This is a genomic window from Pseudomonas sp. PGPPP4 (genome assembly GCF_002256045.1).
Taxonomy (GTDB): Bacteria; Pseudomonadota; Gammaproteobacteria; order Pseudomonadales; family Pseudomonadaceae; genus Chryseomonas; species Chryseomonas oryzihabitans.
Genome location: NZ_NKID01000001.1, coordinates 344,473 through 454,624, shown reverse-complemented (window position 1 = coordinate 454,624; position 110,152 = coordinate 344,473). Strand labels below are relative to the sequence as shown.

Annotated in this window: 116 protein-coding genes, 2 tRNA genes, 1 pseudogene and 1 riboswitch (2 of these 120 running past the window's edge); of the genes and pseudogenes, 39 read left to right on the top strand and 80 right to left on the bottom strand. The window is 66.5% G+C overall.

Annotated features, from left to right (window positions below; genetic code table 11):
- Together aroQ and CFE50_RS02085 are read left to right on the top strand one after the other, a co-directional pair.
- Window positions 1–274: the 3' portion of a type II 3-dehydroquinate dehydratase gene (gene aroQ, locus CFE50_RS02090; RefSeq protein WP_042137376.1), read on the top strand. Its footprint begins 170 nt before the window's first position; only the last 274 of its 444 coding nucleotides appear in the window; its start codon lies off the left edge, out of view; it ends in the stop codon at window positions 272–274.
- 4 nt (window positions 275–278) lie between these two features.
- Window positions 279–1,133 (top strand): shikimate dehydrogenase, encoded by an 855-nt coding sequence (locus CFE50_RS02085; RefSeq protein WP_278438544.1) that lies wholly within the window; start codon window positions 279–281, stop codon window positions 1,131–1,133.
- A 93-nt stretch (window positions 1,134–1,226) separates the two neighbouring features.
- Here the strand turns inward: CFE50_RS02085 and CFE50_RS02080 are convergent, their stop codons facing one another.
- Both CFE50_RS02080 and CFE50_RS02075 read right to left on the bottom strand, forming a co-directional pair.
- Window positions 1,227–1,682, bottom strand: coding sequence for an REP-associated tyrosine transposase (locus CFE50_RS02080; protein WP_074584930.1), 456 nt, complete (start codon window positions 1,680–1,682; stop codon window positions 1,227–1,229).
- Window positions 1,683–1,805: 123 nt separating this feature from the next.
- Window positions 1,806–4,073, bottom strand: coding sequence for a YgiQ family radical SAM protein (locus CFE50_RS02075; protein WP_145151727.1), 2,268 nt, complete (start codon window positions 4,071–4,073; stop codon window positions 1,806–1,808).
- A 434-nt stretch (window positions 4,074–4,507) separates the two neighbouring features.
- On the opposite strand from CFE50_RS02075, the gene CFE50_RS02070 reads away from it, so the two are divergent.
- Window positions 4,508–5,884 (top strand): amino acid permease, encoded by a 1,377-nt coding sequence (locus CFE50_RS02070; protein ID WP_278438540.1) that lies wholly within the window; start codon window positions 4,508–4,510, stop codon window positions 5,882–5,884.
- A 105-nt stretch (window positions 5,885–5,989) separates the two neighbouring features.
- Here the strand turns inward: CFE50_RS02070 and CFE50_RS02065 are convergent, their stop codons facing one another.
- From CFE50_RS02065 to rnr, 10 genes are all read right to left on the bottom strand, one after another.
- Window positions 5,990–7,471, bottom strand: a complete 1,482-nt coding sequence (locus CFE50_RS02065; RefSeq protein ID WP_286730607.1) for a glucosyltransferase domain-containing protein — start codon at window positions 7,469–7,471, stop codon at window positions 5,990–5,992.
- An 80-nt stretch (window positions 7,472–7,551) separates the two neighbouring features.
- Entirely contained in the window at window positions 7,552–8,568 is a 1,017-nt protein-coding gene (locus CFE50_RS02060) for a D-alanine--D-alanine ligase (RefSeq protein ID WP_286730606.1), read from the bottom strand.
- Window positions 8,568–9,962 carry a replicative DNA helicase gene (gene dnaB / locus CFE50_RS02055; RefSeq protein WP_286730604.1) on the bottom strand — a complete coding sequence of 465 codons (1,395 nt, stop codon included), beginning with the start codon at window positions 9,960–9,962 and terminating at the stop codon, window positions 8,568–8,570. Before dnaB ends, CFE50_RS02060 begins: the two co-directional genes overlap by 1 nt.
- 291 nt (window positions 9,963–10,253) lie before the next feature.
- Window positions 10,254–10,700, bottom strand: coding sequence for a 50S ribosomal protein L9 (gene rplI, locus CFE50_RS02050; protein ID WP_007161143.1), 447 nt, complete (start codon window positions 10,698–10,700; stop codon window positions 10,254–10,256).
- 20 nt (window positions 10,701–10,720) lie between these two features.
- Window positions 10,721–11,611 (bottom strand): hypothetical protein, encoded by an 891-nt coding sequence (locus CFE50_RS02045; protein ID WP_027598829.1) that lies wholly within the window; start codon window positions 11,609–11,611, stop codon window positions 10,721–10,723.
- A gap of 35 nt (window positions 11,612–11,646) precedes the next feature.
- Window positions 11,647–11,877 carry a 30S ribosomal protein S18 gene (gene rpsR, locus CFE50_RS02040; RefSeq protein ID WP_007161145.1) on the bottom strand — a complete coding sequence of 77 codons (231 nt, stop codon included), beginning with the start codon at window positions 11,875–11,877 and terminating at the stop codon, window positions 11,647–11,649.
- A gap of 26 nt (window positions 11,878–11,903) precedes the next feature.
- The gene (gene rpsF / locus CFE50_RS02035; RefSeq protein WP_007161146.1) at window positions 11,904–12,320 is read right to left on the bottom strand and encodes a 30S ribosomal protein S6; all 417 of its coding nucleotides are present in this window, start codon (window positions 12,318–12,320) and stop codon (window positions 11,904–11,906) included.
- A 182-nt stretch (window positions 12,321–12,502) separates the two neighbouring features.
- Complete coding sequence (locus CFE50_RS02030) at window positions 12,503–12,877, bottom strand: response regulator (RefSeq protein WP_007161147.1); 375 nt, start codon at window positions 12,875–12,877, stop codon at window positions 12,503–12,505.
- A 129-nt stretch (window positions 12,878–13,006) separates the two neighbouring features.
- The gene (gene rlmB, locus CFE50_RS02025; RefSeq protein ID WP_027598830.1) at window positions 13,007–13,759 is read right to left on the bottom strand and encodes a 23S rRNA (guanosine(2251)-2'-O)-methyltransferase RlmB; all 753 of its coding nucleotides are present in this window, start codon (window positions 13,757–13,759) and stop codon (window positions 13,007–13,009) included.
- A complete protein-coding gene (gene rnr, locus CFE50_RS02020) occupies window positions 13,756–16,560 on the bottom strand; it encodes a ribonuclease R (RefSeq protein WP_286730594.1) in 2,805 nt (934 codons plus the stop codon). Before rnr ends, rlmB begins: the two co-directional genes overlap by 4 nt.
- 209 nt (window positions 16,561–16,769) lie before the next feature.
- On the opposite strand from rnr, the gene CFE50_RS02015 reads away from it, so the two are divergent.
- A tRNA-Leu gene (locus tag CFE50_RS02015) sits at window positions 16,770–16,856 on the top strand.
- A gap of 112 nt (window positions 16,857–16,968) precedes the next feature.
- A tRNA-Leu gene (locus CFE50_RS02010) sits at window positions 16,969–17,055 on the top strand.
- A 91-nt stretch (window positions 17,056–17,146) separates the two neighbouring features.
- Here CFE50_RS02010 and CFE50_RS22695 read toward each other — a convergent pair.
- The 13 genes and pseudogenes from CFE50_RS22695 to CFE50_RS01950 all read right to left on the bottom strand — a co-directional run bounded on the left by CFE50_RS22695 (window position 17,147) and on the right by CFE50_RS01950 (window position 32,229).
- Window positions 17,147–17,881: a methyl-accepting chemotaxis protein gene (locus CFE50_RS22695; protein WP_502694670.1), complete on the bottom strand. Its 735-nt coding sequence runs from the start codon at window positions 17,879–17,881 to the stop codon at window positions 17,147–17,149.
- A 123-nt stretch (window positions 17,882–18,004) separates the two neighbouring features.
- Window positions 18,005–18,175: pseudogene (locus CFE50_RS22690) on the bottom strand (HAMP domain-containing protein); the annotation flags it as partial.
- A gap of 1,104 nt (window positions 18,176–19,279) precedes the next feature.
- Window positions 19,280–20,575, bottom strand: a complete 1,296-nt coding sequence (locus CFE50_RS02000; protein ID WP_027601077.1) for an adenylosuccinate synthase — start codon at window positions 20,573–20,575, stop codon at window positions 19,280–19,282.
- Window positions 20,576–20,653: 78 nt separating this feature from the next.
- Window positions 20,654–21,841, bottom strand: coding sequence for an ATP phosphoribosyltransferase regulatory subunit (locus CFE50_RS01995; RefSeq protein WP_197851174.1), 1,188 nt, complete (start codon window positions 21,839–21,841; stop codon window positions 20,654–20,656).
- A 255-nt stretch (window positions 21,842–22,096) separates the two neighbouring features.
- Entirely contained in the window at window positions 22,097–22,966 is an 870-nt protein-coding gene (gene hflC / locus CFE50_RS01990) for a protease modulator HflC (RefSeq protein ID WP_007161153.1), read from the bottom strand.
- The gene (gene hflK / locus CFE50_RS01985) at window positions 22,966–24,153 is read right to left on the bottom strand and encodes an FtsH protease activity modulator HflK (RefSeq protein WP_007161154.1); all 1,188 of its coding nucleotides are present in this window, start codon (window positions 24,151–24,153) and stop codon (window positions 22,966–22,968) included. The genes hflC and hflK overlap by 1 nt, the downstream gene beginning before the upstream one ends.
- A gap of 98 nt (window positions 24,154–24,251) precedes the next feature.
- A complete protein-coding gene (gene hflX / locus CFE50_RS01980) occupies window positions 24,252–25,556 on the bottom strand; it encodes a ribosome rescue GTPase HflX (protein ID WP_007161155.1) in 1,305 nt (434 codons plus the stop codon).
- 20 nt (window positions 25,557–25,576) lie between these two features.
- Window positions 25,577–25,822 (bottom strand): RNA chaperone Hfq, encoded by a 246-nt coding sequence (hfq, locus tag CFE50_RS01975; protein WP_007161156.1) that lies wholly within the window; start codon window positions 25,820–25,822, stop codon window positions 25,577–25,579.
- Window positions 25,823–25,909: 87 nt separating this feature from the next.
- On the bottom strand, window positions 25,910–26,890 hold the full coding sequence (gene miaA, locus CFE50_RS01970) for a tRNA (adenosine(37)-N6)-dimethylallyltransferase MiaA (protein ID WP_284670285.1): 981 nt from the start codon (window positions 26,888–26,890) through the stop codon (window positions 25,910–25,912).
- Window positions 26,891–26,932: 42 nt separating this feature from the next.
- Entirely contained in the window at window positions 26,933–28,831 is a 1,899-nt protein-coding gene (mutL, locus tag CFE50_RS01965; RefSeq protein WP_286730581.1) for a DNA mismatch repair endonuclease MutL, read from the bottom strand.
- Window positions 28,824–30,254 carry an N-acetylmuramoyl-L-alanine amidase gene (locus CFE50_RS01960; RefSeq protein WP_027598837.1) on the bottom strand — a complete coding sequence of 477 codons (1,431 nt, stop codon included), beginning with the start codon at window positions 30,252–30,254 and terminating at the stop codon, window positions 28,824–28,826. The genes mutL and CFE50_RS01960 overlap by 8 nt, the downstream gene beginning before the upstream one ends.
- A 38-nt stretch (window positions 30,255–30,292) precedes the next feature.
- Window positions 30,293–30,754 carry a tRNA (adenosine(37)-N6)-threonylcarbamoyltransferase complex ATPase subunit type 1 TsaE gene (tsaE, locus tag CFE50_RS01955; RefSeq protein WP_007161160.1) on the bottom strand — a complete coding sequence of 154 codons (462 nt, stop codon included), beginning with the start codon at window positions 30,752–30,754 and terminating at the stop codon, window positions 30,293–30,295.
- The gene (locus tag CFE50_RS01950; RefSeq protein ID WP_027598838.1) at window positions 30,742–32,229 is read right to left on the bottom strand and encodes a bifunctional ADP-dependent NAD(P)H-hydrate dehydratase/NAD(P)H-hydrate epimerase; all 1,488 of its coding nucleotides are present in this window, start codon (window positions 32,227–32,229) and stop codon (window positions 30,742–30,744) included. Before CFE50_RS01950 ends, tsaE begins: the two co-directional genes overlap by 13 nt.
- Window positions 32,230–32,290: 61 nt before the next feature.
- Between CFE50_RS01950 and queG the strand changes: the two genes are divergently transcribed.
- On the top strand, window positions 32,291–33,355 hold the full coding sequence (queG, locus tag CFE50_RS01945; protein ID WP_286730579.1) for a tRNA epoxyqueuosine(34) reductase QueG: 1,065 nt from the start codon (window positions 32,291–32,293) through the stop codon (window positions 33,353–33,355).
- A 4-nt stretch (window positions 33,356–33,359) separates the two neighbouring features.
- Here queG and CFE50_RS01940 read toward each other — a convergent pair whose 3' ends face one another.
- The 5 genes from CFE50_RS01940 to CFE50_RS01920 all read right to left on the bottom strand — a co-directional run bounded on the left by CFE50_RS01940 (window position 33,360) and on the right by CFE50_RS01920 (window position 38,012).
- Window positions 33,360–34,046, bottom strand: a complete 687-nt coding sequence (locus tag CFE50_RS01940; RefSeq protein ID WP_286730578.1) for a DUF2931 family protein — start codon at window positions 34,044–34,046, stop codon at window positions 33,360–33,362.
- A complete protein-coding gene (locus CFE50_RS01935; protein ID WP_286730577.1) occupies window positions 34,043–35,914 on the bottom strand; it encodes a type VI secretion system family protein in 1,872 nt (623 codons plus the stop codon). The genes CFE50_RS01940 and CFE50_RS01935 overlap by 4 nt, the downstream gene beginning before the upstream one ends.
- Before the next feature lie 97 nt (window positions 35,915–36,011).
- Window positions 36,012–36,626 carry a trimeric intracellular cation channel family protein gene (locus tag CFE50_RS01930; protein WP_042137396.1) on the bottom strand — a complete coding sequence of 205 codons (615 nt, stop codon included), beginning with the start codon at window positions 36,624–36,626 and terminating at the stop codon, window positions 36,012–36,014.
- 16 nt (window positions 36,627–36,642) lie between these two features.
- Entirely contained in the window at window positions 36,643–37,191 is a 549-nt protein-coding gene (gene orn / locus CFE50_RS01925; protein WP_042137346.1) for an oligoribonuclease, read from the bottom strand.
- A gap of 50 nt (window positions 37,192–37,241) precedes the next feature.
- Window positions 37,242–38,012 carry a class I SAM-dependent methyltransferase gene (locus tag CFE50_RS01920; RefSeq protein ID WP_027598845.1) on the bottom strand — a complete coding sequence of 257 codons (771 nt, stop codon included), beginning with the start codon at window positions 38,010–38,012 and terminating at the stop codon, window positions 37,242–37,244.
- A gap of 94 nt (window positions 38,013–38,106) precedes the next feature.
- Here CFE50_RS01920 and rsgA point away from each other — a divergent pair, with 94 nt between their 5' ends.
- A complete protein-coding gene (gene rsgA / locus CFE50_RS01915; protein ID WP_007161170.1) occupies window positions 38,107–39,129 on the top strand; it encodes a small ribosomal subunit biogenesis GTPase RsgA in 1,023 nt (340 codons plus the stop codon).
- Between the two features lie 48 nt (window positions 39,130–39,177).
- Here rsgA and CFE50_RS01910 read toward each other — a convergent pair whose 3' ends face one another.
- The 3 genes from CFE50_RS01910 to motA all read right to left on the bottom strand — a co-directional run bounded on the left by CFE50_RS01910 (window position 39,178) and on the right by motA (window position 41,952).
- The gene (locus tag CFE50_RS01910) at window positions 39,178–39,777 is read right to left on the bottom strand and encodes a nitroreductase family protein (RefSeq protein ID WP_007161171.1); all 600 of its coding nucleotides are present in this window, start codon (window positions 39,775–39,777) and stop codon (window positions 39,178–39,180) included.
- A 163-nt stretch (window positions 39,778–39,940) separates the two neighbouring features.
- Window positions 39,941–41,101 carry a flagellar motor protein MotB gene (locus CFE50_RS01905; protein ID WP_286730571.1) on the bottom strand — a complete coding sequence of 387 codons (1,161 nt, stop codon included), beginning with the start codon at window positions 41,099–41,101 and terminating at the stop codon, window positions 39,941–39,943.
- Window positions 41,101–41,952 carry a flagellar motor stator protein MotA gene (gene motA / locus CFE50_RS01900; RefSeq protein WP_017642892.1) on the bottom strand — a complete coding sequence of 284 codons (852 nt, stop codon included), beginning with the start codon at window positions 41,950–41,952 and terminating at the stop codon, window positions 41,101–41,103. Before motA ends, CFE50_RS01905 begins: the two co-directional genes overlap by 1 nt.
- Window positions 41,953–42,069: 117 nt before the next feature.
- Between motA and CFE50_RS01895 the strand changes: the two genes are divergently transcribed.
- From CFE50_RS01895 to CFE50_RS01875, 5 genes are read left to right on the top strand one after another with little or no spacing between them, the layout of a single operon-like run.
- Complete coding sequence (locus CFE50_RS01895; protein WP_241808500.1) at window positions 42,070–43,587, top strand: HDOD domain-containing protein; 1,518 nt, start codon at window positions 42,070–42,072, stop codon at window positions 43,585–43,587.
- A gap of 59 nt (window positions 43,588–43,646) precedes the next feature.
- On the top strand, window positions 43,647–44,456 hold the full coding sequence (locus tag CFE50_RS01890) for a rhodanese-like domain-containing protein (protein WP_074584941.1): 810 nt from the start codon (window positions 43,647–43,649) through the stop codon (window positions 44,454–44,456).
- 16 nt (window positions 44,457–44,472) lie between these two features.
- Window positions 44,473–45,381: an archaetidylserine decarboxylase gene (gene asd / locus CFE50_RS01885; protein WP_286730567.1), complete on the top strand. Its 909-nt coding sequence runs from the start codon at window positions 44,473–44,475 to the stop codon at window positions 45,379–45,381.
- 43 nt (window positions 45,382–45,424) lie between these two features.
- Window positions 45,425–47,209 (top strand): cyclic-di-GMP receptor FimW-related protein, encoded by a 1,785-nt coding sequence (locus tag CFE50_RS01880; protein WP_502694663.1) that lies wholly within the window; start codon window positions 45,425–45,427, stop codon window positions 47,207–47,209.
- Window positions 47,210–47,249: 40 nt separating this feature from the next.
- Window positions 47,250–49,328, top strand: a complete 2,079-nt coding sequence (locus CFE50_RS01875; protein WP_286730563.1) for an EAL domain-containing response regulator — start codon at window positions 47,250–47,252, stop codon at window positions 49,326–49,328.
- Between the two features lie 27 nt (window positions 49,329–49,355).
- Here the strand turns inward: CFE50_RS01875 and serB are convergent, their stop codons facing one another.
- Entirely contained in the window at window positions 49,356–50,510 is a 1,155-nt protein-coding gene (gene serB, locus CFE50_RS01870; protein WP_286730561.1) for a phosphoserine phosphatase SerB, read from the bottom strand.
- Between the two features lie 189 nt (window positions 50,511–50,699).
- Between serB and CFE50_RS01865 the strand changes: the two genes are divergently transcribed.
- The 3 genes from CFE50_RS01865 (at window position 50,700) to CFE50_RS01855 (ending at window position 54,483) form a co-directional block, all read left to right on the top strand.
- Window positions 50,700–52,193 carry an AhpA/YtjB family protein gene (locus CFE50_RS01865; protein WP_027598855.1) on the top strand — a complete coding sequence of 498 codons (1,494 nt, stop codon included), beginning with the start codon at window positions 50,700–50,702 and terminating at the stop codon, window positions 52,191–52,193.
- Window positions 52,194–52,214: 21 nt separating this feature from the next.
- Window positions 52,215–53,753 carry a C13 family peptidase gene (locus CFE50_RS01860; protein WP_027598856.1) on the top strand — a complete coding sequence of 513 codons (1,539 nt, stop codon included), beginning with the start codon at window positions 52,215–52,217 and terminating at the stop codon, window positions 53,751–53,753.
- Between the two features lie 88 nt (window positions 53,754–53,841).
- Window positions 53,842–54,483: an oxidoreductase gene (locus CFE50_RS01855; protein ID WP_017642883.1), complete on the top strand. Its 642-nt coding sequence runs from the start codon at window positions 53,842–53,844 to the stop codon at window positions 54,481–54,483.
- A 574-nt stretch (window positions 54,484–55,057) separates the two neighbouring features.
- Here the strand turns inward: CFE50_RS01855 and CFE50_RS01850 are convergent.
- Entirely contained in the window at window positions 55,058–55,993 is a 936-nt protein-coding gene (locus CFE50_RS01850) for a LysR substrate-binding domain-containing protein (protein WP_017642882.1), read from the bottom strand.
- A gap of 126 nt (window positions 55,994–56,119) precedes the next feature.
- Between CFE50_RS01850 and CFE50_RS01845 the strand changes: the two genes are divergently transcribed.
- The 4 genes from CFE50_RS01845 (at window position 56,120) to CFE50_RS01830 (ending at window position 58,716) form a co-directional block, all read left to right on the top strand.
- Window positions 56,120–57,496 (top strand): L-serine ammonia-lyase, encoded by a 1,377-nt coding sequence (locus CFE50_RS01845; protein WP_286730557.1) that lies wholly within the window; start codon window positions 56,120–56,122, stop codon window positions 57,494–57,496.
- Window positions 57,497–57,561: 65 nt separating this feature from the next.
- A complete protein-coding gene (locus CFE50_RS01840) occupies window positions 57,562–57,786 on the top strand; it encodes an antitoxin (protein WP_133862345.1) in 225 nt (74 codons plus the stop codon).
- Window positions 57,786–58,199, top strand: a complete 414-nt coding sequence (vapC, locus tag CFE50_RS01835; protein WP_027598859.1) for a type II toxin-antitoxin system tRNA(fMet)-specific endonuclease VapC — start codon at window positions 57,786–57,788, stop codon at window positions 58,197–58,199. Before CFE50_RS01840 ends, vapC begins: the two co-directional genes overlap by 1 nt.
- Before the next feature lie 40 nt (window positions 58,200–58,239).
- Window positions 58,240–58,716, top strand: a complete 477-nt coding sequence (locus CFE50_RS01830) for a YbaK/EbsC family protein (RefSeq protein ID WP_286730554.1) — start codon at window positions 58,240–58,242, stop codon at window positions 58,714–58,716.
- Here CFE50_RS01830 and CFE50_RS01825 read toward each other — a convergent pair.
- The gene (locus tag CFE50_RS01825; protein WP_007161186.1) at window positions 58,704–58,832 is read right to left on the bottom strand and encodes a hypothetical protein; all 129 of its coding nucleotides are present in this window, start codon (window positions 58,830–58,832) and stop codon (window positions 58,704–58,706) included. The two genes, CFE50_RS01830 and CFE50_RS01825, sit on opposite strands and share 13 nt — an antisense overlap.
- A 145-nt stretch (window positions 58,833–58,977) precedes the next feature.
- Here CFE50_RS01825 and CFE50_RS01820 point away from each other — a divergent pair, with 145 nt between their 5' ends.
- On the top strand, window positions 58,978–60,381 hold the full coding sequence (locus tag CFE50_RS01820; protein WP_286730553.1) for an aminotransferase-like domain-containing protein: 1,404 nt from the start codon (window positions 58,978–58,980) through the stop codon (window positions 60,379–60,381).
- On the opposite strand, the gene CFE50_RS01815 is transcribed toward CFE50_RS01820, so the two are convergent.
- The 3 genes from CFE50_RS01815 to mpl are packed head-to-tail and all read right to left on the bottom strand — an operon-like array spanning window position 60,378 to window position 62,654.
- On the bottom strand, window positions 60,378–60,674 hold the full coding sequence (locus CFE50_RS01815; protein ID WP_286730552.1) for a YceK/YidQ family lipoprotein: 297 nt from the start codon (window positions 60,672–60,674) through the stop codon (window positions 60,378–60,380). The two genes, CFE50_RS01820 and CFE50_RS01815, sit on opposite strands and share 4 nt — an antisense overlap.
- Complete coding sequence (ubiX, locus tag CFE50_RS01810) at window positions 60,667–61,299, bottom strand: flavin prenyltransferase UbiX (protein WP_007161189.1); 633 nt, start codon at window positions 61,297–61,299, stop codon at window positions 60,667–60,669. Before ubiX ends, CFE50_RS01815 begins: the two co-directional genes overlap by 8 nt.
- A complete protein-coding gene (gene mpl / locus CFE50_RS01805; RefSeq protein ID WP_286730550.1) occupies window positions 61,299–62,654 on the bottom strand; it encodes a UDP-N-acetylmuramate:L-alanyl-gamma-D-glutamyl-meso-diaminopimelate ligase in 1,356 nt (451 codons plus the stop codon). The genes ubiX and mpl overlap by 1 nt, the downstream gene beginning before the upstream one ends.
- A gap of 207 nt (window positions 62,655–62,861) precedes the next feature.
- On the opposite strand from mpl, the gene CFE50_RS01800 reads away from it, so the two are divergent.
- Both CFE50_RS01800 and CFE50_RS01795 read left to right on the top strand, forming a co-directional pair.
- Window positions 62,862–63,236 (top strand): COG4315 family predicted lipoprotein, encoded by a 375-nt coding sequence (locus CFE50_RS01800; protein WP_286730548.1) that lies wholly within the window; start codon window positions 62,862–62,864, stop codon window positions 63,234–63,236.
- Between the two features lie 129 nt (window positions 63,237–63,365).
- Window positions 63,366–64,526, top strand: coding sequence for an SLAC1 family transporter (locus CFE50_RS01795; RefSeq protein ID WP_286730546.1), 1,161 nt, complete (start codon window positions 63,366–63,368; stop codon window positions 64,524–64,526).
- Here CFE50_RS01795 and CFE50_RS01790 read toward each other — a convergent pair.
- Window positions 64,523–66,415 carry a sigma-54-dependent Fis family transcriptional regulator gene (locus tag CFE50_RS01790; protein ID WP_286730544.1) on the bottom strand — a complete coding sequence of 631 codons (1,893 nt, stop codon included), beginning with the start codon at window positions 66,413–66,415 and terminating at the stop codon, window positions 64,523–64,525. The genes CFE50_RS01795 and CFE50_RS01790 overlap by 4 nt on opposite strands.
- Before the next feature lie 249 nt (window positions 66,416–66,664).
- On the opposite strand from CFE50_RS01790, the gene exaC reads away from it, so the two are divergent.
- The 6 genes from exaC to CFE50_RS01760 all read left to right on the top strand — a co-directional run bounded on the left by exaC (window position 66,665) and on the right by CFE50_RS01760 (window position 73,223).
- A complete protein-coding gene (gene exaC, locus CFE50_RS01785; RefSeq protein ID WP_241808487.1) occupies window positions 66,665–68,185 on the top strand; it encodes an acetaldehyde dehydrogenase ExaC in 1,521 nt (506 codons plus the stop codon).
- Between the two features lie 253 nt (window positions 68,186–68,438).
- Entirely contained in the window at window positions 68,439–69,470 is a 1,032-nt protein-coding gene (gene adhP / locus CFE50_RS01780; RefSeq protein ID WP_241808486.1) for an alcohol dehydrogenase AdhP, read from the top strand.
- Window positions 69,471–69,645: 175 nt separating this feature from the next.
- Window positions 69,646–70,293: a DedA family protein gene (locus CFE50_RS01775; RefSeq protein WP_007161196.1), complete on the top strand. Its 648-nt coding sequence runs from the start codon at window positions 69,646–69,648 to the stop codon at window positions 70,291–70,293.
- Between the two features lie 4 nt (window positions 70,294–70,297).
- Window positions 70,298–71,134 (top strand): M90 family metallopeptidase, encoded by an 837-nt coding sequence (locus tag CFE50_RS01770; protein ID WP_241808485.1) that lies wholly within the window; start codon window positions 70,298–70,300, stop codon window positions 71,132–71,134.
- Window positions 71,135–71,185: 51 nt separating this feature from the next.
- Window positions 71,186–71,713 carry an inorganic diphosphatase gene (ppa, locus tag CFE50_RS01765; protein WP_007161198.1) on the top strand — a complete coding sequence of 176 codons (528 nt, stop codon included), beginning with the start codon at window positions 71,186–71,188 and terminating at the stop codon, window positions 71,711–71,713.
- 448 nt (window positions 71,714–72,161) lie between these two features.
- Window positions 72,162–73,223, top strand: a complete 1,062-nt coding sequence (locus CFE50_RS01760; RefSeq protein ID WP_286730538.1) for an AsmA family protein — start codon at window positions 72,162–72,164, stop codon at window positions 73,221–73,223.
- A 245-nt stretch (window positions 73,224–73,468) separates the two neighbouring features.
- Here the strand turns inward: CFE50_RS01760 and ilvA are convergent, their stop codons facing one another.
- The gene (ilvA, locus tag CFE50_RS01755) at window positions 73,469–75,010 is read right to left on the bottom strand and encodes a threonine ammonia-lyase, biosynthetic (protein ID WP_286730536.1); all 1,542 of its coding nucleotides are present in this window, start codon (window positions 75,008–75,010) and stop codon (window positions 73,469–73,471) included.
- A gap of 263 nt (window positions 75,011–75,273) precedes the next feature.
- Between ilvA and CFE50_RS01750 the strand changes: the two genes are divergently transcribed.
- The 3 genes from CFE50_RS01750 (at window position 75,274) to dxs (ending at window position 78,473) form a co-directional block, all read left to right on the top strand.
- Window positions 75,274–75,516, top strand: coding sequence for an exodeoxyribonuclease VII small subunit (locus tag CFE50_RS01750; protein ID WP_007161201.1), 243 nt, complete (start codon window positions 75,274–75,276; stop codon window positions 75,514–75,516).
- Window positions 75,513–76,391: a polyprenyl synthetase family protein gene (locus CFE50_RS01745; RefSeq protein WP_286730533.1), complete on the top strand. Its 879-nt coding sequence runs from the start codon at window positions 75,513–75,515 to the stop codon at window positions 76,389–76,391. The genes CFE50_RS01750 and CFE50_RS01745 overlap by 4 nt, the downstream gene beginning before the upstream one ends.
- A gap of 150 nt (window positions 76,392–76,541) precedes the next feature.
- Entirely contained in the window at window positions 76,542–78,473 is a 1,932-nt protein-coding gene (gene dxs / locus CFE50_RS01740; protein WP_286730531.1) for a 1-deoxy-D-xylulose-5-phosphate synthase, read from the top strand.
- Window positions 78,474–78,506: 33 nt separating this feature from the next.
- Here dxs and ribA read toward each other — a convergent pair whose 3' ends face one another.
- From ribA to nrdR, 10 genes are all read right to left on the bottom strand, one after another.
- A complete protein-coding gene (gene ribA, locus CFE50_RS01735; protein WP_007161204.1) occupies window positions 78,507–79,130 on the bottom strand; it encodes a GTP cyclohydrolase II in 624 nt (207 codons plus the stop codon).
- A 270-nt stretch (window positions 79,131–79,400) separates the two neighbouring features.
- The gene (locus CFE50_RS01730; RefSeq protein ID WP_241808480.1) at window positions 79,401–80,033 is read right to left on the bottom strand and encodes a retropepsin-like aspartic protease family protein; all 633 of its coding nucleotides are present in this window, start codon (window positions 80,031–80,033) and stop codon (window positions 79,401–79,403) included.
- Window positions 80,034–80,060: 27 nt separating this feature from the next.
- Window positions 80,061–80,570 (bottom strand): phosphatidylglycerophosphatase A family protein, encoded by a 510-nt coding sequence (locus CFE50_RS01725; RefSeq protein ID WP_007161206.1) that lies wholly within the window; start codon window positions 80,568–80,570, stop codon window positions 80,061–80,063.
- 22 nt (window positions 80,571–80,592) lie between these two features.
- Window positions 80,593–81,549, bottom strand: coding sequence for a thiamine-phosphate kinase (gene thiL / locus CFE50_RS01720; protein WP_286730527.1), 957 nt, complete (start codon window positions 81,547–81,549; stop codon window positions 80,593–80,595).
- Between the two features lie 14 nt (window positions 81,550–81,563).
- Window positions 81,564–82,043 carry a transcription antitermination factor NusB gene (gene nusB, locus CFE50_RS01715; RefSeq protein WP_027599169.1) on the bottom strand — a complete coding sequence of 160 codons (480 nt, stop codon included), beginning with the start codon at window positions 82,041–82,043 and terminating at the stop codon, window positions 81,564–81,566.
- Window positions 82,044–82,051: 8 nt separating this feature from the next.
- Window positions 82,052–82,528 (bottom strand): 6,7-dimethyl-8-ribityllumazine synthase, encoded by a 477-nt coding sequence (gene ribH, locus CFE50_RS01710; RefSeq protein ID WP_007161209.1) that lies wholly within the window; start codon window positions 82,526–82,528, stop codon window positions 82,052–82,054.
- A gap of 109 nt (window positions 82,529–82,637) precedes the next feature.
- A complete protein-coding gene (gene ribBA, locus CFE50_RS01705) occupies window positions 82,638–83,726 on the bottom strand; it encodes a bifunctional 3,4-dihydroxy-2-butanone-4-phosphate synthase/GTP cyclohydrolase II (protein WP_007161210.1) in 1,089 nt (362 codons plus the stop codon).
- 10 nt (window positions 83,727–83,736) lie between these two features.
- Entirely contained in the window at window positions 83,737–84,399 is a 663-nt protein-coding gene (locus tag CFE50_RS01700) for a riboflavin synthase (protein WP_007161211.1), read from the bottom strand.
- Between the two features lie 142 nt (window positions 84,400–84,541).
- Window positions 84,542–84,700: riboswitch (FMN riboswitch) on the bottom strand.
- A 56-nt stretch (window positions 84,701–84,756) separates the two neighbouring features.
- A complete protein-coding gene (gene ribD, locus CFE50_RS01695; protein ID WP_286730522.1) occupies window positions 84,757–85,881 on the bottom strand; it encodes a bifunctional diaminohydroxyphosphoribosylaminopyrimidine deaminase/5-amino-6-(5-phosphoribosylamino)uracil reductase RibD in 1,125 nt (374 codons plus the stop codon).
- Window positions 85,878–86,348 (bottom strand): transcriptional regulator NrdR, encoded by a 471-nt coding sequence (nrdR, locus tag CFE50_RS01690; protein WP_007161213.1) that lies wholly within the window; start codon window positions 86,346–86,348, stop codon window positions 85,878–85,880. The genes ribD and nrdR overlap by 4 nt, the downstream gene beginning before the upstream one ends.
- A 181-nt stretch (window positions 86,349–86,529) precedes the next feature.
- Between nrdR and CFE50_RS01685 the strand changes: the two genes are divergently transcribed.
- From CFE50_RS01685 to trxA, 3 genes are all read left to right on the top strand, one after another.
- Window positions 86,530–86,994 carry a YbaY family lipoprotein gene (locus CFE50_RS01685; protein ID WP_286730519.1) on the top strand — a complete coding sequence of 155 codons (465 nt, stop codon included), beginning with the start codon at window positions 86,530–86,532 and terminating at the stop codon, window positions 86,992–86,994.
- Window positions 86,991–87,638 (top strand): class I SAM-dependent methyltransferase, encoded by a 648-nt coding sequence (locus CFE50_RS01680; protein WP_278438457.1) that lies wholly within the window; start codon window positions 86,991–86,993, stop codon window positions 87,636–87,638. The genes CFE50_RS01685 and CFE50_RS01680 overlap by 4 nt, the downstream gene beginning before the upstream one ends.
- A gap of 68 nt (window positions 87,639–87,706) precedes the next feature.
- The gene (trxA, locus tag CFE50_RS01675; protein ID WP_183634067.1) at window positions 87,707–88,576 is read left to right on the top strand and encodes a thioredoxin; all 870 of its coding nucleotides are present in this window, start codon (window positions 87,707–87,709) and stop codon (window positions 88,574–88,576) included.
- 124 nt (window positions 88,577–88,700) lie between these two features.
- On the opposite strand, the gene CFE50_RS01670 is transcribed toward trxA, so the two are convergent.
- Window positions 88,701–89,057: a hypothetical protein gene (locus tag CFE50_RS01670; protein WP_278438452.1), complete on the bottom strand. Its 357-nt coding sequence runs from the start codon at window positions 89,055–89,057 to the stop codon at window positions 88,701–88,703.
- Between the two features lie 122 nt (window positions 89,058–89,179).
- Between CFE50_RS01670 and CFE50_RS01665 the strand changes: the two genes are divergently transcribed.
- The 5 genes from CFE50_RS01665 (at window position 89,180) to CFE50_RS01645 (ending at window position 92,996) form a co-directional block, all read left to right on the top strand.
- Complete coding sequence (locus CFE50_RS01665) at window positions 89,180–89,731, top strand: ZrgA family zinc uptake protein (RefSeq protein WP_286730514.1); 552 nt, start codon at window positions 89,180–89,182, stop codon at window positions 89,729–89,731.
- 7 nt (window positions 89,732–89,738) lie between these two features.
- The gene (locus tag CFE50_RS01660; RefSeq protein WP_286730513.1) at window positions 89,739–90,446 is read left to right on the top strand and encodes an ABC transporter ATP-binding protein; all 708 of its coding nucleotides are present in this window, start codon (window positions 89,739–89,741) and stop codon (window positions 90,444–90,446) included.
- Between the two features lies 1 nt (window position 90,447).
- Window positions 90,448–91,701, top strand: a complete 1,254-nt coding sequence (locus CFE50_RS01655; protein WP_241808473.1) for an ABC transporter permease — start codon at window positions 90,448–90,450, stop codon at window positions 91,699–91,701.
- A gap of 13 nt (window positions 91,702–91,714) precedes the next feature.
- Complete coding sequence (locus tag CFE50_RS01650) at window positions 91,715–92,209, top strand: DUF3299 domain-containing protein (RefSeq protein WP_007161221.1); 495 nt, start codon at window positions 91,715–91,717, stop codon at window positions 92,207–92,209.
- Window positions 92,210–92,306: 97 nt separating this feature from the next.
- Window positions 92,307–92,996, top strand: coding sequence for an OmpW/AlkL family protein (locus CFE50_RS01645; RefSeq protein WP_286730510.1), 690 nt, complete (start codon window positions 92,307–92,309; stop codon window positions 92,994–92,996).
- A 90-nt stretch (window positions 92,997–93,086) separates the two neighbouring features.
- Here the strand turns inward: CFE50_RS01645 and CFE50_RS01640 are convergent, their stop codons facing one another.
- The 28 genes from CFE50_RS01640 to rplB all read right to left on the bottom strand — a co-directional run.
- Window positions 93,087–94,016 carry an NAD-dependent epimerase/dehydratase family protein gene (locus CFE50_RS01640; RefSeq protein WP_286730508.1) on the bottom strand — a complete coding sequence of 310 codons (930 nt, stop codon included), beginning with the start codon at window positions 94,014–94,016 and terminating at the stop codon, window positions 93,087–93,089.
- Entirely contained in the window at window positions 94,009–94,908 is a 900-nt protein-coding gene (locus tag CFE50_RS01635) for a sugar nucleotide-binding protein (RefSeq protein ID WP_286730506.1), read from the bottom strand. Before CFE50_RS01635 ends, CFE50_RS01640 begins: the two co-directional genes overlap by 8 nt.
- Window positions 94,909–94,995: 87 nt before the next feature.
- A complete protein-coding gene (gene yccS, locus CFE50_RS01630; RefSeq protein ID WP_241808469.1) occupies window positions 94,996–97,200 on the bottom strand; it encodes a YccS family putative transporter in 2,205 nt (734 codons plus the stop codon).
- A gap of 146 nt (window positions 97,201–97,346) precedes the next feature.
- Complete coding sequence (locus CFE50_RS01625) at window positions 97,347–98,804, bottom strand: catalase (protein WP_286730503.1); 1,458 nt, start codon at window positions 98,802–98,804, stop codon at window positions 97,347–97,349.
- A 198-nt stretch (window positions 98,805–99,002) separates the two neighbouring features.
- On the bottom strand, window positions 99,003–99,392 hold the full coding sequence (rplQ, locus tag CFE50_RS01620; protein WP_007161227.1) for a 50S ribosomal protein L17: 390 nt from the start codon (window positions 99,390–99,392) through the stop codon (window positions 99,003–99,005).
- Window positions 99,393–99,436: 44 nt separating this feature from the next.
- The gene (locus CFE50_RS01615; protein WP_286730500.1) at window positions 99,437–100,438 is read right to left on the bottom strand and encodes a DNA-directed RNA polymerase subunit alpha; all 1,002 of its coding nucleotides are present in this window, start codon (window positions 100,436–100,438) and stop codon (window positions 99,437–99,439) included.
- Window positions 100,439–100,460: 22 nt separating this feature from the next.
- Window positions 100,461–101,081, bottom strand: a complete 621-nt coding sequence (gene rpsD / locus CFE50_RS01610) for a 30S ribosomal protein S4 (RefSeq protein ID WP_007161229.1) — start codon at window positions 101,079–101,081, stop codon at window positions 100,461–100,463.
- Window positions 101,082–101,097: 16 nt separating this feature from the next.
- Window positions 101,098–101,487, bottom strand: a complete 390-nt coding sequence (rpsK, locus tag CFE50_RS01605; protein ID WP_003281811.1) for a 30S ribosomal protein S11 — start codon at window positions 101,485–101,487, stop codon at window positions 101,098–101,100.
- A gap of 30 nt (window positions 101,488–101,517) precedes the next feature.
- The gene (rpsM, locus tag CFE50_RS01600; protein ID WP_007161230.1) at window positions 101,518–101,874 is read right to left on the bottom strand and encodes a 30S ribosomal protein S13; all 357 of its coding nucleotides are present in this window, start codon (window positions 101,872–101,874) and stop codon (window positions 101,518–101,520) included.
- 130 nt (window positions 101,875–102,004) lie between these two features.
- Window positions 102,005–102,121, bottom strand: a complete 117-nt coding sequence (gene rpmJ, locus CFE50_RS01595; protein WP_002555468.1) for a 50S ribosomal protein L36 — start codon at window positions 102,119–102,121, stop codon at window positions 102,005–102,007.
- 30 nt (window positions 102,122–102,151) lie between these two features.
- Window positions 102,152–103,483, bottom strand: coding sequence for a preprotein translocase subunit SecY (gene secY / locus CFE50_RS01590; protein WP_027599183.1), 1,332 nt, complete (start codon window positions 103,481–103,483; stop codon window positions 102,152–102,154).
- Window positions 103,484–103,918 (bottom strand): 50S ribosomal protein L15, encoded by a 435-nt coding sequence (gene rplO / locus CFE50_RS01585; RefSeq protein WP_007161232.1) that lies wholly within the window; start codon window positions 103,916–103,918, stop codon window positions 103,484–103,486.
- 3 nt (window positions 103,919–103,921) lie between these two features.
- Window positions 103,922–104,104 (bottom strand): 50S ribosomal protein L30, encoded by a 183-nt coding sequence (gene rpmD / locus CFE50_RS01580; RefSeq protein ID WP_007161233.1) that lies wholly within the window; start codon window positions 104,102–104,104, stop codon window positions 103,922–103,924.
- A 2-nt stretch (window positions 104,105–104,106) separates the two neighbouring features.
- Window positions 104,107–104,607, bottom strand: a complete 501-nt coding sequence (gene rpsE / locus CFE50_RS01575; protein ID WP_007161234.1) for a 30S ribosomal protein S5 — start codon at window positions 104,605–104,607, stop codon at window positions 104,107–104,109.
- Between the two features lie 3 nt (window positions 104,608–104,610).
- Window positions 104,611–104,961 carry a 50S ribosomal protein L18 gene (gene rplR / locus CFE50_RS01570; RefSeq protein WP_007161235.1) on the bottom strand — a complete coding sequence of 117 codons (351 nt, stop codon included), beginning with the start codon at window positions 104,959–104,961 and terminating at the stop codon, window positions 104,611–104,613.
- Between the two features lie 10 nt (window positions 104,962–104,971).
- Window positions 104,972–105,505 carry a 50S ribosomal protein L6 gene (rplF, locus tag CFE50_RS01565; protein ID WP_017640286.1) on the bottom strand — a complete coding sequence of 178 codons (534 nt, stop codon included), beginning with the start codon at window positions 105,503–105,505 and terminating at the stop codon, window positions 104,972–104,974.
- An 11-nt stretch (window positions 105,506–105,516) separates the two neighbouring features.
- Complete coding sequence (gene rpsH, locus CFE50_RS01560; RefSeq protein ID WP_017640285.1) at window positions 105,517–105,909, bottom strand: 30S ribosomal protein S8; 393 nt, start codon at window positions 105,907–105,909, stop codon at window positions 105,517–105,519.
- A gap of 162 nt (window positions 105,910–106,071) precedes the next feature.
- A complete protein-coding gene (gene rpsN, locus CFE50_RS01555; RefSeq protein WP_007161238.1) occupies window positions 106,072–106,377 on the bottom strand; it encodes a 30S ribosomal protein S14 in 306 nt (101 codons plus the stop codon).
- Between the two features lie 13 nt (window positions 106,378–106,390).
- On the bottom strand, window positions 106,391–106,930 hold the full coding sequence (gene rplE / locus CFE50_RS01550; protein WP_007161239.1) for a 50S ribosomal protein L5: 540 nt from the start codon (window positions 106,928–106,930) through the stop codon (window positions 106,391–106,393).
- Window positions 106,931–106,949: 19 nt separating this feature from the next.
- On the bottom strand, window positions 106,950–107,264 hold the full coding sequence (gene rplX / locus CFE50_RS01545) for a 50S ribosomal protein L24 (protein ID WP_007161240.1): 315 nt from the start codon (window positions 107,262–107,264) through the stop codon (window positions 106,950–106,952).
- A gap of 12 nt (window positions 107,265–107,276) precedes the next feature.
- Window positions 107,277–107,645: a 50S ribosomal protein L14 gene (gene rplN, locus CFE50_RS01540; RefSeq protein WP_007161241.1), complete on the bottom strand. Its 369-nt coding sequence runs from the start codon at window positions 107,643–107,645 to the stop codon at window positions 107,277–107,279.
- 12 nt (window positions 107,646–107,657) lie between these two features.
- On the bottom strand, window positions 107,658–107,924 hold the full coding sequence (gene rpsQ / locus CFE50_RS01535) for a 30S ribosomal protein S17 (RefSeq protein WP_007161242.1): 267 nt from the start codon (window positions 107,922–107,924) through the stop codon (window positions 107,658–107,660).
- Window positions 107,925–107,926: 2 nt separating this feature from the next.
- Window positions 107,927–108,118: a 50S ribosomal protein L29 gene (rpmC, locus tag CFE50_RS01530; protein ID WP_007161243.1), complete on the bottom strand. Its 192-nt coding sequence runs from the start codon at window positions 108,116–108,118 to the stop codon at window positions 107,927–107,929.
- Window positions 108,118–108,531 (bottom strand): 50S ribosomal protein L16, encoded by a 414-nt coding sequence (gene rplP, locus CFE50_RS01525; protein ID WP_007161244.1) that lies wholly within the window; start codon window positions 108,529–108,531, stop codon window positions 108,118–108,120. The genes rpmC and rplP overlap by 1 nt, the downstream gene beginning before the upstream one ends.
- A gap of 12 nt (window positions 108,532–108,543) precedes the next feature.
- The gene (gene rpsC, locus CFE50_RS01520) at window positions 108,544–109,233 is read right to left on the bottom strand and encodes a 30S ribosomal protein S3 (RefSeq protein ID WP_007161245.1); all 690 of its coding nucleotides are present in this window, start codon (window positions 109,231–109,233) and stop codon (window positions 108,544–108,546) included.
- 13 nt (window positions 109,234–109,246) lie between these two features.
- Entirely contained in the window at window positions 109,247–109,579 is a 333-nt protein-coding gene (gene rplV / locus CFE50_RS01515; protein ID WP_007161246.1) for a 50S ribosomal protein L22, read from the bottom strand.
- A 12-nt stretch (window positions 109,580–109,591) separates the two neighbouring features.
- Window positions 109,592–109,867, bottom strand: coding sequence for a 30S ribosomal protein S19 (gene rpsS, locus CFE50_RS01510; protein WP_007161247.1), 276 nt, complete (start codon window positions 109,865–109,867; stop codon window positions 109,592–109,594).
- Between the two features lie 18 nt (window positions 109,868–109,885).
- Window positions 109,886–110,152: the 3' end of a 50S ribosomal protein L2 gene (gene rplB / locus CFE50_RS01505; protein WP_007161248.1), read on the bottom strand. The gene runs 555 nt beyond the window's last position; the window shows 267 of its 822 coding nt (coding positions 556–822); its start codon lies off the right edge, out of view; it ends in the stop codon at window positions 109,886–109,888.

Below are 110,152 nucleotides of genomic sequence, written 5' to 3'. Positions count from 1 at the left end.
CGAATTGCTCGACTGGATCCACGCGGCCCGCGGCGCCTATGCCGGGGTGGTGATCAATCCCGCCGCCTGGACCCACACCTCGGTGGCCCTGCGCGACGCCCTGGTGGCCAGCGAGCTGCCGGTCTACGAGGTGCACCTGTCCAACGTGCATCGCCGCGAAGCCTTCCGTCACCATTCCTATGTCTCGGGCATTGCCGTCGGCGTCATCTGCGGCCTCGGCAGCCAGGGGTATCGCGCCGCCATCAGCGCCCTCATCGCCCACCAGGGAAACTAATGCCATGACCGCACCCAACTCCGTTCTCGCCGGCCTCATCGGCGCCGGCATCCAGGCTTCGCTGACGCCCGCCATGCACGAACGCGAAGGCGACGCCCAGGGCCTCAGATACCTCTACCGCCTGATCGACCTGGACGTGCTCGGCCTCACCGCCGACGCCCTGCCCGAGCTGCTGCAGGCGGCTCAGCGCACCGGCTTCACCGGTCTCAACATCACCTTTCCCTGCAAGCAGGCGATCATCCCGTTGCTCGACGACCTTTCCCCCGAGGCGCGCGGCATCGGCGCGGTGAACACCGTGGTGCTGGCCGACGGCCGCACCGTGGGCCACAACACCGACTGCCTGGGCTTCGCCGAAGGCTTTCGCCGTGGCCTGCCGGACGTGGCCAAGCGGCTGGTAGTGCAGTTGGGCGCCGGCGGCGCCGGCAGCGCCGTGGCCCACGCCCTGCTCGCCGAGGGCGTCGACCAGTTGTTCATCTTCGACGTCGAGGCCGAACGGGCCCAGGCGCTGGTGGACAACCTGACCCGCCACTTCGGTCCCGGGCGCGCCGCGGTCGGCACCGACCGGGCCGCTGCGGTCGCCGCCGCCGATGGCCTGGTCAACACCTCGCCGGTGGGCATGGCCAAGCTGCCCGGCATGCCACTGCCGGCCGAGTTGCTGCATCCCGGCTTGTGGGTCGCCGAGATCATCTACTTCCCGCTGGAAACCGAACTGCTGCGCCAGGCCCGCGCCCTCGGTTGCCGCACCCTGGATGGCGGCACCATGGCCGTGTTCCAGGCGGTCAAGGCCTTCGAACTCTTCAGCGGCCGCAGCGCCGACGCCGAACGCATGCAGGCCCACTTCGCCGAATTGCGCGGCTGATAGCGCGTTTGATCGCGGCCATGGGCCGCTCCTACAGGCTCCGATATGCCCCGTAGGAGCGGCCCATGGCCGCGATAATTTCCGCGCAACCATCTACAGCCACACCGCATCCCAAAACGAATAATCACCCGCCCGCTTCACCAGCCCCGCCCTTAGCGGATTGGCGACGATGTACCGGGCCACCGCCTGCACATCCTCTTCGGCTCGTAGCGCATGGTCATGATAGGCCGGCGCCCACACAGCCCCTTTGGTATTGCGGATCGCATTGACCCGACGCGCGCTTGCCGACTTCAGGCGCAGGACCAACTCTTCCAGGCTGAAACACTCACCCAGCGAAACCAGCCAGTGAACGTGATCCGGCATCAACACCCAGGCAAGCAGCCTGGCGTCATCGAGCAAACGAGGGTCGTTGAAGGCACGAGCCGCCGTGCACGCCAAATGGAAATCGGCGAACAGTGCCTGACGTTCCACGGTCGTGGTGGTAAGGAGATACAGCTGGCCAGGCAGAGAAACCCGGCCCCTGCGTAGCGCCGCATGACGTGATGACATCGCTCGTCCTTGAGTGATGAAGACAATTCAAGATCTTAATCGCGGCCATGGCGGTCCGCCGATGCGGCCGCTCCTACAAAAGCATCGCTCTCTGTAGGAGCGGCCCATGGCCGCGATAGAGCCCTACCGCGGCATGTTCGGCTGGCGCCGCGACTTCTTGCGCGGACCGCCCTTGGCGTAGCCGGCGGCCTGGCCTTCCTGGCCCTTGTCCCAGGCCTTGCTGCCGTCGCTGGCGCGGGGCGGCAGGCCAGTGTGCTGGGTCAGGATGCGCCCAGCGCCGGTGCCGGCCTTCTTGCTGCCCACCGGGGTGGAATTCTTGCGTCGCGCGCTCTGGTAGCCGGCGTCGCCCACCGGCTGGGTGGCCGGGATCAGCTGGTGCTTGCCCGGCCCGATCAGGTCGGCACGGCCCATCTCCTTGAGCGCCTCGCGCAGCATCGGCCAGCCCTTGGGATCGTGGTAGCGCAGGAAGGCCTTGTGCAGGCGGCGCTGCTGGTCGCTCTTGACGATGGTCACGCCATCGCTCTTGTAGGTGACCTTGCGCAGCGGATTCTTGCCCGAGTGGTACATGGCCGTGGCGGTGGCCATCGGCGAGGGATAGAAGGCCTGCACCTGGTCCGCACGGAAGCCGTTGCGCTTGAGCCAGAGGGCGAGGTTCATCATGTCCTCGTCGGTGGTGCCCGGGTGCGCGGCGATGAAGTACGGGATCAGGTACTGCTCCTTGCCCGCCTCCTTGGTGTACTTCTCGAACATCTGCTTGAAGCGATCGTAGCTGCCGATGCCGGGCTTCATCATCTTGTCCAGCGGCCCGCGCTCGGTGTGCTCGGGCGCGATCTTCAGGTAGCCGCCGACATGGTGGGTGACCAGTTCCTTGACGTACTCGGGCGACTCCACGGCCAGGTCGTATCTCAGCCCCGAGGCGATCAGGATCTTCTTCACCCCCGGCAGCGCCCGCGCCTTGCGGTACAGCTCGATCAAGGAGGAGTGATCGGTGTTGAGGTTCTCGCAGATACCCGGGAAGACGCACGACGGCTTGCGGCAGTGGCGCTCGATCTCCGGATCCTTGCAGGCGATGCGGTACATGTTGGCGGTCGGCCCGCCCAGGTCCGAGACCACGCCGGTGAAGCCCGGCACCTTGTCGCGCATCTCCTCGATCTCGCGGATGATCGAGTCGTGGGAGCGATTCTGGATGATCCGGCCTTCGTGCTCGGTGATGGAGCAGAAGGTGCAGCCACCAAAGCAGCCGCGCATGATGTTCACCGAGAAACGGATCATCTCGTAGGCCGGGATCTTTTCCTTGCCATAGGCCGGGTGCGGCACGCGCGCATAGGGCATGCCGAACACGTAGTCCATTTCCTCGGTGGTCATGGGAATGGGCGGCGGCGTGAACCAGACGTCCACGTCGCCATGCCGCTGCACCAAAGCGCGAGCGTTGCCCGGGTTGGTTTCCAGGTGCAGCACGCGGTTGGCGTGGGCATAGAGCACCGGGTCGTTGCGCACCTTCTCGAAGGACGGCAGGCGGATCACCGTCTTGTCGCGGGTCATGCGCGGGCTTTCCAGCAGCTGCACCACCTTGGCTTCGTTGGGATCCTCGACCTCACCCTTGGCTTGCTCGATGGCGCAGGCCTCGGTGTCCTGGGTGTTCACATAGGGATTGATGATCTTGTCGACGCGACCGGGACGGTCGATGCGGGTCGAGTCGACCTCGAACCAGCCCTCGGGCGTATCGCGACGGATGAAGGCGGTGCCGCGCACATCGGTGATGGACTCGACGCGCTCGCCACGCGACAGGCGCTGGGCGATCTCCACCACCGCCCGCTCGGCGTTGCCATAGAGCAGGATGTCGGCGGTGGCGTCCATCAGGATCGAGCGGCGGACCTTGTCCTGCCAGTAGTCGTAGTGGGCGATCCGGCGCAGCGAGGCCTCGATGCCGCCGAGCACGATCGGCACGTGGCTGTAGGCCTCCTTGCAGCGCTGGCTGTAGACCAGGCTGGCGCGATCCGGTCGCTTGCCGGCGACGTTGCCCGGGGTATAGGCATCGTCGGAGCGGACCTTCTTGTCCGCGGTGTAGCGGTTGATCATGGAATCCATGTTGCCCGCGGCCACCCCGAAGAACAGATTCGGCTCGCCGAGCTTCATGAAGTCGTCCTTCGACTGCCAGTCCGGCTGGGCGATGATGCCCACGCGGAAGCCCTGGGCCTCCAGCAGCCGGCCGATGATGGCCATGCCAAAGGACGGGTGATCGACGTAGGCGTCCCCGGTAACGATGATGATGTCGCAGCTGTCCCAGCCGAGTTGCTCCATCTCCGCCCGACTCATGGGCAGGAAGGGTGCAGGACCAAAGCACTCGGCCCAGTATTTCGGATAGTCGAACAGCGGCGTGGCGGCTTGCATGGCAGCTTCCGGGAAAGGGGTGTTTTCAGGAGGGCGCGAAGAATAGCACAAAAAATGACCAGTTCAGCCCCCGGACATCGATTGCCTTTGGCTATCGACCGTGACTCTGGACCCGCCCTCACCCCAACCCTCGCCCCGAGGGAGAGGGAGCAAAAGCACCCCGCGCACCTACTCGTCCTCTTCTCTCTTGGGGAGAGGGAAGCCCATCGGCAATGCCCCTCAGCCGTAGGGTGGACAACGGCGCAGCCTTGTCCACGCGTGGCTGCCCCCTCCTCCCCAGAGAGGACCGAGGAAAGATACCCAACGGCAGCATGCTCTTCCCCCTCTCCCTCGGGGAGAGGGCCGGGGTGAGGGACAGCCCACTCAGCGGCCCCACTCGACAGGAGTGCTACCATAGCCGCCCGCTCCCCTTCACCACCGAGACGCCCCCGTCCATGTCCCAGCCCCAACCCGCCGCCGGCCAGTTGCAGCGCGGCCTGAAGAATCGTCATATCCAGCTGATCGCCCTCGGCGGAGCCATCGGTACCGGTCTGTTCCTCGGCTCGGCCGGGGTGCTGAAATCCGCCGGTCCGGCGATGATCCTCGGCTATGCCATCGCCGGCTTCATCGCCTTCCTGATCATGCGCCAGCTCGGCGAGATGATCGTCGAGGAGCCCGTCGCCGGCTCCTTCAGCCACTTCGCCAGTCGCTACTGGGGCCGCTTCCCGGGCTTTCTCTCCGGCTGGAACTACTGGGTGCTCTATGTGCTGGTGGGCATGTCGGAACTCACCGCGGTGGGCAAGTACGTGCAGTACTGGTGGCCCGAGGTGCCGACCTGGGCCAGCGCCCTGGTGTTCTTCGTGCTGGTCAACGCCATCAACCTGTTCAACGTGAAGGCCTTTGGCGAGACCGAATTCTGGTTCGCGCTGATCAAGGTGGTGGCCATCCTCGGCATGATGGCCTTCGGCCTCTGGCTGCTGGTCAGTGGCAGCGGCGGTCCCGAGGCCTCGGTGAGCAATCTCTGGAGTCATGGTGGCTTCCTGCCCAACGGCTGGAGCGGTCTGTTCGCCGTGCTGGCGATCATCATGTTCTCCTTTGGCGGCCTGGAACTGGTCGGCATCACCGCCGCCGAAGCCGACCAGCCGCGCACGGTCATTCCCAAGGCCATCAACCAGGTGGTCTGGCGCATCCTGATCTTCTATGTCGGCGCCCTGACCATCCTCTTGTCGCTGCATCCCTGGGACGAACTGGTGCGCAGCATCGGCGCCGGCGGTGACGACTACGCCGGCAGTCCCTTCGTGCAGACCTTCGCCCTGCTCGGCAGCGACACCGCCGCCCACCTGCTCAACTTTGTGGTGTTGACCGCGGCGCTGTCGGTCTACAACAGCGGCGTCTACTGCACCAGCCGCATGCTCTACGGCCTGGCCGAACAGGGCGATGCCCCGCGCGCCCTGCTGCGCACCAATCGCCGTGGCGTGCCGCTGCTGGGCATCGCGGTGTCCTCGGCGGTGACCCTGCTCTGCGTGGTGGTCAACTACCTGCTGCCGCAGAATGCCCTGGAGCTGCTGATGTCGCTGGTGGTGGCCTCGCTGGTGATCGCCTGGGCGCTGATCAGCCTGACCCACCTGAAATTCCGCGCCGCCCAGCGCCAGGCCGGGCGCACCTCGCACTTCCCGGCCTTCTGGTCGCCCTTCGCCAACTGGCTGTGCCTGGCCTTCGTCGGCATGATCCTGGTGCTGATGCTGCGCATCCCAGGCATCGCGGTCTCGGTCTATGCCATCCCGGTCTGGCTGGCCTTCCTGTTCCTCTGCTACCGGCTGCGCCGCGGCTGATCGCCACAGGTAGGTTGGGCTGAGACGGCTCCATCGTCGAAGCCCAACGCTGCCCAACTCGACCACCGCTGTTGGGCTTCGCAGTGCGAAGCCCAACCTACCCCGCTACTCGAACGGCACCCAGGGCCTTTGCGGCTTCATGATGATGCAGCCGTCCTCGCCCACCGCCCAGATGTCGTAGAAGCGATTGTCCACGAGGCGCGTGGCGGCACCGGGCACGGCCACCCGCTGGGTGCAGCTGTCGCTGTCGGCATCGTCGATCACTCCCAGATCCAGCAGGCGTTCGGCGATCATGAAGTTGCCCGGCGACAGGCCGAGGATGAAGGGCAGCACCGGCACCTGCTCGAAGGTCTTCTGTGCCAGTGGTAGCCAGGCCACTTCCAGCGGCCCCCCGGTCCAGAGCAGGCGCTTGAGCGACCGCAGCTCCGGAAGGCTGCTGAGGTCATGGTGCAGTTCCTGGACGAAACCGCGCTCGAAGGTCTTTTGCGCCGAGAGCACCTGGCCATAGGCATAGGCCAGCGACAGCATCCACAGCACCGGCAGCACCAGCAGCCAGGTCAGCCGTGGCTGGAGGCGCTCCAGCAGATCGTGGGCCAGCAGCAGGGCCAGGGTCAGGATGACCGCCAGCCCCATCAGGGTGCGCGCCTCGAGGATAAAATCGCTGAACAGCAGGGTGATGCCGGCCACGCAGGCGGCCAGCACCGGCAGGGTCGCGCCGTACAGCAGCAGGGGCAGCAGCGCCCGCCGACCATAGGCGCGGGCATAGGTCAGGCCGCCCAGGCCATAGCCGATCGCAGCCAGCCCACCAAACAGCCACCACAGCCAGAGATTGCCGGGGGTGACCAGCAGGCCGACGCTCTGCAGCACCTCGCCCAGCCGATGCCAGAGCTCGGGCAGCAACTGGCCACCCATACCGGCGTGCCGTGTGGTCGCCATCAGCTGGTAGGCCGTGAGGTAATAGAGCACGCCACCCAGCAGCAGCTGCAGGCCCTGGCGGACGACCAGGCGCAGAGCCTGCGTTGGGGCCTCGCGGCGCTGTACGGCGCGGATCAACTCCAGGCAGCAGAGGCCGACGAAGACATTGAGCGCCACCTGGTAGAAGGCGATGGCCGCCGCCAGCAGCGCCGCCGGCACCAGCAGCGCCAGCACGGTGTGGCGACTGCGAAAGATCGCCGCATAGATCACCGCCACCAGACTCAGGGCCATGGTCGGGCCGTCGTACTGGTAGGTCAGGTTGCCCAGCCAGAACGGCGAGAACCACAGCGGCAGCAGGGCCAGGCACTGGGTCGGTCGCGGCGCGCCGAAGCAGTGGCGGGCCAGGTCGGTCAGGGCCCAGGCGGCGGCCGCGCAGGCGATCAGCAGCGGCAGGGGAAAGAGGTTGAGGGTGCTGCCGCTGAAGGTCAGCAGCCGATAGAAGACCTCGGTGAGCACCCGCCCCTGCTGGCGCCACTCCGGGCCGTTCTCCAGCTGGATGCGCCAGTTGTCGTCGACATAGGGAAAGTCGACCAGGATGAAGGGCAGGACGAACAACAGCAGTGCGGAAAAGAACAGCGCCCGGGTCTGCACCGGGGTGAGCGTCTGGGGCATGGCGGCGGATCCGGATCCGGCTTCGACGGGAGACGCAGCCGCCACCACCCGAAGCGATAGCGGCGCCGGCTGCGTGGAGGTCAGTCCTGCAGGGCCAGCTGGCAGATCCGCTCGCAGAGTTCGTCGAAGTCGATGCCCATGGCCGCGGCCGATTGCGGCAGCAGGCTGGTGGCGGTCATGCCCGGCAGGGTGTTGACCTCCAGGCACCAGAGCCGCCCTTCTGCGTCCAGGCGGAAGTCGGCGCGGCTGTAGCCGTCGAGCTTGAGCGCCCGATGCGCGGCCAGGGCAAGCCGGCGCGCTTCGTCGGCGATCTCCGCGGAGACCTCGGCCGGAAAGACTTCCACAGCGCCCTTGGGCTGGTATTTGCTGGTGTAGTCGAACACGCCACTCTGGCCGAGGACGATCTCGCCCACCGCCAGTGGCTGGTCGCCCAGTACGCCCACGGTCAGCTCGCGCCCGGCGACGAAGCGCTCGATCATCACCTCGCGGTCATAGCGCAGCGCCAGCTCGATGGCCGGTTGCAGGTCCTCGGCGCGGCTGACCTTGCTCAGGCCCACGGTGGAACCCTGCTGGCTGGGTTTGACGATCACCGGAAAGCCCAGGGTGTCGGCCACGGTCGCGGCATCCACCGGCGCCATCAGCCAGTCGGCGGTGGGTACGCCAGCGGCCCGGAACAGCCGCTTGCTGAGGTCCTTGTCCATGGCCACGGCGCTGCCCACCCGGCCGCTGCCGGTGTAGCGCAACTCGGCCAGGTCGAGCAGGGTCTGCAGGGTGCCGTTCTCGCCGGTCCCGCCGTGCAGGGCGAGGAACAGCAGATCCTGGTCGCCCAGCTGGGCACGGCTGAGCACCGCGCCGGCATCCTGGCCGCGCATCCGCACCAGGGCGGTCCGCTCCGGCGGTTCGAGGCCGACGCGGGCTTCCAGCAGGGCGCGCTCGGCGTCTTCATCGAGCAGCCCCAGGGCGGTATCCACGGTCACCACCTGATGCCCACGCCGGCGCAGCGCCGCCACCACCTGGGCACCGCTGGCGATGGACACGTCGCGTTCTTCGCTGGTGCCGCCGAGCAGGACCGCGATCTTCAGCTTGTCCTTGACCATCATTCGTCCTCGAAAACGTAGCTGCCGGGCGCGAGATTCTCGAACCGGGTGTATTTGCCGATGAAGGCCAGCCGCGTGGTACCGATCGGACCGTTACGCTGCTTGCCGATGATGATTTCCGCCACGCCCTTGTACTCGGTCTCCGGGTGGTACACCTCGTCCCGGTAGACGAACATGATGACGTCGGCGTCCTGCTCGATGGCGCCCGATTCGCGCAGGTCGGAGTTCACCGGACGCTTGTTCGGCCGCTGTTCCAGCGAGCGGTTGAGCTGGGAGAGCGCCACCACCGGGCAGTTGAACTCCTTGGCCAGGCCCTTGAGCGAGCGCGAGATCTCGGAAATCTCGTTGGTGCGGTTCTCGCCGCTGCTGCCGCCGATCTGCATCAGCTGCAGGTAGTCGACCATGATCAGCGCCAAATCCCCGTGCTCGCGCACCAGGCGCCGGGTGCGGGCGCGCATTTCCGAAGGACTGATGCCCGCGGTATCGTCGATGAACAGCTTGCGGTCATTGAGCAGGTTGACCGCCGAGGTCAGCCGCGGCCAGTCATCGTCGTCCAGCTTGCCGGAACGCACCTTGGTCTGGTCGATGCGGCCGAGGGACGACAGCATCCGCAGCACGATGGAGTCGGCGGGCATCTCCAGGGAGAACACCAGCACCGCCTTGTCGGTGCGCAGCACTGCGTTCTCCACCAGGTTCATGGCGAAGGTGGTCTTGCCCATGGAGGGGCGGCCGGCCACGATGATCAGGTCCGCCGGCTGCAGGCCGCTGGTCTTCTCGTCCAGGTCGGCGAAGCCGGTGGACACCCCGGTGATGTCATCGCTGGAGTTGAACAGGGTATCGATGCGGTCGATGGCCTTGGTCAGGATGTCGTTGACCCCGACCGGCCCGCCGGACTTCGGCCGCGCTTCGGCAATCTCGAAGATCTTGCGCTCGGCTTCGTCGAGCAGCTCGTTGGCCCCGCGCCCTTCCGGGTTGTAGGCGCTGTCGGCGATGTCGGCGCTGATGCCGATCAGCTGGCGCAGGGTGGCCCGCTCGCGGACGATCTGCGCATAGGCCTTGATGTTGGCCACCGAGGGGGTGTTCTTGGCCAGCTCGGCCAGATAGGCCAGGCCGCCCACCTGGGGCAGCTGACCTTCGTTGTCCAGCTGTTCGGACAGGGTCACCACGTCGAACGGCTGGTTGCGCTCGGCCAGACGGGCCACGGCGCGAAAGATGAGTCTGTGGTCGTGGCGATAGAAGTCGCCATCGGACACCTGATCGAGCACGCGCTCCCAGGCGTTGTTGTCCAGCATCAGACCACCCAGCACGGCCTGTTCGGCCTCGATGGAATGCGGCGGGACCTTGAGGGCAGCGGTCTGCAGATCGTACTGCTCGGGCAGGGAAATCTCGTTCATGCGCAGGTCTTGGGCCCCCATTGCGGGCGGCGAAATGATTTTCGATAGGGCAGAAAAGACAAAGGGCACGTCACTGCCTTGGCAATGACGTGCCCGATTGTCGACAGACCGGCGCCGGGGCGCAAGTCCGCCAGTCAGGCGACGGCGCGCAAGTATCGAAAGCACGCTGGCGAGCTAGAGTCAGGCAAGGCGAAGGCGCCTGAGGAAGCGCAGTTTACAAGCTGTAAATGAGCATTCCGAAGGCGCCTTCAACGCAGCCTGGCCGACGCGCAGCCAGTGGGCGTTCGAGGCTTACTCGGCGACGACGACGACCTTCACGGTAGCTTCGACGTCGGTGTGCAGGTGCACTTCGACATCGTATTCGCCAACGCTGCGCAGGGCGCCGTTGGGCAGGCGAACTTCGCTCTTGTCCAGCTCAACGCCGGCGGCGCTGACGGCTTCGGCGATGTCGCGGGTGCCGATGGAGCCGAACAGCTTGCCTTCGTCGCCGGAGTTGGCGGCGATGGTAACGGTCAGGTCGGCCAGCTTGGCGGCACGGGCATCAGCCTCGGCCTTCTTCTCGGCAGCCTGCTTCTCGAGCTCGGCGCGACGAGCTTCGAAAGCCTCGACGTTGGCAGCGGTGGCTGCGGTGGCCTTGCCCTGCGGCAGCAGGAAGTTACGGGCGTAACCGCCCTTGACGTTCACTTTGTCGCCCAGGTTGCCCAGGTTGGCGATCTTTTCCAGCAGGATGACATCCATTGAGTCTTTCCTCTTAACTTTTAACCTTCACCGTCCGCGGGCCCCTGCGGCTCTTGCGCGGACCGCCCACGGAAATCGAACACGCTATCGATCACAGCCAGAATCACCAACAACGGATAGATCAGCTGCCCGAACAGCAACAGCGTCACGTACAGCCCCACCAGCCAGAATCCTGCCAGGCGCTTGGCCGCCACCAGCCCGTGCAGCAGGGCGATGCCGGCAAAGGCCAGCGGCACGCTGCACAGCGGGGTCAGCAGGCCAAGCCCGCTGCCCAGGTTCGGCGCCAGCACCAGCAGGGCCAGGAGGCCGAGCGCGATGGCCGGACGCAGACGCAGGGCGCGAAATTCGCGACCGAACCCCTGGGGGTTGTACAGCGCCGCCTGCCAGTAGCGCCCGAGCATCAGGCACAGCAGGCAGGTGATCTGGAAGAACGCCGCCATCAGGCCGGTCAGCACGGGCAGCAGCAACTGCTGCAACTGCGCCTGCTTTTCCGGCGGCAACTGCGCCGCGCTCGGGCCCAACACCTGGGGCAGCAGCCGCCGGATTTCCTCCGCCAGTTGCGCGATGCCCTCGGCATAGACCTGGCCCAGCACCAGGGCGAAGACCAGCCCCAGGGGGACACTGGCCAACAGCACCCGGGTCCAGGACAGACTCTGGCGCAAGATGGCCGCCAGCAGCGTCGAACCCAGCAACACCAGCACGATGCTGGCATCACCCAGATACAGCCAGAACAGCGCTGGCAACAGGGCCCAGACCAGCACCCCGGCCGCCGCGGCAGGTCCCCGGCGCAACAGCACCAGGCTGCCACCGGCAGCGGTCATCCAGTACAGCAGCGGCACGACTGCACCCAGCACCACCACGAGGGTGGCTTGAGTACGGCCGCGCATGATGAACTCAGCCAGAGGCCGCATGCCGTGTTTATCCGTTATTCGTGATCAGGCGTCGATCAACGACCGTGGCTGTCGGTGTAGGGCAGCAGGGCCAGGTAACGGGCACGCTTGATGGCGGTACCCAGCTGACGCTGGTACTTGGCCTTAGTGCCAGTGATACGGCTCGGGACGATCTTGCCGGTTTCGGAGACGTAGGCCTTCAGAGTGTTGAGATCCTTGTAGTCGATCTCTTTCACGCCTTCGGCGGTGAAACGGCAGAACTTACGACGACGGAAGAAACGTGCCATGACAATGATTCCTCGCTAGATCCAGATTACTCGGCGCTGTCGGCGTCGTCGGAGTTGCCTTCGGCGGACTCGGACTCGGACTCGGCAGGACGCTCGCGACGCTCGCGACGCTCGTTGCGGTTTTCTTCGGCCTTGAGCATCTCGGACTGACCGGTGACGGCCTCGTCACGGCGCAGGATCATGTTGCGGATCACGGCGTCGTTGTAGCGGAAGTTGTCTTCCAGCTCGGCCAGGGCCTTGGCGCTGCACTCGATGTTCATGAGTACATAGTGAGCCTTGTGAACGTTGTCGATGGCGTAAGCCAGCTGACGACGGCCCCAGTCTTCCAGGCGATGGACTTTGCCACCGTCTTCTTCGATAGCCTTGGTGTAGCGCTCGACCATGCCGCCCACCTGTTCGCTCTGGTCCGGATGAACCAGGAACACGACTTCGTAATGACGCATTTAATGCTCCTTACGGGTTGCAGCCTGCCGCGGAAACGCGGTCAGACAAGGAGTGAATAGTTCGGATGACTTGCCCTGCGGAATGCGGACGCACTCCGGGCAAGGGGCAACATTCTAGAGAAGGGCGCCGGGGGGCGCAACCGCAGGCATGACCGACGCGACCGCCGGGCAGCCCCAGGCACTCAGCGTTGCACGTCGGCCAGGGCCTGGCGGATCTTGTTCAGGTCATAGGGCTTGATCAGCACCCCGACCCGCGCCTCCATCCCCGGCTCGCGCTCGAAGGCATAACCCGAGGCGACCACGATGCGCAGCGTCGGATCCATCGCCAGGGCGCGGCGGGTCAACTCGATGCCGGACATGCCGCCCAGCCCGATATCGGTGAACAGCACATCGTGTTCGCGTTGCGGCAGCAACTCGAGGGCGGCCTCCGCCGAGGCGACGGCCGTGACCTGATGGTCCAGCTCCTCGATGACTTCGGTGGTCAGCATGCGCAGCGTGGCATCGTCTTCGACGAGCAACACTCGCAAGCCTACCGGCTCCTGGATCTCCTGACTCACGCGGGCGTCCTCTTGTTGACAGGCCTCGCCCCGGCATTCCCGGAGCGAGGCCGATATTCTGCGCACTGCAGCGCGATTCGTATAGTGCGATACGCGCTGCGTCGGTACCCAGACGTTTCTTAGCGCGGACTAGCTGGGCGCAGAGGCGCGTCTTTGACGCACGGCCTCGAACAGGCAGACCCCGGTCGCCACCGAAACGTTGAGACTGCTGACACTGCCGGCCATGGGCAGCCGGGCCAGATGATCACAATGCTCGCGGGTCAGCCGGCGCATGCCCCTGCCCTCCGCTCCCATGACCACCACGGTCGGCCCACTCATGTCGACGTCATAGATCTCCTGGGTCGCCTCACCGGCAGTCCCGACGATCCACAGGCCACGCTTCTGCAGCTTTTCCAGAGTCCGCGCCAGGTTGGTGACGGCCACCAGCGGCAGCACCTCGGCGGCCCCACAGGCGACCTTGCGCACCACGGCGGTCAGGGTGGCCGACTTGTCCTTGGGCACGATCACCGCCAGGGCTCCGGCGGCATCGGCGCTGCGCAGGCAGGCGCCGAGGTTGTGCGGATCGGTCACGCCATCGAGCACCAGCAGCAGCGGCGGACCTTCGGCCCGATCGAGCAACTCCTCGAGCATGGCCTCGCCCCAGACCTGGCTGGGGCTGACCTGGGCCACCACGCCCTGGTGCACGCCCTCGGCCAGCTCGTCGAGCAGCGCCCGCGGCTTGGTTTCCACCGCCAGGCGCTGACCGGCAGCCAGCTCCAGCAGGGCCTCCACCCGCGGCTCACGCCGCCCTTCGGCGATCCAAAGCTGCTTCACCCGCCGCGGGTGGAAGCGCAGCAGCGCTTCCACGGCGTGGATACCGTAGACGGTTTCCAGCTGGCTCATGCGTCATCCTTGGGGCGCGCCTGGCCCTTGCGATGCGGCTTCTTGGCCTTGGCCTTGGTCCTGCTCTTGGCCGCGGCCTGGGCCTGGCCTTCGACCTTGGGCTTGGCAGCCGACTTCTTCTTGGCAGCAGCGGCCTTGGCCTTCTTGACCTTGGCTTCCACCGCAGCGGCGCCTTCGGCAGCAGCACCCTGCGCCTGACGCTTCGCCGGAGCGGTACGCGCCTTGGCCGTGGCACTGGCCTTGCCCTTGGCAGTCTTGCCCTGGGCCGTGGTCTGCCCCTGGGCGCCGGCCTTGTCCTGACCGCCGGACTTGCCCTTGGCCTTGAGCTTGCCGCCCTCGACCTTGGCTTCCGCCAGCAGCGCCTGCTTCACCGCGCGACTGCGCTTGACGTCGGTATTGCCCAGCAGCTTGTCGGCCTGCTCCAGCAACTCCGGCGACACCGAGGTGGCCGGGGCTTCCGGCGTCGGGGCGACGGCCTGATCTTCCGCTGCCGGCGCCTCGCGGCGGCGACCGCGACTGTCACGCTTGCGGCGCGGCTCGCGCTCTTCACGGACCCGCGGCGCGCCGGCCGAGGCCGGCAGCACGAAGTCGATCTTGCGCTCGTCCAGGTCGACCCGAGCCACCACCACCTCGATGGGATCGCCCAGGCGATAGCTGCGCCCGCTGCGCTCGCCGGAGAGGCGATGATGGACGCTGTCGAAATGGTAGTAGTCGTCCGGCAGCGCGGTGACGTGCACCAGGCCCTCGACAAAGACCTCGGACAGTTCGACGAACAGGCCGAAGCCGGTCACCGCGGTAATGACGCCGGCATAGGTCTCGCCGACGCGATCCTTCATGAACTCGCACTTGAGCCAGTTCGACACGTCACGCGTGGCTTCGTCGGCACGGCGCTCGGTCATGGAGCACTGCTCACCGAGCTGATCCAGGCGCAACTCGTCGTAGGGATAGATGCGCGCCTTGGCCATGCTCGTCGCGCCTGCGCGCTTGACGTGCTTGGTCTCCAGCTTGGAGCGGATGACGCTGCGGATCGCCCGGTGCACTAGCAGATCCGGATAACGCCGGATCGGCGAGGTGAAATGGGTGTAGGCCTCGTAGTTGAGACCGAAGTGACCGTTGTTGTCCGGGCTGTAGACCGCCTGACTCAGGGATCTGAGCATCACCGTCTGGATCAGCCGGAAATCCGGCCGCTCACGGATCTGCTGCAGCAGCGCCTGGTAGTCCGACGGCACCGGATTGGCCTTGCCCTTGGTCAGCGACAGACCCATCTCACCGAGGAACTGGCGCAGATTGGTCTGCTTTTCCAGGGGCGGCGCCTCGTGCACCCGATAGAGGGCCGGCACCTTGTGCTTTTCGAGGAACTTGGCGGTGGCCACGTTGGCGCACAGCATGCACTCCTCGATCAGCTTGTGGGCATCGTTGCGCTGGGTCGGACGGATCTCCGAGATCTTGCGGTCGGCGCCAAAGACGATGCGCGTTTCCTGGGTCTCGAAATCGATGGCACCGCGCACATGACGAGCGGCCAGCAGCACCTTGTACAGGCTGTAGAGCTGCTCCAGGTGCGGCACCACGTCACCGAGCTGCTTGCGCAACTGCTTGCTTTCGGCCGACTTGGGCTGTTCCAGCACCGCCGAGACCTTGTTGTAGGTCAGACGGGCATGGGAGTGGATGACCGCTTCGTAGAACTGGTAGCCGGTCATGCGCCCGGAAGCGGCGATGGTCATCTCGCAGACCATGGCCAGGCGATCCACCTGGGGATTGAGCGAACAGAGGCCGTTGGAGAGCGCCTCCGGCAGCATGGGAATTACCCGCTCGGGAAAATACACCGAGTTGCCGCGCTTTTCCGCCTCGGCATCCAGCGCCGAGCCGACCTTGACGTAGTGGGAGACGTCGGCGATGGCCACGTACAGCCGCCAGCCGCCGGACTTCTTGGCCTCGGCATAGACGGCATCGTCGAAGTCGCGAGCATCTTCGCCATCGATGGTCACGAAGGGCAGCTGGCGCAGATCGATGCGCTTCTGCTTGTCCTTCTCCTCCACCTCGGGCTTGAGCTTGGCAGCCTCCTTCTCGACGGCCTTGGGCCATTCGTTGGGGATGTCGTAGCTGCGCAGGGCGACCTCGATCTCCATGCCCGGTGCCATGTAGTCGCCCAGGATCTCGACCACTTCGCCCTGGGCCTGGCGGAAGGTGGTGGGCCACTCGTCGATGCGCACCTGCACGAACTGGCCGTGAGCGGCGCCGCCGTGCTTGCCCTCGGGCACCAGCACCTGCTGACCGATCTTGGGATTGTCCGGCACCACGTAGGCCAGGCCGCTCTCCTGGAAGAAGCGCCCGACCAGCGACTCGTGCGCCCGGGTGACCACCTCGACCAGGCCGCCTTCGCGACGACCGCGCCGATCATGGCCGGCGACCCGCGCCAGGGCGATGTCGCCATCGAACACCAGGCGCATCTGCGCCGGGCTGAGGAAGAGGTCGTCGCTGCCGTCGTCGGGGATCAGGAAGCCGAAGCCATCGCGATGGCCGGCGATGCGGCCACGCACCAGGTCCAGCTTGTCGATGGGCGCATAGGCACCGCGGCGGGTGTAGATCACCTGACCGTCGCGCTCCATGGCGCGCATGCGGCGCCGCAAGGCTTCGAGCTGGTCTTCGGTGACGAGACCGAATTCTTCGGCGAGCTGTGGCCGTGTGGCCGGGGCGCCGCGATCGGCGAGATGAGCCAGAATGAGTTCGCGACTCGGAATGGGGTTATCGTACTTTTCCGCTTCCCGGGCGGCCTCGGGATCGAGGGATTGCCAATCGGCCATCAGTCTGGGGTTACCTTCTGTGTCTTGGTTCGGTAGGAACTGCCATGGCGCCTATTGAAACGTGAAAACCACGCAATAGTTAGCCTGGCATGCTCAATAAAATATTTTTCACAGCAGGGGTTTACAAGCAAACGCCCCCTGAGTAAAGTGCCGCCCCACGACGCCGTGAGCAATCACGACGCCGGAGATGAGCAATCATCGCCTTGAGTGCCCAGGTGGCGGAATTGGTAGACGCACTAGGTTCAGGTCCTAGCGGTGGCAACACCGTGGAAGTTCGAGTCTTCTCCTGGGCACCACTCATTATAGTCGATCGATTTGCAGATCGGTCGACGAAAAGCCGGCACTAGCCGGTTTTTTAATCCTGAAACCCGCAAGGGTGACGGGAAGCGACCAGAAGTCGCACTGCAGGCCCAGGTGGCGGAATTGGTAGACGCACTAGGTTCAGGTCCTAGCGGTGGCAACACCGTGGAAGTTCGAGTCTTCTCCTGGGCACCAATACCAAGCGGACGATCCCGGATCGGACGCAACAGAAAAAACCGGCTTCGGCCGGTTTTTTCTTGCCTGCGAAAAGGCGTGGGGCCCTCCCCTACGCCTTGAACTGCCCCAGACTGCCGCGCAACTGGGCGGCCAGCTCCGCCAGAGTCCGACTGCTGTGCGCAGTGGCCGCCACCGATTCGGCTGCGCGCAGCGTCTCGCCATGGATGACCTCGACCCGCTGGCGTACCGCCGCGGCGCCCTCCGCCTGACGCTGGGCCGCCTGGGCAGCCGTGGTCATGCTGGCATGCACCTGATCCACGGCGCGGTGGACATTCTGCTGGATGCGCTTGCTGTCGCGCAGCACCGCCAGCCCGCTGCCGGCCTGCTGGCGCGCCGCGCCTATGGCGGCGACAGCTTCGCGCGCGCCTTCCTGCAGACCGGCGATGTGGGTCCGGATGCTGCCGGTGGATTCCTGGGTCTTGCTGGCCAGCGCCCGCACCTCGTCGGCGACCACCGCAAAGCCACGTCCGCTCTCGCCGGCCCGGGCCGCCTCGATGGCTGCATTGAGCGCCAGCAGGTTGGTCTGCTCGGCGATGCCGCGGATCACGTCCAGCACCACCTCGATCTGCTCACTTTGCGCGGCCAGCCGCTCGATCACCTGGGCGCCGGACTCGACCTGGGTCACCAGCCCCTCGATACCTTCGGCCACCTCGGTGGCGATGCGGGCGTTGCTCTGGGTGGAACTGCGAATGGCCTCCACCTGCTGCAGGGCGCCCTGCATGGCCTGACTTTCGCCCTGGGCTTCCGCGGCGATACCGGACAAGGCCTCCAGACTGCGCGCCACCTCTTCGCGTTGGCGCAACGCCGCCGCTTCGGCGGTGGCACTGCTGCCGGCCAAACCGCGGATTTCCTCGCCGGTACGCGCCGCGACGCCATGGGCCCCGCCCACCAGCGGCTGCAGCTTGGCCAGGAAGCGATCGACCGCGCCACCCAGCGCCTGGATCTCATCGCCCTGCCCCAGCTGCAGGCGGCGCGTGAGATCCCCCTCCCCGGCTGCCAGATCGTCCAGCGCCCGCTGCAGCACGCCGATCCGCCGCAGCACCCGGCGCCCCAGCACCAGCGCCACGGCCACGACCATCACCACGCCGACCCCGATCAGCCCCAGGGCGATCTGCCAGCGCAGCGCGCCCGCCAGGGTGGCGACCGTTTCACCGGCATTGCGACTCATGGCCAGGGCAGCCTGGCGCGTGCCTTCCAGGCGCGTCGCCAGGGTCGCCGCACTGCCCTTGGCCGCGGCCGTCACGCTGCTGGAGACCAGACCGCCGGCGTCGTCGATCAGGGTCTTGAAACTCTTGTCCAGAGCCGCGCCGGTGCGCTCGATGGTCTGGGTGGAAAAGCCCACCACCACCTTGCCGATCTCCACGCCATTGGGACTGATGGAAGCCTCCACGCGATAGACCGAAGGATCCCGGGTCGCGGCATCCAGCACCTTGGCCAGGGCGCCCTCGCCCTGGCCCACGGCGAGCAGGCGGGCCACGCGCTCGTCCTGGCGATTGAGATAGCGGGTCAGATTCTGGCCCTGGGCGTCCTGGAAGACCACGAAGAGCACCTCGGGATTGCCTTGCGCACGCCGCGCCAGGTCGGACAGGGCCGGCACATCGGCGTCCCACATCGCCTTGGGCGCGACGCCCGCAAGCAGCTCGGCCAGATTCTGCGCATTGCTCTTGAGGGTAGCGGTCAGGGTCTCACCCACCTGCTGCCGCTCGCGCGCCAGCCGCTGCGCAAGCCCCTCGGCCAGCCGCGCACGGGTCTGCCCCGCCAGTTCGGCAAGACTGCCATCCACCTCGCCCCCGGCCTGGCGCAGGGTGTCGGCGAGCTGCTCGGACTCGCCGGAGAGGCGGGTGGCCAGGCCTGACTGCAGCCCCTTCACCGCATCCTGGGTCAGCCACAGCGCCAGGGCTACCTGGAGCATGACCGCGAGCAAAAGACTGATGAATACCGGCAGCAACAGGCGACTGCGCAGCAGCGACAAGAGAAACGACATGGAGGTCTCCAGCGACAAGGGACATTTACAGGCTGTCGGCCAGCTCGAGGGGAGCTGGAGGCTCAGCGGTAAATAGTCATAGCAATATGCTGGCCATTTCGGACCAGCGGCCGTCCCCGGCCTACCAGCGTCTCTCGCCCGCCAGAAATGGAAAAGCCCCGCGGGGCGGGGCTTTTCCGGCTGCATCCTTTTAGCGCATCAGGCGAAAGGATGGCGCAGCACGATGGTTTCCTTGCGATCCGGACCGGTCGAGACGATGTCGATCGGCGCCTCGACCAGCTCGGCGATGCGGCGGATGTAAGCCTGGGCGTTGGCCGGGAGCGCCTCGAGACTCTGGGCACCCACGGTGGATTCGCTCCAGCCCGGCATCTCTTCGTAGACCGGCTGCAGACCGATGTAGCTGTCGGCGTCGGTGGGCGCCTCGGTCAGCAGGTTGCCGGCGGCATCCTTGTAACCGGTGCAGATGCGCACGGTTTCCAGACCGTCGAGCACGTCCAGCTTGGTCAGGCACAGACCGGAGATGCTGTTGATCTCGATGGAGCGACGCAGGATGACGGCATCGAACCAGCCGCAACGGCGCGGACGGCCGGTCACGGAGCCGAATTCGTGGCCCTGCTTGGCCAGGTAGGCACCGGTTTCGTCGAACAGCTCGGTCGGGAAGGGACCGGAGCCGACGCGGGTGGTGTAGGCCTTGGTGATGCCGAGGATGTAGTCCAGGTACAGCGGACCCACGCCGGAACCGGTCGCCACGCCACCGGCGGTGGTGTTGGAGCTGGTGACGAAGGGATAGGTGCCGTGGTCGATGTCCAGCAGGGTGCCCTGGGCGCCTTCGAACATCAGGTTCTCACCGGCCTTGCGCAGCTCGTGCAGACGGCTGACGACGTCCATGACCAGCGGCTGCATGACCTTGGCGTGTTCCATGGCCTCGTCGTAGGTCTTCTGGAAGTCCACCGGCGGCTCGTTGAAGTAGTTCTGCAGGACGAAGTTGTGGTAGTCCAGCACTTCCTTGAGCTTGACGGCGAAACGCTCGGGGTGGAACAGATCGCCGACGCGCAGACCGCGACGGGCGATCTTGTCTTCGTAGGCCGGGCCGATGCCGCGACCGGTGGTGCCGATCTTGGCTTCGCCACGGGCCTTCTCGCGGGCCTGATCCAGGGCCACGTGATAGGGCAGGATCAGCGAGCAGGCCGAGCTGATGCGCAGGCGCTCGCGCACCGGCACGCCGCGCGCTTCCAGCTCGCCGACTTCCTTGAACAGGGCTTCCGGCGAGAGCACCACGCCATTGCCGATCAGGCACTGGGTGTCGGCGCGCAGGATGCCCGAGGGAATCAGCCGCAGGATGGTCTTCTGACCATCGATGACCAGCGTGTGGCCGGCGTTGTGGCCGCCCTGATAACGCACCACGGCAGCGGCCTGGTCGGTCAGCAGGTCCACGATCTTGCCCTTGCCCTCATCACCCCACTGGGTGCCCAGGACGACGACGTTCTTACCCATAACCTTATCCCCTGTCAGGAAGATTTCTGTCGGCCAGGCCGACGATGCTCACGTTCACCCGGATGCCAGATCCGGTGTTTAGGAATTCAAGGGCACCACGACCCAGGCGCCCTGCTGCTCGATCAGCCGGCGATCGCAGCCCGAGCTGTGCAGCTGGTCCGCGTCGTCATGACCGGTGGCCTGGACCACCCGCTCGCCCGCGGCACGCAATTCGCGCACGGCCTGCCAGAGCACCGGCGCATCGCCCGCCGGCGCCCAGATGCCGCGGCGCGGCTCGTCGAGCACGGCGGTGCCCAGCTCGACGAGGGTCTTGAGATCGGTGGAAAAGCCGGTGGCCGGACGTGAACGCCCGAAGTCGGCGCCGATGTTGTCATAGCGACCGCCCTGAGCGATGGATTGCCCGGTGCCCGGCACGAAGGCGGCGAAGACCACCCCGGTGTGGTAGTGGTAACCGCGCAACTCGCCCAGATCGAAATACAGCGGCACGCCCGGGAAACGCCCCTTGAGCGAATCGGCCAGGGCGATCAGCTCGTCCAGTGCCTGCAGGACGCCCGCGGGCGCACCCGCCAGGCGCTGCCGCGCCTGCTCGAGCACCATGGCATCGCCACTGAGCTCCACCAGCGCCCGCAGCCAGCCGCGCTCGGCGGCGGGCAGGCCGGCGGTCAATTCGGCGATCTCGTCGACCGCCTTGCGCTGCAAGGCATCGAACAGCTGCTGCTCGCTGGCGCCAGAGACGCCGGCCGCCTGGCACAGCCCGCGATAGATGCCCACATGCCCCAGATCCATGTGGACGTCGGGCACCTGGGCCTGCTCGAGCACGTCGAGCATCAGGCTGATGACTTCCAGATCCCCTTCGCTGCCGGGCACGCCATAGAGCTCGGCGCCGACCTGGATCGGGCTGCGCGAGGTGGACAGCGCACGGGGACGGGTATGCAGCACGCTGCCGGCATAGCACAGTCGGCTCGGACCGCTCTGCTTGAGGCTATGGGCTTCCATGCGCGCCACCTGGGGCGTGATGTCGGAGCGGAAGCCCATGAGGCGGCCGGAATTGGGATCGGTCACCTTGAAGGTGCGCAGTTCCAGTTCTTTGGCCGCGCCGGTGAGCAGCGATTCCAGGAATTCCAGGTGCGGGGTGATGACGAACTCGTAGCCCCAGCAATGGAACAGTTCCAGCACCCGACGCCGAGCGCCTTCGATGCGCGCCGCGTCGGGCGGCAGGATTTCCTCGATACCGTCAGGCAGCAGCCAGCGGTCTACCGTAGCCATTAGGCCTCTTCTCCATGTCATGGATCGGCACGCGGCTGCCGAGGTCGGCGCAGTGGATTCCTGGAGAATCCTGCCGCCGGATCGAGCCGCTCTGCCGTGGATTGCTACCCGGATCAGCCAGGGCGTCGCCCTTCCACGGGTTTCGTACGGACGCAAAAAAGCCGGGGATGGCCCCGGCTGATTCATGATAACACGAAAAAATCGGCGATCGGGGATGAACGACGAGCGAAGCCTAGGCGCCGCTCATCCCGGACCTCACTGCCCCGGACTCTGGAAATACTTGAAGAAATCGCTCTTCGGATCCAGCACCAGGACGTCGCTCTTGCTGGAGAAGCTGGAGCGATAGGCCTGCAGGCTGCGATAGAAGGAGAAGAACGCCGGATTCTTCGAGTAGGCCTGGGAATACACCTGGGCCGCCTGGGCATCACCTTCACCGCGGGCCTGTTCGGCCTGGCGATAGGCTTCGGCCAGCAGCACGCGGCGCTGACGATCGGCGTCGGCACGGATGCCTTCCGCCAGTTCGCGACCCTTGGCGCGATGCTCGCGGGCTTCCCGCTCGCGCTCGGTGCTCATCCGCTCATAGACGCTGCGGCTGACTTCCTTGGGCAGGTCGATGGCCTTGACGCGCACGTCCAGCACCTCGATCCCCAGCTCCTGGTTGGCCATCTTATTCAGCGCCGCGGTCAGCGAACCGACCATGGCATCCCGCTCACCAGACACCACCTCGTGCAGGGTGCGACGACCGAACTGGTCACGCAGCCCCGCCTCCAGGCGGCGCAGCAGTCGCTCGTCTGCGATCTGCTTGAGACCCGAGGTCGCGGTGTAGTAGCGATCGGCATTGAAGATGCGCCACTTAGCGTAGGCATCCACCATCACCGCCTTCTTTTCCAGGGTCAAGAAACGCTGCGTCGGGGTATCCAGGGTCTGCAGGCGGGCATCGAACTTGCGCACCCGGTTGACGTAGGGAATCTTGAAGTGCAGGCCGGGCTCCAGATTGGGCTCGACCACACGACCGAAGCGCAGCATCACCGCCCGCTCGGTCTCCTTCACCACGAACAGACTGCTCCAGGCGGCAAGACCCAGAACGACCACGACGATCAGCGCGGCCAGCGATTTATTGCTCATCAGCGGCTCTCCCTCGTACGCGCTTCGGTGGACTGCGGCAGATTGCGAATGACCGAGGCCGCCGTATCGCTCGACGCCGCCGGGGCAGCGCCACTGCTGATCGCCGAGGTCGGTGCCGGGGCACGGTTCTGCATCAGCTTGTCGAGCGGCAGATAGAGCAGGTTCTGGCCGGCCTGACCGGTGACCATGACCTTGCTCGCCTGACCGAGCACTTCCTGCATCGTCTCGATGTACAGACGCTCGCGGGTCAGCTGCGGATTGGCCGCGTACTGGACTGCCAGCTGGCTAAAGCGCGAGGCATCACCCTGGGCCCGGGCGACGACTTCGTCGCGATAGCCGTTGGCTTCCTCGATGATGCGCTGGGCAGCACCGCGGGCTTCGGGGATCACACCGTTGGCATAGGCTTCGGCCTGGTTCTTCTCGCGCTGCTCGTCTTCACGGGCACGGATCACGTCGTCGAAGGCTTCCTGAACTTCACGCGGCGCCGAGGCGCTCTGGATGTTCACCTGGGTCACGGTGATGCCGGTCCCGTAGGTGTCGAGGAAGCGCTGCAGACGTTCGCGGACGTTGGTGGCGACCTGCTCGCGGCCGTCGGTCAGCAACTGGTCCATGGTCGAGGAGCCGGCCACGTGGCGCACGGCGCTGTCGGTCGCCTGCTGCAGGCTGACCTCGGGCTGGTCGACGTTGAGGACGAAGTCCTTGAGATTGGTGATGCGGTACTGGACGGTCAGTGGCACCTCGACGATGTTCTCGTCCTGGGTCAGCATGGCGCCCTGCTTGCTGTAGGCCCGCTCACGGGTGACGTTTTCCTGGTACTTGGTCTCGAAGGGCGGGAAATAGATGTTCAGGCCGGGCCCTACCGTCTCGTGGTATTTGCCCAGGCGCAGCACCACCGCCTGCTCCTGCTCGTCCACGACGTAGACGGCGTTGTACAGCCAGAGAGCGCCGACCAGCAGCACGCCCAGCAGCAGCAAACCCTTGCCACCACCCGAGCCAAAGCTGTCGCCGCCACTGCCGCCGGAGCGCTTCTTGCCGCCGACCAGGCGGTTGATGCGGTCCTGAAACTTACGCAAGGCTTCGTCGAGATCCGGCGGCCCCTTGCGTCCACCATTGCCGCCACCGTTGTTGTTGCGGCCGCCCCAGGGGTCTTGATTGTTCGAGTTGCCACCGGGCTCGTTCCAAGCCATAGCGCTCTCCCTACTGATAACGCGAAAACGCGCCGAAATGGCGCGCCGACCAATGCTACCGGATGGTCCCTGCCCGAACAAAAGCGCCGAGCGGGGGTTTATTGCAAAACATGTTGCTGGATAAAGACTTCCGGTTCTTCACCGGCCCGGCTGAGCAGTCGATTGAGTTCGGCGCGGGGTACTCGTACAGACAACAGGATGTTGCCTTCGTCATCATGATCGTCCTGGCGAACCACGCCCAGCTCGAACAGCTGGGCCCGCAGCCGGGCATGCCGCTGGGGCAGGCGCAGCACCCCGACGAAAAGATCTTCGCCGAGCAGTTCGGCCACGGCCTGACCGACCAGCTCCAGACCACGGCCTTCGCGCGCCGAGACCCAGACCCGGATCGGCCGTCCGGTTTCATCGTCACGCTGGATATGCGGCTCGACACCGTCGAGCAGATCGAGCTTGTTGTAGACCTCCAGCATCGGCAGCTCGTCGGCACCGATTTCGTGCAGCACCGCCTCGACCTGCTCGATCTGCAGCTGGCGATCGTCCTCGTGGGCATCGATCACGTGCAGCAGCAGGTCGGAGTTGCTGGATTCCTCCAGGGTCGCCCGGAAGGCCTCCACCAACTTGTGCGGCAGATGGCGGATGAAACCCACGGTATCGGCCAGCACGATCGGCCCCAGGTCCGGCAATTCCAGACGGCGCAGGGTGGGATCGAGGGTGGCGAACAGCAGGTTGGCCGCGTAGACGCCGGATTCGGTGAGGCTGTTGAACAGGGTGGACTTGCCGGCGTTGGTGTAGCCGACCAGGGACACCGAGGGAATCTCGGCGCGCCGCCGACCACGCCGGGCCTGCTCGCGCTGGCTGCGCACCTTGTCCAGGCGCTGGCGGATCTGGCGGATGCGGATCCGCAGGAGACGACGGTCGGTTTCGAGCTGGGTTTCACCCGGGCCGCGCAGACCGATACCGCCCTTCTGGCGCTCGAGGTGAGTCCAGCCGCGCACCAGCCGGGTGCTCATGTGCTCGAGCTGGGCGAGTTCCACCTGCAGCTTGCCCTCGTGGGTACGGGCGCGCTGGGCGAAGATGTCGAGAATGAGGCCCGTGCGATCGAGGACGCGGCACTCGAAGGCTTTTTCGAGGTTACGTTCCTGGCTGGGCGTGAGGTCATGGTTGAAGATGACCAGATCGGCGGCATGGGCATGCACCTGGTCGTGCAGCTCTTCGACCTTGCCGGTACCGATGAGATAACGCGCCGTCGGCTGGCTGCGGTTCACCGTGACGAACGCCACGGTCTCCGCACCCGCCGATCGCGCGAGTTCGAGGAACTCCTGAGGATCTTCGCGCGCCTCGGGATGCAGGCCTTCCAAATGGACCAGAATGGCCCGCTCACCACCTTCGTGACGCTCGAAGAACAACAGGGCGCTCCTCTCGTTATTTATTCGCTATCCGACTCGCTCGTCTCGGAGCTGGGCAGACGGACCGGGCGGCTCGGCACCACGGTGGAGATTGCATGCTTGTAGACCATCTGGCTGACGGTGTTCTTGAGCAGAATCACGAACTGGTCGAAGGACTCGATCTGACCCTGCAGCTTGATACCGTTGACGAGATAGATGGAAACCGGAACGCGCTCTTTACGCAGGGTGTTCAGGTAAGGGTCTTGTAGCGAATGCCCTTTTGACATCGTGTCGCTCTCCTAAGGAAATGAAAATACCGATCTGGCGACATGCCAGTTTCCGCTGCCCACCATGGACACGCGGACAAAAACGATTCAGCTGCGGGGCGATATGGTGTCACCGGCCAGGCATTTCAAGATCCGCGGCAGATTGTCACAAGCCAGGCTGTCGAAGGTGTGTGCGGCGGGCCAGCCACGCAACCAGGTCAACTGCCGCTTCGCCAACTGCCGCGTCGCCGCAACGCCACGCGCCACCATCTCTTCCCGCGTGCAACCCCCTTCCAGGAACTCCCACACCTGACGATAGCCTACGGATCGCATGGACGGCAGACCAGGATGCAAATCGGGACGTTCCCGCAAGGCTGAGACTTCGTCGATGAAGCCCTGTTCCAGCATCAGGCTGAAGCGCTCGGCGATACGCGCATGGAGCACCTCACGCCGGCCGGGCGCCAGGATCAATTGGGCCACAGTATAGGGTAATTGCGTCTGGGGCGCCCCGTTCGAATCGGCATTGGCGCGCAATTGCAGCGCGCGGTGCTCGGTCATCGACTGGCCGCTGACGCGATACACCTCGAGCGCACGCAGGAGGCGCTGGGGATCGTTGGGATGGATGCGCGCGGCCGATACCGGATCGACCTCGGCCAATTGCCGGTGGATCTCGCCCCAGCCGGCCGTGGCCGCCAGCGCCTCGATCTCGGCCCGCACCTCGGCGTCGGCACCGGGCATGTCAGCCAGGCCTTCGAGCAGGGCCCTGAAGTAGAGCATGGTGCCACCCACCAGCAGCGGGATGCGTCCGGCCGCGGTGATCTCGGCCATGGCCGCCAGGGCATCGGTGCGAAATTCGGCGGCGGAATAGCTCTCCGCAGGGTCGCGGATGTCCACCAGCCGGTGCGGATGGGCGGCCAGCAGCTCGGCGCTGGGCTTGGCGGTGCCTATGTCCATGCCGCGATAGATGAGCGCCGAATCCACGCTGATCAGCTCGATGGGCAGCAGCCGCGCCAGCTCGATGGCGAGATCGGTCTTGCCGGAGGCGGTCGGCCCCATGAGAAAGATGGCGGGCGGCAGAGGGGCGGTCATTGCGGATTCTCGAAGGGGCGCCGCACGCGGCGCGGCGGGCGGTCAGCGGCCGCGCAGGAAGAGTTTATCCAGGTCGTCCAGGCTGAGCTGGGCCCAGGTGGGACGACCGTGGTTGCACTGGCCGCTGCGCTCGGTGGTTTCCATGTCGCGCAGCAGGGCATTCATTTCCGGCAGGGTCAGCCGCCGGTTGGCCCGTACCGAGCCGTGGCAGGCCATGGTGCCGAGCAATTCGTTGAGGTGCGCCTGGATGCGATCGCTGGTGCCATAGTCCAGCAGGTCGGCGAGCACGTCCTGCACCAGCCGCGCCGCCTGGGCCTGCTTGAGCAGGGCGGGGATCTGGCGGATGGCGAGGGTCTCGGGACCCAGGCGCTGCAGTTCGAAGCCGAGGCGCTCGAACCACTGGCCATGCTCTTCGGCGCAGTCGGCCTCGCGCTCGCTGACGGCCAGGGACTCCGGCACCAAGAGCGGCTGGCCGCGCAGGCCTTCGCTGGCCATGGCCACCTTGAGGCGTTCGTAGGTGATGCGCTCGTGGGCGGCGTGCATGTCCACCAGGATCAGGCCCTGGGCGTTCTCGGCCAGGATGTAGATGCCCTTGAGCTGCGCCAGGGCATAGCCCAGCGGCGGCACGTCGCCCTGCTCCGCGGGCAGGGCCGCGGCCTCGGCACCCTCCGGCAGCGGCGCGAAGAAGGCCTTGTAGGCGCTCTGCACCTCGGCCACCGGCGCGCCGGCATAGGGCTGCGGGGCAGGACTGTAATGCGCGGCACCACCCGAACCGCCGCCACCGGCGAAGGGCTGGGCCGGCGGCGCAGGGCTGTCGTGCAACACGGCGGCGGCCAGGCGCATCTCGCCCTGGGGGCCGAATTCACCGGCGGCCGGACCGCTCAGCGGCGTCGGTGCGGTGGGCGCCACCGCGGCGAGCTGGTCATCCGGGCGGATGTCGCCCAGTGCCCGGTGCAGGGTGCCGTAGAGAAAGTCGTGCACCTGGCGGCTGTCGCGGAAGCGCACCTCGTGCTTGGTGGGGTGGACGTTGACGTCCACCGCCGCCGGATCCACTTCCAGGAACAGCACGAAGGCCGGGTGGCGACCGTTGTAAAGGACGTCGCGATAGGCCTGGCGTACGGCATGGGCGACCAGCTTGTCGCGCACCATGCGGCCGTTGACGTAGAAGTACTGCAGATCCGCCTGGCTGCGGGAAAAGGTCGGCAGGCCGACCCAGCCCCAGAGGCGCAGGCCGTTGCGCTCGTGCTCCAGCGGCAGAGCCTGTTCGAGAAAGGCCGGACTGCAGACCGCGCCGACCCGCCGACCCTGGCTCTGGGGATCGCCCGCCGGATGCAGAGCCAGCACACTCTTGCCGTTGTGTCTCAGATGAAAGCCAACGTCGAAGCGCGCCAGCGCCAGGCGCCGCACCACTTCCTGCAGGTGATCGAATTCGGTCTTTTCGGCGCGCAGGAACTTGCGTCGCGCCGGGGTATTGAAGAACAGGTCGCGCACCTCCACCGAGGTGCCCTGGGGATGGGCGGCGGGCTGCACCCGCGGTTGCATCTCGCGGCCTTCGGTCTCCACCTGCCAGGCCTGGTCCTCGCCGCGAAAGCGCGAGGTCAGGGTGAGGCGCGACACCGAACTGACCGACGCCAGGGCCTCACCGCGAAAGCCCAGGCTGGTGACGCTTTCCAGTTCGTCCAGGTGATAGATCTTGCTGGTGGCATGGCGCGCCAGGGCCAGATGCAGGTCATCCGGCGGGATGCCATGGCCGTCGTCGCGGATGCGCAGCAGCTTGACCCCGCCCTGCTCCACCTCGATATCGATGCGCCGGGCCCCGGCGTCCAGGCTGTTCTCCAGCAGTTCCTTGGCCACCGAGGCGGGTCGTTCGACCACCTCGCCGGCGGCGATCTGGTTGGACAGCCGCGGGCTGAGCAGCTGGATGCGCCGGGGTTCAGTCATTGCTGGCCGCCAGTTCGTGGGTGGGGATGGTCAATACCTGGCCGGAGCGGATGCGATTGCCGCGCAGCCCATTGGCCGCCCGCAGGGTGGAGAGATCGACGTCGTAGCGACGGGCGATGAGGCTCAGGCTTTCGCCGGGCTGCACCCGGTGCTGATCGAAGCCGCGCACGCTGCCGACCTTGTCGCCCCGCTGTTCACGCTGCCAGGCCAGGTAGGTGCCGGGCGGCGGACGGTGCTGGAAGTACTGCACGATACCGGCCTGGATCTGCCGGGCGAGCAGCCCCTGGTGCGCCGGACTGGCCAGCTTGGCCGATTCGTTGGCATTGGTGATGAAGCCGGTTTCCACCAGGATCGAGGGGATGTCCGGCGACTTCAGCACCATGAAGCCGGCCTGCTCCACCCGCGTGTGCAAGAGCTTGGTGGCGCGCCCGACCTGGCTGAGGATGGTCTGGCCGACCTCCAGGCTGGAGGCCACGGTGGCGGTCATGGACAGGTCCATGAGCACCCCGGCGAGCATGGGATCCTTGTTGTCCAGCGCATCGGACACCCCGCCGACCTGGTCGGAGCGGTTTTCCGCATCGGCCAGCCAGCGCGCCGCCTCGGAGGTGGCGCCGCGCTGGGACAGGGCGAAGACGGTGACGCCCTCGGCGCTGGCACTGGGCGCCGAATCGGCGTGAATCGAAATGAACAGGTCGGCGCCCTTCTTGCGGGCGATGATCTGCCGCTGGCGCAACGGGATGAAGTAGTCGCTGGTGCGGGTCAGCTCGGCGCGAAAGCCCTTCTGCCGATTGAGATTGGCCTGCAATTGCTTGGCGATGGCCAGCACCACGTTCTTCTCGTACAACCGACCGCGACCGATGGCACCCGGGTCTTCGCCGCCGTGGCCGGGGTCGATCACCACCACCACGTCGCGCTTGCCGCTGGGGCTGGACGGCAGACGGGTCGCCGGCTGCGCCGGGGTCACCGGCGTGGCCGGCAGATTGGGCGTGACGGTGGCGGGAATGTCGCTGGTGGCGGGATCGGTGCCCTGGTCGTAGAGGTCGACCACCAGGCGATTGCCGTATTCCTTGTTGGGCGCCAGGGTAAAGCTCTTGGGCGTCAGGGCACCCTTGGTGTCCAGCACCAGGCGCACCTCGCCCGGCGAACGCTGGGCCGCGCGCAGACCGGTGATGGGGGTGTTGCGCAGCGGCTTTTCGTTCAGCCCACCGTCGAGCTGCGCGCCAGACAGGTCGATGACGATGCGATCCGGGGCACTGAGGGTGAAGACGCTGGCCTTGACCGGGCCGGTCAGATCGAACACCAGACGGGTGTTGTCGGGCGCACGCCAGACGCGCATGCCCTTGATCTGGGTGGCGGCCAGCAGCTGACTGCTGAGAATCAACAACAACAGGCCGAGTCCCGACCTGAAAAAACGCTTGCGCATGCCTGCGACCGTATAGCTGGAGAACGAGGGATCGGCGCCTAGGGCGCGAGGGCGGCGCACCAGGCCTCGCCGTGAGCGCCATGACTAGTCAGGCGCAGATCACGGCCGTCGGCGCGTGGCGTAATGGTAATGTCCAGGTCCGGCTTTGGCAAAAAGCCCTGACCGCGCTCGGGCCATTCCACCAGGCACAAGGCCTCGGGTGTGAAGTAGTCGCGAATCCCCATGAATTCCAGTTCTTCCGGATCGGCCAGGCGATAGAGATCGAAGTGATAGACCGCGCCACTGGCCAGTTCGTAGGGCTCGACCAGGGTGAAGGTGGGACTCTTCACCGCCCCGGTGTGGCCGAGGCCACGCAGGATGCCCCGCGACAGGGTGGTCTTGCCGGCGCCCAGATCGCCGTGCAGATAGAGTACGCCACGACCGCCGCTGGCCTGGGCCAGGCGGGCACCCAGGGCGTACATGGCGTCTTCGTCGGCGGCGTGCAGGGTCAGTTCAGGCATGGCTGGAGTTCCTCGAGCAACTGGCGGGCGACCGGGGGCAGATCGCTGGCGGCGAGACCGCGGCCCTGGCGACCCAGCTCGGCGCCGGCGCGGCCGTGCAGCCAGGCGCCCAGGCAGGCGGCCTCGAAGGGGGCCAGCCCCTGCCCCAGCAGGGCGGCGATGATACCGGTGAGGATGTCCCCCAGGCCACCGGTAGCCATCGCCGGATGACCTTCGCCGCACAGTGCCATGCGACCGTCCGGATGGGCGATCAGGGTACCGAAGCCCTTGAGCAGCGCCACGCCGCCATAGCGCCGCGCCAGTTCGCGGGCGCTGCCGGGACGATCGGCCTCGATGTCCTTGATCGAGACCTCCAGCAGCCGCGCCGCCTCGCCCGGATGGGGCGTCATCACCCAGGGCCCGCGCGGCGCCTGGACCACCCCGGCGGCCAGCAGATTGAGGGCATCGGCGTCCCAGACCTGGGCCGCGTCCAGCGTCGCGGCGGCACTGGCCAGGGCCTTGCCCCAGGCGCCCTGCCCCAGGCCCGGCCCGACGGCGAGCACATCGGCCTTCTTGGCCAGTTCCAGCACGGCGAAACTGGAATGCACCCCGGCGACCATGACCTCCGGTCGCCGCGCCAGCACCGCGGTGACATTGGAGGGTCGGGTCGCCAGGCTGAGCATGCCGGCGCCGCAGCGCAGCGCTGCCTCGCTAGTCATGATGGCTGCGCCACCGGTGCCTTCGTCGCCGCCGATCACCAGCAGATGGCCGTACTGCCCCTTGTGCGCATTGAGCGGGCGCCTGGCCAGCCGCGGCAGGTTGCCGGGCGCCAGCCGCTGGGCGGTGGCGTGGGCGGGATTCTGCGGTTCCTCCATCAGCGGCTCGAACACCAGACTGCCGACATGGTCAGGCCCCTTGCCGGTGAACAGGCCGAGCTTGAGGCCGATGAAGGTGATGGTCAGATCGGCGCGCACCAGAGGGCCCGCCGCGGCGCCGGTGTCGGCATCCAGTCCGGAAGGGAGGTCGATGGCCACCACCGGCAATTCGCTGGCGTTGATCCGTTCGATGGCCGCGGCATAGGGCTCGCGCGCCGCGCCCTTGAGGCCGGTGCCCAGCAGGGCATCGACCACCAGACCCTCCAGCGGGGCATCCGCGCGCCAGGGCTGGATGTCCACGCCGGCGGCCAGGGCCTCGGCATGGGCCAGGGCGGCATCGCCCTGGAGTCCGGTCGGATCGGCCAGGTGCCAGACCCGTGCCTGCCAGCCGGCCTTGCGCGCCAGCGCCGCGACCAGATAACCGTCGCCGGCGTTGTTGCCACCGCCGGCCAGCACGCAGAGAGCGCCGGCATGGGGCCAGCCGTGGCGCAACGAGCGCCAGGCCGCGGCCGCCGCGCGTCTCATCAACTCGAGGCCGGGCAGACCGCCGGCGATCAGTTGGGCGTCGAGATCCCGCACCTGCTGGGCGCTGTAGAGCTGGAACGGCAGTTCGTCGTGCATGCTGGGAAAGCCTCCGGAGTCTGGCAAAATAGGCGGCCCTCCTGCCTGTGCGTTCCCGTCGATGTCCGCTGTCGCTCTCGATCTCGCCGCCCTGGCCGACCTCATCAAGACCTGGGGTCGGGAATTGGGCTTTCAGCAGACCGGCATCGCCGGGCTGGATCTGGCACGTCACGAGGAACATCTGGAGCGCTGGCTGGCCGCCGGTTTCCACGGCGAGATGGACTATATGGCCGCGCACGGCAGCAAACGTTCGCGACCGGCCGAACTGGTCCCGGGAACCCTGAGGGTGATTTCCCTGCGCATGGATTACCTGCCCGGCGACACCCGCATGAGCGAGCGTCTGGCCGACGGCGCGGCGGCCTATGTTTCGCGCTACGCCTTGGGCCGCGACTATCACAAGCTGATCCGCAAGCGCCTGCAGCATCTGGCCGAACGCATCCAGGGCGAGATCGGCCCCTTCGGCTATCGCGCCTTCGTCGACAGCGCGCCGGTGCTGGAGAAGGCCATCGCCGAACAGGCCGGCCTGGGCTGGATCGGCAAGAACACCCTGGTACTCAATCGCAAGGCCGGCAGCTGGTTCTTTCTCGGCGAACTCTTCGTCGACGTGCCGCTGCGGGTGGACGAACCCACCCCGCGCGACCACTGCGGCACCTGCCGCGCCTGCCTGGACATCTGCCCGACCCAGGCCTTCGTCGGCCCCTATCAGCTCGACGCCCGGCGCTGCATTTCCTACCTGACCATCGAGTTCAAGGGCAGCATTCCGCCGGAGCTGCGCCCCTTGATCGGCAACCGGGTCTTCGGCTGCGACGACTGCCAGCTGGTCTGCCCCTGGAATCGCTTCGCCAAGCCCACCGCCGAAGGCGATTTCCAGCCACGCCACAGCCTGGACAGCGCCAGCCTGGCCGAACTCTTTCGCTGGACCGAAGCCGAATTCCTCAGCCGTACCGAAGGCTCGCCGCTACGCCGCGCCGGCTACGAGCGCTGGCTGCGCAACCTAGCCGTGGGCCTGGGCAACGCCCCCACCAGCATCCCGGTGCTGGAAGCCCTGAAGCTGCAGCGCGAACACCCCTCCCCCCTGGTGCGCGAGCACGTGGAATGGGCGCTGCAGCGACACGCGGCCAGCTAGGCGCTCAGGGCCCTACCGTGGTGTAGGGGATGGGTGCCCACCAGCTGCCGTAGGGGACGCCGTACTTGTCGACATAGCTCTTGATCACCGGCGATAACGGTCGGTACTGGCCGTTGGATTTGCCCCCATAGGGGCCTTGGGGTGCAACCTCGGCCTGGACGGTAAGAACTTCGATGGGGTCTTGGCAGGGGCCCATGATCCACACTTTAACGACGCCGCCAGGTGCCAGACCAATGGTGAGGTCCTTGCGATAATCCGAAGTGCGACCACTGACTGGACACTCGGCTGGCAGGCGTTCGAGCATTTTTGCCCGCGCCCAGGCAGGGATGGCGAATACCACCTGATAGGTCTGCGGCTCGACCATCGATTGCCAGCGTAGCGCTACCATGTGGGGCAGATCTAGCCCGGTCATGTAGAGGCCTTTGCCCGATCCGATTCTTTTAGGCCAGCCCGTGGCAGTTGCCGATAGACTCGCGGGCTGTCCCATGGCAACTACGCCACCCATGGCATTAGGAAAAAAGCGGCCATCGATGTCACTGACATTGGCCAACTCCAACCAGACCTCCATGTAATTGGGTGCTAGAAAACCCAGGTACCAAGCGTCGTAAGGAAGCTTAGGCTTTGGCACGGCGCTGGATTGGCAGCCAGCGAGGCCGAGCGCGAGAACAAGGCACAGCAGCCAGCGATTCATTCGGGATAACCTGCCTGGGGACGGTTGGGATAGACGTTGCGTTTACCAGCGGCCGTAGGGGCGTTGACGAAGAAGATGCCCAGGTTGCTAAGGTCTTTACCCAATAGCGCGTTCCAGTGAGCGGAAAGATGTACATAGCGACCGAACAGCAGGCGAGCCTCAGCTTGGTCGATATGCAGCGGAACACCCTGGACGTTGGCTTGCAGCTTGGTAGCAATCTCCTTCAACTCATCGGGCAGGCGTAATTCAGGATCAGCTTCATCGATGGCCGCCAGGAGCACTCCGTTGGCAACGGCGAGGCGATGCATCACACGCAAGTAGACCAAGGACAGCTCACCGCGCACCTGACGTTCCAGGCGGATCGCGGCGATAACCTCGGTTTCCGGCAACTCGCCGTGGGTACGTGGCAAGTTGTTGCGCCAGGTATCTATTGCCAGGGTGGTGGAGCCTGGGTCGTACCAGGGCTCTCGTTGCAACTGCGCCAGCTCCCGCTGGGCTTGGCGATAGCTCCAGGCCGCCTGGCTGTCGGTGCCATAGCGTTCTCGCGAGGCGCGCGGTCGCGTCAGCAGCAGGCGCTCGGTCATCTCGGGCGCATAGCCTCCACCTAAGTCGGCATGAGCACCCGGCAGGGCAATTTCTTGATGCTGGGGCGCAACACTGGTGAGGGCGAAGTTACGCCGATGCTCGTCACGAGCAACTAGATGCACCACCTTGTCGGCACATCCTGCCGGCAGATAGAGGTTGACGCCAGGGTTGGCGATATTGGTCGGGGTAAAGTCCCCTCGCCTGGGATCCGCTATGGCCGTGACGGTATCGAACAAGCCGATGAACTTGAGCTTGACCTTGGCGCTTTGCCAGGCAAAGCACTGAGCCAACCCCATGGCGGCAATACCGCCGCTAGTCTTGAGCACCTCGTTGACGAAGTGCCGTGCAGCTGCAGCCCCTCGGCTGAAGCCAAAGAGATCGAACTCGACGGCTTCAACGATAATCTCGGGGTTGTTGCGTTGGAACAGCACGTACTGCTTGGCGAAGGCTGCGGGAAACGTCTGAACACATCCCAGCACACCACTGGCACCCAAGCCCGTCCCCATCGACAAGGCGCTATCAGGTTGTCCGGCCCGAGTGCCGATACCTTCGATATAGACCGGAATAGCCGCTGACTTTTCGTCCTGCTCGACGGCACGCTGAGTATCGTCTTGATAAAGCCGATACAACCGCACGATGTTCGTATCAGCATTGGCATAACTGCTGTCCGGATTGCCCATGAACGCCTGGCAGCGCCGAGCGATGCTCTCGGCTTGATCGGCATTAAACCCCTGCTCTCCCGCCCGGCAGGCGGCGCCGGTGGCGGCGTTGAAGAGGTTATTGCCGGTGCCGTCGAAGAAGACGCCGATGCGCAGGGTGATGCGCTGTTCCAGCGGGCGCGCCGCCTGCTCGGCGACTTCGTCCCTGGCACCGGGTGCGCCCTCCGGGTGTTTGGCAGGCCCCTCGCTGCCCTGTCGCTCCCGGTTGCGCAGTGCCGCAGGCTTGCCCTGCCCCGGTGCCAAGCCGGCAGCACCTGCCTGGCTTGCGCAGGCGCCCTTGGCCGCGCCACCGGCGCTCAGACCGATGATGACGCTGCCCGAACCACCGACCACCACGCCGCCATGGCTGGTAAGGCTGCCGAGCACCGCCGCAGGCCGGCCGTTGATCAGGACGCTGGGGATGACCGCGGCGCTCAGGGTCGCGCCACAGCCGCAGGCATGGCCCAGGGTCGCGGCGGGCAGGCCATCGAAGGTGACATCGGCGGAGCCCTGGACCAGGGCGGTGGAACCACATGTGGGGCAGGCGACGGCGTCGCCCAGGCGAGCAGCGGGCTTTCCAGACATGACCGATCTCCCTATCGGTAACTGGGGCCTGAAAAATGCCGTACAAAAGGCTCTAGGACAAGCTTTTCAGCGCGATACCGCGCAAATCGTCACGGCCTTAGCCGTGGGGATCGTCCGGATAGGTGAAGGTCGGCATCTGCCAGTTGAATCTCAGCGCCAGCAGGCGCAGCAGCAGCCCCGCAGCCAGGGTGATGAGCAGTGCCTGCTCTTCGCCGAGCCACGGGCGACAGAGCAGGTAGCAGCCGGCGGAGAGTACCGCCACGCTGGCATAGAGTTCGCGCCTGAGGATCAGGGGGACGTCGTTGCAGAGGATGTCGCGCAGGATGCCGCCGCAGGTGCCGGTCAGGGTGCCGCTGACGATGACGATGGCCGGACTCAGACCCATCTCCAGGGCCACCTGGCAGCCGATCACGGTAAAGGCCACCAGGCCCAGGGCGTCGAGCACCAGGAACAGCCGGCGCAGATAGCGCATGACCCGCGCGATGGCCACGGTGGCGAGGCCCGCGCCGACGGTGAGCGCGAGGTACTCTGGGTGCTTTACCCAGCCCAGTGGATAGTGCCCCAGCAGCACATCGCGCACCGAGCCGCCGCCCAGGGCGGTGACGCTGGCGATCAGCGCCACGCCGAACAGGTCCATGCCGCGGCGCCCCGCGGACAGGGCGCCGGTCATGGCTTCGGCGGTGATGGCGACCAGGTAGAGGATGGACAGCAGCACGGACGGGTGGCCATCAGACCTTGATGAAGTGCTCGCGATAGTGACGCAGCTCGGCGATGGAATCGCGGATGTCGTCCAGTGCCAGGTGGCTGCCGCTCTTCTTCACGCCGTCACGCACATGGGGCGCCCAGCGCGCGGCCAGCTCCTTGAGGGTGGAGACGTCCAGGTTGCGGTAGTGGAAGTAGGCTTCCAGCTCCGGCATGCGGCGATAGAGGAAGCGGCGATCCTGGCAGATGCTGTTGCCGCAGATCGGCGACTTGCCCTTGGGCACCCATTGACGCAGGAACTCCAGGGTCAGGGCCTCGGCCTGAGCCGTGTCGACGGTGCTCTCGCGCACCCGCTGGGTCAGGCCCGAGCCGCCGTGCTGACGGGTATTCCACTCGTCCATGCCGGCCAGTATCTCGTCCGACTGGTGGATGGCCAGCACCGGGCCCTCGGCCAGCACATTGAGATCGCTGTCGGTGACGATGGTGGCCATCTCGATGATCACGTCCCGATCCGGATCCAGGCCGGTCATTTCCAGGTCGATCCAGATCAGGTGCTGCGGATTGGGGGCGGTCATGGTGAACTCCTTGTTGATGGCACCAGTGTAGCAGCGCGCCTGCCGCGCACCTACCGGTGCCAGAGCAGCAGCCGGCTGCCGCGCAGGTCCCCTACCTCCAGCACCCGATCCGCCGGCTGGCCGGGAATCTCGAAGGTGTTGCTGATCAGCCAGCTGCCGGCGCGCTGTTCCGTGCGGGCCTTGTCGCCCAGGCGTGGCATGGGCGCCGGCGAGAGAAAGCAGTAGACGACATCGAACTCGCCCAGCTCCACCCGCCAGAGATCGCGATAGCGCACCTGGCAATTGCGTCGCGGCAGGCAGCGCAGCCAGGCCAGGGCGAAGCTCAGCGGCGCCGTCTCCACGCCGACGAAGGTGGCCTGCGGAAAGCGCCTGGAAAGATCGACCAGGGTATCGCCCAGGCCGCAGCCCAGGTCGACGAAGCGAAAGGTCGGTTCGCGCTCGGCAAGCAGTTCGGCCAGTCGCTCGCGGGTCTGGCGGCCGGTGAGATAGAGCGGCACCCGCTCGCGCAGGCTGTTCCAGTTCAGCAGCAGGAGCAGCAGGAAGCCGAGCGCGGCGATGCCCGCCGAGAGCCCGCGACCGCTGACCAGGTACAACGCCGGAGCGAACAGCAGATTGATGAAGACCCACCAGCGGGCCAGCCCCAGCAACTCGCCCAGCAGGGCCGCCAGTACCGCCTGCAGGCAGACCAGCGCCAGCAGCGAGGGGCGCTGGCCGGCGAAGCTGGCCCACAGGCGGATGCCGACGACGGCGACCACCAGGGCGGCCAGTTGCACCAGCACGGCCAGCAACAGCGGATAGCGCGAGGCGAGATGGGCCAGCATGGGGGCTCCGGAGCGACGAGGTACGCCAAGTTTAGGTAATCCGCGAGAGGCGGCCAATGCTAGACTCAGCGGTCCTGAAACCCGCGGATATCCCATGGCCAAACGCCACCTGACCCGTCGCCAGAGCTGGCGGATCGAGAAAATCCAGACCGAACGCGCCGCCCGCGCGGAAAAGCGCGAATCCAAGCTGATCGACGAACTCGAAGGCGGCGACCTGGGCCCGGAGCAACAGGGCCTGGTGATCGCCCACTTCGGCGTCCAGGTGGAGGTCGAGGATGACGACGGCCAGCTGCAGCGCTGTCATCTGCGTGCCAACCTGCCGACCCTGGTCACCGGCGACCGGGTGGTGTTTCGCGCCAGCCTCCAGGGCAATGGCGTCATCGTCGCCCAGCTGCCGCGCCGCTCGGAAATCTGCCGGCCGGACATGCGCGGCCTGCTCAAGCCGGTGGCGGCCAACGTCGACCGCCTGGTGATCGTCTTCGCCCCGCTGCCCACGCCTCACGCCAACCTCATCGACCGCTACCTGGTGGCCGCCGAGCACGCCGGCATCCAGCCGCTGCTGCTGCTCAACAAGGCCGACCTGATCGACGAGCACAACGGCCCGGCGCTGGACGACCTGCTGGGCATCTACCGCGAGTTGGACTATCCGCTGCTGGAGGTCTCGGCCCACAACGGCCTGAGCATGGACCAGCTCAAGAGTGCCCTGGACGAGCACGTCAGTGTCTTCGTCGGTCAGTCCGGGGTGGGCAAGTCGTCGCTGGTGAACGCCCTGCTGCCGGGCGTCGATACCCGCGTCGGCCCGCTGTCCGAGCTGACCAACAAGGGCACCCACACCACCACCACCGCCCGGCTCTTCCACTTTCCCGACGGCGGCGACCTGATCGACTCGCCCGGCATCCGCGAATTCGGCCTCAGCCACGTCAGCCGTGACGACGTCGAAGCCGGCTTCAAGGAATTCGGCGACTACCTGGGCCACTGCCGCTTCCGCGACTGCAAGCACGAGCGCGAGCCCGGTTGCGCCCTGCTCGCCGCCCTGGAGCGCGGCGACATCCATCCGCAGCGGATGGCCAGTTACCGGCACATCCTGGCCAGCCTCGAAGGCGAGTCGCGCTACTAAGCAAAACGCCGGGCAAGCCCGGCGTTTTGCTCTATCAGTCGACGACCCTCAGCCAAAGACGCGGAAGCGCTCGGCGTCGTCCATGAAGCCCTTCTCGGGGAAGTCACCTTCGTTGGAACCGAAGGGCATCTGGGCGCGCAGGTGCCAGGTCTCCGGCAGCTTCCACTCGGCGGCGGCCAGGGCGTCGGGCAGCGGATTGTAGTGCTGCAGGCTGGCGCCGATACCGGCATTGGCCAGGGCCGTCCACACCGAGAACTGGGCGATGCCGCTGGCCTGCTCCGACCAGATCGGGAAGTTGTCGGCGTAGGCCGGATACTTGTCCTGCAGGCCGGCGACCACATGCCGATCCTCGTAGAACAGCACGGTGCCGGCACCGGCGGCGAAGCTGTTGATCTTGCCTTCGGTGGCGGCGAAGGCGTCGGCCGGCACGATCTGCCGCAGCGCCTGCATGACGAAGCCCCAGAACTTGTCACTCTCGGCGCCGAACAGGATCACCGCGCGCGAACTCTGCGAATTGAAGGCGGAGGGCGACAGCTTGACCGCCTCCTGGATCAGCGCGGTGACCTGGTCCTGGGCCAGCGGCAGATTCTTGCCCAGCGCGTACTGGCTGCGGCGGCGCTTGATGGTGTCGATAAAGGCGTTGCTCATCGGAAGGCTCCTGCAAGGGAATCGGAGATCGGGAGACCGCGCGCCAGGGCGCAAGGTGCCCGATCCGTCATGAAACCCCTGCAGCTTAACCAGCCGTCTTCACGCCAACGGACGAAAAAACCGAACGCTAGCAGCGAATTTTCCTATCGATTGCGGCGGTCGCTCAGGGCTTGCCCTGGATGACACCGGCATCGAAGGCATTGACCTGCTGCTTGAAGGCCGCGTTGTTGATGGGTTGCGCCAGGTTGCCAGTGGCGCTGACGCCACCGCTGGAGACCCCGCTCCGGCTGGCCGCCGGGGCTGCGCCGGCCGCGGGCTTGGGTGCCTGGCTGCCGCCGGCGCGCCCCTCGATGGCCTGCTGGGCCTTCTTGGTCAGCACGATGATGTCGATGCGGCGGTTGACCGGATTGAGCGGATGCTCACGATCGAAGGGGGCCGAAGAGGCATAGCCGACGATCCGCGCCACCTGCTCTTCCGGATAGCCACCGGCGATCAGCGCCCGGCGTGCGGCGTTGGCACGACCGGCGGACAACTCCCAGTTGCTGAAGTCGCCCTTGCCGTTGTAACGCGCCGCGTCGGTATGGCCGCTGATGCTGATCTTGTTCGGCACCTGGCGAATGGTGTCCGCCATAGCCAGCAGGATGTCCTCGAAATAGGATTTCAGCCGCGGACTGCCGGAGTCGAACATCGGCCGGTTGTCGGCGTCGACGATCTGGATGCGCAGGCCGTCCTGGGTGATTTCCAGCAGGATCTGGTCCTTGAATTTCTGTAGCTCCGGATTCTCGTTGATCTTGTTCTGTAACTCCTGCAACAGCAGCTCCAGGCGCTGCTTCTCGACCTGCTCGGCGATCTTCTCCGCCTGGCCGGCATCCATCTTCTGGGCTTGCTGGTTCTGATCCTTCTGCGCCGCCGCATTCGGCTGGCGATCCGGCGAACTGTCCGGCGACTGGGTCGGATCGGGCTGCACCCGGTTGGAGTCGTTGGGGTCGGCGCGCTCCTCCATGTCCGGATTGACCTTGTTCTGGGTCGAATCAGGTTGTGCCTGGATCTCGGGATTCAGGGTGCGGTCGGGCGCCGGCGTCGGCGTGCCGCCCAGGTCGATGACATAGGGGCTGGCGCTTTCGGTGAAGCCGATCGGATCCTGGAAGTAGCCGGCGATGGCCTTCTTCTGCTCCGGGGTGGCCGAGGACATCAGCCAGAGCACCAGGAAGAACGCCATCATGGCGGTGGCGAAGTCGGCGAAGGCGATCTTCCAGGCGCCGCCGTGGTGGCCGGCGGCGCTCTTCTTGACGCGCTTGACGATGATCGGCTGGTTGTTGTCCATCAGCTGCCCCGCATCGCCTGCTCGAGTTCACTGAAGGACGGCCGGTGCGCCGGGAACAGCACCTTGCGACCGAATTCCACGGCGACGGTGGGCGGCATGCCGCTGGCAGCGGCGACCAGGCAGGCCTTGATGGCCTCCAGCACATTGAGTTCTTCCTTGGCGTCGTGCTCCAGGCAGGTCGCCAGCGGACCGAAGAAGCCGTAGGCCGCGAGAATACCGAGGAAGGTCCCCACCAGGGCCGCGCCCACGTGGCCACCGATGGCCGCTTGGTCGCCCTCGCCGAGCATGCCCATGGTGATCACGATGCCCAGTACCGCGGCGACGATGCCGAAGCCGGGCAGGCCGTCGGCGACCCGCGACACGGCGTGGGAGGGGTGCTCCAGCTCTTCCTTGATGCCGGCCAGCTCCATGTCGAACAGGCCTTCCAGCTCGTGGGGGGCCATGTTGCCGGAGGACATCAGTCGCAGGTAGTCGGCGACGTAGGCGGTCATCCGCTCATCCTTGAGGATGTTCGGGTACTTGCTGAAGATCGGACTGGCCTTGGGATCCTCGACGTCCGCCTCGATGGACATCATGCCCTCGCGCCGGCTCTTGTTGAGGATCTCGTAGAGCAGCTTGAGCACGTCCAGGTAGAAGGCGTGGGTGAAGCGATTGCCAAACATCTTCAGCGACTTCTTGAACACCTGCATGAAGGTGCTGCCCGGGTTGGCCTGCAGAAAGGCCCCCAGGGCGGCACCGCCGATGATCAGGACCTCGAGCGGCTGGATGATCGCAGCGATCTTGCCATGCGCGAGGATGTAGCCGCCGAGGACAGCCGCGAATATCACGATGATGCCGATGATTTTTGCCATGGTTGGGAATACTGTGTGCTAAGGAAAATTGAGCCGGGGAATCACCCTCACGCCCCCTTTATCGGACCCGGCGCCCCGGACTGAAGGCCTTTCATCAAATTTCAAGGCGACCGTCGTATGTCCAGCCGCCCGAACACCGTCGAAGACTGGGTCAAACACCTGGAAGGCGTGCGCCTGCCGGTGGCCACCGCCACCGCGGAGCGTCTGCGCCGCGCCCTGGCCGATGGCCGTCTGGCGTTGCATGAGATCGCCGAACGGCTCTGCGAGTCACCACCCCTGGCGCTGGCCCTGCTGCGCGAGGCCAATCGCGGCCATGCCAGCCTCGGCGATCCGGCCGCCAGTCTGGAAGCCGTGCTCGGCCGCGTCGGGCTCGGCCCGGCGGAATACCTGATCGCCCGCCAGGCGACCCTGCCCGAGGAACGCCTGCCGCGTCCGCTACGCCAGCTGTGCCTGGTCAGCCAGCACGCCATGACCCTTGGGCTGGGCCTGTTCGGCGTGCCCCTGGCGCGGCTGTGGCCGGACATCCGCCTGGCCGCCCTGCTCTTTCTGGCGCCGCTCTGGCCGCTGGTGACCCGCTATCCGGAACTCTTCGAGGAATGGGAACGGCGGGTGCTGGGCGAAGGCGAACCGGCGATAAAGGTCGAGCGCGAGCTGCTCGGCGTGCCGGCGATCCGCCTGTGCCAGGCGCTGGCCCGCCACTGGCAACTGCCCGAGTGGATCATCGAAGGCTATCGGCTGCTGGACCAGGATCGCCGGCAACTGGTCAGGGCGCTGCACATCGCCCATGGCGACGATCCCCTCGAACAGCAGCAGCGCCTCGACGACGATCCCGCGCTGCGGCGCTGGCTGACCCATCCCGGCAACACCATCCTCCTGGCCAACGGTCTGGCCCTGGCCAGCCACCATGCCTGGGACGGTCCCCACACCCTGCGCTGGCAGCGTTTCAGCGCCCTCTACCTGCAACTGCCGCTGGCACGGGTGCAGAGTCGCAGCCATGAACTGGCGGTGCAGGACGCCCAGCGCCATGCCCGGCCCGGCCTCTGGCACCCGGCCGAAGGTCTGGTCTGGCCACCGGGCGAACGGCGCCTCAAGCCGGTGCCTCGGGTCCAGGTCGCCAGCGAGAGTCAGGCGCAGCGCTGGCGTGGACTCTGCGAGCAGCTGCTGCACACGCCCAGCGCCTTCGCCACCCTGCCCCAGCTGTTCGATTGCGCCCGCCAGGCGCTGGTGGCCTGCGGCCTGCCGCGCCTGCTGCTGCTGACCCCGGATCGCAACGGCCAGAAGGGCAATGTCCAGCTGCACCATGGCCTGGACGACGCCCCCGGTCTGCAACTGGACATCGCCAGTCACCCGCTGCTGGCCAAGCTGTTCGGCAGCCCTGGGCAGTTGCGCATCGATGACGGCAACCGCGCGCGTTTCGCGCCGCACCTGCCCGCCGATCTGCGCCGGCTGTTCAGCAACGAACGGCTGTGGCTGCGCAGTCTGGGCTTTGGCGAGCGGGTGGTGCTGCTGGCGATCCTGGACAGCGAACTGCAACCGGCGGATCCCCGTCGGACCGCGGCGCTGGACAAGACCTTCACCTGCATCGAGCGCGCCATCGGCACCTTCGCCAATCGTCCGCGGGTACGACCGACCTGACGCTGGCCGGTCAACCTCGGTACACTTCACCTTTGCTACGGACCGACGGGAAATCCGCGATGCCCTTTTCCGCCCTGCCCCTGGTGATCGAACCGGCCGATCTCGCGGCGCGCCTGGATGCGCCCGAACTCATCCTGGTGGATCTCTGCAGCGCCGCCCACTATGCCGAGGGCCATCTGCCCGGCGCGCGCCATGTCGCGCCCGCCCGCACCCAGCTGGGCAGCAAGCCGGCGCCCGGCCTGCTGCCGGCCCAGGCGGACCTGGAGCAGCTGTTCGGCGAACTGGGCCAGCGTGACGAAGCCGTATACGTGGTCTATGACGACGAAGGCGGCGGCTGGGCCGGACGCTTCATCTGGCTGCTCGATGTCATCGGGCACGGCCACTATCACTACCTCAACGGCGGCCGCCAGGGCTGGATCGCCGCCGGCCTGCCGCTGAGCACCGCGGTGCCCGCGCCGGCCGGGGCACCGGTCGCCCTGACCCTGCACGAAGAGCCCACCGCCAGCCGCGCCTATCTGCAGAGCCGGCTGGGCGCCGAGGACCTGGCCATCTGGGATGCCCGCGGCGCCGATGAATACCGCGGCGAAAAGGTGCTGACCGCCCGTGGTGGCCACATTCCCGGGGCGATCAACTTCGAGTGGACCGCCGGCATGGATCGCGAGCGCCAGCTGCGCATCCGCGAGGACTTGGGCGCCGAACTCGAACGCCTGGGCATCACCCGCGACAAGGAAATCATCACCCACTGCCAGACCCATCACCGATCCGGCTTCACCTACCTCGCGGCCAAGGCCCTGGGCTATCCGCGGGTCAAAGCCTATGCCGGCTCCTGGGGCGAATGGGGCAACCACCCCGACACCCCCATCGAATGACTGCCAAGGACCTCCCATGAAACTGCAAGACCGACTGTTCATCCTCGCCCAGCACCTGCTGCCGCACCATCTACTGTCGCGGGTGATTGGCGGCTTCGCCGAGTGCCGGGCGCCCTGGTTCAAGAATCTGCTGACCCGCTGGTTCGTCCGTCACTATGACGTCGACATGCGCCAGGCCCAGGTGGAAGACCCCACCGCCTACGAGAACTTCAACGCCTTCTTCACCCGCGCCCTCAAGCCCGGCGCCCGCCCGCTGCCGGCCGAAGCCGGCGTGGTGGTGAGCCCGAGCGACGGTGCCATCAGCCAGCTCGGCCGCATCGAGCACGGCCGCATCTTCCAGGCCAAGGGCCACAGCTACAGCCTGCTGGAGCTGCTCGGCGGCGACGGCCTGCGCGCCGCGCCCTTCATGGGCGGCCATTTCGCCACCATCTACCTGTCGCCCAAGGACTACCACCGGGTGCACATGCCGCTCACCGGCACCTTGAAGGAGATGGTCTATGTGCCCGGCCGCATCTTCTCGGTCAACCAGCTCACCGCCGAGAACGTGCCCGAGCTGTTCGCCCGCAACGAGCGGGTGGTCTGCATCTTCGATACCGCCGTGGGCCCCATGGCGGTCATCCTGGTCGGCGCCATGATCGTCGCCAGCATCGAGACGGTCTGGGCCGGCCTGGTCACGCCGCCCAAGCGCGAACTCAAGCGCTTCGCCTACGACGAGGCCGCCCGCGCGCCCATCACCCTGCGCACCGGCGACGAGCTGGGGCGCTTCAAGCTGGGCTCCACCGCCATCGTGCTGTTCGGCCCGGACGCGGTGAACTGGTCCGCTGAACTCGGCGCGCTGTCCACCGTCAACATGGGGCAACTGCTGGGGGTTCCGACCACGCCGGCCCCCTTGACCACCGTTTCCGAGCCAGGGCCTCTCGCCTAGATGCGCGGTTCATTGCCCATCGAACCAGGAGTGTGCGCGGCGAATGGATAGCAAAAGGCCACAGCTCATGTTGCGGGTACCGACGCCCGATCAGCGCAGCCTGACGTTTTGTGACGCCACCCCGGCCGGCCTCAAGCGCTGGCTGGAGCAATTGCCACGGGCCAAGCTGGGCGAATTCGCCCGGCTGCTCTACCAGGGCCTGCTGGAACTCAACCGGCTGATCCTGACGCCGGAAGCGCGCCTGCGCCTGCTCGAAGCCCTGCGCCCGGACGTGCAGCGGGTCTGCCAGCAGCTCGAACGTCATGTGCTCAACCAGGCCATCGTGCTCGACGAGCGCTCGCGCAAGGTGGCCAATCTCTGCCAGGCCCTGCAGAACCTGCTGGCCGCCGGCTACAAGCTGATCGTGGTCGAGGAAAGCGAGCGCGGCGAACGCAGCACCCTGCTCGCCACCGCCATCCAGCGCGCCCTGCGCGCCCTGCTCGGGCCGCTGATTCGCGCCGCCCAGCTCTATACCCCGGTGCACGACAACCTCTGGCTGGAGCTGCACCAGCTCTATCGACTGGCGGTGACCACCGGCCTGCACAACCAGAAGATCCGCGACGAACTGCTGCCCGGCGACGGCAGCCAGACCATCACCCAGGCCTATGGCGCCGCCCTGCTGTTTGGCGCCGCGCGCTGCAACCAGCTGCGCCAGAGCCATATCGCCCAGCTGACCCTGCATCTGGACGACTGGGCCAGCCTGATCCGCCTGCAAGGGCCCGAGCAGAACGGCACCCTGATGGTGGTGGCGCCGCAGATCGACGCCCCGCCACGCTATCGCTCGCTGCTGCGCGAAGCCAATCTCAACGGTCTGCTCGGGCTTGCGCCGCAACAACTGGTGCAGGCCATCGAGGACTATCTGGCGCTGGCGCCGGAGCAGCGGCCGCGGGCGCGCCTGCCGGTGCACGGCGACCTGTCCCTGGATCTGCTGCAGCACCTGGTCGGCGCCTGGGGTCAGGAGGCGGATCGCGCCTTTCAGCGCATGCCCGGCCAGGGCCAGGTGCAGGTCTGCATCGGCATGAGCGCCCTGCACTACCAGCTCGCGGGTGGCCAGGTGTTCGCCGACACCCTGCGCCTGTCGGCGCAGGCCGTGCCGGACACCTTTGCGCCCAAGCCCAAGGAAGACGTCTGGTCGCTGGCCTTCGATGCCGATACCCGCGCACCCGACGCCCTGGACTGGAGCGCCGAGTCCCTGGAAGAAATCCATTACGACGTCCTGCCCGGCGACGGCGAGGCGGCCAGTCCGGCCTTTCCGATCCATGCGGTGCAGGTGGTCAACCACAGTCCGGGCGGCTATTGCCTGAGCTGGAGCGGCGAGGTTCCTGAGCAGCTGCAGGCCGGCGAATTGCTCGGCGTGCGCCTGCCCGAGGATCACAACTGGGGGCCGGCGGTGGTGCGCTGGGTACGCCAGGTGCCCGGCAGCGGAACCCAGATGGGTGTCGAACTGCTGGCCCCCACCGCACGCCCCTGCGGGCTGCAGCTGCTGCGCAAGGCCGAGCAGAACAGTCAGTACCTGCGTGCCCTGCTGCTGCCGGAGATCAAAGCCATCGACCAGGCGCCGACGCTGATCGCGCCGCGCCTGCCCTTCCAGGAAGGCAGCAAGGTGCAGATCAATCGGCAGGGCAACGAGCAGCGCGGCATGCTCGACCGGCGCCGCAGCATGACGGTCAGCTTCAGCGTCTTCGAATATCACCTGCTGGAACAGAGCGGCGCCAAGCCCAGCGGCGGCCCCGCCGGCGGTGGCGCCCGGCAGGAAGAAGACTTTGACTCGCTGTGGAAGTCTCTGTAGCTTCGATAAATCATCGTTATCGCCAGGGCGCGAATAGACCATGGCCGCCGAACACAGTGCGATCCGCCTGTTACTGCTCGAAGCATCGCAGAACGAGGCGGAACGCCTGGTCAGCCTGTTCCGTAATGCCGGACGGGCGACGCGGGCCCAGCGCCTGGCCGACCCCGCGGGTCTCGACGAACTGCTGTCCCAGGCCTGGGACCTCGCCATCCTCGCCCCGCCCTCTCCCGAACTCGACAGCCTGAGCGCACTGCGCCAGTTGCGCCGTCGCGCGCCCCAGCTCGCCGTCATCCAGCGGGTGCCAGCGGACGATCCCGCGGCGGTGCTCGACGCCCTGCGCCTGGGCGCCCGCGACGGCATCGCCAGCGACAACGACGAGCACCTGCTGCTGGCCAGCCTGCGCGAACTCGGCAACCTGGCCGAGCGCCACGAACGCCGGCGCCTGGAGCAGGCCCTGGCCGAGGCCGAACAGCGCTGCCAGCTGCTGCTGGCCAACGCCGTGGAAGCGGTCGCCTATGTCCACGATGGCCTGCATATCCACGTCAACTCGGCCTATGTGGAGCTGCTGGGCTATCCGTCCGCGGAGGACCTGGAGATCACGCCGCTGATGGACCTCATCGCCGCCGCCGACCAGCCGGCGCTACGCGAGGCCTTTCGCCAGTTGCGCGACGACCCCAGCCCCCTCGAACTGGACTGCCGGTGCGTCCGCCAGGACGGCAGCACCCTCGGCGTGCGCCTGCGCCTGACGCCGGCCATCTACCTCGATGAACCCTGCGTGCAGCTGCACCTGCGCGAGGAACGCGCGGCCCCGGCCGCCGAGGCCCTCGAAGAACAGCTGCGCGAGGTGCGCTTCCAGGACACCCTGACCGGTCTGCTCAATCGCAGCCGCATGCTCGAACTGCTCGAAGACGCCCTGGAGCGCGCCCGACTCGGCGCTCCGGCCAGCTTCGCCTACCTGAGCATCGATCGCTATCCGACCCTGCTGGCCGAGCTGGGCATAGGCGCCATGGACGAGTTGCTGGTGGCCCTGGCCGAGCGCCTGCGCGAGCACTTCGGCACCCTGGTGACTCTCTCGCGCTTCGCCGATGACGCCTTTACCGCCCTCCTGCCACAGGCGGCCGACGCCAGCCTGGACAGTGCCTTCGAGCGCCTACTCGGTCGTCAGGAGCGGCAGCCGCTGATCCTGGTCGGGCGCACCCTGGCGATCAGCTATTCCATCGGCGTGGTCAGCCTGGACAACCACACCAAGAGCGCCGGTGATCTGGTCGACCGGGCGCACCGCTCGGCGCGCCAGGTCGCCCAGCGCGGCGGCAACGCCTGCAAACGCTACGATCCCCAGGAAGAACTGGCCGCCGCCGCCAACCGCGGCAATCTGGTGGCCATGGTCAAGCAGGCCCTGCAGCAGAACGGCTTCCGCCTGCTGTTCCAGCCGGTGATCGGCCTGCGCGGCAGCAGTCACGAGTATTACGAGGCGCTACTGCGGCTGATCAATCCCCAGGGCGAAGAGGTCTCCCCGGCCGAATTCGCCCGCACCGCCCGCGACAGCGGCCTGAGCGGCCAGATCGATCGCTGGGTGATCCACCAGGCGGTGCGTCAGCTGGGCGAACACCGCGCCCGCGGTCACGGCACCCGCATCTTCGTGCACCTCTCGGGCGCGACCCTGAGCGATCTGGAGTTGCTGCCCTGGCTGCGGGAAACCCTGCAGGCAGGGCAGCTGGACGCCGAAGCGGTGATCTTCCAGCTCGGCGAAGAAGACCTGCTGGCCCAGCCGGAGCAGGCCCTGGCCATGGCGCAGCGCCTGCGCCGCCAGGGTCATCCGGTCACCCTGAGCGGCTTTGCCGCCGGCGATCCGCCCCTGGCGGCGCTGCGGCTGCTGGTACCAGACTACGTCAAGCTCTCGGGCAAGCTGATCAAGGACCTGGCGCAGCCCGACCACCAGGAGCGTCTCAAGGCCCTGGTCGCCGAACTCAGCGCCCAGAACGTCCAGACCATCGCCCCCTTCGTCGAGAGCGCCAGCGTGCTGGCCCAGCTCTGGCAGGTCGGGGTGCACTTCATCCAGGGCTATTACCTGCAGGAGCCCAGTCAGGCGATGGACTACGAATTCCACCCCGAGCACTAGGGCTCGGGATGGCCATCGAACGCGACCTCAGCCGCGGGTAAGCCGGTCTTCCACACCGAGCAGATAGAGCACCCCATCCAGGCCCAGCACGCTCACCGACTGGCGGGCGGACTGGCGCACCAGCGGCTTGGCGCGAAAGGCCACGCCCAGCCCGGCCAGGGCCAGCATCGGCAGGTCGTTGGCGCCGTCGCCCACGGCGATGGTCTGCTCCAGCGTCAGGCCTTCACGGCTGGCCAGTTCCTGCAGCAGGTCGGCCTTGCGCTGGGCATCGACGATGGGCTCGACAGCGCGGCCGGTCAGCTTGCCGTCGACGATCTCCAGTTCGTTGGCATAGACGTAGTCGATGCCCAGCCGCGCCTGCACCTGGCGGGCGAAATAGGTGAAGCCGCCGGAAAGGATGGCGGTCTTGTAGCCCAGCCGCTTCAACTCGGCGAACAGCCGCTCGGCGCCCTCGGTCAGGCGCAGCCCGGCACCGATGTCTTCCAGCACCTCTTCGGACAGGCCCTGCAGCAGTGCCATGCGCTCGGTGAAGCTGGCGCGGAAGTCGATCTCGCCGCGCATGGCGCGCTCGGTGATGGCCGCCACCCGCTCGCCGATGCCGGCGGCCTTGGCCAGTTCGTCGATGACCTCGGCCTGGATCAGGGTGCTGTCCATGTCGAACACCGCCAGGCGCCGGTGCTGCCGCTGCAGATCGTCGGCTTGCCAGCCGATGTCGGCCTGGCCTTCCTGGGCCAGCGCCAGCAGCCCCGCGCGCAGCGCCTGGGGCTCGAGCGGCTCGCCGGTGATGCGCAGCTCCAGGGCGGCGCGCGCGGTCGCGCCCGGCTCGCTCAGGGCGCGGATGGCATGGATGTTCAGGCCCTGCTCGCGGCACAGCGCGGCCAGGCGGGTCAGCGGCAGATCGGCCAGGCTGCGGCCCATCAGCGTCAGGACATGGGCTTCGCCGGTCTCCGGCGCCGGCTGCGCCAGGGGCGCCACCTGCAGACCCAGGGCCTGCAGCGCCTGCCCCAGCGCGGCGCCGGCACTGGCCGGGCTGACCAGCAGGGTCACCGCGGCACTGTTGTCCAGCCCCTGCTGCTGCAGCGATTCCAGCCGGGCACCGGCCGCGGCCAGGGCGCCGGTGAGAGCAGCCAACCAGTCGGCGGGCAGGATGCCCACGGCCTGGAGTCCGATAACGTCTTGCATGGCGATCCCCTCGCGGAAAAGCGCGCAGTCTACCCTTTCGCCCCGGCGGTGCCGAGCCGTGGGCACCGGCTGGCGGCGGGAGTCCACCGCCGGCCTCTTTTGCGGGCGAAGCCCTGCATTCGCCGTTTTCGCACCCCTGGCGCGCTGGTTATACTGGCCGCACATTTTTTGTCCAAAGAAACGATTTCTGTGACCCGCCCCGCGACCGTCAAGCCCGATAATTTCTTCCTGCTGATCTACCGAGCCCTGCGCCAGCGTCGTGTGCCGGTGGCCTTGCGCATCGTTTCCCACAGCCTGCTGCTGGTGGCGGCCGCCCTGGTGATCTATGCCGGCATCATGAGCATGCAGTTCCGCCATGCCATGCAGCAGCAGGCCGACGCCGTCGGCCAGAGCCTGGTGACCCAGACGGCCAACTCCGCCGCCGAATTGCTGGTGGCCAACGACAACCTCAGCCTCAACGTGCTGCTGAGCAACCTGGCGCGCAATCCGCTGGTGGCCCATGCCGCGGTCTACAGCCCGGACAACCGGGTGCTGGCCGAATCCGGCACGCGCCCGAGTCAGGGCCTGCTGACCGCCACCGACGGCATCTACAGCACGCCGATCCGCTTTCAGGACGTCACCGCCGGCCAGGTGCGCCTGGCGCTGGACATGGACCAGTTCCAGCAGCCGATGATGATCAGCCTGCAGAACATGGGACTGCTGGGCCTCATTCTGCTGGCCCTGACGCTGATCCTCAGCCTGCGCCTCGGGCGCCAGCTGTCGACGCCGCTGCTGGAGCTGCGCGTCTGGCTGCGTGATCCCGATGACCCCGCACCGGGCGCCGGTCGCCTCGACGAACTGGGCGACCTGGCCCGCCAGCTGCAGAGCCGCCTGGTACCGCCCAAGCCGCCCAAGGCGGAAGTGGCCGACGAAGACGACGATCCCTTCGCCGACGAGCAGGGTGGCCTGAGCGTCAAGCCGCCTGCGCGCAAGGCCGCCGCCAAACCGGCCGCGCGCAAGGCGCCCGTGGCGGACGCCGACAGCGAGCTGGACGCCGACGCCTTCGCCGAGCTGGTACCGGACTCCTTCACCGAGCCGCCGCCCACACCCGCTCCGGTGGTGCCCACCGAACCCGATATCGTCACCTCCGCGGTGCTGGCCATCCAGCTCGGCGCCCAGGACCAGCTCAGCCGGCTGCCGCGCAGCCGCCTCGAACAGCTGCTGGAGCGCTATCGCGACTGCCTGCAGCAGGCCACCGAGCTCTATGACGGCGAACTCCACACCCTCAAGGACGGGGGCAGCCTGATCCTCTTCCACGAGCGCAGCGACGACGACGACTACCTGACCCGCGCGCTGTGCTGCGGCGAGATCATGCGTGCCCTGGGTCATGCGCTGCAGGTGGAAGTGGTCGGCAGCGGTGCAACCCTGCAGCTGCAACTGGGTCTGACGCAGGGCGAACGCCTCGCCGGCCTGGAGCTTGCCCAATTGCTGGAAAACACCACCGTGCGCAATGCCCAGGCGCTGAGTCGCCACAGTCGCAACCTGTTGCTGGTCGAGCAGAGCATCGCCGAGGACGAGCTGCTGCGTAAACGCGCCCGTATCCGCACCATCGCCAGCCCCGCCGGGGCCAGTTGCGTGGAACGTCTCCTGGAACCCTACTCCGCGACGCTGGAGCGTCATCTGGTCCGGCTCGAGGCGCGTTAAAGCGCCCACCCGACCCCACCTATGAGCGCCCTCCTGCCCCGTCTCGCCCTCGTTGCGCTGTTGCTGGCGGCCTGCGCTGCCCAGGCGGCGCCCAACGCGAGCAGCGTGCGACTGCCCGATGGCGGGGTCTATACCGGCGAGATCGTCAGCGGTCTGCTCAACGGCAGCGGGCGCATCGAGTGGCCCAACGGCAACTGGCTCAAGGGCCGCTTCAAGGACGGCCTGGCCGAGGGCCCCGGCGAACAGCAATTCGCCGACGGCACCTACTACCAGGGCACCTTTCGCCGCGGTCTCTACCATGGCCAGGGCAATCTGATCAGCAGCAGCGGCTGGGAGTACCACGGCAGCTTCGTCAACGGCCGCATGCAGGGCCAGGGCTCCAAGCTCGACAGCGACGGCACCCAGACCATCGGCACCTTCAACGACGGCCACCTCAACGGCGTCGGCCAGTGGCAGGAGCCGGGCGGCGATCGCTATGACGGCGAATTCGTCGACGACCAGTTCGAAGGCGCCGGCGTCTATCGCAGCGCCGGTGGCGATCTCTGGCGCGGGCGCTTCAGTGGCGGCGAGCTGACCGGCAACGGCGAATTCGTCGGCAGCGACAGCAGCCAGTACCGCGGCGCCTTCCGCAACTGGAAATTCGATGGCCAGGGCGTGCTCACCAACAGCGACGGCAGCGTCTATCGCGGCAACTTCGCCGATGGCGTCTATGCCGGCATGGGCGTCCTGACCCGCGCCGACGGCCAGGTGGAACGGGGTCTCTGGGAGGGCGGCAAGCGCATCCGCGACGACCAGGGCCAGTACATCGCCGATCCCCTGGAGCGCGCCCTGCTCGATCAGGGCAAGGTGCTCGACCAGGAATTGCAGCAGATCCCCGCCTCCACCCCCGCCACCGAACTCTATGGCCTGGTCCTGGCCGGTGACGGTGGCCAGGGCGTGTTCCAGCGCGAGGCCAACTATGTGGCCAACTTCCTGACCACCACCTGGGGCGCCCGCGACGTCGTCCACCTGATCAACGCCAAGGACATCCGCAGCGACCATCCGCTGGCCACCCGCGAGAATCTCTACCAGAGCCTGCAGGCCCTGGCCCAGCGCACCGGTCCGGAAGACCTGATCCTCATCTACCTGACCAGCCACGGCTCGGCCGACCATCAGCTGGTGCTCTCCCAGCCGGGCCTGGATCTTTCCAGCCTGCCGGCGGCGGAGCTCGGCCGCCTGCTCGCGCCCCTGCGCGGCCGCGACAAGCTGATCATCGTCTCCAGCTGCTACAGCGGCGGCTTCATCCCGCAACTGCAGGACGACCATACCCTGGTGATGACCGCCTCCAAGGCCGATCGCACCTCCTTCGGCTGCACCGACGAAGCCGATTTCACCTATTTCGGCCGCGCCCTGTTCGCCGAGGCCTTCCAGCACACCGACGATCCCGAACAGGCCTTCCAGCGCGCCCGCGACACCGTGTCGGTGCGCGAGAAGACCGAAGGCTTCGACCCGTCCGAGCCGCAGCTCTGGGCACCGCCGGCCGTGCTGCAGAAGTGGCGCGCCTGGCGCGCGGGTCGCTGAGAGCCGCCTTTGCCCGGGGCTTTGACGAACAACCGGAACGCCTGAGGTCCAACCTGACATCAGCGGTCGCCGCTACAAGGAGAGCCCCGTGTACCTGACGCCTCAGCATGCCCTCATCGCCGGCGCCACTGGCCTGACCGGCGAACACCTGCTCGACCGCCTCCTCAACGAGCCGACGGTCCCCCGGGTGCTGGCGCCGACCCGTCGCCCGCTGGCGGAACACGCCCGGCTGGACAATCCGGTGGGTGACCTAAACAGCCTGCTGCCGACCCTGGAAGGCCCGCTGGATGTGGCCTTCTGCTGCCTGGGCACCACCATGAAGCAGGCCGGCTCCGAAGCCGCCTTTCGCGCCGTGGACTATGGCCTGCCCCTGGCGGTCGGCCAGCGCGCCCTGGAACTGGGCGCCCGTCACTACATCGTGGTCAGCGCCATCGGCGCCGACCCTCAGTCATCGATCTTCTACAACAAGGTCAAGGGCGAACTGGAAGAAGCCCTGCGCGCCCAGGGCTGGACGCAACTGACCCTGGCGCGACCGTCGCTGCTGATCGGCCAGCGCCAGGAAGAACGCCTGGGCGAGCGCCTGGCCGCCCCCTTGTCGCAATGGCTGCCCGGCAAGTGGCACGGCATCGAAGCCGCCGTGCTGGCCCGCGCGCTATGGCGCCTGGCCCTGGAAGAAGGCAAGGGCGTGCGCGTGGTGGAATCGGACGAATTGCGCAAGCTGGGGCGGTGAAGGCGTAGCGCCAGGGGCGGAGCCTGCAAACGCCTGGATAAGCCCCCTCTCCCTCCGGGAGAGGGCTGGGGTGAGGGCACGCCTCACGACGAAGCCACCCGCGGAAAAGGCTGCGCCGTTTTCCGCGCTACGGAGCCTGCACAAGCTCCTTCTCGCTCGGATAGCCCCCTCTCCCTCTGGGAGAGGGTTGGGGTGAGGGCCCGCCTCACGACAAAGCCACCAGTGGAAAAGGCCGCGCCGTTTTCCACGCTACGAGCCTGCACAAGCCCCTTCTCGCTCGGATAGCCCCCTCTCCCTCTGGGAGAGGGTTGGGGTGAGGGCACGCCTCACGACGAACTCACCAGTGGAAAAGGCTGCGCCGTTTTCCGCGCTACGGTGCAGAAGGCTTGGTCGCTTGCAGGAGCAGCCTTCTGGGCGCCATCAATCGTAGGTTGGGCTGAGACGGCTCCACTGTCGAAGCCCAACATCACCGAGGCAGGAGCTGTCGGGCTTCGCTGCGCTCAACCCAACCTACGCCGGCCGCCAGGATCGGCCACGTCGGCTAACCAGCCGGGTCGCAATCAGACAGTGGCTCCTACGCTGGCTGAGCCAGCACCATCTGGTCGACCTCCTGCACCAGCCAGTCGTGCAGGGCGCGCAGGCGGGGATCGGCCAGGGCGCCCTGGGCATAGAGCAGCATGTACCTCTTGTGCGCCGGCACCGAACGGCCGAACGGCGGCACCACCAGCACCCCTCGGGCCAGTTCGTCGGTGATCAGGGCGCGGCGGGCGATGGCGACGCCCATGCCGGCAATGGCCGCCTCGATGGTCAGGTGGTTGCGGTTGAAGGTGTGGCCCCGCCGCACATCCAGCGCCGGCGCGCCGATGCTGGCCAGATAGAATTCCCATTCGGCGTATTCGTAGCTGCCGCGCCAGGCGGTGATGTCGTGCAGCAGCGGATAGAACTCCAGGTCCTCCGGCCGCTCCAGCGGCGGTCGCCCGGCCAGCAGGCTGGGCGCGCAGACCGGAAAGATCTCTTCCTCCATCAGCGGCGTCGAGGCCAGGCCCGGATAGCTGCCGTCGTTGAGGTCGATGGCCAGGTCGAATTCGCCCTCGCGCAGCGACCAGCTGCTGTCTTCGGCCACCAGCCGCAGTTGCAGGTCGGGAAAGCGCGCCTGCAGCCGCGGCAGTCGCGGCGTCAGCCACTTGCCCAGGAACGAAGGGATCGACCTGAGGCGCACCACGCCGCCGAACTGACCGGCGTTGAGACGGCGCAATTCGGCGTCGATCAGCCCATAGGCCTGATTCAGGGTGGTTGCCAGGCGCTGGCCTTCGGCGGTCAGCTCCAGGCCACGGGCCACCCGGTGAAACAGCTTGAAGCCCAGGCGCTCTTCCAGCTGGCGCATCTGCTGGCTGATGGCGCCCGGCGTCACGTGCAGCTCTTCGGCACAGCGCGTGAAGGACAGGTGCCGGGCGGCGCAGGCGAAGACCTGCAGCCAGGCCTGGGTTTGGGCGTTGAGGATCCGGCTCATCGATGAGTTCCGCTAAAGGATCGCTTAGAAGCTTTCGTTTGTGCGAGCTGAGGGCTTATCACCACTATGAGCCATCCGCCGGCACCTTGTCTGGCGACCATTCAAGCTCAATCAGGGATTATCGTCATGGCCATCAGCGTCTTCGACCTGTTCAAAATCGGCGTGGGTCCGTCCAGTTCCCATACCGTGGGCCCGATGCGGGCCGGCGCCCTGTTCGCCCAGCGCCTGGTCGACGAAGGTCTGCTGGAACAGGTCAAGCGGATCGAGGTACGCCTTTACGGATCGCTCTCGGCCACCGGCGTCGGCCACGGCACCGACCGCGCCACCCTGATCGGCCTCATGGGCGAATGGCCGGATCGCGTCGATCCCGCCGCCGTGGAGCCGCGCATCGAAGCCCTGCGCAACGAGCGCCAGCTGCTGCTGGCCGGGCGCCAGGCGATCCACTTCGACTGGCAGGAAGACCTGCTGCTGCTGGACGAGAGCCTGCCCTATCACCCCAATTCCATGACCCTGACCGCCTTTGGCGCCACTGGCGAGGTGGCCGAGGCGACCTACTATTCCATCGGTGGTGGCTTCGTGGTGGACGCCGCCCAGGCCGCCAGCGGCGTGCTGGACAACGACACCACCGAACTGCCCTACGACTTCTCCAGCGGCGCCGAGCTGCTGCAGCTGTGTCGCCGTCATGGCCTGGGCGTGGCCGAGCTGATGCTGGCCAACGAAAAGAGCTGGCGCTCCGAGGAAGAGATCCGCAGCGGCCTGCTGCGCATCTGGAGCGTGATGCGCGAATGCGTGCAGAACGGTCTCGCCAACGAGGGCATCCTGCCCGGCGGCCTCAAGGTGCGTCGCCGCGCCGCCCGCCTGCACCAGAGTCTGCAGGCCATCGGCAAGCCCAACGTCATCGGCTCCACCCTCTCCGCCATGGAATGGGTCAACCTCTTCGCCCTGGCGGTGAACGAGGAGAACGCCGCCGGCGGGCGCATGGTCACCGCGCCCACCAACGGCGCGGCCGGGATCATCCCGGCGGTGCTGATGTACTACATGAAATTCAATCCCGACGCCTGCGACGACGACGTGGTGCGCTTCATGCTCGCCGCCGCCGCGGTCGGCATCCTGTGCAAGAAGAACGCCTCCATCTCCGGAGCCGAGGTGGGCTGCCAGGGTGAGGTCGGCTCGGCCTGCGCCATGGCCGCGGCCGGTCTGGCCGAGGTGCTGGGCGCCAGTCCGGCGCAGCTGGAAAACGCCGCCGAGATCGGCCTGGAGCACAACCTGGGACTGACCTGCGATCCGGTCGGCGGCCTGGTGCAGGTGCCCTGCATCGAGCGCAATGCCATCGCCGCGGTCAAGGCGATCAATGCCGCCCAGATGGCCCTGCGCGGCGACGGCGAGCACTTCATCTCCCTCGACCAGGTGATCCGCACCATGAAGGAAACCGGCGCGGACATGCACAGCAAGTACAAGGAAACCTCGCGCGGCGGTCTGGCCGTGACCTTCGTGGAGTGCTGAGAGACGCTTGATCGCTCCAGCGCGGCGTATATACTCCTATGTATATACGCCTTGAGGAGACGTCCATGGCCGAAGCCCGCGTGTTCAAGTCCGGTAACAGCCAGGCCTTGCGCCTGCCCAAGGAATTTCGCTTCGAATCGGATCGGGTGGAAATCTTCCGCCGCGGCGACGAGATTGTCTTGCGGGAGTTGCGGCCAGATGCCGCCGATATCTTCGACACCCTGGCCGCGCTGTCATTGGCGACCCTGGAGCGGGAAGACAGCCCACCCCAGGCGCGGGAAGAGTTCTAGTGCCTGCTCGCTACCTGCTCGACACCAATATCTGTATCTACATCGCCAAGCACAATCCGCCGCAGGTCCGCGAACGCTTCGCCCGGCATGGGCGCGATGAGCTGGCGATGTCGGCGATCACCTGGGGCGAACTCTGTCATGGCGCGGCCAAGAGTCAGCAACCCGAGCGCACCCGGGCGATCCTGGAACAACTCCGACAACAGATCGCCGTGCTGGAACTGGATGCGGAATGCGCCGAGCACTATGGTGCCATCCGCGCCGAGCTGGAGCGCCAGGGCAAGATCATCGGCAACAACGACCTGTGGATCGCCGCCCATGCCCGCGCCAGGGCGCTGATCCTGGTCAGCAACAACCTGCGGGAATTCAGCCGGGTCGCCGATCTGGCCTGCGAGAACTGGACAGCAGCCGATTGAAACGGCACGGTCGGCTCTGACCTAGACACAAGGAACGCCCATGAGCCTCGACTCCGTTCGCCAGCACCTCGCCCGCATCGCCCCCGATCTCGAGATCCTCGAGGCCACCACCAGTACCGCGACCGTCACCCTGGCGGCGGCCGCCCATGGCGTGGAGCCGGGGCGGATCGCCAAGACCCTGGGGCTGAAAGTCGGGGAGCAGCAGTTGCTGCTGGTGGCGCGCGGCGATGCGCGCCTGGACAACCGCAAGCTCAAGGCCGCCTTCGGTGGCAAGGCCAAGCTGCTCGATGCCGCCACCGTGGAAGGTCTCACCGGGCATCCGGTGGGCGGCGTCTGCCCGTTCGGGCTGGCCACCCCGTTGCCGGTCTATTGCGATGAATCGCTGAAAGCCTTCGACGAGGTATTACCGGCCGCCGGTGCCATCCACAGCTGCGTGCGCCTCACCCCGGAGCGGCTGGTCGCCCTCAGCGAGGCGCGCTGGGTGGATGTCTGCGAGGTGGGCGATCAGCGCAGCTGATCGTTCTTTTCCACGTCGCGCCGATCCTTGTTCAGCACCACGCAGGCGTAGTAGCCGCCGCCGAGCAGGATGAGCGCGAGCAGGCTGAAGAGAATCATGAAGATACCATCGTCCATGGCTGCCTCCGAGGGATGCCAGAAAGGGATGGATAAAGCTTAGGCCTCCCGCCGCCCGCGTTACAGCAGCAGGTAGACACATGAAAAACCGGATCAGATGGGGCCCTGCTCGCTATAGTGACGGTCTCCCCTGCCCTGGCCCTGCATGAAGCGCTACGAAAGATTCGCCGACCAGCTCGCCACCCTGATGGCCCGCGGCGTCCTCGCCCCCGGCGAGCGGCTGCCCTCGGTACGCAGCGCCAGCCAGACCCATGGCATCAGCCCCTCCACGGTGTTCCAGGCCTATTACCTGCTGGAGAGTCGCGGGCTGATCGAGGCCCGCGAGCGGTCCGGCTATTTCGTCCGCGAACCGGCGCGGGCGCGGGACGCGGCGCCGCTGCTGGCGCCCCTGGAAGGCACCGAGGTCGCGGTGAGCGACCTGGTCTATTCGGTGCTGCAGTCGCTGCAGGATCCGGACATCGTGCCCTTCGGCTCGGCCTTTCCCAGTCCCGATCTCTTTCCCCTGGCGCGCCTGGCCCGCAGCATGGCCCACGGCCTGCGCGACCTGCCCGCCCAGGACCTCACCGCCTACGTCACCCCCGGTCATCCCGAGTTGCGCCGGCAGATCGCCCGGCGCTATGGCCTGGCCGGCATGCCGGAGGTCGGCGAAGAACTGGTGATCACCCATGGCGCCCTGGAGGCGCTCAACCTGGGGCTGCAGAGCCTGACCCGCCCCGGTGATCTGGTGGCGGTGGAAAGTCCGGCCTTCTACGCCAGCCTGCAGGTGCTGGAACGGCTGCAGCTCAAGGCGGTGGAGATTCCCGTCGATGCCGAGCGTGGCCTCAACCTGGATGCCCTGGAAGAAGCCCTGAGTCGCCTGCCGATCAAGGCCTGCTGGTTCATGAGCGGCCTGCAGAATCCCACCGGGGTCAGTCTCGACGATAGCGCCCAGCAGCGCCTCTATGGCCTGCTGCAACGCCATCAGGTCCCGCTGCTGGAAGACGACGTCTATGCCGAACTCTACAGCGGCAGCGAACCGCATCGCCCGGTCAAGCGCTTCGACCGCGACGGCCTGGTGCTGCACTGCGGCTCCTTTTCCAAGTGCCTGGCGCCCGGCTATCGCATCGGCTGGATCGCCGCCGGTCGCCAGGCCGGCGCCGTCGCGCGGTTGCGGCTGATGACCACCATCACCCCCTCGATGCCGGCCCAGGCCGCCTTGGCCGACTACCTCCAGCACGGCGGCTACGATCGCCACCTGCGCCGCCTGCGGCTGAGTCTCGACCGCCAGCGCCAGGCCATGCTGGCGGCGGCGCGGCGCTACTTTCCCGCCGACACCCACGTCAGCCGGCCCCAGGGCGGCTACTTTCTCTGGTTCGAATTGCCCTCGCGGGTGGACAGCCTGGCGCTCTACCGCCAGGCTCTGGCCGAGGGCATCAGCCTGGCGCCGGGACCGATCTTTTCCGCGCAGCAAGGCTTTCGCCACTGCATCAGACTCAATTGCGGGCATCCCTGGGACGCCCGCAGCGAGGCGGCCATGGCCAGGCTCGGCGAGTTGCTGAAGGCGTTCTAGAGGCCGCCGCGCACACTGCCCCGCCCACCGATGGCGGCCGGCAGGGACAGCGGCAGCAGCAGGGTGTCGAGCAGGGCGCTGGCGGGCAGGTCCAGCACCGGCCAGGCCGGCGCCTCGGCGCCGAAGCGCTCCCAAGCGCAGCAGCCGCCCTGCAGCGCATAGAGATCCAGCCGGGTACCGGCATAGACCACCGGCGCGCCGGGCTTGGCGGCGTCCAGGGTGCGCGCCGTGGCGCAGCCGCCGAGGACCAGCACAGTCGTCAGCAGCAGGCCGAGGCGCACCGCCCTAGTCATCGTTGCCGGACAGGTGATGTTCGCCCCAGCGCGGCAGCATGTCCTGGGGGATGCCCAGAGTATTGAGGATGCGCGCCACCACGAAGTCCACCAGGTCGTCGAGGGTCTGCGGCTGGTGGTAGAAGCCCGGCGAGGCCGGCAGGATGGTCACGCCCAGGTTGGACAGCTTGAGCATGTTCTCCAGGTGGATGCTGGAGAACGGCGACTCGCGCGGCACCAGGATCAGCTGCCGTCGCTCCTTGAGGGCCACGTCGGCGGCGCGCTCGATGAGGTTGTTGCTGGCGCCGGTGGCGATGGCCGAGAGGGTGCCGGTGGAACAGGGGCAGACCACCATGGCCGCCGGGGCGCTGGAACCGGACGCCGGCGGCGCCATCCAGTCGCTCTGGCCGAATACCCGTACCTGGCCAGGGGCCGCGCCGGTGTATTCGGTGAGAAAGGCCTGCATGGCCTGGGGCTTGGGTGGCAGCACCACGTCGGTCTCGGTGGCCATCACCAGTTGCGCGGCCTTGGAGATGAGGAAGTGCACCTCGCGCTCCTCCTGCACCAGGCAGTCCAGCAGGCGCAGGCCGTACTGGGAGCCGGAGGCGCCGGTCAGCGCCAGGGTGATGCGTTCCGGGCCGGCCATCATGCCTGCTCCAGGGCGGCGGCCAGCTTGCCGTGCAGGCCGCCGAAGCCGCCGTTGCTCATGATCACCACATGGGTGGGGCCGTCCAGCTCGGCCTGGACCCGGGTGATGATCGCCGCCAGGGAGTCGCAGACCACCGCCGGTACGGCGCAGGCCTCGGCCGTGCCGGCCAGGTCCCAGCCGAGATTCGGCGGGGCGTACCAGATGACGCTGTCGGCGCCGGTGACGCTGGCCGGCAGGCCGTCACGGTGGGCGCCCAGCTTCATGGAATTGGAGCGCGGCTCGATGACGGCGATGATCCGCTCGCTGCCGACCCGGGCGCGCAGACCCTGCAAGGTGGTGGCGATGGCGGTGGGGTGATGGGCGAAGTCGTCGTAGACGGTCACGCCGCGCACCTCGGCGACCTTTTCCATGCGCCGCTTCACGCTGCGGAATTCGCTCAGGGCGGCGACACCTAGGCTCGGTACCACGCCAACGTGACGAGCCGCCGCCAGGGTGGCCAGGGCATTGGCCACGTTGTGCTGGCCGGTCAGTTCCCAGTTCACCGTGCCCTGCACCGCGCCGTCGAACAGCACCTCGAAGCGCGAGCCGTCCTCGGCCAGCAGACGGGCCTGCCATTGGCCACCTGCGCCGGTGGTCTGCACCGGGGTCCAGCAGCCCATCTCCAGCACCCGCACCAGGGCCGTCTCGGCGGTGGGGTGGATGATCAGGCCGCTGCTGGGAATGGTCCGCACTAGATGGTGGAACTGCCGCTCGATGGCCACAAGATCCGGAAAGATGTCCGCGTGATCGTATTCCAGGTTGTTGAGGATGGTGGTCCGCGGTCGGTAGTGGACGAACTTGGATCTCTTGTCGAAGAAGGCGCTGTCGTATTCGTCGGCTTCCACCACGAAGAAGGGCGTGCCGCCCAGGCGCGCCGAGATGCCGAAATTCTGCGGCACCCCCCCGATGAGAAAGCCCGGACTCATGCCGGCGTGCTCCAGCACCCAGGCCAGCATGCTGGTGGTGGTGGTCTTGCCATGGGTGCCGGCGACCGCCAGCACCCAGCGGCCCTGCAGGACGTGCTCGGCCAGCCACTGGGGCCCGGAGACATAGGGCAGGCCCTGGTCCAGCACGTATTCCACCGCCGGATTGCCACGCGACAGGGCGTTGCCGATCACCACCAGGTCCGGTGCCGGATCCAGTTGGGCCGAATCGTACCCCTGGGTCAGTTCGATGCCCTGGGCTTCGAGCTGGGTGCTCATGGGCGGATAGACGTTGGCATCGGAGCCGGTCACGCGATGGCCGGCTTCCTTGGCCAGCACCGCGAGCGACCCCATGAAGGTGCCGCAGATACCGAGGATGTGGATGTGCATGACAGGCGGGCTCCGCTGCAGATTGAACGGCGGCAAGGTTAGCACGGGGGGCCGCGCCGCCGGAGCGATGGCCGTCGCGGATACCCGGCGCTGCGCCGGCCCCGGGCGGCAGGATTTCGACTAGAGTGCGCAAGGCATCCCTGGCTTTGCGGATGCCCAAGTAGCCGTGGATCCGTTCGCCCTGATAACAAGCACAAGAGGTCGACCATGCTGAAACACCTGCTGATCACCGCTGCAACCCTTTCCTTCGCCAGCCTTGCTCTGGCCGCCGCGCCAGCCAAGGTCGCCGACACCGCCCTGGGCAAGGTGCTCGTCGACGGCAAGGGCATGACGCTCTACACCTTCGCCAAGGACAGCGCGGGCAAGTCCGCCTGCAACGGTCCCTGTGCCCAGAACTGGCCACCGCTGACAGCCGAAGCGGGCGCCAAGGCCGCCGATGGCTACAGCCTGGTCACCCGTGACGACGGCAGCCAGCAATGGGCCTACCAGGGCAAGCCGCTCTACACCTGGGTCAAGGACAGCAAGCCGGGCGATACCACCGGGGATGGCGTCAATCAGGTCTGGCACGTGGCCAAGCCCTGATGCCCGGGCGCTGTCTGCCCCGCGCGGGCAGCGCCTTATCTACCCCATGGTTTAATAATTCATAATCATTCATTTTTAGTGATAAGCGCGCAGGCTTAACCTAGGAGCCTTCCCTTTCAGGAGCCCGCCATGCCGTTTTTCGCCGCTGTCCCAGCGCAGGCTCTCAGACCCTTCAGCCAGCTCGACCGCCCCCTGGAGGTCATCCGCCAGTTCACCCCCAACTGGTTCGCCGTGACCATGGGCACCGGCGTGCTGGCCCTCGCCCTGGCCGCCTTTCCCTGGCGGTTGCCTGGATTGCACGCCCTCGCCGAAGGCCTCTGGCTGCTCGCTGTGCTGCTGTTCGGCCTGTTCACCGGGCTCTATGCCGCACGCTGGCTGCTGTTCTTCGACGAGGCCCGTGAGATCTTCGCCCACGCCACCGTCTCGATGTCTATCGGCACCATCCCCATGGGCCTGGCCACGCTGATCAACGGGCTGCTGCTGTTCGGCCTGCCGCGCTGGGGCGCGGCGGTGCTGCCCCTGGCGCTCGGCCTCTGGTGGCTGGATGTGGCCATGGCGCTGGCCTGCGGGGTGCTGGTCCCCTATCTGATGTTTACCCGCCAGGCGCATCGCATCGACCAGATGACCGCCGTCTGGCTGTTGCCGGTGGTAGCCGCGGAGGTGGCGGCGGCCAGTGGTGGCCTGCTGGTGCCGCATCTGGCGGCCGGCGAGCACTTCACCGTACTCGTCGCCAGCTATGTGCTCTGGGCCTATTCGGTGCCGGTCGCCCTCAGCCTGCTGGTGATCCTGCTGCTGCGCCTGGCGCTGCACAGGCTGCCGCCGGCCAGCATGGCGGCGTCGAGCTGGCTGGCGCTGGGTCCGATCGCCACCGGTGCCCTGGGTCTCCTGGTGCTGGGCAGCGCGGCGCCCGCGGTGTTCGCCGCCCATGGCCTGGCCGGCATTGGCGAGATCGTCCGGGGCCTGGGCCTGCTGGGCGCGCTGCTGCTCTGGGGCCTGGGGCTCTGGTGGCTGGCGCTGGCGGTGCTGGTGACCCAGCGCCAGGCCCGGGAGGGCATGCCCTTCAACCTGGGCTGGTGGGGCTTCACCTTTCCCCTGGGCGTCTATGCCCTGACCACCCTGCGCCTGGGCGAGGCCCTGGCGGCACCCTTCTTCACCGGCCTGGGCGCCGTGCTGGTGGTGCTGCTGGCCCTGCTGTGGCTCCTGGTCGCCAGCCGCACCCTGGCCGGCGCCTACCGGGGCAGCCTGTTCGTCTCGCCCTGTATCGCTCATCTGTGCCGGAAGGTGCGCTAATCCTGGGGGCGCTGCAGGCCGTGTTGATGCAACCAGCGATAGAGGGTGTTGCGACTGACCCCCAGGCGCTTGGCGGCGCGGGTCATCTGCCAGTGGCAGTCGTCCAGCAACGCGCGCAGCTCCTCGCGGGCGCTGTCGACTGGCGCCGCGCTGGACGGCATGGAGAGCCGGGCGCCACGGCAGTCGGCAGGTAGCTCGTCCAGGCCGATATGGCCATCTTCGCTCAGGGCCACCAGGGTGCGCAGCACGGTGCGCAACTGGCGGACGTTACCGGGCCAGGGTTGCGCCAGCAGGCAGGCGCGCGCGGCCGGATCGAGGCGGATCGACTCGCCGCGGGCCTCTTCGGCCAGCAGCTGATCGAGCAGTTCGCCGCGGTCACTGCGCTCGCGCAGCGCCGGCAGGGTCACCACCAGGCCGCGCAGGCGATAGTAGAGGTCTTCGCGAAAGCTGCCGGCGGCCACCAGGGCCTCCAGGTCGCGATGACTGGCGCTGACCAGGCGCAGGTCCAGGGCCCGCGGTGCGCCGCCGCCGAGGGGGACCACCTGGCGTTCTTCCAGCACCCTGAGCAAGCGGGTCTGCAGCGCCAGCGGCATGTCGCCGATCTCATCGAGAAAGAGAATGCCGCCATCGGCCTGCTGCAACTTGCCGGCCATGCCTTCCTTGCGCGCCCCGGTGAAACTGCCGCCGCGATAGCCGAACAGCTCGCTTTCGATCAGCGTCTCCGGGATGGCCGCGCAATTGAGGGCGACGAAGGCCTGGCCGGCGCGACTGCTGGCGCGGTGCAGGGCGCTGGCGAAGGCTTCCTTGCCGGTGCCGGTCTCGCCATGCAGCAGCACCGGCACGTCGCGCTCCAGCACCTTGAGCGCCCGGGTGAAGTCCCGCGCCAGGGCCGGATCGGCCAGGCAGATGCCGCTGGGCAGGGGCGCCTTGGGCACCGCCACCGGGGTGACCGGCCGTACCTGGGGACCGCGCACCAGGCCGTGGAAGCCCTGGCCCTGAAGGCCACGCAGCGCCCAGCAGGCGCTGGGTTGCGGGCGGGCGCGCTCCAGCAGGTCGTCCTGCCGCAACTCGAACAGGCTCGCCATCCGCTGCCCCAGCACCGCGCTGCGCGCCAGGCCCAGCAACATCAGGGCGGTCTCGTTGGCGGCCTGGACGCGACCCTCGGCGTCGAAGGCCAGCAGCCCTTCGCTGAGCAGACCGACATAGGCCGCCTGGGCATGGAAGCGCAGCAGGTAGCCGTCGGCGTAGCGGTCGAGGAAGTAGCAACTCTCGATCAGCTTGGCCGAGAGATTGACCAGCGCCATGGTGTGGAACTGGCCCTGGCGCGAGGCTTCCTGGCGGGCGGTGGAGACGTCCAGCACCGCCAGCAGTTCGCCGGCCGGATCGAAGACCGGACTGGCCGAGCAGGTCAGCTGGGTATGGCGACTGCGAAAGTGTTCGTCGCGATGGATGGTCAGCGCCTGGCGCTCCACCACGCAGGTGCCGATGCCGTTGGTGCCCTCGCAGGCCTCGCTCCAATCGGCGCCCAGCCACAGCCCGGCCTGCTGGAAGGTCTCGCGCTCGGCCTCGGCGGTGACGCAATCGAGGATCAGCCCGCGGGCATCGGTGAGCAGCACGGCATGGCCGGCACCGCCCAGTTGCTGGTGCAGGGCATTCATCTGCCCGCGGGCGATCTGCAGGACCCGCTGCTGGCGCTGGCGGTGCTCGTCGAAGCGGGCGCGCTCCAGCACCCAGGGCGCTACCGGAGCGGCCGGGTCGAGCTGGTGTTCGTCGAGACAGCGCCGCCAGGAGCGGGCGATGGCCGGATCGCTGGCCGGGCCGTCGAGGACGGCGCCGCGGGCGAGTTCGAGCACCTGGCTGGCATGACGATCGGACGGGGTGGCGGCCATTGTTGTTGTCCTCCGCGGGGGCGTCTGCGCGGCCCCCAGCATAGGCCAAATCGGACGGACTGGGCACCTTGTCACCCCCAGGTGACAGGCTGTCACGCCACGGGGTGACACCTCTGTCACAGTGACAGGCGGCGGCTTTCCCCGAGACGGGCCGCGAGGCCGCAGCCATGCGGGTTCGCCCGACTTGGCCCGCGCCTTGCTCAGGATCGGAGCGCCGCTCTTCCTACAAGAACAAACAGGAGACCCACCATGCGCTACGCAGCTCCCGGCACCCAAGACGCCTTGCTGACCCTGCAGGCCCGCTACGGCAACTACATCGGCGGCGAATTCGTCGCCCCGGTGAAAGGCCAGTACTTCACCAACACCTCCCCGGTGAACGGCTCGGTGATCGGTGAATTCCCCCGCTCCGACGCCGCCGACATCGAACGCGCCCTGGACGCCGCCCATGCCGCCGCCGATGCCTGGGGCCGCACCTCGGTGCAGGACCGCTCGCTGATCCTGCTCAAGATCGCCGACCGCATCGAACAGCATCTGGAAAAACTGGCCGTCGCCGAAACCTGGGACAACGGCAAGGCGGTGCGCGAGACGCTCAACGCCGACGTGCCCCTGGCCGCCGACCACTTCCGCTACTTCGCCGGCTGCATCCGCGCCCAGGAAGGCAGCGCCGCCGAGATCAACGACACCACCGCCAGCTACCATTTCCACGAGCCGCTGGGCGTGGTCGGCCAGATCATCCCCTGGAATTTCCCGCTGCTGATGGCCGCCTGGAAGCTGGCACCGGCGCTGGCCGCCGGCAACTGCGTGGTGCTCAAGCCCGCCGAGCAGACCCCGCTGTCGATCACCCTGTTCGTCGAACTGGTCGGCGACCTGCTGCCGCCCGGCGTGCTCAACGTGGTGCAGGGCTATGGCAAGGAGGCCGGCGAGGCCCTGGCCACCAGCACCCGCATCGCCAAGATCGCCTTTACCGGCTCGACCCCGGTGGGTTCGCACATCCTCTCCTGCGCGGCCAAGAACATCATTCCGAGCACCGTGGAGCTAGGTGGCAAGTCGCCCAACATCTACTTCGAAGACATCATGCAGGCCGAGCCGAGCTTCATCGAAAAGGCCGCCGAGGGTCTGGTGCTGGGCTTCTTCAACCAGGGCGAGGTCTGCACCTGCCCCTCGCGCGCCCTGGTGCAGGAATCCATCTACGCCCCCTTCATGGAAGCGGTGATGAAGAAGATCGCCCAGATCAAACGCGGCGATCCGCTGGACACCGACACCATGGTCGGCGCCCAGGCCTCCCAGCAGCAATTCGAGAAGATCGTCTCCTACCTGGAGATCGCCCGCCAAGAAGGCGCCGAATTCCTCACCGGCGGCAACGTCGAGAAGCTGCAGGGTGACCTGGCCAGCGGCTATTACATCCAGCCGACCCTGCTCAAGGGTCACAACAAGATGCGCGTCTTCCAGGAAGAGATCTTCGGCCCGGTGATCGGCGTCACCACCTTCAAGGACGAAGCCGAGGCCCTGGCCATCGCCAACGACACCGAGTTCGGCCTCGGCGCCGGGGTCTGGACCCGCGACATCAACCGCGCCTACCGCATGGGCCGCGGCATCAAGGCCGGTCGCGTCTGGACCAACTGCTACCACCTCTATCCCGCCCATGCCGCCTTCGGTGGCTACAAGAAATCCGGCGTCGGCCGGGAAACCCACAAGATGATGCTCGACCACTACCAGCAGACCAAGAATCTGCTGGTCAGCTACGACATCAATCCGCTGGGCTTCTTCTAGGAGCGACCGGCAGACCCCGGGGCGCGGCCGCCACTGGCGGTGCCCCGGGGCCAACGCCGCTCCGCGAAGACGACGCCTGGATCGCGCGCCTCAGCAGGACGTCGGGGCGCGCCTCCCGCCTGACCTGGATCAACACCCCTTCCCCGTGGGTGGCCGACGCTAGACGCAGCGGCCGCCCGTGGCGGACAGGTGCGTCCCGGCGCAGGCCCCGTCTGGCTTCATCCACGCATCATGCCTCCATGAGGGACTCGTCATGCCCAAAACAATGAAAGCCGCTGTCGTCACCGCCTTTGGCAAACCCCTGGAATTCCGCGAAGTCGAGGTGCCCACCCCGGGTGCAGGCCAGGTGCTGGTCAAGATCGCCGCCAGCGGCGTCTGCCACACCGACCTGCACGCCGCCCAGGGCGATTGGCCGGTCAAGCCCAATCCGCCCTTCATCCCCGGCCACGAAGGCGTCGGCCATGTGGTGGCGGTGGGCGCCGGGGTCACCCATGTCAAGGAAGGCGACCGGGTCGGGGTGCCCTGGCTGTATTCCACCTGCGGCCACTGCGAGCATTGCCTGGGCGGCTGGGAAACCCTCTGCGAATCCCAGCAGAACACCGGCTACTCGGTGAACGGCGGCTTCGCCGAATACACCCTGGCCGATGCCGGCTACGTCGGCCGCCTGCCGGACAACGTCGGCTTCGTCGAGATCGCGCCCATCCTCTGCGCCGGGGTCACCGTCTACAAGGGCCTGAAGATGACCGATACCCGGCCGGGCAACTGGGTGGTGATCTCCGGCATCGGCGGACTTGGCCACATGGCGGTGCAGTACGCCCGGGCCATGGGCCTCAACGTGGCGGCGGTGGACGTGGACGATAAGAAGCTCGACCTCGCCCGCCGGCTGGGCGCCGAGGTCACGGTCAACGCCCGCGAGCAGGATCCGGCGGCCTACCTCAAGAAGGAGATCGGCGGTGCCCACGGCGCCCTGGTCACGGCGGTCTCGCCCAAGGCCTTCGAACAGGCCATCGGCATGACCCGCCGCGGCGGCACCATCGCCCTCAACGGCCTGCCGCCGGGCGACTTCCCGCTGTCGATCTTCGACATGGTGCTCAACGGCACCACGGTGCGCGGCTCCATCGTCGGTACCCGCCTGGACCTGCAGGAGGCGCTGGACTTCGCCGGCGAGGGCAAGGTCAAGGCCACGGTGAGCGCCGAACCGCTGGAGAACATCAACGACATCTTCGCCCGCATGCACGGCGGCGGCATCGAGGGTCGGGTGGTGATCGACATGGCGCTGAGCTGAGAACCGGCTCGCCACTCCCGCGCCCATCCGGGCGCGGGAGTGAACCTTTGCCCTACCCTGACCTCTGAGCGGCTGGCGTTTTTTCCCGGCGCCGATCTCGACCAGGCCACAAAACCCGGTCCCGGCTGCCTTTATAATCGCCGCCGGACCCTCGCAACCACGGTAGGCACGCCCCATGGAATTCAACCCGATCGATCTGATCCTGCACCTCGACGTCTATCTCAGCGGGTTGGTCGCCCAGTACGGCACCTGGATCTACGCCATTCTCTTCGCCGTGATCTTCTGCGAGACGGGCCTGGTGGTCATGCCCTTCCTGCCCGGCGACTCCCTGCTGTTCATCGCCGGCGCGCTCTCCGCCCTCGGCGACATGGACCCCTATCTGCTGGCCGGCCTGCTGATGTTCGCCGCGGTGGCGGGCGACAGCACCAACTACCTGATCGGCCGCTTCGCCGGCGACAAGCTGTTCAGCAACCCCCATTCCAAGGTGTTCCGCCGCGACTACCTGCTGCGCACCCAGGCCTTCTACGAGCACCATGGCGGCAAGACCATCACCCTGGCGCGCTTCCTGCCCATCATCCGCACCTTCGCCCCCTTCGTCGCCGGCGTCGGCCGCATGCACTACCCCTACTTCCTGGCCTACAGCGTGCTCGGCTCGCTGCTCTGGGTCGGTGGTCTGGTGAGCCTGGGCTACTTCTTCGGCAACGTGCCCTTCATCAAGCAGAATCTCACCCTGATGGTACTGGCCATCATCGGCATCTCCCTGCTGCCGATGATCCTCGGCCTGATCAAGAGCCGGCGCGCCGCGGTGCAGAGCGGAGTCTGAGTCCTTGGGCTTCTGGCGCGCCTGGCGCGAGCGGCGCCTGCTTGCGCGGGTCGCCATCGCCGACGAGCTCTGGGCGCGCCTGCGTCAGCGCCTGCCGATCCTCGACGGCCTGAGCGTCGCGGAAGACGCCTGGCTGCGCGAGCACTGCGTGCTGTTTCTCGCCGAGAAGCGCCTCACCCTGCTCCAGGGTCTGGAACTGGACGACGGCGATCGCCTCTTGCTGGCCGCCCAGGCCCTGCTGCCACTGCTGCACCTGCCGGAAGCGGCGCTCTATCCCAACGTGCGCGAGATCGTCGTCTACCCGGACGCCTTCGTCAGTCCCCAGCGCCATCGCGACGAGGGCGGCCTGGAGCACGAATGGGACGAGGAGCGCGACGGCGAAGCCTGGGATCGCGGCCAGGTGGTGCTGGCCTGGCCCGGCATCCAGGCCAGTGGCGGCTGGGAAGCCTACAACCTGGTCATCCACGAATTCGCCCACCTGATCGACCTGCTCGCCGGCGGCCTGTGCAACGGCCAGCCACCGCTGCACCCAGGCATGCCCCAGTCGGCCTGGACCAGCGCCCTGCAGCACGCCTATGACGACCTCAATCGCCAGCTCGACGCCGATCCGGACGCAGAGACCGCGCTCGACCCCTATGCGGCGGAAAGCCCCGAGGAATTCTTCGCCGTCGCCTGCGAGTACTTCTTCAGCGCGCCCGACCTGCTCGACGAACACTATCCGGCGGTCTACGCCCAGCTGCGGCAGCTGTTCCGCCAGGATCCGCGCCAGCGTCTCGCCGTCAGCCTGGCGAGCGTGCAACAGCCGACACCCCCGGGGTCCGAGGCTCGAACCCCGATCTGAAAGCGCCTATACTCCCGGCCACTTTTCCCAACCGACCAGAGGGACCCGTTCATGAGCTACAGCAAGATTCCCGCCGGCAAAGACCTGCCGAACGACATCTACGTCGCCATCGAGATTCCGGCCAACCACGCGCCGATCAAGTACGAGATCGACAAGGACAGCGACGCCCTCTTCGTCGACCGTTTCATGGCCACCCCCATGTTCTACCCGGCCAACTACGGCTACATCCCCAACACCCTGGCCGACGATGGCGATCCCCTGGACGTGCTGGTCGTGACCCCCTACCCGGTCGCTCCCGGCGCCGTGATCCGCGCCCGTCCGGTCGGCGTCCTGCACATGACCGACGAAGCCGGTGGCGACGCCAAGCTGATCGCCGTTCCCCACGACAAGCTGAGCGTCCTGTACAAGGACGTGAAGGAATACACCGACCTGCCGGCCCTGCTGCTAGAGCAGATCAAGCACTTCTTCGAGAACTACAAGGATCTGGAGAAGGGCAAGTGGGTCAAGGTCGAAGGCTGGGGCGACGCCGACGCCGCCCGCGCCGAGATCACCAAGGCCGTGGCCGCCTACAAGGGCTGATCCACGCCGCTGTCGCAAAGCCCGGTTCGCCGGGCTTTTCTGTTTCCGGACGCAACGCCGGCCACGCCGGGCTTCCTATCCGGCGGCAAAGCGACTACCCTGCACCCCTCGTCGCCATCCGCGACCCTGCGCCGATCCGCCATCTGCCGATCGCCGCCGGAGGCCCCAGGCCTCTTTCTCATCTGCCCGGCAAGGGCAACCCGGGCGGGCCGGGCTCACCAAAAATCAGCTCAACCCGCCCTCGAAAGCCGGCCACAAGCCGGCTTTTTTGCGTCTGCGATTCGAGCGGACCGACGACTGGCGCCGAGGCCTGGTGTTCGCCAAGCGGCAAGCCAGAGCCCTTCGTTGCCAGCGCAGCCTCCGGCTCCTCCCGTCACGCCTGGTCGCAAGAAACTCAGACGGGGCGCCCAGGGTCGACCGGGGACGAAGTTTGTCCCGAGCCACCGTCATGTCCCGTCGTCTGCGCTTGCCGCTTTATATCCTCATCGGCCTGGTCGTCCTGCTGCTGTGCCTGCACCTGGCCGCGCCCCTGCTGATCCGCCATTACCTCAACGACAAGCTGGCCGACATGGGCGACTACCGCGGCCAGGTCACCGACGTGGACCTGGCCTGGTGGCGCGGCGCCTATCGCATCGAGGGGCTGGAGATCGTCAAGGTCAACGGCAAGGTGCCGGTGCCCTTTCTCAAGGCGCCCAGCATCGACATCGCGGTGAGCTGGCGCTCGCTGTGGCGGGACCATGCCATCGTCGGACGCATCCTCTTCGATCGTCCCGAACTCAACTTCGTCGACGGCGGCGCGCGCAAGGAGCAATCGCAGACCGGTGAAGGCACCGACTGGCAGGACCAGGTCGACAAGCTGATCTCCATCACCCTCGACGAGGTGCGGGTGGTCAATGGGCGGGTGACCTTCCGCAACTTCAATTCCAGGCCCCAGGTGAATCTGGCGGCCACCGACGTCAACGCCAGCCTCTACAACCTGACCAACGCCGCCGACGCCCAGGGCGAACGCATCGCCCACTTCGAAGGCAAGGCCGCCATCCTCGGCAGCGCGCCGCTGGAAGCCAGCGCTCGCTTCGATCCCTTCAAGGATTTCACCGACTTCGACTTCCGCCTGCGCGTGACCGACATCGACCTGCCCAAGCTCAACGACTTCGCCCGTGCCTACGGCAAGTTCGATTTCCGCGCCGGCAGCGGCGACGTGGTGGTGGAAGCCAAGGCGGTGGATGGCCGGCTCAGCGGCTACGTCAAACCCCTAATGAAGAACGTCGATATCTTCGACTGGCAGCAGGACGTCGAGAATCGCAACAAGAACGCCCTGGAAAGCGCCTGGGAAGCCGTGGTCGGCACCGCCCAGACGCTGCTCAAGAACCAGCCCCGCGATCAGTTCGCCACCCGGGTGGATCTCTCCGGCAGCGTGAAGGATCAGAACATCAGCCCGCTGCAGGCCTTCTTCAATATCCTGCGCAACGCCTTCGTGCGGGCCTTCAGCGCCCGCTACGACGCGGATTGAGGCCACACCACATGGGTTGGCGCTGAGCGCAGCGAAGCCCAACAGGCTGGATTATCGGTGTTTGCCCGCCCTCACCCCAGCCCTCTCCCGGAGGGAGAGGGGGCGGTTAGACTCCGCAGCTCGTAGCGTGGAAAACCGCGCAGCGTTTTCCACTGACAGGCTCCGCTGCCAACGGTGGATAAGGCTCCGCCGTTATCCACCCTACCCGTAGGGTGGCGCTGAGCACAGCAACGCCCAACACCCCCTCACCCGATAAACAACCGATACGCCGGATTCTCCGTCTCGTCCCAATAGCGATAGCCGATGGCATCCAGGGTCGCCAGCAGCTCTTCCCGCTCGGCGTCACTGGCCTCCAGCGCCGCGAACACCCGCCCATCCGCCGCGCCGTGGTTGCGGTAGTGGAACATGCTGATGTTCCAGCGCCCGCCCAGGCGGTCGAGGAAATCGAACAGCGCTCGGGGCCGCTCGGGGAATTCAAAGCGGAACACCTGCTCCTGGCCGACCCGCGGCGCATGGCCGCCCACGGTGTGGCGGATATGCAGCTTGGCCAGCTCGTTGTCGGTCAGGTCCAGCACCGGGAAGCCCTGGTCGCGCAGGCCCTGGATCAGGGCGTCACGCGGATCGCGCTGGGGATGGGTCTGGACGCCGACGAAGATATGGGCCTCTTCGCCGGTGTGATAGCGGTAGTTGAATTCGGTGATCTGCCGCCGGCCCAGGGCCTCGCAGAAGGCGCGGAAGCTGCCCGGCCGCTCGGGGATGGTCACGGCGATGATGGCTTCGCGCTGCTCGCCCAGTTCCGCGCGCTCGGCTACGTGCCGCAGCCGGTCGAAGTTGATATTGGCACCCGAATCGATGGCCACCAGCACCTGGCCGCCGGAGCCTTCCCGCTCGGCGTATTTCTTGATCCCGGCCACGCCCAGGGCGCCGGCCGGTTCGGTGATGGAGCGGGTGTCGTCGTAGATGTCCTTGATCGCTGCGCAAATCTCGTCGGAGCTGACGGTGATCACCTCGTCGACATGGCGCCGGCAGATCTCGAAGGTGTGATGGCCGATCTGGGCCACGGCCACGCCGTCGGCGAACAGCCCGACTCGCGGCAGCACCACGCGCTCATCGGCGGCCATGGCCTGCTGCAGGCAGTTGGAATCGTCCGGCTCGACACCGATGACCTTGATCTCGGGCCGCAGGTATTTCACGTAGGCCGCGATGCCGGCGATCAGGCCGCCGCCGCCCACCGGGACGAAGATGGCGTCCAGGCGTCCCGGATGCTGGCGCAGGATCTCCATGGCCACGGTACCCTGGCCGGCGATGACGTCGGGATCGTCATAGGGCGGTACGAAGGTATAGCCCTGCTCCTCGACCAGGCGCAGAGCCTCGGCCAGGGCATCGGGAAAGGCGTCGCCATGCAGCACCACCTCGCCACCGCGGGATTGCACGCCGATGACCTTGAGCTCGGGGGTGGTCCGCGGCATCACGATGATCGCCCGCACGCCCAGCTCACGAGCCGCCAGGGCCAGGCCCTGGGCGTGGTTGCCGGCGCTGGCGGCGATGACGCCGCGGGCCTTTTCACTGGCCGAGAGGCTGGCCAGCTTGGTGTAGGCGCCGCGGATCTTGAAGGAGAACACCGGCTGCAGGTCTTCGCGCTTGAGCAGCACCTGGCAACCCAGCCGCTCGGACAGCGCCCGTGCCGGTTGCAGGGGCGTTTCGATCGCCACGTCGTAGACGGGGGCTTCGAGGATCTTGCGGGCATAGCGCTGCAAGAGATCGGTGGCGGGTTCCTGGGCGGTCATGGCGGGCTCCTGGGGTGTTTCATCGGGGCCCAGGAGTCAGAAAGTACAAACCCGCCTCTTGGGCGGGTCTGGTTGCGCAGCTAACGCTGTCCCGCCATCAGGTAATGGCGGTAATAATGTTGGGGCGTTGGTGGCTGCGCGTTTTCATGACCGCTACCCTAGGGCCTGGCCGGGCATGGCGTCAAGCGGCGCCGATGGCTGTGGCACAATGGCCGACCTGTAGCCCACTTCCCGCGACCCGATCGCCTCTGCCGAGAATCCCGATGGCCCGCAAGAAAGCTCCCGACTTCGAACAATCCCTGGCCGAATTGCAGACCCTGGTGGAACGCCTGGAAAGTGGCGAGCTGTCCCTGGAGGACTCCCTCGGCGCCTTCGAACAGGGCATCCGCCTGACCCGCGAATGCCAGGGCGCCCTGGCCCAGGCCGAGCAGAAGGTGCAGATCCTGCTGGAAAAGGACGGCGAACTCAGCGCCGCGCCCTTCGCCCCGGTCGGGGACGACGCATGATCGAGGCCTACCAGCAACGCTGCCAGACCCGCGTCGACACAGCCCTCGCCCCGCTCTTCACCGCCCCGCGCGCCGAACTCGCCCGGCTCTATGCGGCCATGGCCTACAGCGTCATGGGCGGCGGCAAGCGGGTGCGGCCGCTGCTGGTCTATGCCGCCTGCGAAGCCCTGGGCGGCGATCCGGCACGCGCTGACCAGGCCGCCTGCGCGGTGGAGCTGATCCACGCCTATTCCCTGGTCCACGACGACCTGCCGGCCATGGACGACGACGACCTGCGCCGCGGCCGGCCCACCACCCACAAGGCCTATGACGAGGCCTGCGCCATCCTTGCCGGCGACGGCCTGCAGACCCTGGCCTTCGAGACCCTGCTGGCGGCGCCCCAGGACGCCGCGGTGCGGCTGGAGATGGTCGCGGTGCTGGCGCGGGCCAGCGGCCCGGCGGGCATGGTCGGCGGCCAGGCCATCGACCTGGAATCGGTCGGCCGGCGCATCGACCAGCCGGCGCTGGAGACCATGCACCTGCACAAGACCGGCGCCCTGATCGCCGCCAGCGTGCAACTCGGCGCCCTGGCCAGCGAAGCCGCCGGTGCCGGCGAGCGTGAGGCCCTGGGACGCTATGCCGAGGCCATCGGCCTGGCCTTCCAGGTCTGGGACGACGTGCTCGACATCGAAAGCGATACCCAGACCCTGGGCAAACGCCAGGGAGCCGATCTCGCCCGCGACAAACCGACCTACCCGGCGCTGCTCGGCCTGGACGCGGCCAAGGCCTATGCCCTGGAGCTACGCGACACCGCCCTGGCCGCCCTCGAGCCGCTGGGCGAGCCCGCCGAACCCCTGCGCGCCCTGGCCCGCTACATCGTCGCCAGACGTAGCTAGCCGCATCCCGGCGGAAAAACTCGTGACCCGGGCCGCATTTGCCCCCGGGTCCGTTGTCACAGGGGCATAACAAGACGCCCTGTCCGCTGTTGGGATGCCACGCGGGCATCGGGTAAACTGCCTAATTCTCTGCGCAAAGTGATCAGCCAGATGCCCAAGACGTTTCACGAGATTCCCCGCCAGCGTCCCGCGACGCCCCTGCTCGACCGCATCGACTCGCCGGTCCAGCTGCGCCAGCTCGGTGACGCCGAGCTGGAAGCCGTCGCCGACGAACTGCGCGCCTTTCTCCTGTGGACCGTGGGCCAGACCGGCGGTCATTTCGGCGCCGGCCTCGGCGTCATCGAACTGACCGTGGCCCTGCACTACGTCTTCAACACCCCGGAAGACCGGCTGGTGTGGGACGTCGGTCACCAGGCCTATCCGCACAAGATCCTCACCGGTCGCCGCGAGGGCATGGCCAGCCTGCGCCAGAAGGACGGCCTGGCCGCCTTCCCCCGCCGCAGCGAGAGCGAGTACGACACCTTTGGCGTCGGCCACTCCAGCACCTCCATCGGCGCCGCCCTGGGCATGGCCATCGCCGCCCAGCTGCAAGGCATCGAGCGCAAGTCGGTGGCGGTGATCGGCGACGGCGCCCTGACCGCGGGCATGGCCTTCGAGGCCCTCAACCACGCCTCGGATACCGGCGCCAACATGCTGGTGGTGCTCAACGACAACGACATGTCCATCTCGCGCAACGTCGGTGGCCTGTCCAACTACCTGGCGCGACTGCTCTCCAGCCGCACCTACCAGCACCTGCGCGAGAACGGCAAGAAGGCCCTCTCCAAGCTGCCCGGTGCCTGGGAAATCGCCCGCCGCACCGAAGAGGCCGCCAAGGGCATGCTGGTACCCGGCACCCTGTTCGAGGAACTGGGCTGGAACTACATCGGCCCCATCGACGGTCATGACCTGCCGACCCTGGTCACCACCCTGCGCAACCTGCGCGACGCCAAGGGCCCGCAGTTCCTCCATGTCATCACCCGCAAGGGCAAGGGCCTGTCCATCGCCGAGGCAGACCCCATCGGCTACCACGCCATCACCAAGCTGGAGCCGCTGGACGCCAAGCCCAAGCGCCCGGGCGCGCCCAAGTACTCCAACATCTTTGGCGACTGGCTGTGCGACATGGCCGCCGCCGATGCCAAGCTGGTGGGCATCACCCCGGCGATGAAGGAAGGCTCCGACCTGATCCGCTTCGCCGAACGCTATCCCGAGCGCTACTTCGACGTGGCCATCGCCGAGCAGCACGCGGTGACCCTGGCCGCGGGCCTCGCCTGCGACGGCATGAAGCCGGTGGTGGCCATCTACTCCACCTTCCTGCAGCGTGGCTACGATCAGCTGATCCACGACGTGGCGGTGCAGCATCTGGACGTGCTCTTCGCCATCGACCGCGCCGGCCTGGTCGGCGAAGACGGCCCGACCCATGCCGGAAGCTTCGACCTGTCCTACCTGCGCTGCATCCCCGGCATGGTGATCATGGCGCCCAGCGACGAGAACGAGCTGCGCCGCCTGCTCACCACCGGCTATCGCCACCAAGGCCCCGCCGCGGTGCGCTACCCGCGTGGCAGCGGCCCCAACGCCGCCCTTGATCCGGGTCTGGAACCCCTGCCCATCGGCAAGGGCGTGGTGCGTCGCCAGAGCAGCCTGAAAAACGGCCCCACCGTCGGCTTCCTGGTGTTTGGCGTGCAACTGGCCGAGGCCCTGCAGGTCGCCGAGCGCCTGGACGCCAGCGTGGCCGACATGAGATTCGTCAAGCCGCTGGACGAAGCCCTGATCCGCCAGTTCGCCGCCGACCACGACCTGCTGGTCACCGTCGAGGAAAACAGCGTCATGGGCGGTGCCGGCAGTGCGGTCAACGAATTCCTGCAGGCCAATGCCCTGGTCCAGCCGGTGCTCAACCTGGGCCTGCCGGACAGCTACATCGAACACGCCAAGCCGGCCGACATGCTGGCCGAGTGCGGTCTGGACGTCGCCGGGATCGAGCGCGCGGTACGCGAGCGCCTGGCACTGGCGGACCTGTCGCCGGCCAGTTTGCGCAAGGAAGCCTGAGCGGCGGCCAAGTCGAGATAGAAAAAAGGCGCCCTAGGGCGCCTTTTCCACGTCTTCGTTCTGATGCAGATTGCCGAGCATATGGCCGAGCTTGCCGGCCTTGGTCAGCAGATAGCGGCGGTTGTGCGGATTGAGGCCTTCCTGCAGCGGCACCCGCTCGGCGACCGGGATGCCCAGGACCTCAAGCGCCTTCACCTTGCGCGGATTGTTGGTCATCAGCCGCAGCGAGGTGATGCCCAGGTGTTCGAGCATCGGCTTGCACAGCGCATAGGTGCGCTGGTCGGCGCCAAAGCCCAGGCGCTCGTTGGCTTCAACGGTATCGGCGCCGGCATCCTGCAACTCATAGGCACGGATCTTGTTGAGCAGGCCGATGCCGCGTCCTTCCTGGCGCAGATAGAGCAGCACGCCACGCCCGGCTTCGGCGATGGCGCGCAGCGCCGCTTCCAGCTGGAAGCCGCAATCGCATCTCAGGCTGAACAGCGCATCGCCGGTCAGGCACTCGGAATGCAGGCGGCCCAGCACCGGCTCGCCATCGGCCACGTCACCGAAGGTCAGGGCGACGTGCTCCTTGCCATCGGTCTCGTCGAGGAAACCGTGCATGGTGAACAGGCCGAAGGGGGTGGGCAGTTGGGAGGCGGCGACAAAGACGACGGACACCTGCGGGCTCCTGGCGGGGAAAGACGTACATTGTAACCTTTTCCCCGGCTCCGGCGTCATCGCCAGGGGTTATGACGTCGATACCCGATGATCTATCAGAGCCTATTCAAAATCTCGCGAGCTAGAGCCAAACAAGGCGAAAAGGGCTAAGGAAGCGGACCGGGCTCGCGAACGAGTTTACGAATGGTAAATGAGCATTCCGACGGGGCTGGCCTTCCAGGCCCTTTTCAACGCGGTTTGGCCGACGCGCAGCAGATTTTGAACAGGTTCTCAGCGCGCCTGGACGTAGAAGATACCCTGGGCCTCGCGCCAGCCCACGCGGTTGAGGAAACTCATGCCCAGCAGGCCCTGGCTGGGATAGTTGCCCTCCAGGACCATGGCGTCCACCCCGACCACCTCGACATCGCCCAGGCGCACCTGCTTGAGCGTGGTGCGCCAGGCGCGGGCATGACCGCTGGCGGTCTCCACCCAGCCCGGGGTGCCGTCGCGATAGCTGATGCCCAGCTGATCGGCCTGGGCGCCACTCAGGGCGACGCTGGTGGCGCCGGTGTCCACCAGCAGCGACACCGGACGGCCATTGACGTTGGCGGTGACCTGGTAATGCCCGTTGTTGCTGCGCGGCACGCTGAATTCGCGGCGCTGCGGGGCGCTGTAGCCATCGCTGTATTCGCGGTCGAGGGCAAAGGTCTGGGTCCGGCCGTCGATGCGCAGCACCGCCTGCTGGGGATCCGCGCTGACCACCTCGACGTCGTCCAGGCGCTGGCCGACCCGCAGCAACTTGCGCTGGCCATTGACGTTGACCACCGCGGCGCCATTGAACAACCCCACGACCCTGACCTGGGGTTGCGCCCAGGCGAGCGAACCGACGGCCAACAGCAGGCCGTACGCGCCCAGTCTTTTCACTGCCCTGCTCCTTGGGCCTGCGTCTCGTCAGCCGACGAGATGACCCCAACCGATGTGTAATCCCTGAACCACCAGCCAGGCGAGGATGCCGGCCAGTACATCGTCGACCATGATGCCGACGCCGCCGCGGACATTGACATCCAGCCAGCGGATTGGCCAGGGCTTGCAGATGTCCAGCACGCGGAAGGCGACGAAACCCACCAGCAGCCAGATCAACCCCGGGGGCGCCAGCCAGAAGGTGATCCAGATGCCGACCATCTCGTCCCAGACGATGCCCTCGTGATCGTGCACGCCCAGCTCGCGGGCGACCTTGCCGCACAACCAGCAACCGAAGACGGTCAGCAGCACCAGCAGCAGCGGATAGCTCCAGCCGCCGAGCAGCTGCCAGAGCGGCAAGAAGGGCAAGGCGATCAGTGAACCCCAGGTGCCGGGCGCCTTGGGCAGGGTGCCGGAACCCAGGCCGAAGGCCAGGAAGTGCCAGGGATCGCGCCAGACCGACAGAGGGACCGGCTGGGCGGGGGCTTGCTGTTCGCTCAAGGAGGGGCTCCGCTCGAAGGCGTTAGAAGTGTTGGAAACCGGTATGTATCGGGGTCAGCGGCTGACCGTCGGCAGCAAGCACCAGGACGCCACTGCCCGCCTCGACCCGCCCGATCACCTGCGCCTGGGGCCAGGCGGCCGCCAGGGCCGGCGCCTGGTCCGGCGGCAGGGTGAAGACCAGCAGGTAGTCGTCGCCTGCGCCGAGAGCCAGGCGCAGCACCTCGTCGGCGGGAAAGAGTTCGGCCAGCGCCGGACTCACCGGCAGCCGCGCCGTCTCCACGACCAGGCGGACGCCGGAGGCCGCGGCGATGTGGCCGCAATCGGCCACCAGGCCGTCGGAGACGTCCTGGGCCGCTGTCGCCCGCCCCCGCAGCCAGAGGCCGAGGTCGAATTGCGGCTGGGGTGCCCAGTAGCGTGCCAGCAGGTGCCGACTGGCGGCACCCTCCACGGCACGCTGACCGAGAACGAAGGGCAAGGCGCCGCCGGCCTCGCCCGGCGCACCGCCCAGGCAGAGCAGATCGCCCGGCCGGGCGTCGCTGCGCAAGAGCGCCTGACCGGCCGGCACCTGACCGAAGACCGTGAGGGTGAGGGACAGCGGACCGCGGGTGGTGTCGCCACCGACCAGGCGCAGCTCGCACTGCTCGGCCATCTGCGCGAGTCCCGCCGCCAGACCTTCCAGCCAGGCGGGTTCGACGCTCGGCAGGGTCAACGCCAGGGTGAAGCCCAAGGGCGCCGCGCCCATGGCCGCCAGGTCGCTGGCGCTCACCGCCAAGGCGCGCTGGCCGAGGCCATGGGCATCCGGGCAGGGATCGGGGAAATGCACCCCGGCGGTCAGGGTATCGGTGGAGACCGCCAGCTGTTCACCCGGGGCGGGTGCCAGCAGCGCGCAGTCGTCACCGATGCCCAGCGCCACGCCGGGTCCGCCACGGGCGCAGGGCGCCGCGGCGAAATAGCGACGGATGAGTTCGAATTCACCCATGCCGGCGCGGGCGATCAGCGCTTGCCGCGCAACTCGGCGCTGCGCAGCTTGGGCGCCAGCTTGTCCAGCACGCCGTTGACGAACTTGTGGCCGTCGGTGGCGCCGAAGATCTTGGCCAGCTCGATGCCCTCGTTGATCACCACGCGATAGGGCACGTCGATGCGCTTGAGCAGCTCGTAGCAGGATAGTCGCAGCACGGCCAGCTCGACCGGGTCGACCTCGTCCATGGCGCGGTCCAGGCAGGGCAGGATCAGACCGTCGATCTCGCCCTTGTTGGCCGGGACGCCGTGGAGGATTTCATGGAAATAGGCGCCATCGACCTTGGCGAAATCGTTGTCGACGCGAAACTGCGCCTCGATCTCGTTGATCGCCTGGCCCGCCATGTGCCACTGGTACAGGGCCTGGACCGACAGGCTGCGCGCTTCGCGGCGGGCAGCCAGTTTGCCGGTGGGGGCCTTCTTGCCCGCGGGCTTGCCGGCCGCGGGCGGAGTCAGATCGCCGCTCACTTGGCCTCCAGCTGCGCCAGCAGGCTGACCATTTCCAGGGCGGACAGGGCGGCTTCGGCGCCCTTGTTGCCGGCCTTGGTGCCGGAGCGCTCGATGGCCTGCTCGATGGAATCGACGGTCAGGACGCCAAAGGACACCGGCACGCCGAATTCCATGGAGACCTGGGCCAGACCCTTGGTGCACTCGCCGGCCACGTATTCGAAGTGGGGGGTGCCGCCACGGATCACCGCGCCGAGGGCGATGATGGCGTCGAATTCGTCGCGCTGGGCGATCTTCTGCACCGCCAACGGGATCTCGAAGGCGCCGGGGACGCGGATGATGGTCAGGTCGTCCGGCTTGATGCCGTGACGCACCAGGGCGTCGATGGCGCCCTGCAGCAGGCTTTCGACGACGAAGCTGTTGAAGCGACCGACCACCAGGGCGAAACGGCCCTGGGGAGCGATGAAGGTGCCTTCAAAGGTCTTGATGTTCATGTGCGGGTCCAGTTGTCAAAGAGCCGGACGGCCGGCAGTGCCAGGCCGTCCGTGGAAATCCAGGTGAAGCGCGCCATGCCACCCGGGCGGGGCGCGCCAGGCGGAAGGGTCATTCTTCAGGAGGCAGATAGTCTACTACTTCCAGGTCGAAGCCGGATATGGCATTGAACTTCATCGGCGAGCTGAGCAGGCGCATCTGACGAATGCCCAGGTCGCGGAGGATCTGCGAACCGGCCCCGACGGTGCTGTAGGTGGACAGCGCCTTGGGCACCGGCAGCGGCTCGCGCAGGTGCGCCAGCAGGTCGTCGCCCTCGATCGAGTGACCGAGCAGCAGCACCACGCCGGTGCCTTCGCGGGCCACGCGCTCCATGGCACTGCGCAGACTCCAGCGACCCGGCTGGTGCACCTGCAGGAGGTCACGCAGCGGATCCATGTTGTGCACCCGCACCAGCGGCAGCTCCTGGCCGGCCAGATCGCCACGGATCAGCGCCAGGTGGACGTCGCCCTCCACCTCGTCGCGGTAGGTCACCAGCTTGAACGGACCGAGTTCGGTCTCCAGCTGCTGCTCGTCGATGCGCTTGACGGTGTGCTCGTGGAGCAGGCGGTAGTGGATCAGATCGGCGATGGTGCCGACCTTGAGGCCGTGCTGCTCGGCGAAGGCTTCGAGTTCGTCGCGCCGGGCCATGGTGCCGTCGTCGTTCATCACCTCGCAGATCACTCCGCTCTCGGCGAAACCCGCCATGCGCGCCAGGTCGCAGGCGGCCTCGGTGTGGCCGGCACGCGCCAGCACACCGCCGGGCTGGGCCATCAGCGGGAACATGTGGCCGGGGCTGACCACGTCGCCGGCCTTGGCGTCCTTGGCGATGGCGGCCTGCACGGTGCGCGCGCGGTCGGCGGCGGAGATGCCGGTGCTGATGCCTTCGGCGGCCTCGATGGACACGGTGAACTTGGTGCCGAAGCCGGAGGCGTTGCGGCTGGCCATCATCGGCAGGTTGAGGCGCTCGCAGAGGCCCTTGCTCATGGGCATGCAGATCAGGCCGCGCGCGTGACGGGCCATGAAGTTGATGTGTTCGGCGGTGACGCATTCGGAGGCGATGATGATGTCGCCTTCGTTCTCGCGGTCCTCGTCGTCCATGAGGATGACCATCTTGCCCGCGCGGATGTCCTGGATGATGTCTTCGATGCTGGAAAGTGCCACGGTGTCGTCCTTAGCGCTGCAGATAGCCGTGTTCGGCGAGAAAGTGTTCGGTGACGCCGCCCTTGCTGGACTCGGCGGCCTTGTCGCCCAGCAGCAGGCGCTCCAGGTAGCGGGCCAGCAGGTCCACCTCCAGGTTCACCCGGCGCCCGGGCCGGTAGTCGGCCATGATGGTCTCGCCGAGGGTGTGGGGGACGATGGTCAGCTCGAATTCGGCGCCGTCCACGGCGTTCACCGTGAGGCTGACGCCGTCCACGGTGATCGAGCCCTTGAGCGCGATGTAGCGCGCCAGCTCGGCCGGGGCGCGCAGGCGGAATTGCACGGCGCGGGCGTTATCGGCGCGGGAGACCACTTCGCCGAGTCCGTCCACGTGGCCGCTGACCAGGTGGCCGCCGAGGCGACTGGTGGGCATCAGCGCCTTTTCCAGGTTGACCCGGCTGCCGGGCTTGAGACCGCCCAGGCTGGTGAGGCTCAGGGTCTCGCGACTGACGTCGGCCCAGAAGCCATCGCCGGGCAATTCCACGGCGGTGAGGCAGACCCCGTTGACGGCGATGCTGTCGCCGAGCTTGACGTCGGCAAGGTCGAGCTTGCCGGTGGCGACGTAGAGGCGCACGTCGCCACCCTTGGGCGTAAGGGCGCGAATCTCGCCGAGGGCTTCGATGATTCCGGTAAACATCAGCTCAGGCCTCCGCGAGGTAGAGCCAGAAAGGCGGTGCAGCTAGACATCGACGAACTCCTGTTTCGGTGAAAAAACAGGGCGCACGGACAGAAGGGAAATCAGACGGACGAGGGGCTCGCACCCCTGCCAGGCGAGGCTATCCCGTTCTCTCTCATCCGGACTATGACCGTCGGCCCCGGAATCCAACCGGGTCTGCTGACCTCCCCCGCCGCAGAGGACGAGAGAGCGCTCGCGGGCTCGTCCCGACTGATCGGGCATTACCGCCGGTGGGGAATTGCACCCCGCCCTGAGAACTCGCCGCCCGAGGGCAGCGCAGGTTTTGTAACACAGTTCGCCGCCGCGGGGCCAGGGGCGTCAGGTGTCCCTGGCCGGTCGGGCGATCAGGTGCAGGTCCGCGCCCACCGGCGTGGCACTGAGGATTTCCAGCTGCGGCGCCTGGGCCAGGCGCTCCAGCGGCCAGTCCAGCAGCGGCCGGGCGCTGGAACCGAGGAACTTGGGCGCCAGGAACAGGTGGTATTCATCGACCAGTCCGGCCTGGGCGAAGGCGCCGGCCAGACGCGGTCCGGCTTCCACCAGCACATCGTTGACCTGCTCGCTACCCAGGCGGGTCAGCAGCGCCGCCAGATCGACCTGGCCCTGGGCGCCGGGCAGCGCCAGGTAGTCGTGCCCGGCCGCCGCATAGGCCGGCGCCTCGCTGGCCATACCGGCGACCCGCGCCGCGCCGGCCTGGAAAAAGGGAGCGTCCAGCGGCACCCGGCCACGACCGTCCACCAGCAGCCGCTGCGGCGTGCGCAAGGTGGCCAGTTCCAGTTCTGCGCCACTCAGGCCCAGTTCGCTCGGGCGCACGGTCAGGCGCGCGCCATCGGCCAGCACGGTGTCGGCGCCGGTGATCACCACCCCCGCCTCGGCACGCAGTCGCTGCACGCTCTGGCGCGCCGCCGGCCCGGTGATCCACTGGCTTTCGCCGTTGGCCATGGCGGTGCGGCCATCCAGGCTCAGCGCCAGCTTGACCCGCACGAAGGGCCGCCCGGTCAGCATGCGTTGGATGAAGCCGGCATTGAGTGCCCGCGCCTCGGCTTCCAGCACCCCGGCGCGGGTGGCGATGCCGGCGGCGGCGAGGCGCGCCAGGCCGCGCCCGGCCACCAGCGGATTGGGATCGGTCATGGCCGCCACCACCTCGGCCACGCCAGCCGCCACCAGGGCATCGGCGCAAGGCGGGGTGCGGCCATGGTGGCTGCAGGGTTCCAGGGTCACATAGGCGGTGGCGCCACGCGCGGCCTCGCCTGCCTGGCGCAGCGCATGCACCTCGGCATGGGGACCGCCGGCCTGGCGATGCCAGCCTTCGCCCACCACCTGGCCGTCACGGACGATCACGCAGCCCACCCGCGGATTGGGCGCCGTGCTGTAACGGCCAAGCGCCGCCAGCGCCAGGGCACGGGTCATCCAGAAGGCATCGTTCACCAGGCCTGCCTCGCTCATACCGGTTGCTTGCCCGGGTCCTGGGCCAGCCGCTCGATTTCGTCGCGGAATTCGGCCAGGTCCTGGAATTGCCGATAGACCGAGGCGAAGCGGATATAGGCCACCTGGTCCAGCTTGCGCAGTTCGTCCATCACCAGTTCACCCACCACCCGCGAACGGATCTCGCGCTCGCCGGTGGCGCGCAGCCGGTGCTTGATCAGGGCAATGGCCTCTTCCAGGCGCTCGACGCTGACCGGGCGCTTCTCCAGGGCGCGCTGCATGCCGGCGCGCAACTTGTCCTCGTCGAAGGGTTGGCGGGTGCCGTCCTGCTTGATCAGCCGTGGCAGCACCAACTCGGCGGTCTCGAAGGTGGTGAAGCGTTCCTGGCAGGCCAGGCACTCACGCCGCCGGCGCACCTGCTCGCCGGCCGCAACCAGCCGGGAATCCGTGACCTTGGTGTCGTGGGCGCCGCAGAAGGGACAATGCATGGGGGAGTCGATCGCCGGAAGGGAAAGCCCTCATGGTACCCGATCACCCCCTGCCGGGGACCTCCGGGTACCGGACGAATCGACAGCCAGGAGTCGTCGGGCTATAAGAGCGCACTGTGTTCGACGACCCCTCTCCAGCCTCCCGTGCCGCCCTCGCCGGCGGCGACCTCCGGATCCTGCCATGACCCCACGCCGCCTCCTGCCCCTGCTGTTCACCGGCCTGCTCGCCGCCTGCTCCAGTCCGCCCGAAGCCACCCCGCCGCAGCCCACCACTCCGGCCGACGAACCGGTACCGGTAGCCGGTGCGCCGACCCCGGCCAATCTGCGCGAGATCTCCGGTGTGCTGCGCAATGCCCAGGGGCTGGTCCCGGCTGGCGCCCAGGTGGAGATCGCCCTGCTGGCGGTCAACGCCAAGGGGCTGCCCCAGCGCCTGCTGGCCAGTGAGACGGTGACCGGCAAGGGCGCGCCCCTGGCCTTCCGCCTGCCCTTCAATCCCGAGATCTTTCCCACCCGCCCGGATCTCAAGGTGGAATTCCACGCGCGCCTGATCCAGGCCGGTCAGCTTGCCAGCTATCTGCCGCCGGTGAATGTCGGCGGACCGACCACGCAGAATCTCGGCGAACTGGTGCTGAACCAGACCCCGTGACGCCCCCGGCCGACCTCGCCGCCGCCCTGACGGCCCTGCTCGGCGACGCCCGCCTTGGCCTGCAGGCGCTGCCCGACAGCGACCTGTCGCTGTGGCTGATCGATCCGGCCAACATGGCGCGGGCCTTTTCCCCTGCGGAGACCCAGCGTCTGCTGGAGGCACCGCCCTACTGGGCCTTCTGCTGGGCCAGCGGTCTGGCCCTGGCGCGCTGGATAGCGGCCCATCCCGAGCACGTCGCCGGGCGCCAGGTGCTGGATTTCGGCAGCGGCTCGGGCATCGCCGGACTCGCCGCCGCCCGGGCCGGCGCGGCGCGGGTGGTCTGCTGCGACCTCGACCCCCTGGCGCGGGCGGCCTGTCGTGCCAATGCCCAGGCCAACGCCGTGCAGATCGAGACGCTGGACGATTTCTCCGCCAGCACCGAGCGCTTCGATCTCATCCTGGCCGCCGACGTCCTCTACGATCGTGCCAACCTGCCCCTGCTGGACCTCCTGCAGGCGCGCGCCGAGCGGATCCTGCTGGCCGATTCGCGGGTACGCGACCTCGCCCACCCCGGCCTCACCCGCATCGCCATGCTCCAGGCCTGCACCCTGCCGGATCTGGCCGAGCCGGACGAATTCCGCTGCGTGGCGCTCTATCGGGGCTGAGCCGGCCCGCCTTGTTTCCAAGCCCGGCGCCCCCACCTATAGTGCAACTTTCGTCTGCCGAGTCCGCCATGAGCCAGGTCCCCTACATTTTCGACGCCACCCTCGACACCTTCCAGCAACAGGTCATCGATGCTTCCTTCAGCACCCCGGTGCTGGTGGACTTCTGGGCCGAGTGGTGCGCGCCCTGCAAGGTGCTGATGCCGCTGCTGGCCAAGATCACCGAGTCCTATGGCGGCGCCCTGCACCTGGCCAAGGTCAACTGCGACATCGAGCAGGAACTGGTGATGAGATTCGGCATCCGCAGCCTGCCCACCGTGGTGCTGTTCAAGGATGGCCAGCCGGTCGACGGCTTCGCCGGCGCCCAGCCGGAATCGGCCATCCGCGCCCTGCTCGAACCCCATGTCCAGGCCCTGCCGCCAGCCGAGGAAGATCCGCTGGACGCCGCCCAGGCCCTGTTCGCCGAGGGTCGTTTCGCCGAGGCCGAGGCGCTGCTCAAGGCCCTGCTGGAAGAAGACAACAGCGACGCCCTGGCGCTGATCCTCTATGCCCGCTGCCTGGCCGAGCGCAATGAACTGGACGATGCCCAGGCCGTGCTGGACGCGGTCAAGGGTGACGAACACAAGCAGGCCCTGGCCGGCGCCCGTGCCCAGCTGACCTTCCTGCGCCAGGCCGCCAGCCTGCCCGAGGTCGCCGAGCTGAAAAGCCGCCTGGCCCGCGATGCCGGCGACGACGAGGCCGCCTATCAACTGGCCGTGCAGCAACTGGCCCGCCAGCAATACGAGCCGGCACTGGATGGCCTGCTGGAGCTGTTCCGCCGCAATCGCGGCTACGGCGACGACCTGCCGCGCAAGACCCTGGTGCAGGTCTTCGATCTGCTGGGCAACGACCACCCGCTGGTGGCCACCTATCGCCGCCGCCTGTACCAGGCGCTGTACTAAGCGCCGGTCGACAATGGCTGCGTCACCCCGGACGCAGCCTTATCCATCGCGGGCGTCATCCCAGCGCGTTGGACATTCGGTAGCGTGGAAAACCGCGCGGCGTTTTCCACTACCCCCTCCAGCCTCACCCCTGCCAGATATAGAACTGCGCCTCCCCTACCCGCTCCATGCGCACCTGGGGACTGTGCCTCAGCCGCACCAGCAGTTGCTTGGCCACGCCCAGATTGCCGGTGAGCTTTTCCAGCGCCACGAGAATGTCCGGCCCGCTGAGCCGCCCGGCGGAGCTGAGCAGCTTCACCACCTGATCCCAGAGCATGTCGCCACCCGACTTGGGTCCGCTGGGTGCGGCGCTCGCGGCCGCGGCAGGCGGCGGTGCCTCGGTCGGCCGCAGGGCCGCGGCCAGGCGTTGCCAGTCGGCCTCCTCCAGCTCCACCGTGAGATCCACGGGCTGGCTGCCGATGGTTCCGCGAATGCGTACCATGGTGTTCTCCTCGTCGTGCAGAGGCCCATGCTCCCACAGCCATCGGCCCACGCCAAACCAAGGTTGCAGCACATAAATGCAACAACATAACATAGCACCCCTCCGCCCTTTGGAAGTCCACCATGCGCCTGCCCCTGCTGACCCTCTGTCTTGCCGCCGCGCTCGTCCAACCGGCCTTTGCCCATGGCCCCGATAGCGACCATGACGAACACGAGCACGGCGCCCTGGGCGCCCATGTGCACGGCGAATCCCACCTCGACCTGGCCCAGACCGACACGGGCCTGGAATTGCAGTGGCGCAGTCCGGCCGCCGATCTGCTGGGCTTCGAACATGCTCCGCGCAATAGCCAGGAAGAAGACGCCGTCGCCGCCCTGCGCCAGAGTCTGGAAAATCCCCAGGCCCTGGTGAAGCTGCCTGCCGCCGCCGATTGCCGCCTGACCGAAGCCAGCGCCATCAGTCCGCTGTTCGCCAAGGATTCCAGCGCCAGCGGCCATCTCGACGTGGAGGCCAGCATGAGCTTCAGCTGCAGCAAGCCGGGCGCGCTCGCCAGCCTGGATCTCTCCGGCTGGTTCGCCCGCTTCCCCAACAGTCACAGCGTCGAGGTCCAGGCCATCGTCGCCAGCGGCCAGCAGGGCGCCGAACTCACCGCCCGGCAACCGCAGCTGAAATGGTAGGACGGTGGTGACCTCCCCCCCCCTGGTCGAGATCCAGGACCTCGGCTTCGCCTGGCCCGGCCAGGCGGAATGCCTGGACATCCGGCACTTCCAGCTGGCGCCCGGCGAAGCGCTGTTTCTCGAAGGCCCTTCCGGCAGCGGCAAGACCACCCTGCTCGGCCTGCTCGGCGGCGTGCAGCGTCCCAGTCGCGGCCAGGTGCGCCTACTCGGTCAGGACCTGGGCGCCCTCGCCACCGCCCGGCGCGACCGTTTTCGCGTCGACCACACCGGCTTTCTCTTCCAGCAATTCAATCTGCTGCCCTTTCTCTCGGTGCTGGACAACGTCCTGCTGCCCTGCCAGTTCTCGGCGCTGCGCCGCGAGCGCGCCGCGGCGCGGCACGGCGATCCCAGGGGCGCGGCCCTGACCCTGCTCCGCGCCCTAGGGCTGAGCGATCCCGCGCTGCCCGGCCGTCCGGCCCGCGAACTCTCCATCGGCCAGCAGCAGCGCGTCGCCGCCGCCCGTGCCCTGATCGGCCAGCCGGAACTGGTGATCGCCGACGAACCCACCTCGGCGCTGGACAGCGACCACCGCGATGCCTTCCTGCAACTGCTGTTCGCCGAGTGCGCCGCCGCCGGCGCCGGCCTGCTGTTCGTCAGCCATGATCGCAGCCTGGCCAGTCGTTTCGACCGCCACCTGACCCTGGCCCAGCTCAACGCCGCCCGGCCGGAGACCTAGGATGCCGCTCCTGCAACTGGCCTGGGCCAGCCTGCGCAATCGCCGCGCCACCGCCTTGCTCACCGTCTTCACCATCGCCGTCTCGGTGGCCCTGCTGCTGGGCGTAGAGCGGTTGCGCACCGAGGCCAAGGCCAGCTTCGCCAGCACCATCGCCGGCACCGACCTGGTGGTGGGCGCCCGTTCCGGCGCGGTCAATCTGCTGCTCTACTCGGTGTTCCGCATCGGCAACGCCACCAACAACATCCGCTGGGAGAGCTACGAGAAACTCGCCGCCGATCCCCGCGTCGCCTGGACCATCCCGCTGTCCCTGGGTGATTCCCACCGCGGCTACCGGGTGCTGGGTACCGACGGCAACTACTTCACCCACTACCACTACGGGCGCAACCAACCGCTGCGGCTGGCTCAGGGCCGACCCTTCGCCGACGTCTTCGAAGTGGTGCTGGGCGCCGAGGTGGCCAAGGCGCTGCACTATCGGCTGGGCGACAAGGTCGTGCTGGCCCATGGCGTGGCCACCATCAGTCTGACCGAGCACAGCGACCACCCCTTCACCGTGGTCGGCATCCTCGCCCCCACCGGCACTCCGGTCGATCGCACCCTGCACATCCCGCTGAGTGGCATGACCGCCCTGCACCTGGACTGGCGCGGCGGTATGCCCGGGCCGTCGCTGAGCGACGCCGAGGTGCGCCGGCGCGATCTCACGCCCCAGGACCTCACCGCCGCCCTGGTCGGTCTCAAGAGTCGGGTGGCCACCTTTGCCGTGCAGCGCGCGGTCAACGAGTACCGTGGCGAGCCGCTGCTGGCCATCCTGCCCGGTGTGGCCCTGCAGGAGCTCTGGGGGCTGCTCGGCACGGCGGAACAGGCGCTGCTGGTGATGTCGCTGTGCGTGGTGCTCACCGGCCTGGTGGGCATGCTCACCGCCCTGCTCGCCAGCCTCAACGAAAGACGCCGGGAGATGGCCATCCTGCGCTCGGTGGGCGCCCAGCCGCGCCACCTGTTCGGCCTGCTGCTGGCCGAAGCCCTGACCCTCACCCTGGCCGGCTGTCTCGCCGGGCTGGCGCTGCTCTATGGCGCCATCGCCCTGGGCCGGCCCTGGCTGCTGGCGGAATACGGCCTGGCATTGCCGCTGGACTGGCCCTCGCTCTACGATGGGCAACTGCTCGGCGGCATCCTGCTCGCGGCGCTGGTGCTCGGCTGCATCCCGGCCTGGCGCGGCTGTCGCCAGGCCCTCACGGACGGGTTGTCCGTGCGACTCTAGACGAGGCCCCACCATGCGCCTGGCGCTCCTGCTGTTGCTCTGCTGGCTGCCCTGGGCCCAGGCCGAACCCCGCCAACTCGCCTGGCGCGAACTGGTGCCGGCCGATGCGCCGCGCTTCAATCCCGGCAGCGTCGACCACGGCCTCGGCGAAGACGGCCCGGCCGCCAGCCAGCCCTGGCCGGACGCCCCCACGGTGGCCGCCCTGGATGGCCAGGAGGTGCGCCTGCCCGGCTATGTGGTGCCGCTGATGGTCACCGACGAGGGCGAGGTCACCGAATTCCTGCTGGTCCCCTATTACGGCGCCTGCATCCATGTGCCGCCGCCGCCCGGCAACCAGATCGTCTACGTCAAGGGCAGCCACGACCTCTGGCTGTCCAAGCTGCATCTGCCCTATTGGGTGGAAGGCCGGCTGGGCGTAGGCAGCCAGCGCAGCGAGGTAGCCGTCGCCGGCTACTGGCTGCAGGCCCAGCGCATCCAGCCCTACATTCTCAAGGGCGACGGTTCCTGAGGCGATCCGCCCCACCCTTGAGCGAGATCAAGAGTCCGCCGTTTCAGCTTGGCTAGGCTGCTCCCAGCCCTTTTTCAATGCCTTCGGAGCCCTTGCCATGCGTCCCCTCTTCCGCCTCAGCCTGCTCGCCCTCGCCCTGGCCGCCCCCTTCGCCCAGGCCCACCAGGCCGGCGACATCATCCTGCGCGCCGGCGCCATCACCGTGGATCCCCACGAGCGCAGCTCCGATGTCAAGATCGACAGAGGCGCCCTGAGCGGCGCCAACCTGGGCGGCAAGGCGACCATGGACAGCGACACCCAGCTGGGGCTGAACATCGCCTACATGCTCACCGACCACCTGGGCCTCGAATTGCTGGCGGCCACGCCCTTCGAGCACCAGGTCAACATCAAGGGCACCGGGCTGGACGCCGCCAACGGCAAGCTCGGCAGCCTCAAGCACCTGCCGCCGACCCTGAGCCTGGTCTACTACCCGCTGGACGCCAAGGCGACGTTCCAGCCCTATGTCGGCGCCGGCCTCAACTACACCTGGATCTACGACGAACACGTCGGCAGCGGCGCCAGCGCGGCCGGCTTCGACAACTTCCGCGCCGACAACTCCTGGGGCTGGTCCGCCCAGGTCGGCGCCGATCTCATGCTCACCGACCGGGTGATGCTCAACGCCCAGATCCGCTACATCGACATCGCCACCACCGCCCATGTCGACAACACCGCCCTCGGCGCCCGCGCCAAGGTCGATCTGGATGTGGACCCCTGGGTCTACATGGTCGGCCTGGGCTATCGCTTCTAAGCCACCACAAGCCACTATCCCGTAGGTTGGCGCTGAGACAGTTCCATCGTCGAAGCCCAACAGGCCAGGGATTGCCCCTGGCCGCGTCCGCTAATCCCGCAGCAGCGCTGCCAACCCCGTGCCCATGGTCGTGGGCTGACTGAAGTCGAAGCGCTCGCGCAGGCGACTGTTGTCCGCCTTCGAATGACGGATGTCCCCAGCCCGCGCCGCACCATGAGTCACCTCCGGCAGACCACCCAGCACCTGGCCGATTTCCGCCAGCAGACCGTTCAGGCTGATGGTCTCGCCGCGCCCCACGTTCACCGCCCCGGCCGTCACTTCGGGGGCTTCCAGCGCCTGCACCAGGATGCCCACCAGATCGGCCACATAGACGAAATCGCGAGTCTGCTCGCCGTCACCGAACACCGTGATCGGCGTCTGGCGCCGGGCACGCTCGGTAAAGATGCTGATCACCCCGGAATAGGGCGAGGACGGGTCCTGACGCGGCCCATAAATGTTGAAGAAGCGGAAGATCGCCGGCTCCAGACCGTGTTCGCGACGATAGAAGTCGAAGTAGTATTCGCCCGCCAGCTTGTCCGCCGCATAGGGCGTCAGCGGCGCCTTGGGCAACTCCTCGTCGATGGCCTGCCCCTGGCCGTTGGCGCCATAAACCGCCGCGCTGGAGGCATAGACCACCCGCTTGATCCCGGCCTTGCGCATGGCCTCGCACAGATTCAGGGTGCCGATGAAGTTGGCCCTGTGGGTGCCCACCGGGTCCTCCACCGACGCCTGCACCGAGGCCACTGCGGCCAGGTGCACCACCGCTGCGCAGCCGGCCACCGCCGCTTCCAGGGTCGCGACATCGGCCACGTCCCCCACCCGCAATTCGATGCGGTCGTCGTCCAGCGGCAGATTCTCGCGCTTGCCGGTGCTCAGGTCGTCCAGCACCCGCACCCGCCTGCCCCGCGCCAGCAGCGCGTCGGCCAGATGGGAGCCGATGAAACCGGCACCGCCAGTGATCAGAATGGGCGCATCACTCATCGAAACCTACCTCGTCCTGCCGAAAGCCCTGCAACAGCGCCGGCAGCTCCTGCTGCCAGCGCCGCGCCTTGATGCCAAAGGTGTTGAGCAGCTTGCGACTGATCAACACCCCCTGTTGTGGCTCTTCCGCGACATCCGCACGCTCGAGGTGCGTCACCTCCTGCCACTCGCAGCGCACCGGCCGGTCGAATTCCTGCCAGAGCTGGGCGACGGTCTCGGCCAGGCCCAACTCCGACACCGCTTCCTGGGCGCCGTAGTGATAGGTCCCCCAGAGCGGCGCGCCGCAGTCGAGCTGCTTGACCACGGCCAGCAGCACCCGGGCGGCATCGCCCACGGTGGTCGGATTGCCGCGCCGGTCGCCCGCCATCGGCACCACCTGCTCGGTGCCCAGCTGCCGCAGCAACCGCCCCAGGCGACCGTCACGGGAGTCATCCAGCACCCAGCCCAGGCGCAGCAGGATGTGCATCGGGCACAGCGCCCGCACCAGCTGTTCGACCCGCCAGAGCGCCTCGCCACGCGGCCCCGGGGGCCGCGGAAGATCCTTTTCACTATAGCCGGCCACGCGCGAGCCATCGAACAGCTGATAACTGGACGGCTGGATCAGCGGAATCTGATAGTGCTGGCAAAGGCCGGCCAGGCGTTGCACGGCCAGTGCCTGGCGCTGCATCAGCGCCGGATCGAAGTCCGCGGCCTGCAGCCAGTCGTGGTAATAGGCGAGATTAATCACCGCCCCTGGTCGGACCCGGTCGAGGACCTCGGTCAGCCCCGCGGCGTACCAGCCCTCCGTGGGAGTCTCGGGGGCGACGAAGTCGATGCCCGCTTCGGCACCGGCGGCGAGTAGCGCCTTGCCCAGGGCGCTCTCCCCGCCCACTACTAGAAGACGCATACGCATGTGTTGGAACAGCCTTCAAACCAGCTTGAACAGGCGTCGAAGAATTCGACGGACATCGGTCAACATAGCGCGTCGCGCCAACCTTGCTCAAGCATCGGCGGTACCTGCGGCCGGTTGCTCGCGGGTTTGTTCGCGCAGGGTATGGTTGGCGGCGCTTTTGAGGTTGGGCAGCAGGCGGCAGATCAGCGCCAGCTGAGTGCACACCAGCCGATAGCCGTCGTCGTTGTCCTCGGCCGCGGCCTCCAGCTCATCGGCCAGACTGGTCTCCTCCTCGGCGGTCGGCGGCAGACTGCGGCGCTCCGCCACCGCCGCCGCGATGGATTCCATACCCTCGGCGATGCGGGTCACGGCGCGCTCCACTAGGGCATCGTGCTCCGCTGCCTCCAGCTGGCGGCGATGGGCGCCCAGGGCCGACAGGTAGCCCAGCAGGGTGTTGGACAGCGCCAGATAGCGAAAGCCCGCTTCCAGGTTACGGCGGAAGTGCCCGGGATCGCGCAGCATGTTGGCTAGCGCGGCCGACAGCGTCGCATCGGCGTTGTGGGCGTTGCGCCGCGCCACCCGGTAGTCGAGATCGTCGCGCTTGCCGGTGCGGTACTGCTCGTGCAGTCGGCGCAGATAGAGCGCATTGGTACGCAGGGTATTGGCCATCACCTGGTGCAGCCGCCGCCCCTGCCAGTCCGGCAGGACAAAGAACACCGCCAGTACCGCGATCAGGCAACCCAGCAGGGTATCCAGCAGCCGCGGCCAGATCAGCATGAAACCGTTGCCCACCTGGTTGAAGCAGAACAGCACCATGAGGGTGATGGCCGCGGTGGCGACGGTGTAGCGATCCGTCCGGGTGATGAAGAACACCAGGCCGCCCACCAGCGCCAGCAAGAGCTGGATCTCCGGTTGCCCGAACAACTCCAGCAGGGCGCTGCCCAGCAACAGCCCGATCACCGTACCCACGATCCGCTGCACCAGCCGCACCCGGGTCGCCCCGTACTGCGGCCGGCAGACGAACACCGTGGTCAGGAGGATCCAGTAGCCGTTCACCGGGTGGATCAGGTGCAGTACGCCGTAGCCGGCCATCAGCGCCAGCGCCATGCGCAGGCCATGGCGGAACAGCAGCGAGGTCGGGGTGAGCTGCAGGCGGATACGCTGGAACACCTCGCGCAGGGAGCGTGCCGCCGGATCCAGCAGGCTGGTATCCAGATCCGCCGCCCCCGAATCGCTGTTGCCCGCCTCGGAGAATTGCCGCTCCAGGGTCGAAAGATTGTGCCCGAGCAGGTCCAGGGAGCGCAGCAGGCCCCGCCAGCGCGGATTCTGCTGCTGCTTGAGATACTCCAGCGAGGCCTGCAGATCGGTCAGTCCCTGCTGACTCTGCTGGCCGTATTCGAAAGGCTGCCCGAGACGGATCGCCTCGCCCATGTTGAGGCAGGCCGTGGCCTGCAGCTTGAGCAGGCGCTGGCAGCGAAAGAGGATGTCGCTATGAAAGAAGGCCTCGGTCAGGGCACTGTAGGGATAGTGCGAGGAGCTGGCGCGCTCATGGATGTCCTGCGCCATGAAATACAGGCGGAAATAGCGCCCCGAGCGCGCCCCGGGCCGCCCCGAGCGGCCGAAGCGATTGAGGATGGTCGCCTTGGCCTGGTTCAGCGCCTGCACCACCTTGCCGTTCTGCTGGGCCAGCAGCACCCGCCGCCGGTGCAGGTCCACCCCGCGCACCGGCTCGAGCATCTCGGCCTTGAGCCTGAGCAGGGTCCCCAGTTCGCCATAGAGGGCGGACAGATTCTGGCGCACCGGCTGGTGGGCGAAGAGCGCGCACCAGAGCACCGAGAGCAGACCGTACCACAGCGCCCCGGCCAGCAGATGTGCCGGCTCGTACCACAGCGGCACCTGGGTGCCGAGGCGCTGATCCACCCCGATCATGGCGTAGATGGACAGGATCACCGTGGCCTGGGCCACCGAGGCGTAGCGTTCGCCGATGGCGCCCAGCATCGTTAGGCTGAAAGTGGCCAGGCCCAGGCCCATGACGAAGATCCAGGGATAGGGAAACAGCAGCTCGACCGCGAAGGCCGCCACGGTAAAGCACAGCAGCGTCACCGCCAGCGACTTGAGTCGCCCCAGCCAGCTGTCGTCGGTTTCCGCCAGGGCGCTGGCGATGATGCCGAGGAATACCGGCGACAGCGCGCGCAGATCGCCCAGCGACCAGCAGACCGCCATGGCGCCGCTCAGGGCGACAAAGACGCGAACGCCATAGCTGGCCTTTTCGTGCGCCCAGAGCTGGCGCAAAGACACTCCAAACACAGTCATGACGGGAGAGCGAGCCTCGTGATTTCGCGCTTGATGCGAACCTTAGCACTGCGACGTCGCAAGCGGCGTCCGAGACAGCCTTTCCCGCACTTTTTTCGCCGGCGAAAAAAAGCCCGGCGGCTGCCGGGCTCTGTTCTACCCCTGGATCAGGCCACTTCGCTGGGGTCTATCCCCAGGCCCTTGGCCACGCCCACGCCATAGGCGGGATCGGCCTTGAGGAAGTGACCGATCTGCCGCAGCTGCACCTCGCGGGTCACCGTACCCAGGGCGCCGACGATGTTGCCGATCAGCAGCGCCTGCTGGTCGGCATTCATCAGGCGGAACAGCGCTCCGGCCTGGCTGAAGTAGTCCTCGTCCACCCGGTGATCGTAGCGATCGGCCGGACCGGCGAAATTCAGCGCCGGCTCGCGATACTCCGGCGCCTGCTTGGGCGTGTGGCCATAGCTGTTCGGCTCGTAGTTCGGCTGCGAACCGCCGTTGCCATCGAATCTCATGGCCCCGTCACGCTGGTTGTTGGCGTAGGGGCAACGGGGTGCGTTGACCGGCAGTTGCTGATAGTTAGTGCCCACCCGGTAGCGCTGGGCATCGGCATAGGCGAACACCCGGCCCTGCAGCATGCGATCGGGCGACAACCCCACGCCCGGCACAACGTTGCTCGGCGCGAAGGAGGCCTGCTCGACCTCGGCGAAGTAGTTCTGCGGATTACGGTTGAGCTCCAGCACCCCCACCTCCTGCAGCGGATAGTCCTGCTGCGACCAGACCTTGGTCACGTCGAAGGGATTCTCGGCACGGCCAGCCGCTTCCTGCTCGCTCATCACCTGGATGCACAGCGTCCAGCGCGGGAATTCGCCGCGCCCGATGGCCTGGAACAGGTCGCGCTGGCTGTAGTCCGGATCGGTACCGGCCAGGCGTGCCGCGTCGGCCGGCGCCAGGTTCTTGATCCCCTGCTGGCTCTTGAAGTGAAACTTCACGAAGTGCCGCTCGCCTTGGGCGTTGATCAGGCTGAAGGTATGGCTGCCGAAGCCATGCATGAAGCGATAGCCGTCCGGAATGCCGCGATCGGAGAACAGGATGGTGACCTGATGCAGCGATTCGGGCGACAGCGACCAGAAATCCCACATCATCTGCGGACTCTTCAGGTTGCTCCAGGGATCGCGCTTCTGGGTATGGATGAAGTCGGGGAATTTCAACGGATCGCGGATGAAGAACACCGGCGTGTTGTTGCCGACGATGTCCCAGTTGCCTTCCTCGGTATAGAACTTCACGGCGAAACCGCGGGGATCGCGCTCGGTATCCGCCGAGCCACGCTCGCCACCCACGGTGGAGAAGCGCAGGAGGGTCTCGGTCCGCTTGCCCACCTCGGCGAACAGCCTGGCGCTGCTGAGGTGCGTGATGTCCCGGGTGACGGTAAAGGTGCCATAGGCCGCGGAGCCCTTGGCATGCACGCGTCGCTCGGGAATGACTTCACGGTTGAAATGCGCCAGCTTCTCGATCAGATGGAAGTCGTCGAGCATCAGCGGACCGCGCGGACCGGCGGTGCGGGAATTCTGGTTGTCGGCCACCGGAATGCCGCTGGCGGTAGTTAGGATCTTGGTATCAGTCACAGGTATCTCCCTCTAAAAGCGTTGGCTGATCGCTTGAGGGAAGTATCGCCACGGCAATACTTTAGGACTAATTTATTGACCCTAGCATCCTGATAGAAAAATCTGCGACCAGATTCGGATGCGAAGGGCTTGGTCTTCACCAAACGCCAGGCATGAAAAAGCCGGGCAAGCGCCCGGCTTTTTCCAGAACGCAGCTACTTATTCAGCAGCCTGTTCCACGGTACCGCCGACCGGACGGTCGATCAGCTCGACATACGCCATGGGCGCATTGTCGCCAGCGCGGAAGCCGCACTTCAGGATACGCAGGTAGCCACCCGGACGGTTGGCGTAGCGCTTGCCCAGGTCGTTGAACAGCTTGCCAACGGCAGCTTTCGAACGGGTACGGTCGAAAGCCAGACGACGGTTGGCGACGCTGTCTTCCTTGGCCAGGGTGATCAGCGGCTCGGCAACGCGGCGCAGTTCCTTGGCTTTCGGCAGGGTAGTTTTGATCAGCTCGTGCTCGAACAGCGACACAGCCATGTTCTGGAACATGGCCTTGCGGTGTGCGCTCGTGCGGCTCAGATGACGACCACTTTTACGATGACGCATGATTGAAATTCCTTCCCAAACTATCGTTCGGTGAACAATGACGATCAGGCAGTAGCCTTGTCGTCCTTCTTAAGGCTTGCAGGGGGCCAGTTGTCCAGGCGCATACCGAGCGACAGACCACGGGAGGCCAGGACGTCCTTGATTTCGGTCAGGGACTTCTTGCCCAGGTTCGGGGTCTTGAGCAGCTCCACTTCGGTACGCTGAATCAGGTCACCGATGTAGTAGATGTTCTCCGCCTTGAGGCAGTTGGCCGAACGAACGGTCAGTTCCAGATCGTCCACCGGACGCAGCAGGATCGGATCGATCTCGTCTTCCTGCTCGACCACGACCGGCTCGCTGTCGCCCTTGAGGTCGACAAACGCTGCCAGCTGCTGCTGCAGGATGGTGGCGGCACGACGCATGGCTTCTTCCGGATCCAGGGTACCGTTGGTTTCCAGGTCAAGCACGAGCTTGTCCAGGTTGGTACGCTGTTCGACCCGGGCGTTTTCCACCACATAGGCCACGCGACGAACCGGGCTGAACGAAGCATCGAGCTGCAGACGACCGATTGCGCGGGTTTCGTCTTCTTCGCTCTGACGCGCGTCGGCGGGCTCATAGCCACGACCGCGGGCGATTTTCAGCTTCATGTTCAGCGAACCGTTGTCCGCCAGGTGGGCGATGACGTGCTCACCGTTGACGATCTCGACATCGTGATCGACCTGAATGTCAGAGGCCAGAACCGGCCCCTGACCTTTCTTGCTCAGGCTCAGGGTGACTTCGTCACGGCCGTGCAACTTGATGGCCAGACCCTTGAGATTGAGCAGGATTTCGATCACGTCTTCCTGCACGCCTTCGATGGCGCTGTACTCGTGCAGGACACCGTCGATCTCTGCTTCGACTACCGCGCAGCCAGGCATGGAGGACAACAGGATACGCCGCAGCGCGTTGCCCAAGGTATGGCCGAAACCACGCTCGAGAGGCTCGAGGGTGATCTTGGCACGGGTCTGACTAACCGCCTGCACATCGATATGGCGGGGGGTCAGGAACTCATTTACCGAACTCTGCATGGATGCACCTACTTTCTAGCCCTTACTTGGAGTAGAGCTCGACAATCAGGTTTTCGTTGATGTCGGCGGAGAGATCACCACGGGCCGGCACGCTCTTGAAGGTGCCTTCCTTTTTCTCGGTGCTCACTTCGACCCACTCAACACGGCCACGCTGGCCGCACAGCTCGAGAGCTTGAGCGATACGCAGCTGGTTCTTGGCCTTCTCGCGGACCGCGACGACGTCGCCGACCTTGACCTGATAGGAGGGAATGTTGACGGTCTGACCGTTGACGGTGATCGACTTGTGGGAGACCAGCTGGCGCGATTCAGCGCGAGTGGCACCAAAGCCCATGCGATACACCACGTTGTCCAGACGGCACTCGAGCAGTTGCAGCAGGTTTTCACCGGTAGCGCCCTTGCGACGGGCAGCTTCCTGGTAGTAACCGGCGAACTGACGCTCGAGGACACCGTACATGCGGCGGACTTTCTGCTTTTCACGCAGCTGCAGACCGTAGTCGGACAGACGACCGCGACGCTGACCATGCTGGCCAGGAACGGTTTCCAGCTTGCACTTCGAGTCGAGGGCACGAGCGCCGCTCTTCAGGAAGAGGTCAGTGCCTTCGCGGCGGGACAGTTTGCACTTGGGACCAATGTAACGAGCCATTTCTCACTGTCTCCTATTACACGCGACGCTTCTTCGGCGGACGGCACCCGTTATGCGGGATGGGCGTCACGTCGGTGATGCTGGCGATCTTGTAACCACAGGCATTCAGGGCGCGAACAGCGGACTCGCGGCCGGGGCCGGGACCTTTGACGTTCACGTCCAGATTCTTCAGACCATATTCCAGAGCGGCTTGGCCGGCACGTTCGGCTGCAATCTGGGCAGCGAACGGGGTGCTCTTACGGGAGCCACGGAAGCCGGAGCCACCGGAGGTCGCCCAGGACAAAGCATTGCCCTGACGATCGGTGATGGTCACGATGGTGTTGTTGAAAGACGCATGGATGTGGGCGATGCCATCAACCACTGTCTTTTTGACTTTCTTACGAGGACGAGCAGCAGGTTTTGCCATGACTAGATTCCTGTCGATTCGCGGATGCGATTACTTGCGGATCGGCTTGCGCGGGCCCTTACGGGTACGGGCATTGGTCTTGGTGCGCTGACCACGGACCGGCAGACCACGGCGGTGACGCAGACCGCGGTAGCAACCCAGATCCATCAGGCGCTTGATGTTCATGTTGATTTCGCGGCGCAGGTCACCCTCGGTGAGGATTTTGGCGACCTCGTTACGCAGCTGATCGACCTGCTCGTCGCTCAGTTCCTTGATCTTGGCGGTCGGCTCGATGCCGGTGGCCGCGCAGATCTTCTGAGAGGTGGTGCGACCGACACCATAGATGTAGGTCAGCGAGATAACAGTGTGCTTGTTATCTGGAATGTTGACGCCTGCAATACGGGCCATTCAGAAAAACTCCAATTGACAGCTACCGACGCCCCGGAAGCCAAGAAAAGGGCGCGCGATATTAACGCTGTAGGAACAAATGATCAACCCGGCAGCACACTAGCTGCCGGGTTAGACGCGTGATTCACACTCAGCCTTGGCGCTGCTTGTGACGCGGTTCAGCGCTGCAGATCACGCGCACGACGCCTTCGCGGCGAATGATCTTGCAGTTACGGCACAGCTTCTTGACCGATGCACGAACTTTCATGACAACTCCTCTAACCTTACGGGTAACGGATCAGCGCATCATGCCGCTGCCGTAGCCCTTCAGGTTGGCTTTCTTCATCAGGGACTCGTATTGATGAGATACGAGATGGGATTGGACCTGGGACATGAAGTCCATGACCACTACCACCACGATCAGCAACGAGGTCCCGCCGAGATAGAACGGCACGTTCGCCGCGACCACCAGGAACTGGGGCAACAAGCACACCGCCGTCATGTACAGGGCACCGAACATGGTCAGTCGGGTCAGCACGCCATCGATATAGCGCGCGGACTGCTCACCAGGACGAATACCCGGGATGAACGCCCCGGATTTCTTCAGGTTCTCTGCCACGTCCTTGGGGTTGAACATCAGTGCCGTATAGAAGAAGCAGAAGAAGATGATCCCTGCACTAAACAGCAAGATGTTCAGCGGCTGACCGGGCGCGATGGCCTGAGCCACGTCCTGCAACCAACCGAGACCTTCAGACTGACCGAACCACGAACCGAGCGATGCCGGAAACAGCAGGATGCTGCTGGCGAAGATCGCCGGGATGACCCCGGCCATGTTCACCTTGAGCGGCAGATGGCTGTTCTGCGCAGCAAAGACCTTGCGACCCTGCTGACGCTTGGCGTAGTGCACGGCGATACGACGCTGCCCACGCTCGATGAACACCACGAAGGCGATGATGGCGACTGCCACCACACCGACCATGATCAGCGCGAAGATGTTGATATCGCCCTGCCGTGCCGACTCGAAGGACTGACCGATGGCGCGAGGCAAGCCCGCGACGATACCGGCGAAGATCAGCATCGAGATGCCGTTGCCGATACCGCGCTCGGTGATCTGCTCACCCAGCCACATCATGAACAGTGCGCCGGCGACAAAGGTGGTGACAGCTACGAAGTAGAAGCTGAAGCCCACACTGAACGCCACGCCCTGACTGGCAAGTCCAACCGACATCCCGGTGGCCTGAACGAGCGCCAGAACCAGTGTGCCGTAACGGGTGTACTGGCTGATCTTGCGACGACCAGACTCACCCTCTTTCTTCAATTGCTCCAGCTGTGGGCTGATCGCGGTAAGCAGCTGCATGATGATAGATGCCGAGATGTACGGCATGATCCCCAGTGCAAAGATGCTCATCCGCTCCAGCGCACCGCCAGAGAACATGTTGAAGAGGCTAAGAATGGTCCCCTCGTTCTGCCTGAACAGTGCGGCCAGCTGATCGGGATTGATACCCGGAACAGGGATGTGCGCACCGATCCTGTAGACGATGATCGCCAGGAACAGGAATCGGAGGCGGGTCCACAGCTCGGACATACCACCGGTCTTGCTGAGCGCAGAGAGAGCACCTTGCTTAGCCATTTATTCCTCGATCTTGCCGCCAGCTGCTTCGATGGCTGCACGTGCGCCCTTGGTGGCACCAATGCCCTTCAGGGTGACGGCACGAGTGACGTCGCCGGACAGCACAACCTTGACACGCTTGATGTCGCGGCTGATCACGTTGGCGTCTTTCAGCGCCTGCAGATCGACGACATCGACATCGACCTTGGCCAGCTCGGAGGTACGAACCTCGGCGCGGTCCAGGGCCTTTAGCGAAACGAAGCCGAACTTGGGCAGACGACGATGCAGCGGCTGCTGGCCGCCCTCGAAGCCGGGGGCAACCTTGCCACCGGAACGGGAGGTCAGACCCTTGTGGCCGCGACCACCGGTCTTGCCCAGGCCGCTACCGATACCACGACCGGGACGCAGCTTCTCGCGGCGAGCGCCGGGAGCAGAACGCAGATCATTCAATTTCATGACTTAACCCTCCACACGCAGAAGGTAATAGGCCTTGTTGATCATGCCGCGATTCTCAGGAGTGTCCTGAACTTCGACGGTGTGACCAATGCGACGCAGGCCGAGACCCTTGACGCAAGCCTTGTGATTGGCCAGACGGCCATGGACGCTCTTGATCAGCGTGACCTTGACGGTTGCGTTAGCCATGATCAGAGAATCTCCTCGACGCTCTTGCCACGCTTGGCGGCAACAGCTTCCGGCGCCTGCATGTGCTTGAGACCTTCAAAGGTCGCGTACACCACGTTTACCGGGTTGGTGGAGCCGTAGCACTTGGCCAGGACGTTCTGCACACCGGCGACTTCCAGCACGGCGCGCATGGCACCGCCGGCGATGATGCCGGTACCGTCGGAAGCGGGCTGCATGTACACCTTGGAGGCGCCGTGGGCGGCCTTGACCGGGTACTGCAGGGTGGTGCCGTTCAGATCCACCTGGATCATGTTGCGGCGAGCAGCTTCCATAGCCTTCTGGATGGCAGCAGGCACTTCACGGGCCTTGCCACGGCCGAAGCCAACGCGGCCTTTGCCATCGCCAACCACGGTCAGAGCGGTGAAGGCGAAGATACGGCCGCCTTTCACGGTTTTGGCTACGCGGTTAACTTGAACCAGCTTCTCGATGTAGCCTTCGTCGCGCTTTTGATCGTTATTTGCCATGACTTAGAACTCCAGCCCGCCTTCACGAGCAGCGTCGGCCAGCGCTTTGACGCGACCATGGTACTTGAAGCCAGAACGATCAAAGGCCACCTGGGTAACGCCAGCGGCCTTGGCACGCTCGGCGACCAGCAGACCAACTTTCTTGGCCGCCTCGACGTTGCTGGTAGCGCTTTCGCGCAGTTCTTTGTCCAGCGTAGAAGCGCTGGCCAGGACCTTGCTGCCGTCGGCCGCGATGACCTGGGCATAGATGTGCTGGGAAGAGCGGTACACGCACAGACGCACCACTTCCAGCTCGCGCATCTTCAGGCGAGCCTTGCGAGCGCGACGCAGTCGGGTTTCTTTCTTGACGGTCATTTGCTATGCCCTACTTTTTCTTGGCTTCTTTACGGTGGACGACTTCGTCGGCATACCGTACGCCCTTGCCCTTGTAAGGCTCCGGCGGACGGAAACCACGAATCTCAGCCGCAACCTGGCCGACCAGCTGCTTGTCGATACCCTTGATCAGGATTTCGGTCTGGTTGGGGGTTTCTGCGGTGATGCCTTGCGGCAGGTCGTAGTCCACGGGGTGAGAGAAGCCCAGAGCGAGGTTCAGCACCTGACCTTTGGCTTGGGCCTTGTAGCCCACACCGACCAGTTGCAGCTTGCGCTCGAAGCCCTGGCTGACGCCGACCACCATGTTGTTGACCAGGGCACGGGTAGTGCCAGCCATCGCACGGGTCTGCTGATCGCCATTGCGAGCAGCGAAACGCAGCTCACCGGACTCTTGAGTGACTTCAACGGACGGATGGACCTTCAGCTCCAGAGCGCCCTTGGCACCCTTGATCGAAAGGGCCTGACCGGCCAGATTAACTTCGACGCCTGCAGGCAGTCTTACAGGGTTTTTAGCAACGCGAGACATGCTGATTCCCCTTAGAAGACTGTGCAGAGCACTTCGCCGCCAACACCAGCAGCACGGGCTGCGCGATCAGTCATCACACCTTTGTTGGTGGAAACGATCGACACGCCCAGACCGCCACGCACTTTCGGCAGCTGGTCAACGGCTTTGTACTGGCGCAGACCGGGACGGCTGCTACGCTTCAGCTCTTCGATGACAGGCTTGCCTTCGAAGTACTTCAGCTCGATGGACAGCGACGGCTTGGATTCCGCGCTGACCTGAAAATCCGCGATGTAACCTTCGTCCTTGAGGACTTTGGCAACGGCAGCCTTCAGCTTGGAAGAAGGCATGCTCACAACGGCCTTTTCAGCCATCTGGGCATTACGGATACGAGTTAGCATGTCTGCTAACGGGTCCTGCATACTCATGGGCTATTAGCTCCTAATACAGAAATTGAGCCTACCGGCTCTCAAAATCACCCCTCGGCAATAGGCCGATTCGGGCGAGCCGAGCATTCTAGAGATCGGCCTGAAACGAATCAAGCCCCAAAAGGGGCTTGATTCAGTTACCGCGATGAAAGGCGCTAGCTGTTACCAGCTGGCCTTCACCAGGCCGGGCACGTCACCGCGCATGGCTGCTTCACGCAGCTTGATGCGGGACAGACCGAACTTGCGGTACACGCCATGCGGACGACCGGTCAGGCGGCAGCGGTTACGCATGCGGCTGGCGCTGGCGTCACGGGGCTGCTTCTGCAGGGCGACCTGGGCATTCCAACGCTCCTCGGGGGAGGCGTTGACGTTACCGATGGTCGCCTTCAGCTCGGCGCGCTTCTTGGCGTACTTGGCAACCGTTTGCTGACGCTTCAGCTCACGGTTAATCATGCTTTGCTTTGCCATTTGAAGACCTCAATCAGTTACGGAACGGGAAGTTGAACGCGCGCAGCAGCGCACGGCCTTCCTCGTCGGTACGAGCGGTGGTGGTCAGGGTGATGTCCATACCACGCAGCGCATCGATCTTGTCGTAATCGATTTCCGGGAAGATGATCTGCTCTTTCACGCCCATGCTGTAGTTGCCACGACCATCGAAGGACTTGGCATTCAGGCCGCGGAAGTCACGTACGCGCGGCAGGGAGATGGACAGCAGACGATCCAGGAATTCATACATGCGATCGCTACGCAGGGTCACCTTGACGCCAATCGGCCAGCCTTCGCGGATCTTGAAGCCAGCAATGGAATTGCGGGCATAAGTCACGACCGGCTTTTGACCAGCGATCTTTTCCAGGTCAGCTACAGCGTTGTCGATGATCTTCTTGTCACCGACTGCTTCGCCCAGACCCATGTTCAAGGTGATCTTGGTGATGCGCGGAACTTCCATCACGTTACCCAGCTGAAGCTGCTCTTTCAGCTTGGGCGCGATTTCCTTCCGATAAATCTCTTTCAATCGAGCCATGGTGATCTACCTAGCAGCTTCAGGCCTGGACCGCTTTTTGGGTCGACTTGAAGATACGAATCTTCTTGCCGTCTTCGACTTTGAAACCAACGCGGTCAGCCTTGTTGGTCTCGGAGTTGAAAATGGCAACGTTGGAGACATGCAGAGGGGCTTCTTTCTCTACGATGCCACCCTGAACGCCCAGCATGGGGTTGGGCTTGGTGTGGCGCTTGACCAGGTTGACCCCGCCAACGACCAGACGGTCATCGGCGAGCACCTTCAGCACCTTGCCACGTTTGCCCTTGTCCTTGCCGGCAATGACGATTACCTCGTCGTCACGACGAATCTTTTGCATGTCGGCTACTCCTTACAGCACTTCGGGGGCAAGGGAGACGATCTTCATGAACTTCTCGGAGCGAAGTTCACGGGTCACCGGCCCAAAGATACGGGTGCCAATCGGCTCTTGCTTGTTGTTCAGCAGAACCGCGGCGTTGCCGTCGAAGCGGATGATGGAACCGTCGGTGCGGCGGACGCCGTGCTTGGTACGCACGACGACAGCAGTCATCACCTGACCTTTCTTCACCTTGCCGCGCGGAATTGCTTCCTTGACGGTGACTTTGATGATGTCGCCGATGCCGGCGTAGCGGCGGTGGGAACCGCCGAGCACCTTGATGCACATCACGCGACGAGCGCCGCTGTTGTCGGCGACGTCAAGCATGGATTGAGTCTGGATCATGGCTCTCTACCCTTATACCTGAACGGCGCGCTCGACGACGTCAACCAGGGTCCACGCCTTGGTCTTGGCCAGCGGGCGGGTTTCGCGAATGGTGACCAGGTCACCAATGCGGCACTGATTGGTTTCGTCGTGAGCGTGCAGCTTGGTGGAACGCTTCACGTATTTGCCGTAGATCGGGTGCTTTACGCGACGCTCGATCAGTACGGTCACGGTTTTGTCCATCTTGTCGCTGACCACTCGGCCGGTCAGCGTACGGACAGTTTTTTCAGCTTCAGCCATGATCACTTACCTGCTTGCTGGTTCAGCACAGTCTTGACGCGAGCGATGTCGCGCTTCACTTGCGAGAGCATGTGAGACTGACCCAACTGGCCAGTTGCCTTCTGCATACGCAGATTGAACTGGTCACGCAGCAGGTTGAGAAGCTGCTCGTTCAGCTCCTCTACGGATTTCTCACGCAAATCTTTCGCTTTCATCACATCACCGTCCGCTTAACAAAGGAGGTTTCGACGGGAAGCTTGGCAGCGGCCAGGGCGAATGCCTGACGAGCCAGATCCTCGGAAACACCCTCGATCTCGTACAGGACCTTGCCCGGCTGGATCTGGGCTACCCAGTACTCGACACTACCCTTACCTTTACCCATCCGCACTTCGAGAGGCTTCTTGGTGACAGGCTTGTCAGGGAAGACGCGGATCCAGATCTTGCCGCCACGCTTCACGTGACGGGTCAGCGCACGACGTGCGGATTCGATCTGGCGAGCGGTCAGACGGCCACGGCCGACAGCCTTCAGCGCGTACTCGCCGAAGCTGACCTTGCTACCGCGATGAGCCAGACCACGGTTGTGGCCGGTCATCTGCTTGCGGAATTTTGTACGCTTGGGTTGCAGCATGTTGCGTACTCCTTACTTAGCAGCAGCTTTTTTGCGCGGAGCCGGGGCGACGGGCTTGAGCTCTTCCTGGCGGCCACCAATGACCTCACCCTTGAAGATCCAGACCTTCACACCGATCACACCGTAGGTGGTGTGAGCTTCCGCAGTGGCGTAGTCGATATCGGCACGCAGGGTGTGCAGGGGCACACGACCTTCGCGATACCACTCGGTACGGGCGATTTCAGCACCGCCCAGACGACCGCTCACTTGAATCTTGATGCCTTTGGCACCAATGCGGATCGCGTTCTGCACGGCGCGCTTCATGGCGCGACGGAACATCACACGACGCTCAAGCTGCTGCGCAACGCTCTGCGCAACCAGGGCACCGTCGAGCTCCGGCTTGCGGATCTCTTCGATGTTGATGTGCACGGGCACACCCATTCTTGCGGTCAGGTCCTGACGCAGCTTCTCGACATCCTCACCTTTCTTGCCGATCACGATACCGGGACGGGCGGTGTGGATGGTGATGCGTGCGGTTTGAGCCGGGCGATGAATATCGATACGGCTTACGGACGCGCTTTTTAGTTTGTCCTGGAGGTACTCACGAACCTTCAGGTCGGCCAACAGATAGTCCGCATAAGTGCGCTTATCCGCGTACCAGACCGAAGTGTGCTCCTTGACGATACCCAGGCGAATGCCATTGGGATGTACTTTCTGACCCATCTGATCGACTCCGTTACTTGTCCGCAACCTTGACCGTGATATGGCAAGACCGCTTCACGATGCGATCAGCACGACCTTTGGCACGCGGCATGATGCGCTTGAGCGAACGACCTTCGTTTACGAAGACGGTGGAGACCTTCAGGTCGTCCACGTCGGCGCCTTCATTGTGCTCGGCGTTGGCAACAGCCGACTCCAGCACCTTCTTCATGATTTCAGCGGCTTTCTTGCTGCTGAAAGTCAACAGGTTGAGCGCTTCGCCCACCTTCTTCCCGCGAATCTGGTCGGCGACCAAGCGGGCTTTCTGGGCGGAGATACGAGCGCCCGACAGCTTAGCGGCTACTTCCATCTTCCTTACCCCTTAACGCTTGGCTTTCTTGTCAGCCGCATGACCGCGATAGGTGCGGGTAGCAGCGAACTCGCCGAGTTTGTGGCCGACCATGTCTTCGTTCACCAGAACGGGGACATGTTGACGACCGTTGTGCACAGCGATGGTCAGGCCGACCATCTGCGGCAGGATCATCGAACGACGCGACCAGGTCTTGATCGGCTTGCGTTCGTTTTTTTCCACCGCGACTTCGATCTTCTTCAACAGGTGAAGATCGATAAAAGGACCTTTCTTCAGAGAACGGGGCACAGTCGAATCCTCTACTGATTACTTGCCGCGACGGACAATCATCTTGTCGGTACGCTTGTTGGAGCGCGTCTTGAGACCCTTGGTCTTGACGCCCCACGGCGAAACCGGATGACGGCCACCGGAAGTACGACCTTCACCACCACCGTGCGGGTGATCGACCGGGTTCATGGCAACACCACGAACAGTCGGACGCACGCCACGCCAGCGGGTGGCACCGGCCTTACCCAGCGAACGCAGGCTGTGCTCACCATTGGACACTTCGCCCAGGGTGGCACGGCACTCGGA

Excerpts from the sequence above, each read along its gene's own strand:
- rlmB (WP_027598830.1), bottom strand. The coding sequence starts at position 13,759 with ATGAGCCAGCTGGAAACCGTCTACGGTATCCACGCCGTGGAAGCGCTG.
- CFE50_RS01665 (WP_286730514.1), top strand. The coding sequence starts at position 89,180 with ATGCGCCTGCCCCTGCTGACCCTCTGTCTTGCCGCCGCGCTCGTCCAA.
- CFE50_RS01650 (WP_007161221.1), top strand. The coding sequence starts at position 91,715 with ATGCGCCTGGCGCTCCTGCTGTTGCTCTGCTGGCTGCCCTGGGCCCAG.
- dxs (WP_286730531.1), top strand. The coding sequence starts at position 76,542 with ATGCCCAAGACGTTTCACGAGATTCCCCGCCAGCGTCCCGCGACGCCC.
- CFE50_RS01815 (WP_286730552.1), bottom strand. The coding sequence starts at position 60,674 with ATGACTAGGGCGGTGCGCCTCGGCCTGCTGCTGACGACTGTGCTGGTC.
- CFE50_RS01840 (WP_133862345.1), top strand. The coding sequence starts at position 57,562 with ATGGCCGAAGCCCGCGTGTTCAAGTCCGGTAACAGCCAGGCCTTGCGC.
- CFE50_RS01760 (WP_286730538.1), top strand. The coding sequence starts at position 72,162 with ATGTCCCGTCGTCTGCGCTTGCCGCTTTATATCCTCATCGGCCTGGTC.
- orn (WP_042137346.1), bottom strand. The coding sequence starts at position 37,191 with ATGACCGCCCCCAATCCGCAGCACCTGATCTGGATCGACCTGGAAATG.
- CFE50_RS01615 (WP_286730500.1), bottom strand. The coding sequence starts at position 100,438 with ATGCAGAGTTCGGTAAATGAGTTCCTGACCCCCCGCCATATCGATGTG.
- dnaB (WP_286730604.1), bottom strand. The coding sequence starts at position 9,962 with ATGAACGAGATTTCCCTGCCCGAGCAGTACGATCTGCAGACCGCTGCC.
- CFE50_RS01830 (WP_286730554.1), top strand. The coding sequence starts at position 58,240 with ATGAGCCTCGACTCCGTTCGCCAGCACCTCGCCCGCATCGCCCCCGAT.
- rplR (WP_007161235.1), bottom strand. The coding sequence starts at position 104,961 with ATGACCGTCAAGAAAGAAACCCGACTGCGTCGCGCTCGCAAGGCTCGC.
- rplE (WP_007161239.1), bottom strand. The coding sequence starts at position 106,930 with ATGGCTCGATTGAAAGAGATTTATCGGAAGGAAATCGCGCCCAAGCTG.
- CFE50_RS01850 (WP_017642882.1), bottom strand. The coding sequence starts at position 55,993 with ATGAGCCGGATCCTCAACGCCCAAACCCAGGCCTGGCTGCAGGTCTTC.
- CFE50_RS02060 (WP_286730606.1), bottom strand. The coding sequence starts at position 8,568 with ATGGTCAAGGACAAGCTGAAGATCGCGGTCCTGCTCGGCGGCACCAGC.
- CFE50_RS01950 (WP_027598838.1), bottom strand. The coding sequence starts at position 32,229 with ATGCACGACGAACTGCCGTTCCAGCTCTACAGCGCCCAGCAGGTGCGG.
- CFE50_RS02080 (WP_074584930.1), bottom strand. The coding sequence starts at position 1,682 with ATGTCATCACGTCATGCGGCGCTACGCAGGGGCCGGGTTTCTCTGCCT.
- CFE50_RS01645 (WP_286730510.1), top strand. The coding sequence starts at position 92,307 with ATGCGTCCCCTCTTCCGCCTCAGCCTGCTCGCCCTCGCCCTGGCCGCC.
- rpsK (WP_003281811.1), bottom strand. The coding sequence starts at position 101,487 with ATGGCAAAACCTGCTGCTCGTCCTCGTAAGAAAGTCAAAAAGACAGTG.
- ubiX (WP_007161189.1), bottom strand. The coding sequence starts at position 61,299 with ATGGCCGGCCCGGAACGCATCACCCTGGCGCTGACCGGCGCCTCCGGC.
- CFE50_RS01700 (WP_007161211.1), bottom strand. The coding sequence starts at position 84,399 with ATGTTTACCGGAATCATCGAAGCCCTCGGCGAGATTCGCGCCCTTACG.
- rpmJ (WP_002555468.1), bottom strand. The coding sequence starts at position 102,121 with ATGAAAGTTCGTGCATCGGTCAAGAAGCTGTGCCGTAACTGCAAGATC.
- CFE50_RS01655 (WP_241808473.1), top strand. The coding sequence starts at position 90,448 with ATGCCGCTCCTGCAACTGGCCTGGGCCAGCCTGCGCAATCGCCGCGCC.
- queG (WP_286730579.1), top strand. The coding sequence starts at position 32,291 with ATGTCCGCTGTCGCTCTCGATCTCGCCGCCCTGGCCGACCTCATCAAG.
- CFE50_RS01800 (WP_286730548.1), top strand. The coding sequence starts at position 62,862 with ATGCTGAAACACCTGCTGATCACCGCTGCAACCCTTTCCTTCGCCAGC.
- CFE50_RS01875 (WP_286730563.1), top strand. The coding sequence starts at position 47,250 with ATGGCCGCCGAACACAGTGCGATCCGCCTGTTACTGCTCGAAGCATCG.
- CFE50_RS01775 (WP_007161196.1), top strand. The coding sequence starts at position 69,646 with ATGGAATTCAACCCGATCGATCTGATCCTGCACCTCGACGTCTATCTC.
- ilvA (WP_286730536.1), bottom strand. The coding sequence starts at position 75,010 with ATGACCGCCCAGGAACCCGCCACCGATCTCTTGCAGCGCTATGCCCGC.
- CFE50_RS01920 (WP_027598845.1), bottom strand. The coding sequence starts at position 38,012 with ATGCTGGCCCATCTCGCCTCGCGCTATCCGCTGTTGCTGGCCGTGCTG.
- rplQ (WP_007161227.1), bottom strand. The coding sequence starts at position 99,392 with ATGCGTCATCGTAAAAGTGGTCGTCATCTGAGCCGCACGAGCGCACAC.
- tsaE (WP_007161160.1), bottom strand. The coding sequence starts at position 30,754 with ATGCCTGAACTGACCCTGCACGCCGCCGACGAAGACGCCATGTACGCC.
- rpmC (WP_007161243.1), bottom strand. The coding sequence starts at position 108,118 with ATGAAAGCGAAAGATTTGCGTGAGAAATCCGTAGAGGAGCTGAACGAG.
- CFE50_RS01880 (WP_502694663.1), top strand. The coding sequence starts at position 45,425 with ATGGATAGCAAAAGGCCACAGCTCATGTTGCGGGTACCGACGCCCGAT.
- CFE50_RS01935 (WP_286730577.1), bottom strand. The coding sequence starts at position 35,914 with ATGTCTGGAAAGCCCGCTGCTCGCCTGGGCGACGCCGTCGCCTGCCCC.
- serB (WP_286730561.1), bottom strand. The coding sequence starts at position 50,510 with ATGCAAGACGTTATCGGACTCCAGGCCGTGGGCATCCTGCCCGCCGAC.
- motA (WP_017642892.1), bottom strand. The coding sequence starts at position 41,952 with ATGGCAAAAATCATCGGCATCATCGTGATATTCGCGGCTGTCCTCGGC.
- thiL (WP_286730527.1), bottom strand. The coding sequence starts at position 81,549 with ATGGGTGAATTCGAACTCATCCGTCGCTATTTCGCCGCGGCGCCCTGC.
- CFE50_RS02000 (WP_027601077.1), bottom strand. The coding sequence starts at position 20,575 with ATGGGTAAGAACGTCGTCGTCCTGGGCACCCAGTGGGGTGATGAGGGC.
- hflK (WP_007161154.1), bottom strand. The coding sequence starts at position 24,153 with ATGGCTTGGAACGAGCCCGGTGGCAACTCGAACAATCAAGACCCCTGG.
- CFE50_RS01905 (WP_286730571.1), bottom strand. The coding sequence starts at position 41,101 with ATGGACAACAACCAGCCGATCATCGTCAAGCGCGTCAAGAAGAGCGCC.
- rpsD (WP_007161229.1), bottom strand. The coding sequence starts at position 101,081 with ATGGCTCGTTACATTGGTCCCAAGTGCAAACTGTCCCGCCGCGAAGGC.
- rpsC (WP_007161245.1), bottom strand. The coding sequence starts at position 109,233 with ATGGGTCAGAAAGTACATCCCAATGGCATTCGCCTGGGTATCGTCAAG.
- CFE50_RS01790 (WP_286730544.1), bottom strand. The coding sequence starts at position 66,415 with ATGGCCGCCACCCCGTCCGATCGTCATGCCAGCCAGGTGCTCGAACTC.
- CFE50_RS02085 (WP_278438544.1), top strand. The coding sequence starts at position 279 with ATGACCGCACCCAACTCCGTTCTCGCCGGCCTCATCGGCGCCGGCATC.
- CFE50_RS01845 (WP_286730557.1), top strand. The coding sequence starts at position 56,120 with ATGGCCATCAGCGTCTTCGACCTGTTCAAAATCGGCGTGGGTCCGTCC.
- rplI (WP_007161143.1), bottom strand. The coding sequence starts at position 10,700 with ATGGATGTCATCCTGCTGGAAAAGATCGCCAACCTGGGCAACCTGGGC.
- adhP (WP_241808486.1), top strand. The coding sequence starts at position 68,439 with ATGCCCAAAACAATGAAAGCCGCTGTCGTCACCGCCTTTGGCAAACCC.
- rplO (WP_007161232.1), bottom strand. The coding sequence starts at position 103,918 with ATGAAATTGAATGATCTGCGTTCTGCTCCCGGCGCTCGCCGCGAGAAG.
- CFE50_RS01670 (WP_278438452.1), bottom strand. The coding sequence starts at position 89,057 with ATGGTACGCATTCGCGGAACCATCGGCAGCCAGCCCGTGGATCTCACG.
- hflC (WP_007161153.1), bottom strand. The coding sequence starts at position 22,966 with ATGAGCAATAAATCGCTGGCCGCGCTGATCGTCGTGGTCGTTCTGGGT.
- asd (WP_286730567.1), top strand. The coding sequence starts at position 44,473 with ATGAAACTGCAAGACCGACTGTTCATCCTCGCCCAGCACCTGCTGCCG.
- CFE50_RS01995 (WP_197851174.1), bottom strand. The coding sequence starts at position 21,841 with ATGGCTACGGTAGACCGCTGGCTGCTGCCTGACGGTATCGAGGAAATC.
- rpsR (WP_007161145.1), bottom strand. The coding sequence starts at position 11,877 with ATGGCACGTTTCTTCCGTCGTCGTAAGTTCTGCCGTTTCACCGCCGAA.
- rplV (WP_007161246.1), bottom strand. The coding sequence starts at position 109,579 with ATGGAAGTAGCCGCTAAGCTGTCGGGCGCTCGTATCTCCGCCCAGAAA.
- hfq (WP_007161156.1), bottom strand. The coding sequence starts at position 25,822 with ATGTCAAAAGGGCATTCGCTACAAGACCCTTACCTGAACACCCTGCGT.
- rplN (WP_007161241.1), bottom strand. The coding sequence starts at position 107,645 with ATGATCCAGACTCAATCCATGCTTGACGTCGCCGACAACAGCGGCGCT.
- ribD (WP_286730522.1), bottom strand. The coding sequence starts at position 85,881 with ATGAGCGAGGCAGGCCTGGTGAACGATGCCTTCTGGATGACCCGTGCC.
- CFE50_RS01635 (WP_286730506.1), bottom strand. The coding sequence starts at position 94,908 with ATGCGTATGCGTCTTCTAGTAGTGGGCGGGGAGAGCGCCCTGGGCAAG.
- CFE50_RS01640 (WP_286730508.1), bottom strand. The coding sequence starts at position 94,016 with ATGAGTGATGCGCCCATTCTGATCACTGGCGGTGCCGGTTTCATCGGC.
- CFE50_RS01895 (WP_241808500.1), top strand. The coding sequence starts at position 42,070 with ATGTCCAGCCGCCCGAACACCGTCGAAGACTGGGTCAAACACCTGGAA.
- CFE50_RS02045 (WP_027598829.1), bottom strand. The coding sequence starts at position 11,611 with ATGCGGCCTCTGGCTGAGTTCATCATGCGCGGCCGTACTCAAGCCACC.
- rsgA (WP_007161170.1), top strand. The coding sequence starts at position 38,107 with ATGGCCAAACGCCACCTGACCCGTCGCCAGAGCTGGCGGATCGAGAAA.
- yccS (WP_241808469.1), bottom strand. The coding sequence starts at position 97,200 with ATGACTGTGTTTGGAGTGTCTTTGCGCCAGCTCTGGGCGCACGAAAAG.
- rpsF (WP_007161146.1), bottom strand. The coding sequence starts at position 12,320 with ATGCGTCATTACGAAGTCGTGTTCCTGGTTCATCCGGACCAGAGCGAA.
- CFE50_RS01940 (WP_286730578.1), bottom strand. The coding sequence starts at position 34,046 with ATGAATCGCTGGCTGCTGTGCCTTGTTCTCGCGCTCGGCCTCGCTGGC.
- rpsM (WP_007161230.1), bottom strand. The coding sequence starts at position 101,874 with ATGGCCCGTATTGCAGGCGTCAACATTCCAGATAACAAGCACACTGTT.
- secY (WP_027599183.1), bottom strand. The coding sequence starts at position 103,483 with ATGGCTAAGCAAGGTGCTCTCTCTGCGCTCAGCAAGACCGGTGGTATG.
- ppa (WP_007161198.1), top strand. The coding sequence starts at position 71,186 with ATGAGCTACAGCAAGATTCCCGCCGGCAAAGACCTGCCGAACGACATC.
- CFE50_RS02070 (WP_278438540.1), top strand. The coding sequence starts at position 4,508 with ATGTCCCAGCCCCAACCCGCCGCCGGCCAGTTGCAGCGCGGCCTGAAG.
- rplF (WP_017640286.1), bottom strand. The coding sequence starts at position 105,505 with ATGTCTCGCGTTGCTAAAAACCCTGTAAGACTGCCTGCAGGCGTCGAA.
- mpl (WP_286730550.1), bottom strand. The coding sequence starts at position 62,654 with ATGCACATCCACATCCTCGGTATCTGCGGCACCTTCATGGGGTCGCTC.
- CFE50_RS01750 (WP_007161201.1), top strand. The coding sequence starts at position 75,274 with ATGGCCCGCAAGAAAGCTCCCGACTTCGAACAATCCCTGGCCGAATTG.
- rplP (WP_007161244.1), bottom strand. The coding sequence starts at position 108,531 with ATGCTGCAACCCAAGCGTACAAAATTCCGCAAGCAGATGACCGGCCAC.
- rpsH (WP_017640285.1), bottom strand. The coding sequence starts at position 105,909 with ATGAGTATGCAGGACCCGTTAGCAGACATGCTAACTCGTATCCGTAAT.
- CFE50_RS01795 (WP_286730546.1), top strand. The coding sequence starts at position 63,366 with ATGCCGTTTTTCGCCGCTGTCCCAGCGCAGGCTCTCAGACCCTTCAGC.
- rnr (WP_286730594.1), bottom strand. The coding sequence starts at position 16,560 with ATGGCCGATTGGCAATCCCTCGATCCCGAGGCCGCCCGGGAAGCGGAA.
- CFE50_RS01960 (WP_027598837.1), bottom strand. The coding sequence starts at position 30,254 with ATGCGCAAGCGTTTTTTCAGGTCGGGACTCGGCCTGTTGTTGTTGATT.
- rpsN (WP_007161238.1), bottom strand. The coding sequence starts at position 106,377 with ATGGCAAAGCAAAGCATGATTAACCGTGAGCTGAAGCGTCAGCAAACG.
- CFE50_RS01745 (WP_286730533.1), top strand. The coding sequence starts at position 75,513 with ATGATCGAGGCCTACCAGCAACGCTGCCAGACCCGCGTCGACACAGCC.
- rpsE (WP_007161234.1), bottom strand. The coding sequence starts at position 104,607 with ATGGCAAATAACGATCAAAAGCGCGACGAAGGCTACATCGAGAAGCTG.
- nrdR (WP_007161213.1), bottom strand. The coding sequence starts at position 86,348 with ATGCATTGTCCCTTCTGCGGCGCCCACGACACCAAGGTCACGGATTCC.
- ribH (WP_007161209.1), bottom strand. The coding sequence starts at position 82,528 with ATGAACATCAAGACCTTTGAAGGCACCTTCATCGCTCCCCAGGGCCGT.
- CFE50_RS02075 (WP_145151727.1), bottom strand. The coding sequence starts at position 4,073 with ATGCAAGCCGCCACGCCGCTGTTCGACTATCCGAAATACTGGGCCGAG.
- rpmD (WP_007161233.1), bottom strand. The coding sequence starts at position 104,104 with ATGGCTAACGCAACCGTCAAGGTCACGCTGATCAAGAGCGTCCATGGC.
- trxA (WP_183634067.1), top strand. The coding sequence starts at position 87,707 with ATGAGCCAGGTCCCCTACATTTTCGACGCCACCCTCGACACCTTCCAG.
- CFE50_RS01890 (WP_074584941.1), top strand. The coding sequence starts at position 43,647 with ATGCCCTTTTCCGCCCTGCCCCTGGTGATCGAACCGGCCGATCTCGCG.
- CFE50_RS01820 (WP_286730553.1), top strand. The coding sequence starts at position 58,978 with ATGAAGCGCTACGAAAGATTCGCCGACCAGCTCGCCACCCTGATGGCC.
- rpsQ (WP_007161242.1), bottom strand. The coding sequence starts at position 107,924 with ATGGCTGAAGCTGAAAAAACTGTCCGTACGCTGACCGGCCGAGTGGTC.
- CFE50_RS01910 (WP_007161171.1), bottom strand. The coding sequence starts at position 39,777 with ATGAGCAACGCCTTTATCGACACCATCAAGCGCCGCCGCAGCCAGTAC.
- mutL (WP_286730581.1), bottom strand. The coding sequence starts at position 28,831 with ATGACTGAACCCCGGCGCATCCAGCTGCTCAGCCCGCGGCTGTCCAAC.
- CFE50_RS01685 (WP_286730519.1), top strand. The coding sequence starts at position 86,530 with ATGACCCCACGCCGCCTCCTGCCCCTGCTGTTCACCGGCCTGCTCGCC.
- CFE50_RS02065 (WP_286730607.1), bottom strand. The coding sequence starts at position 7,471 with ATGCCCCAGACGCTCACCCCGGTGCAGACCCGGGCGCTGTTCTTTTCC.
- miaA (WP_284670285.1), bottom strand. The coding sequence starts at position 26,890 with ATGACCGCCCCTCTGCCGCCCGCCATCTTTCTCATGGGGCCGACCGCC.
- rplX (WP_007161240.1), bottom strand. The coding sequence starts at position 107,264 with ATGCAAAAGATTCGTCGTGACGACGAGGTAATCGTCATTGCCGGCAAG.
- CFE50_RS01825 (WP_007161186.1), bottom strand. The coding sequence starts at position 58,832 with ATGGACGATGGTATCTTCATGATTCTCTTCAGCCTGCTCGCGCTCATC.
- exaC (WP_241808487.1), top strand. The coding sequence starts at position 66,665 with ATGCGCTACGCAGCTCCCGGCACCCAAGACGCCTTGCTGACCCTGCAG.
- CFE50_RS01860 (WP_027598856.1), top strand. The coding sequence starts at position 52,215 with ATGAGCGCCCTCCTGCCCCGTCTCGCCCTCGTTGCGCTGTTGCTGGCG.